The 115,343-nt window shown below is 33.2% G+C and carries 109 protein-coding genes, 1 tRNA gene and 2 pseudogenes; 38 read left to right on the forward strand and 74 right to left on the reverse strand.

The genetic code is table 11. From position 1 onward, the window contains the following. The first annotated feature begins 197 nt into the window (after positions 1–197). The 3 genes from V6246_RS13385 to V6246_RS13395 all read left to right on the forward strand — a co-directional run bounded on the left by V6246_RS13385 (position 198) and on the right by V6246_RS13395 (position 6,657). A complete protein-coding gene (locus V6246_RS13385; protein ID WP_341560953.1) occupies positions 198–3,242 on the forward strand; it encodes a WGR domain-containing protein in 3,045 nt (1,014 codons plus the stop codon). A 4-nt stretch (positions 3,243–3,246) separates the two neighbouring features. Further along, positions 3,247–4,875 (forward strand): SWIM zinc finger family protein, encoded by a 1,629-nt coding sequence (locus tag V6246_RS13390; RefSeq protein WP_341560954.1) that lies wholly within the window; start codon positions 3,247–3,249, stop codon positions 4,873–4,875. Between the two features lie 261 nt (positions 4,876–5,136). Next, the gene (locus V6246_RS13395; RefSeq protein ID WP_341560955.1) at positions 5,137–6,657 is read left to right on the forward strand and encodes a reverse transcriptase family protein; all 1,521 of its coding nucleotides are present in this window, start codon (positions 5,137–5,139) and stop codon (positions 6,655–6,657) included. Positions 6,658–6,875: 218 nt separating this feature from the next. Here V6246_RS13395 and V6246_RS13400 read toward each other — a convergent pair whose 3' ends face one another. Beyond that, the gene (locus V6246_RS13400; RefSeq protein WP_341560956.1) at positions 6,876–8,891 is read right to left on the reverse strand and encodes a tetratricopeptide repeat-containing sensor histidine kinase; all 2,016 of its coding nucleotides are present in this window, start codon (positions 8,889–8,891) and stop codon (positions 6,876–6,878) included. Between the two features lie 86 nt (positions 8,892–8,977). After that, positions 8,978–9,607: a 7-carboxy-7-deazaguanine synthase QueE gene (locus V6246_RS13405; protein ID WP_159018388.1), complete on the reverse strand. Its 630-nt coding sequence runs from the start codon at positions 9,605–9,607 to the stop codon at positions 8,978–8,980. A 108-nt stretch (positions 9,608–9,715) separates the two neighbouring features. Here V6246_RS13405 and V6246_RS13410 point away from each other — a divergent pair, with 108 nt between their 5' ends. From V6246_RS13410 to V6246_RS13435, 6 genes are all read left to right on the forward strand, one after another. After that, positions 9,716–10,408, forward strand: a complete 693-nt coding sequence (locus V6246_RS13410) for a hypothetical protein (RefSeq protein WP_341560957.1) — start codon at positions 9,716–9,718, stop codon at positions 10,406–10,408. 161 nt (positions 10,409–10,569) lie between these two features. Then, positions 10,570–11,343 (forward strand): hypothetical protein, encoded by a 774-nt coding sequence (locus V6246_RS13415; RefSeq protein WP_341560958.1) that lies wholly within the window; start codon positions 10,570–10,572, stop codon positions 11,341–11,343. A gap of 101 nt (positions 11,344–11,444) precedes the next feature. Next, entirely contained in the window at positions 11,445–12,983 is a 1,539-nt protein-coding gene (locus V6246_RS13420) for a helicase HerA-like domain-containing protein (protein ID WP_341560959.1), read from the forward strand. Positions 12,984–13,026: 43 nt separating this feature from the next. After that, on the forward strand, positions 13,027–13,584 hold the full coding sequence (locus tag V6246_RS13425) for a hypothetical protein (protein ID WP_341560960.1): 558 nt from the start codon (positions 13,027–13,029) through the stop codon (positions 13,582–13,584). 12 nt (positions 13,585–13,596) lie between these two features. Beyond that, entirely contained in the window at positions 13,597–14,577 is a 981-nt protein-coding gene (locus V6246_RS13430; RefSeq protein ID WP_159018383.1) for a YitT family protein, read from the forward strand. 23 nt (positions 14,578–14,600) lie between these two features. Then, the gene (locus tag V6246_RS13435) at positions 14,601–15,509 is read left to right on the forward strand and encodes a GYDIA family GHMP kinase (protein WP_341560961.1); all 909 of its coding nucleotides are present in this window, start codon (positions 14,601–14,603) and stop codon (positions 15,507–15,509) included. A 114-nt stretch (positions 15,510–15,623) separates the two neighbouring features. Here V6246_RS13435 and V6246_RS13440 read toward each other — a convergent pair whose 3' ends face one another. From V6246_RS13440 to V6246_RS13465, 6 genes are all read right to left on the reverse strand, one after another. Next, positions 15,624–17,753, reverse strand: a complete 2,130-nt coding sequence (locus tag V6246_RS13440) for a peptidylprolyl isomerase (protein WP_341560962.1) — start codon at positions 17,751–17,753, stop codon at positions 15,624–15,626. Positions 17,754–18,040: 287 nt separating this feature from the next. Beyond that, the gene (locus V6246_RS13445) at positions 18,041–19,330 is read right to left on the reverse strand and encodes a hemolysin family protein (protein WP_341560963.1); all 1,290 of its coding nucleotides are present in this window, start codon (positions 19,328–19,330) and stop codon (positions 18,041–18,043) included. A 315-nt stretch (positions 19,331–19,645) separates the two neighbouring features. Then, on the reverse strand, positions 19,646–20,200 hold the full coding sequence (gene lptC, locus V6246_RS13450) for an LPS export ABC transporter periplasmic protein LptC (protein WP_341560964.1): 555 nt from the start codon (positions 20,198–20,200) through the stop codon (positions 19,646–19,648). Further along, entirely contained in the window at positions 20,200–21,582 is a 1,383-nt protein-coding gene (locus tag V6246_RS13455) for a hypothetical protein (RefSeq protein ID WP_341560965.1), read from the reverse strand. The genes lptC and V6246_RS13455 overlap by 1 nt, the downstream gene beginning before the upstream one ends. An 18-nt stretch (positions 21,583–21,600) precedes the next feature. Next, entirely contained in the window at positions 21,601–22,899 is a 1,299-nt protein-coding gene (locus V6246_RS13460; RefSeq protein WP_341560966.1) for a hypothetical protein, read from the reverse strand. Next, positions 22,899–23,627 (reverse strand): type III pantothenate kinase, encoded by a 729-nt coding sequence (locus V6246_RS13465; RefSeq protein WP_341560967.1) that lies wholly within the window; start codon positions 23,625–23,627, stop codon positions 22,899–22,901. The genes V6246_RS13460 and V6246_RS13465 overlap by 1 nt, the downstream gene beginning before the upstream one ends. A gap of 190 nt (positions 23,628–23,817) precedes the next feature. On the opposite strand from V6246_RS13465, the gene V6246_RS13470 reads away from it, so the two are divergent. Further along, positions 23,818–23,893 (forward strand) — tRNA-Phe (locus tag V6246_RS13470). A 60-nt stretch (positions 23,894–23,953) separates the two neighbouring features. Here the strand turns inward: V6246_RS13470 and V6246_RS13475 are convergent. From V6246_RS13475 to V6246_RS13505, 7 genes are all read right to left on the reverse strand, one after another. Next, positions 23,954–24,361: a heavy-metal-associated domain-containing protein gene (locus V6246_RS13475; RefSeq protein WP_341560968.1), complete on the reverse strand. Its 408-nt coding sequence runs from the start codon at positions 24,359–24,361 to the stop codon at positions 23,954–23,956. Positions 24,362–24,425: 64 nt separating this feature from the next. Beyond that, the gene (locus tag V6246_RS13480) at positions 24,426–26,198 is read right to left on the reverse strand and encodes an efflux RND transporter periplasmic adaptor subunit (protein WP_341560969.1); all 1,773 of its coding nucleotides are present in this window, start codon (positions 26,196–26,198) and stop codon (positions 24,426–24,428) included. Between the two features lie 2 nt (positions 26,199–26,200). Further along, positions 26,201–27,439 carry a TolC family protein gene (locus V6246_RS13485; RefSeq protein WP_341560970.1) on the reverse strand — a complete coding sequence of 413 codons (1,239 nt, stop codon included), beginning with the start codon at positions 27,437–27,439 and terminating at the stop codon, positions 26,201–26,203. Beyond that, positions 27,439–27,792: a four helix bundle protein gene (locus V6246_RS13490; RefSeq protein ID WP_042505690.1), complete on the reverse strand. Its 354-nt coding sequence runs from the start codon at positions 27,790–27,792 to the stop codon at positions 27,439–27,441. The genes V6246_RS13485 and V6246_RS13490 overlap by 1 nt, the downstream gene beginning before the upstream one ends. A 74-nt stretch (positions 27,793–27,866) precedes the next feature. Then, entirely contained in the window at positions 27,867–31,586 is a 3,720-nt protein-coding gene (locus V6246_RS13495) for an efflux RND transporter permease subunit (RefSeq protein ID WP_341560971.1), read from the reverse strand. A gap of 117 nt (positions 31,587–31,703) precedes the next feature. Further along, positions 31,704–32,117, reverse strand: coding sequence for an HYC_CC_PP family protein (locus V6246_RS13500; RefSeq protein WP_341560972.1), 414 nt, complete (start codon positions 32,115–32,117; stop codon positions 31,704–31,706). Positions 32,118–32,317: 200 nt separating this feature from the next. After that, positions 32,318–32,860 carry a DUF2911 domain-containing protein gene (locus tag V6246_RS13505; protein WP_341560973.1) on the reverse strand — a complete coding sequence of 181 codons (543 nt, stop codon included), beginning with the start codon at positions 32,858–32,860 and terminating at the stop codon, positions 32,318–32,320. A gap of 155 nt (positions 32,861–33,015) precedes the next feature. On the opposite strand from V6246_RS13505, the gene V6246_RS13510 reads away from it, so the two are divergent. After that, entirely contained in the window at positions 33,016–33,318 is a 303-nt protein-coding gene (locus V6246_RS13510) for a DUF202 domain-containing protein (RefSeq protein WP_159018367.1), read from the forward strand. Between the two features lie 175 nt (positions 33,319–33,493). On the opposite strand, the pseudogene aspS reads toward V6246_RS13510, so the two are convergent. From aspS to V6246_RS13530, 5 genes and pseudogenes are all read right to left on the reverse strand, one after another. Beyond that, a pseudogene (aspS, locus tag V6246_RS18465) lies at positions 33,494–35,323 on the reverse strand (aspartate--tRNA ligase); the annotation flags it as partial. Positions 35,324–35,458: 135 nt separating this feature from the next. Then, positions 35,459–36,829: pseudogene (gene gatB / locus V6246_RS18470) on the reverse strand (Asp-tRNA(Asn)/Glu-tRNA(Gln) amidotransferase subunit GatB); the annotation flags it as partial. Further along, on the reverse strand, positions 36,829–38,229 hold the full coding sequence (locus tag V6246_RS13520) for an amidase family protein (RefSeq protein ID WP_341560975.1): 1,401 nt from the start codon (positions 38,227–38,229) through the stop codon (positions 36,829–36,831). The pseudogene gatB and the gene V6246_RS13520, both read right to left, overlap by 1 nt. A gap of 2 nt (positions 38,230–38,231) precedes the next feature. Continuing rightward, on the reverse strand, positions 38,232–38,501 hold the full coding sequence (locus tag V6246_RS13525) for a hypothetical protein (protein WP_174564437.1): 270 nt from the start codon (positions 38,499–38,501) through the stop codon (positions 38,232–38,234). 262 nt (positions 38,502–38,763) lie between these two features. Beyond that, entirely contained in the window at positions 38,764–39,969 is a 1,206-nt protein-coding gene (locus V6246_RS13530; protein WP_341560976.1) for a multidrug effflux MFS transporter, read from the reverse strand. A 98-nt stretch (positions 39,970–40,067) separates the two neighbouring features. Here V6246_RS13530 and V6246_RS13535 point away from each other — a divergent pair, with 98 nt between their 5' ends. The 3 genes from V6246_RS13535 to V6246_RS13545 all read left to right on the forward strand — a co-directional run bounded on the left by V6246_RS13535 (position 40,068) and on the right by V6246_RS13545 (position 42,124). Next, positions 40,068–40,655 (forward strand): Crp/Fnr family transcriptional regulator, encoded by a 588-nt coding sequence (locus V6246_RS13535; protein ID WP_341560977.1) that lies wholly within the window; start codon positions 40,068–40,070, stop codon positions 40,653–40,655. Between the two features lie 150 nt (positions 40,656–40,805). After that, positions 40,806–41,384: a YceI family protein gene (locus V6246_RS13540; RefSeq protein WP_341560978.1), complete on the forward strand. Its 579-nt coding sequence runs from the start codon at positions 40,806–40,808 to the stop codon at positions 41,382–41,384. Between the two features lie 128 nt (positions 41,385–41,512). Continuing rightward, entirely contained in the window at positions 41,513–42,124 is a 612-nt protein-coding gene (locus V6246_RS13545; protein ID WP_159018361.1) for a DEAD/DEAH box helicase, read from the forward strand. A 2-nt stretch (positions 42,125–42,126) separates the two neighbouring features. Here V6246_RS13545 and V6246_RS13550 read toward each other — a convergent pair whose 3' ends face one another. The 4 genes from V6246_RS13550 to V6246_RS13565 form a co-directional block, all read right to left on the reverse strand. Continuing rightward, positions 42,127–43,668 (reverse strand): acyl-CoA carboxylase subunit beta, encoded by a 1,542-nt coding sequence (locus tag V6246_RS13550; RefSeq protein WP_341560979.1) that lies wholly within the window; start codon positions 43,666–43,668, stop codon positions 42,127–42,129. Positions 43,669–43,700: 32 nt separating this feature from the next. Continuing rightward, a complete protein-coding gene (accC, locus tag V6246_RS13555; RefSeq protein ID WP_341560980.1) occupies positions 43,701–45,143 on the reverse strand; it encodes an acetyl-CoA carboxylase biotin carboxylase subunit in 1,443 nt (480 codons plus the stop codon). A 12-nt stretch (positions 45,144–45,155) separates the two neighbouring features. Beyond that, complete coding sequence (locus V6246_RS13560) at positions 45,156–45,641, reverse strand: biotin/lipoyl-containing protein (protein ID WP_341560981.1); 486 nt, start codon at positions 45,639–45,641, stop codon at positions 45,156–45,158. A 215-nt stretch (positions 45,642–45,856) separates the two neighbouring features. Next, the gene (locus tag V6246_RS13565) at positions 45,857–46,537 is read right to left on the reverse strand and encodes a PrsW family intramembrane metalloprotease (protein WP_341560982.1); all 681 of its coding nucleotides are present in this window, start codon (positions 46,535–46,537) and stop codon (positions 45,857–45,859) included. Positions 46,538–46,632: 95 nt separating this feature from the next. Between V6246_RS13565 and V6246_RS13570 the strand changes: the two genes are divergently transcribed. Next, positions 46,633–48,102, forward strand: a complete 1,470-nt coding sequence (locus tag V6246_RS13570; RefSeq protein ID WP_341560983.1) for a T9SS type A sorting domain-containing protein — start codon at positions 46,633–46,635, stop codon at positions 48,100–48,102. On the opposite strand, the gene V6246_RS13575 is transcribed toward V6246_RS13570, so the two are convergent. Next, complete coding sequence (locus V6246_RS13575; protein ID WP_341560984.1) at positions 48,095–48,643, reverse strand: NUDIX hydrolase; 549 nt, start codon at positions 48,641–48,643, stop codon at positions 48,095–48,097. The two genes, V6246_RS13570 and V6246_RS13575, sit on opposite strands and share 8 nt — an antisense overlap. A gap of 62 nt (positions 48,644–48,705) precedes the next feature. Continuing rightward, positions 48,706–49,794 carry a M42 family metallopeptidase gene (locus V6246_RS13580; protein ID WP_341560985.1) on the reverse strand — a complete coding sequence of 363 codons (1,089 nt, stop codon included), beginning with the start codon at positions 49,792–49,794 and terminating at the stop codon, positions 48,706–48,708. Positions 49,795–49,890: 96 nt separating this feature from the next. Between V6246_RS13580 and V6246_RS13585 the strand changes: the two genes are divergently transcribed. From V6246_RS13585 to V6246_RS13595, 3 genes are read left to right on the forward strand one after another with little or no spacing between them, the layout of a single operon-like run. Then, on the forward strand, positions 49,891–50,574 hold the full coding sequence (locus tag V6246_RS13585; protein ID WP_445819000.1) for a DUF4294 domain-containing protein: 684 nt from the start codon (positions 49,891–49,893) through the stop codon (positions 50,572–50,574). 3 nt (positions 50,575–50,577) lie between these two features. Further along, positions 50,578–51,207 (forward strand): PAQR family membrane homeostasis protein TrhA, encoded by a 630-nt coding sequence (gene trhA / locus V6246_RS13590; RefSeq protein ID WP_341560986.1) that lies wholly within the window; start codon positions 50,578–50,580, stop codon positions 51,205–51,207. Beyond that, complete coding sequence (locus V6246_RS13595; protein WP_341560987.1) at positions 51,201–51,692, forward strand: GNAT family N-acetyltransferase; 492 nt, start codon at positions 51,201–51,203, stop codon at positions 51,690–51,692. The genes trhA and V6246_RS13595 overlap by 7 nt, the downstream gene beginning before the upstream one ends. Before the next feature lie 15 nt (positions 51,693–51,707). Here the strand turns inward: V6246_RS13595 and V6246_RS13600 are convergent, their stop codons facing one another. Then, positions 51,708–52,136, reverse strand: coding sequence for a DUF4268 domain-containing protein (locus V6246_RS13600; RefSeq protein WP_341560988.1), 429 nt, complete (start codon positions 52,134–52,136; stop codon positions 51,708–51,710). 50 nt (positions 52,137–52,186) lie between these two features. Further along, positions 52,187–52,828, reverse strand: a complete 642-nt coding sequence (locus tag V6246_RS13605) for an O-methyltransferase (RefSeq protein ID WP_341560989.1) — start codon at positions 52,826–52,828, stop codon at positions 52,187–52,189. A gap of 172 nt (positions 52,829–53,000) precedes the next feature. On the opposite strand from V6246_RS13605, the gene V6246_RS13610 reads away from it, so the two are divergent. After that, complete coding sequence (locus tag V6246_RS13610; protein ID WP_341560990.1) at positions 53,001–54,992, forward strand: sensor histidine kinase; 1,992 nt, start codon at positions 53,001–53,003, stop codon at positions 54,990–54,992. 1 nt (position 54,993) lies between these two features. Next, on the forward strand, positions 54,994–55,755 hold the full coding sequence (locus V6246_RS13615; RefSeq protein WP_341560991.1) for a LytR/AlgR family response regulator transcription factor: 762 nt from the start codon (positions 54,994–54,996) through the stop codon (positions 55,753–55,755). On the opposite strand, the gene V6246_RS13620 is transcribed toward V6246_RS13615, so the two are convergent. From V6246_RS13620 to kynU, 4 genes are all read right to left on the reverse strand, one after another. Then, a complete protein-coding gene (locus tag V6246_RS13620; protein WP_341560992.1) occupies positions 55,752–56,834 on the reverse strand; it encodes an amidohydrolase family protein in 1,083 nt (360 codons plus the stop codon). The two genes, V6246_RS13615 and V6246_RS13620, sit on opposite strands and share 4 nt — an antisense overlap. Before the next feature lie 87 nt (positions 56,835–56,921). Beyond that, entirely contained in the window at positions 56,922–57,455 is a 534-nt protein-coding gene (locus V6246_RS13625) for a 3-hydroxyanthranilate 3,4-dioxygenase (protein ID WP_341560993.1), read from the reverse strand. Between the two features lie 100 nt (positions 57,456–57,555). Continuing rightward, positions 57,556–58,944: an FAD-dependent oxidoreductase gene (locus V6246_RS13630; protein WP_341560994.1), complete on the reverse strand. Its 1,389-nt coding sequence runs from the start codon at positions 58,942–58,944 to the stop codon at positions 57,556–57,558. Continuing rightward, positions 58,937–60,208 (reverse strand): kynureninase, encoded by a 1,272-nt coding sequence (gene kynU / locus V6246_RS13635; RefSeq protein ID WP_341560995.1) that lies wholly within the window; start codon positions 60,206–60,208, stop codon positions 58,937–58,939. Before kynU ends, V6246_RS13630 begins: the two co-directional genes overlap by 8 nt. Before the next feature lie 128 nt (positions 60,209–60,336). Here kynU and V6246_RS13640 point away from each other — a divergent pair, with 128 nt between their 5' ends. Continuing rightward, positions 60,337–61,713, forward strand: coding sequence for a sensor histidine kinase (locus tag V6246_RS13640; protein WP_341560996.1), 1,377 nt, complete (start codon positions 60,337–60,339; stop codon positions 61,711–61,713). A 12-nt stretch (positions 61,714–61,725) separates the two neighbouring features. On the opposite strand, the gene V6246_RS13645 is transcribed toward V6246_RS13640, so the two are convergent. Further along, positions 61,726–62,388, reverse strand: a complete 663-nt coding sequence (locus V6246_RS13645; protein WP_341560997.1) for a hypothetical protein — start codon at positions 62,386–62,388, stop codon at positions 61,726–61,728. 31 nt (positions 62,389–62,419) lie between these two features. On the opposite strand from V6246_RS13645, the gene V6246_RS13650 reads away from it, so the two are divergent. Then, positions 62,420–63,220, forward strand: a complete 801-nt coding sequence (locus tag V6246_RS13650; RefSeq protein WP_341560998.1) for a class I SAM-dependent methyltransferase — start codon at positions 62,420–62,422, stop codon at positions 63,218–63,220. Between the two features lie 12 nt (positions 63,221–63,232). Here V6246_RS13650 and V6246_RS13655 read toward each other — a convergent pair whose 3' ends face one another. The 8 genes from V6246_RS13655 to V6246_RS13690 form a co-directional block, all read right to left on the reverse strand. Then, the gene (locus V6246_RS13655) at positions 63,233–64,201 is read right to left on the reverse strand and encodes an alpha/beta fold hydrolase (protein WP_341560999.1); all 969 of its coding nucleotides are present in this window, start codon (positions 64,199–64,201) and stop codon (positions 63,233–63,235) included. Between the two features lie 48 nt (positions 64,202–64,249). Then, entirely contained in the window at positions 64,250–65,224 is a 975-nt protein-coding gene (locus tag V6246_RS13660) for an alpha/beta fold hydrolase (RefSeq protein ID WP_341561000.1), read from the reverse strand. 123 nt (positions 65,225–65,347) lie between these two features. Beyond that, entirely contained in the window at positions 65,348–66,094 is a 747-nt protein-coding gene (locus V6246_RS13665) for an SDR family NAD(P)-dependent oxidoreductase (RefSeq protein WP_341561001.1), read from the reverse strand. Between the two features lie 61 nt (positions 66,095–66,155). Beyond that, the gene (locus V6246_RS13670) at positions 66,156–66,719 is read right to left on the reverse strand and encodes a TetR/AcrR family transcriptional regulator (RefSeq protein ID WP_341561002.1); all 564 of its coding nucleotides are present in this window, start codon (positions 66,717–66,719) and stop codon (positions 66,156–66,158) included. A 64-nt stretch (positions 66,720–66,783) separates the two neighbouring features. Beyond that, a complete protein-coding gene (locus V6246_RS13675; protein ID WP_341561003.1) occupies positions 66,784–67,584 on the reverse strand; it encodes a DUF6503 family protein in 801 nt (266 codons plus the stop codon). Positions 67,585–67,611: 27 nt separating this feature from the next. Further along, complete coding sequence (gene msrA, locus V6246_RS13680) at positions 67,612–68,271, reverse strand: peptide-methionine (S)-S-oxide reductase MsrA (protein WP_341561004.1); 660 nt, start codon at positions 68,269–68,271, stop codon at positions 67,612–67,614. Between the two features lie 286 nt (positions 68,272–68,557). Next, the gene (locus V6246_RS13685) at positions 68,558–69,337 is read right to left on the reverse strand and encodes a zinc ribbon domain-containing protein (RefSeq protein WP_341561005.1); all 780 of its coding nucleotides are present in this window, start codon (positions 69,335–69,337) and stop codon (positions 68,558–68,560) included. 3 nt (positions 69,338–69,340) lie between these two features. Next, positions 69,341–70,435 (reverse strand): Nif3-like dinuclear metal center hexameric protein, encoded by a 1,095-nt coding sequence (locus V6246_RS13690; RefSeq protein ID WP_341561006.1) that lies wholly within the window; start codon positions 70,433–70,435, stop codon positions 69,341–69,343. Positions 70,436–70,482: 47 nt separating this feature from the next. Here V6246_RS13690 and lpxK point away from each other — a divergent pair, with 47 nt between their 5' ends. Next, complete coding sequence (gene lpxK, locus V6246_RS13695; protein WP_341561007.1) at positions 70,483–71,487, forward strand: tetraacyldisaccharide 4'-kinase; 1,005 nt, start codon at positions 70,483–70,485, stop codon at positions 71,485–71,487. Here the strand turns inward: lpxK and V6246_RS13700 are convergent. The 6 genes from V6246_RS13700 to V6246_RS13725 are packed head-to-tail and all read right to left on the reverse strand — an operon-like array spanning position 71,484 to position 77,557. Further along, on the reverse strand, positions 71,484–73,718 hold the full coding sequence (locus tag V6246_RS13700; protein WP_341561008.1) for an ATP-binding response regulator: 2,235 nt from the start codon (positions 73,716–73,718) through the stop codon (positions 71,484–71,486). The genes lpxK and V6246_RS13700 overlap by 4 nt on opposite strands. A gap of 30 nt (positions 73,719–73,748) precedes the next feature. Then, on the reverse strand, positions 73,749–74,762 hold the full coding sequence (gene gap / locus V6246_RS13705) for a type I glyceraldehyde-3-phosphate dehydrogenase (RefSeq protein WP_341561009.1): 1,014 nt from the start codon (positions 74,760–74,762) through the stop codon (positions 73,749–73,751). A 2-nt stretch (positions 74,763–74,764) separates the two neighbouring features. Continuing rightward, positions 74,765–75,643, reverse strand: a complete 879-nt coding sequence (lipA, locus tag V6246_RS13710; RefSeq protein WP_042505717.1) for a lipoyl synthase — start codon at positions 75,641–75,643, stop codon at positions 74,765–74,767. A gap of 55 nt (positions 75,644–75,698) precedes the next feature. After that, complete coding sequence (locus V6246_RS13715) at positions 75,699–76,244, reverse strand: RNA polymerase sigma factor (protein ID WP_159018332.1); 546 nt, start codon at positions 76,242–76,244, stop codon at positions 75,699–75,701. Then, entirely contained in the window at positions 76,235–77,347 is a 1,113-nt protein-coding gene (locus tag V6246_RS13720) for a glycosyltransferase (protein WP_341561010.1), read from the reverse strand. Before V6246_RS13720 ends, V6246_RS13715 begins: the two co-directional genes overlap by 10 nt. Before the next feature lie 6 nt (positions 77,348–77,353). After that, positions 77,354–77,557: a membrane or secreted protein gene (locus V6246_RS13725; RefSeq protein WP_341561011.1), complete on the reverse strand. Its 204-nt coding sequence runs from the start codon at positions 77,555–77,557 to the stop codon at positions 77,354–77,356. Positions 77,558–77,779: 222 nt separating this feature from the next. On the opposite strand from V6246_RS13725, the gene aqpZ reads away from it, so the two are divergent. Then, positions 77,780–78,466: an aquaporin Z gene (aqpZ, locus tag V6246_RS13730; protein ID WP_341561012.1), complete on the forward strand. Its 687-nt coding sequence runs from the start codon at positions 77,780–77,782 to the stop codon at positions 78,464–78,466. A 128-nt stretch (positions 78,467–78,594) separates the two neighbouring features. On the opposite strand, the gene V6246_RS13735 is transcribed toward aqpZ, so the two are convergent. From V6246_RS13735 to V6246_RS13750, 4 genes are read right to left on the reverse strand one after another with little or no spacing between them, the layout of a single operon-like run. Beyond that, positions 78,595–79,383: an anti-sigma factor gene (locus tag V6246_RS13735; RefSeq protein ID WP_159018329.1), complete on the reverse strand. Its 789-nt coding sequence runs from the start codon at positions 79,381–79,383 to the stop codon at positions 78,595–78,597. A 12-nt stretch (positions 79,384–79,395) separates the two neighbouring features. Beyond that, positions 79,396–79,926: an RNA polymerase sigma factor gene (locus V6246_RS13740; protein ID WP_042499790.1), complete on the reverse strand. Its 531-nt coding sequence runs from the start codon at positions 79,924–79,926 to the stop codon at positions 79,396–79,398. 53 nt (positions 79,927–79,979) lie between these two features. Further along, positions 79,980–80,993, reverse strand: a complete 1,014-nt coding sequence (gene murB, locus V6246_RS13745) for a UDP-N-acetylmuramate dehydrogenase (RefSeq protein WP_341561013.1) — start codon at positions 80,991–80,993, stop codon at positions 79,980–79,982. 5 nt (positions 80,994–80,998) lie between these two features. After that, complete coding sequence (locus V6246_RS13750) at positions 80,999–82,189, reverse strand: pyridoxal phosphate-dependent aminotransferase (protein WP_341561014.1); 1,191 nt, start codon at positions 82,187–82,189, stop codon at positions 80,999–81,001. 221 nt (positions 82,190–82,410) lie between these two features. Here V6246_RS13750 and V6246_RS13755 point away from each other — a divergent pair, with 221 nt between their 5' ends. Beyond that, positions 82,411–83,640 carry an aspartyl protease family protein gene (locus tag V6246_RS13755; protein ID WP_341561015.1) on the forward strand — a complete coding sequence of 410 codons (1,230 nt, stop codon included), beginning with the start codon at positions 82,411–82,413 and terminating at the stop codon, positions 83,638–83,640. Positions 83,641–83,696: 56 nt separating this feature from the next. Here V6246_RS13755 and V6246_RS13760 read toward each other — a convergent pair whose 3' ends face one another. Further along, the gene (locus tag V6246_RS13760) at positions 83,697–84,113 is read right to left on the reverse strand and encodes a DUF1573 domain-containing protein (RefSeq protein ID WP_042499789.1); all 417 of its coding nucleotides are present in this window, start codon (positions 84,111–84,113) and stop codon (positions 83,697–83,699) included. Positions 84,114–84,418: 305 nt separating this feature from the next. Here V6246_RS13760 and V6246_RS13765 point away from each other — a divergent pair, with 305 nt between their 5' ends. Continuing rightward, complete coding sequence (locus V6246_RS13765) at positions 84,419–87,055, forward strand: valine--tRNA ligase (protein WP_341561016.1); 2,637 nt, start codon at positions 84,419–84,421, stop codon at positions 87,053–87,055. Between the two features lie 314 nt (positions 87,056–87,369). Here the strand turns inward: V6246_RS13765 and V6246_RS13770 are convergent, their stop codons facing one another. The 6 genes from V6246_RS13770 to rsfS all read right to left on the reverse strand — a co-directional run bounded on the left by V6246_RS13770 (position 87,370) and on the right by rsfS (position 92,255). After that, positions 87,370–87,636: an acyl-CoA-binding protein gene (locus tag V6246_RS13770; RefSeq protein WP_042499786.1), complete on the reverse strand. Its 267-nt coding sequence runs from the start codon at positions 87,634–87,636 to the stop codon at positions 87,370–87,372. After that, a complete protein-coding gene (locus tag V6246_RS13775; protein ID WP_341561017.1) occupies positions 87,629–88,285 on the reverse strand; it encodes a phosphatidylserine decarboxylase family protein in 657 nt (218 codons plus the stop codon). Before V6246_RS13775 ends, V6246_RS13770 begins: the two co-directional genes overlap by 8 nt. Further along, a complete protein-coding gene (locus V6246_RS13780; RefSeq protein ID WP_042499783.1) occupies positions 88,275–89,096 on the reverse strand; it encodes a phosphatidate cytidylyltransferase in 822 nt (273 codons plus the stop codon). The genes V6246_RS13775 and V6246_RS13780 overlap by 11 nt, the downstream gene beginning before the upstream one ends. A 93-nt stretch (positions 89,097–89,189) precedes the next feature. After that, positions 89,190–89,798, reverse strand: a complete 609-nt coding sequence (locus tag V6246_RS13785; protein WP_159018323.1) for an LUD domain-containing protein — start codon at positions 89,796–89,798, stop codon at positions 89,190–89,192. A 127-nt stretch (positions 89,799–89,925) separates the two neighbouring features. Beyond that, the gene (ftsH, locus tag V6246_RS13790; protein ID WP_341561018.1) at positions 89,926–91,875 is read right to left on the reverse strand and encodes an ATP-dependent zinc metalloprotease FtsH; all 1,950 of its coding nucleotides are present in this window, start codon (positions 91,873–91,875) and stop codon (positions 89,926–89,928) included. Between the two features lie 8 nt (positions 91,876–91,883). Beyond that, entirely contained in the window at positions 91,884–92,255 is a 372-nt protein-coding gene (gene rsfS / locus V6246_RS13795; RefSeq protein ID WP_042505726.1) for a ribosome silencing factor, read from the reverse strand. Positions 92,256–92,348: 93 nt separating this feature from the next. Here rsfS and V6246_RS13800 point away from each other — a divergent pair, with 93 nt between their 5' ends. Further along, complete coding sequence (locus V6246_RS13800) at positions 92,349–93,080, forward strand: biotin--[acetyl-CoA-carboxylase] ligase (protein ID WP_341561019.1); 732 nt, start codon at positions 92,349–92,351, stop codon at positions 93,078–93,080. Here the strand turns inward: V6246_RS13800 and V6246_RS13805 are convergent. Further along, a complete protein-coding gene (locus V6246_RS13805) occupies positions 93,077–93,472 on the reverse strand; it encodes an SRPBCC domain-containing protein (protein WP_042505730.1) in 396 nt (131 codons plus the stop codon). The genes V6246_RS13800 and V6246_RS13805 overlap by 4 nt on opposite strands. A 78-nt stretch (positions 93,473–93,550) precedes the next feature. Then, positions 93,551–94,195, reverse strand: coding sequence for an orotate phosphoribosyltransferase (gene pyrE / locus V6246_RS13810; protein WP_341561020.1), 645 nt, complete (start codon positions 94,193–94,195; stop codon positions 93,551–93,553). A gap of 129 nt (positions 94,196–94,324) precedes the next feature. Here pyrE and V6246_RS13815 point away from each other — a divergent pair, with 129 nt between their 5' ends. Beyond that, positions 94,325–94,906, forward strand: a complete 582-nt coding sequence (locus tag V6246_RS13815; RefSeq protein ID WP_042499769.1) for an NUDIX hydrolase — start codon at positions 94,325–94,327, stop codon at positions 94,904–94,906. A gap of 104 nt (positions 94,907–95,010) precedes the next feature. Here the strand turns inward: V6246_RS13815 and V6246_RS13820 are convergent, their stop codons facing one another. The 5 genes from V6246_RS13820 to V6246_RS13840 all read right to left on the reverse strand — a co-directional run bounded on the left by V6246_RS13820 (position 95,011) and on the right by V6246_RS13840 (position 99,280). Beyond that, positions 95,011–95,502 carry a DUF192 domain-containing protein gene (locus V6246_RS13820; protein ID WP_341561021.1) on the reverse strand — a complete coding sequence of 164 codons (492 nt, stop codon included), beginning with the start codon at positions 95,500–95,502 and terminating at the stop codon, positions 95,011–95,013. Position 95,503: 1 nt separating this feature from the next. Continuing rightward, entirely contained in the window at positions 95,504–96,430 is a 927-nt protein-coding gene (gene lgt / locus V6246_RS13825) for a prolipoprotein diacylglyceryl transferase (protein WP_341561022.1), read from the reverse strand. 163 nt (positions 96,431–96,593) lie between these two features. After that, positions 96,594–97,685, reverse strand: a complete 1,092-nt coding sequence (locus V6246_RS13830) for a peptidylprolyl isomerase (RefSeq protein WP_341561023.1) — start codon at positions 97,683–97,685, stop codon at positions 96,594–96,596. Positions 97,686–97,722: 37 nt separating this feature from the next. Continuing rightward, entirely contained in the window at positions 97,723–98,268 is a 546-nt protein-coding gene (gene gldI, locus V6246_RS13835) for a gliding motility-associated peptidyl-prolyl isomerase GldI (protein ID WP_341561024.1), read from the reverse strand. Then, the gene (locus tag V6246_RS13840; protein ID WP_341561025.1) at positions 98,261–99,280 is read right to left on the reverse strand and encodes a DHH family phosphoesterase; all 1,020 of its coding nucleotides are present in this window, start codon (positions 99,278–99,280) and stop codon (positions 98,261–98,263) included. The genes gldI and V6246_RS13840 overlap by 8 nt, the downstream gene beginning before the upstream one ends. A 79-nt stretch (positions 99,281–99,359) precedes the next feature. On the opposite strand from V6246_RS13840, the gene V6246_RS13845 reads away from it, so the two are divergent. Continuing rightward, complete coding sequence (locus V6246_RS13845) at positions 99,360–100,397, forward strand: alkaline phosphatase D family protein (protein ID WP_341561026.1); 1,038 nt, start codon at positions 99,360–99,362, stop codon at positions 100,395–100,397. 51 nt (positions 100,398–100,448) lie between these two features. Next, on the forward strand, positions 100,449–100,868 hold the full coding sequence (locus V6246_RS13850; RefSeq protein ID WP_042499761.1) for a nucleoside-diphosphate kinase: 420 nt from the start codon (positions 100,449–100,451) through the stop codon (positions 100,866–100,868). Positions 100,869–100,987: 119 nt separating this feature from the next. Here V6246_RS13850 and V6246_RS13855 read toward each other — a convergent pair whose 3' ends face one another. The 4 genes from V6246_RS13855 to recF form a co-directional block, all read right to left on the reverse strand. Further along, positions 100,988–101,179, reverse strand: coding sequence for a cold-shock protein (locus tag V6246_RS13855; protein WP_042499758.1), 192 nt, complete (start codon positions 101,177–101,179; stop codon positions 100,988–100,990). A 150-nt stretch (positions 101,180–101,329) separates the two neighbouring features. Beyond that, positions 101,330–101,521, reverse strand: coding sequence for a cold-shock protein (locus V6246_RS13860; protein WP_034044451.1), 192 nt, complete (start codon positions 101,519–101,521; stop codon positions 101,330–101,332). A 99-nt stretch (positions 101,522–101,620) separates the two neighbouring features. Further along, positions 101,621–101,917 (reverse strand): DUF721 domain-containing protein, encoded by a 297-nt coding sequence (locus tag V6246_RS13865; RefSeq protein WP_042499753.1) that lies wholly within the window; start codon positions 101,915–101,917, stop codon positions 101,621–101,623. Between the two features lie 386 nt (positions 101,918–102,303). Further along, positions 102,304–103,386 (reverse strand): DNA replication/repair protein RecF, encoded by a 1,083-nt coding sequence (gene recF / locus V6246_RS13870; RefSeq protein ID WP_341561027.1) that lies wholly within the window; start codon positions 103,384–103,386, stop codon positions 102,304–102,306. 135 nt (positions 103,387–103,521) lie between these two features. Between recF and V6246_RS13875 the strand changes: the two genes are divergently transcribed. From V6246_RS13875 to V6246_RS13910, 8 genes are all read left to right on the forward strand, one after another. Then, positions 103,522–104,292: a tetratricopeptide repeat protein gene (locus tag V6246_RS13875; protein WP_341561028.1), complete on the forward strand. Its 771-nt coding sequence runs from the start codon at positions 103,522–103,524 to the stop codon at positions 104,290–104,292. Between the two features lie 14 nt (positions 104,293–104,306). Beyond that, a complete protein-coding gene (gene ribH / locus V6246_RS13880; RefSeq protein WP_341561029.1) occupies positions 104,307–104,792 on the forward strand; it encodes a 6,7-dimethyl-8-ribityllumazine synthase in 486 nt (161 codons plus the stop codon). 178 nt (positions 104,793–104,970) lie between these two features. Next, a complete protein-coding gene (locus tag V6246_RS13885; RefSeq protein ID WP_341561030.1) occupies positions 104,971–105,204 on the forward strand; it encodes a hypothetical protein in 234 nt (77 codons plus the stop codon). Between the two features lie 27 nt (positions 105,205–105,231). After that, positions 105,232–105,519, forward strand: coding sequence for a riboflavin synthase subunit beta (locus V6246_RS13890; RefSeq protein WP_341561031.1), 288 nt, complete (start codon positions 105,232–105,234; stop codon positions 105,517–105,519). A gap of 4 nt (positions 105,520–105,523) precedes the next feature. Beyond that, positions 105,524–107,374, forward strand: a complete 1,851-nt coding sequence (gene mutL, locus V6246_RS13895) for a DNA mismatch repair endonuclease MutL (RefSeq protein WP_341561032.1) — start codon at positions 105,524–105,526, stop codon at positions 107,372–107,374. A gap of 3 nt (positions 107,375–107,377) precedes the next feature. Beyond that, positions 107,378–108,145 (forward strand): rhomboid family intramembrane serine protease, encoded by a 768-nt coding sequence (locus tag V6246_RS13900; RefSeq protein ID WP_133969286.1) that lies wholly within the window; start codon positions 107,378–107,380, stop codon positions 108,143–108,145. Continuing rightward, a complete protein-coding gene (locus V6246_RS13905; RefSeq protein WP_341561033.1) occupies positions 108,145–108,990 on the forward strand; it encodes a rhomboid family intramembrane serine protease in 846 nt (281 codons plus the stop codon). Before V6246_RS13900 ends, V6246_RS13905 begins: the two co-directional genes overlap by 1 nt. 192 nt (positions 108,991–109,182) lie before the next feature. Next, positions 109,183–110,211, forward strand: coding sequence for an endonuclease/exonuclease/phosphatase family protein (locus V6246_RS13910; protein ID WP_341561034.1), 1,029 nt, complete (start codon positions 109,183–109,185; stop codon positions 110,209–110,211). Between the two features lie 56 nt (positions 110,212–110,267). Here V6246_RS13910 and V6246_RS13915 read toward each other — a convergent pair whose 3' ends face one another. The 5 genes from V6246_RS13915 to lepB are packed head-to-tail and all read right to left on the reverse strand — an operon-like array spanning position 110,268 to position 115,330. Next, positions 110,268–110,576: a DUF6122 family protein gene (locus tag V6246_RS13915; protein ID WP_341561035.1), complete on the reverse strand. Its 309-nt coding sequence runs from the start codon at positions 110,574–110,576 to the stop codon at positions 110,268–110,270. After that, positions 110,576–111,199: a WbqC family protein gene (locus V6246_RS13920; RefSeq protein WP_341561036.1), complete on the reverse strand. Its 624-nt coding sequence runs from the start codon at positions 111,197–111,199 to the stop codon at positions 110,576–110,578. The genes V6246_RS13915 and V6246_RS13920 overlap by 1 nt, the downstream gene beginning before the upstream one ends. After that, positions 111,199–112,428: a tetratricopeptide repeat protein gene (locus V6246_RS13925; RefSeq protein ID WP_341561037.1), complete on the reverse strand. Its 1,230-nt coding sequence runs from the start codon at positions 112,426–112,428 to the stop codon at positions 111,199–111,201. The genes V6246_RS13920 and V6246_RS13925 overlap by 1 nt, the downstream gene beginning before the upstream one ends. After that, entirely contained in the window at positions 112,428–113,732 is a 1,305-nt protein-coding gene (locus V6246_RS13930) for an AAA family ATPase (RefSeq protein WP_341561038.1), read from the reverse strand. The genes V6246_RS13925 and V6246_RS13930 overlap by 1 nt, the downstream gene beginning before the upstream one ends. A gap of 17 nt (positions 113,733–113,749) precedes the next feature. Continuing rightward, a complete protein-coding gene (gene lepB / locus V6246_RS13935; RefSeq protein ID WP_341561039.1) occupies positions 113,750–115,330 on the reverse strand; it encodes a signal peptidase I in 1,581 nt (526 codons plus the stop codon). Between the last annotated feature and the right edge of the window lie 13 nt (positions 115,331–115,343).

Below are 115,343 nucleotides of genomic sequence, written 5' to 3' on the forward strand. Positions count from 1 at the left end.
GTGGGAGAGTAGGTCGTTGCCTTTTTTAATCCTCAACATTTATTTGTTGAGGATTTTTTTTGTAATAAACTCAACGTAAAGAATCAATGGTAATGTGTATTGAATGAGCTGTTTACGATTTAAATAGGCTTTTTTTATTTTCTTCAATATAAGATGGCTGGATAATTCTGTATATTTACTTACAAATCGTTTTGGAATTGAAGATACAACAGCAAAAAAAACTATATTTTACAGAAGGTAAATCGGATAAAGTTTACGAGGTGGATTTATGTGAATCTGGTGGAGACTTATTTGTGGTAAACTTTCGATATGGTCGTAGAGGAGCAACTTTAAGAGAAGGAACTAAAACCGTTTTCCCTGTACCTTATGATGACGCTCTGTCTATATTTAACAAGTTAGTCGAAAGTAAAGAGAAAAAAGGATATGGTGAGAATGGTTCAGTATCTATGCCTGTTAAACTGAACACTGCTCGTGAAGACACCATTTTAAAGTATTTAGAGCAATCAATTGCTGGTACTTATTCAAGAGATTGGAAAGTCTCTAAAATTATTTTAAAATGTGCGGAGCTTAATATTAAGTTAGCATCTCCACTTATAGCTCGTTTTATTAATTCTAATGACGAATTTGAACAATATGCTTCTATATATACGCTTTGTGTTTTAGAAGATGATACACATGTTGATTCAATTTATAATGTTTTCAAAACCGAGAATTTTTCAAATAAAAGCGGTCGTGTTGCTGTTACATATTGTCTTAAATATGGTAACGATAATGTAAAGAAGGAAATTCAAAATAAGATTTTAAATACGCTTCCATCAGAATTAGGAAATCATATAAAACATCCTAGATTATTTTACGCTGCATTAAAAGATTATTTCCTCAAAGAAGAGAATATTGATGCTTCAGTTTTATATTATGTTTATTTATATAGTTATATCCAAAATTCCGGTAGGGAAGAGCTATATCAATTCCTTCAAAGTATTCCATTAAAAGTAAACACATTTAAATCTGTTAGATATATTTATCGATCATCCCATTTATTAGACGACTATCAGTTTTTAGGCTTGTTATCTAAAAGAATGGGTGTTAGTACACCTGGATATACTTCTAATTATATATATAGCGGTCAGCAATGGATTTCAATGGATGTTGAAAAGAAAAAAGAGAATCCCTCTGTAGCGTTTTCATCTAAAACACAAAAATATTTTAATAAAAACACCTATAGCTTAGTTTATAAATTAAGCAAAACTAACATATCTGGTTATTTGGATTATGCAGTGTCTATGTTAGTTTCGTTAAATGATAAAACGGATAGAAACGCTTCTAATGTGCAATACAATTATATTTATGATTCTGTAGAAAGACGCTATATTACTGAGCGTCGAATCTTTCCAAGATATCATGAGTTTTCTGCACTAATGTATGTGCTTTATGGTAATTCTACTTTGTTAAACAGAGATAATACGAAATGGTTTTATTCTGAAGATATTAAGTTGGAAGATCTAGAACGAGCAGAAATTCTTCCAGAAGTATGGAGTAGCAATCCTGAAAAAGTATTGTATGTTTTAAGTCATGCTAAGAGTGAAGAGGCTGTGTTTTTCGCATTACGAATTATAAAGGAGAATAAAAGTATTTTAGATTCACTTTTGTTAGATGATTTACAACGTTTAGTTTCTCATTATCATCCTAAAGTTTTGGAGGTGATTTTAGAATCTATAAAAGATAAATATAAAAACGTACAACCTGAAGATGCTATAATGTTGGCATTATTAAGTTCCAAAAATGAAAGAGCTATAGAATTAGGACTTGGTTGGCTTAATTTTTATGAACGAGATTACTTTTCCAGAGATGAAGTTGTAATCGGTTTATTACTAACTGGTGAAGTAAAGGTTATTGATTATTTAAAAACTTTATATGGAAGTATTCCTAAATATAGTTTTATACTTAATTTAAATGCTTTGAGTGGCTTATTTCAATCACATTCTATCTATACTGAAGCTTATCTTTTAGAGGTAAACAATTTAATAGGAAATACGACTTTTGGGAGCTTATTGAGTGATGTATCTTTGGAGGAGATTAATAAATTGGCATCTTCTAATAGTGTTACAAATAAATTATTTGCGGCTAATTTAGCTAAGCACAATAAAATAGAAACATTCTTATTATTTAAAGATTCGATAGATGAATATATTAATTCTGATGATACTAGATTAAGGCAAGTTGGTATTGAGTTGTTATCTCAGTTTCCGGATCATTTTTTACTAGAGAATAGTAAAAAGATTAGCGGTTTTTGTTTTTCTGAATACGAAGAAGTACGCACAGCAATACAACCAACTATAGAGCGTTTGGTTAATTTAGACACAGATTTCAAAACAAGTCTTTTTAATAGCTTACTTATTGTATTAATTGATTCAGAAAAATATGATGGTTTACATGCTAACTGTTACAGCTTGTTAACAGAAAACTATAAACATTATTTAAATGATATTTCTCATGAGTTTATGTTTAAACTTGTGCTTTCTCATTATGAATATGCTCAAAAACTTGGCCTTCCTTTATTTAAACAACATATAGATTTAAACACGTTACCTATTGAGAAACTTGTCTCTTTAGGTAATTCAGACGTTTTTGAAATACGTAAAATGCTTCAAGATTATTTTCAGTTACATATTCCGAAGATTAATTATGAGTTAGAAAAGGCATTATTAATTTTTAATTCAAGTTGGCAAGATATTATAGATTGGGCTTGCGATTATTTTGAAAGAAACATTGAAGAAAAAAACTGGACAGTTAATATGCTGTTATACGCTTGCGATCATACTAAAAACGAAGTACAAGCTTTTGGTAGAAAAATGATAACAGCTCATTTTAGCGAGGAGAAGGGTTTACCGTTACTAATGAAATTACAAGAACACCCTACAAAGGATATGCAGTTTTTTGTAACGAACTATTTAGAAACATATGCTAAAGATACTCCAGATGTTATTTTAAAACTGGAAACATATTTTAAAACGAGCTTATTTAATATTAATACACATCGTGCAACCAAAACGAGGATTTATGCTTTTTTAGAACAAGAATCTGTTAAAAGTAAGGTGGTTGCCGAAATGACTGTACGTTTAATAAACAGTATTCTTGGCACAAAAACCATAAAAGATAGAAGTAATAACATTGATGTTTTACTTAGTATATATGATGTTTTTCCTGAAATTGAAGTTCCGTTATTAATAAAATCAAATTAAAAACATGCAATTTAATTATAAATACGGAGGCGGAAGTACTGTTAATAATGGAGTATCTAGCACTAATGTTAGTTTTGCTCCAGATGTACTTCGCGATCCTACATTTTTTGTAGGGACTTTAGATAAAAAAATTCCGTTTAGAGAAGCTATCTCTGCATTGCATCATGTTGTGGTTGCAGATTTTAATTTTCAACCAAAAGATAATTCGGCTTATTTGGCTTGGTTAAAAGGCCAGGAAGAGATTTGGTTATCGGAGGCTAGTTCCGATTTATCGAAATTGCGTTCAGAAATTCACGAGGTACGTGCAAAAATGGAAGGACTTCGTAAAGAGCGCGATTCTATAATGAAACCTTATTATAAAGCACAAAGTGCCTATTTTAAATTTTTATACAAAAGAGATATGGATGCTTGGATGGTTTTAGATCCAGTAATTACGGTGCATCCCGATCAAGTGTTTTTTGAATGTTTTAGTAAAGATGAATCTGTTTACGGTAAATTATCATGTGGATATGATGTGTTTAAAGATATTAATGAATTTAAATGTGGTACCACAAACATTGATTATTCTAAGAAATTATATGAAGAGTTTCAGAAAATAAGAACTTATAAAGAGACAGATTTTAAAATAGATCCTAAGGGTTTCGATGTTAAAACAACAGGTGAAGATAATTATAGAGAAGTAAAAATTGATTTGCCTGATAGTTGGGTTCGTGGCTTTTTACAAGTGAGTACAGCAATGACCACTAAAAAAGTATCTTTTGAACTAGAAGCTATTGATATTGCCAATTTTATTTCAGTGTTAAAAAGAAATAAAGAACGTAAAGGCCCTCGGTCTATTAAATATATTCTGAAACCAAACGAGCCTATTGTTGCAGTTTTTGAACCCTGGAATATTGAAATAGTCTGTAATCAATCGATTTATAAAGGAGATGAGCATGAGGAAATTAGAGTTTGGGGACGCAGGCGTATTTTACTTTTAGAACGATTACTGCCAATAACTAATAAATTTAGCGTTCATCTTTTAGGTAACGGCATGCCTTCATTTTACACGGCACATTTAACCAATGACATGTATTTTACATTGGGGCTTTCTGGGTGGACAGCAAACGATTGGACACAGTCAAGCCAATTAGAATTATTAGCACCTCGTGCGTTAGTACCCGCTACAACTATGCAAAGTATTTATTTAGAATTACGCAATACGTGGTTTGCAAGCGAAACAGATTTGGCTAAAAATCTAAATTTAGATGTTACCACAGTTAATAAATCGATGGAAACTTTTGCGCAAGCAGGCAAAGTAATTTATGATCTGAAAAATAAAGTTTATCGTGTACGTGAATTAAAGCGTGATGGTATTGATATTGAATCGCTTCGTTTTTCTAGTGAAACAGATAAGGACGCATATAGGTTAATGGAACAAGATGCGGTTGCTAACTTAAAAATTACAGAACAGAACGGTAAAGTATTGTTAACCGCCACAGTAAGTAATAATTATAATACAGTTGTATTAATAGATAAAGATTTAAAAATTACAGATGCTAAGTGTAACTGTAATGAGTTTTATAAAAATAAAATGACAAAAGGACCTTGTGCGCATATTTTGGCTACAAGAATCACTTTTGATAAAAAATAATATTATATTTAAACCATGGTAGTAATAAGATAAAAACCTTGCATTTTGATTGGTGGATCGCCAATCTTGCTTACAGATACCGAACGCGTCACTGACTCGAACTTAACTTGTGAAATAGGTACTAGTACGCCATTTCCGGTTAGACTTCTGCGAAGTGAAATAGCGTACTAGTACCTATTTCACTGGAGTTGTTCAATTCAGTCTTGAGAATCGTACGAAGGGCATTCAAAATACATCTTATTGCTACCTTTTTTTTGTTATATGAGAAATAATTCTACGGAGAGAAGACAAGAAATTTATGATAAAATAAAGGCATCTTCTAAACAAGAATATATCCTTTCGGAAATGAAACGCTTAGGGTTTTGGAATGAGGGAGAACTTGATTTTAAAACGGTAAATACGTTTTTTAACGAAGAAAAAGAATTATCTCAGAAACTTCAAAAACTTTTAAAAGAAAAAAAAGTTATAGAAGATCCGGAAGCTTTTCTGGCTAAAAAACACCAAGAACGCAAGCTTGCTTCTAAACAATCTCAAAAAGAAACTAAAGAACGTCGTGAAAAAGAACGCTTAGAAAAAGCCGAGAAATGGCGTGTTTCTAAAGAGAAAGATATTATTTATTTAGGTGAAAATTATTCGCATGAATTAAATGAGCAGATATCTAATACCGAACATTTAAAATCTAAAAACTTACCGGTTTTACATACAGCCGAAGATTTAGCGAAAGCTATGAATATCTCTATTGGTGAGTTAAGGTTTTTGTCGTTTTCAAGAAAAAATTCTAAAATTAGCCATTACAAAAGATTTCAAATGGCTAAAAAATCTGGTGGATATCGTTTGATTTCTGCACCTATGCCTAAGTTGAAAAAGGCACAACACTGGATTTTAGAATCGGTTTTAAATATAGTACCTGTTCATCCAAATGCACATGGTTGTGTTATAGGAAGATCGATTAAAACCAATGCCGAACCACATGTCGGGAAAGCAGTCGTTATTAATCAAGATTTTAAGAATTTTTTCCCATCTGTTACCTATGCGCGAATTAAAGGTGTGTTTTTAGCTTTGGGTTATTCTAATCAGGTTGCAACTATTTTTTCTCTTTTATGTTCGGAACCTAAAATACTAGATGTTTCCCTTTTAGGGGAAGATTATTATGCACAACGTGGCGAACGTTTTTTACCGCAAGGCGCTCCAACAAGTCCTGCGATTACAAATATTCTTTGTAAAAAATTAGATTTTAGATTAACGGGTTTAGCTAATAAATACGGATTTACATACACGCGTTATGTAGATGATATTACATTTTCTGGCACTCATGATAGTTTTGATAAAATGACTCCGCTTTTAAAATACTCGAGATACGTTGTAAATAGTGAGAATTTTAATTTACATCCCGAAAAATTACGCATCATGAAGCGTAATGCCAAACAAGAGGTTACAGGTGTTGTTGTTAACGAAAAAACTAATATTCCAAAAGGAGATTTAAAACGTTTTAGAGCACTTCTATTCCAAATAGAGAAAGATGGTATAGAAGGTAAATATTGGACTAAAGGTGGTAATGTTTTGGCTCAAATAGATGGATATGCGAATTATATTTTTCAAATAGAACCAGAAAAAGGTGTACTGTATAAAAAACGCGTAAATCTTATTTTAGAAAAATATAATTACAAGGAAAAGCATAAAGCAACTTATGTTCCTAAAGTTTTAGATAAACATGAGAAGGCTAATAAACCGGATTCTGGTGGTGGTATTTTTAAGAAAATTATGTCTTTCTTTAAAAAATAGAAATATTCTTTAATTGATATCATTTACTTGGCGGATGGTTGCGGGAGTGATAGAAACGGCATCCTTTTTTACTTGATAAGCCTTATTATGCAAACTAGAAATTAGATTTCTAATATTGCTTTGAAGGTCAATTTAATAACCCCCTAAAAAAGATATAGTGGATAGCATGGTTTTTATTTTTCTTAAAAACCCGCCCAAAAAATCGTTGTTATTTTAGCTTAAGTTGGAATTTGAACTAAAATAGCAGTGCCTTTATTTTTTTTACTTTTTATTGAAAGCTGCCCTTTTAGGATATTGATGCGTTCGGTCATAGTTTTTAACCCGAGACTATTTAAGGGAATAGTATCGTCGATATCGAAACCATTACCATTGTCTCTTATTAAAACTTTAATACCGTTTTTTTGTTTTAAAATATTTACAAACAAGGTGCTGGCGTTGGCATGTTTAATAACATTACTAATAGATTCTTGTATAAATCTATAAAAATTAAGCGTTTCTACATCATCGAAACGTGTATTAACATCGTCTATTTCTAGGGTTACAAAAAGGTCTGTGGTTTCGTCTAATTCGAATAATAATTTTTGAATACTGTTGGTTAAACCTAGTTTTGTTAATGTAATTGGATATAGATCTCGTGATATATGCCTGACTTCTTCTAGAGTATTTTGTACGAGCAAGGATAATTCTGGTTGCTCTAATGCTTGAGTTTTCCATTTTAGAAGTGCCAATTGTTGGCCAACACTGTCATGTAAGTCTTTAGAAATGCGGGTGCGTTCTTGTTCTTGTGTTTTTATCAATTCTTGAGAAAAACCTTGCTGAATAATTTCTCTATGTTTAGCATTGGTGTAAGAACGATAAAATAATATGCAGGCAAATAAAACGAGCATACTAATTACGCCGAAGGTTAATTGTTGCGTTTTGTTTTTATTTTCAACATTGAGTAACTCTATATTGGTGTTTTGAGCTTCTATTTTTCGATCTCGTTTTTCGGTTTCGTAAAGCGTTTGGAAATAGGCAAGCGTTTTTGTGTTTTGTACGCTAGTAATAGAATCTTTTAAGGTATAATAACTTACTAAGTGTTCATTTGCTTTTTGCAAATTGTTGGTTGATTGGTATACTTCTGCAATAAATTTTTCGGCAAGCATAATTTCTTCATACCCGCGTTTTTGTTTTCTTAGGGTTAAATATTCTTTCCCATATGTAAGAGCGTTAGAGTAGTTACCTTTTTGAAATTCTAGTGATTTTAATGCAAAAATGTACGATTCACGATTTCTACTAGATTTATTATCTAAATAGATTTGTTTTAGTTCTTTAAAGTGTGTTTCAGCTAAATTTGTACTATCACTTTCGGAATAGGCTATTACTAATTCGGCTAAAATAGTAGACTTTAAAAACATTTCGTTTTCAGATTTTGCATTGCGAGCTATTGATTTTTTTAAGTATGCTATTTGCTTTTTATAGTCGGCTGTTTTTCTGTAATCGGTAGCAGCGTTGAAGTAAAGACTAACAAGGTGATCGTTTCTGTTATCTTGTTTGGCGAGTTCTATGGCTTCATTTCGTTCTTTTTCTGATTCTTTAAAAAAAGCATTTTTGCTGTACAGAACGGAGAGTGCGTTTTTTGATGATAGTATGTTGAAGTTATCTTTTACTTCTGTAAATATATCTATGGCCGTTTTTAAACTTTTTGAAGCTTCGGGAAATTTACCTAAATCAGATTCTGTGTAACCTAAATACAAGTGAGCGAAACCTGCTAAGCGTGTTTCATTATATTTTTGTGCGTATACAATAGTTTTGTTATAGAATTTAATAGCTGTATCTATATCGTTTAGATAGTAATAACTATCGGCTACATTTAAGTACAATCTTGTTAGAGCATGGCTGTTCTGCATATGCTCGTAAGTTTTAATGTGTTGTTTATAAAGTTTTAGGCCTTCTTCAGGTTTGCTTGTTATGTTGTTTTTGTAGTAGATTAAATCGGCAATATGATTACCTGCAAGTTCTAACGAATCTAATTTTAAAGCAAGATTTATGGTTTGGTTTACAATAGTATCATACTGTAAATCTGTTTTGTATTTAACAATAGAAACTAGGCTATCCATCCATTTTAGACGTTGCCCTTTTTGATGTTTTTGGATGTTTGAGTTTATCTGCGAAATAGATTTTTCTATGTCCGATTGTTGCGCACTTATGCTAAATATTGTAAAAAGGGAAATATAGAAAAGTACTAACTTCATGATAGTTAGGGTTTGTTTTTCTAAATATATGCGATTTGTGCGACAAACAATAAAAAAGCCTCGAAAAAACTTCGAGGCTAATAATATTATGGAATATTTAAATATTTATGGGTTTGTAATGATACTTTCCATTTTGGATTTTTCATGACGTAATCTACAATTTCCGGAACCACTTTATCGCGTTTGCTCCATTCGGGTTGTAAGTATAAAATACAGTCTTTATTTACTTTTGCAGCTTGTTCTTCGGCGAAGCGAAAATCATCATTATTGTAAATAATTACTTTAAGTTCATGGGCATTATCATAAACTTCTTTAGTAGGAAGTTTCATTTTTTTTGGGGAAAGGCAAATCCAATCCCAAATACCGGTTAGTTTATAAGCCCCCGATGTTTCAATATGCACCTGTAATCCTTCAGCTTTAAGCTGTGTTGTTAAAGGCGTCATATCCCAAGTTAATGGCTCACCTCCAGTAATTACAATAGTATCACTATGTTTTTTAGCGTTTTCAACAATATTAGAAATTAATGTAGGTGGGTGCAGGTTGGCATTCCAACTCTCTTTTACATCGCACCAATGGCAGCCTACATCGCATCCACCAACACGAATAAAATATGCTGCGGTACCTTTATGAAAGCCTTCTCCTTGAATGGTATAAAACTCCTCCATTAAAGGCAACATCTCTCCTTTGTCAACTAATTGTTGTATTTCTTTTTTCATAAGTCCGCAAAGATACGGATTTCATTAGTTTTAACCTGAACTTTGTTATTGACAAGTTTTCTGGCTATATTCGATGATTAATAGTAATTCTCCCTAAGAATTAACGAAATGAAAAAGTATACCCTCACGCTCGCGATATGCGCTAGCTTTTTCTGTGCGCAATCTCAAGTAGGTATTGGCACAACAACTCCCGACGATGGGTCAGTATTACAAATAGACAGTAAAGTAGGTGCTTTTGTGCCTCCAAGAATGACATCTGCAGAGATGGCTGCTATACCAACACCGCTAGATGGAGCTATGGTTTATAATACTACTTTAAATTCCTATTGTACATTTGGTAATGGTACGTGGTCGAGCCAATCTAATGGTACTTTAGTGCTTAATAAGAGTTATTCGGTAGGCAATACAGCACTTTCTACGCCTAATAATAATTATGTTAATTTTCCTGTGGGTGCAGCTGATATTCTTGTGGCTAATACCGATATTTATGATGTTACAGGGAATGGTACAGTTAAAATAAAGGAAAGTGGAAACTACTTATTTAGTGCATCCTTATCAACGAGTAATATGCCTGGTGGTGAAAAAAAATATATTATAGGACTAGAGATTAACGGAGGGTTGGTAGCTTATTTATCTCGCGGTTTCTCTAGTTTGCCTAGTCAAGATTATTGGGGAACAAGTGGAAATGTGATATACCCTATTAATGCTAACGACGTGGTAACTATGCGTTATGTTTTAAATAACGATAATACGCCTTTAACAGCTAAATTTGTTAATATAGGAATTAGTCGTCTTAATTAGTTGTTTTATTCGTTCTTACACTTGTTGTTGAGTACTGGGAATAGTAGTGGCTTAGCAACAAAAAGACCAATTAGTTTTAACCCAAATTTTGTTATTGATAAGTTTTCTAGCTATATTCGATGAATAATTAAAATAAACTAGCTCCCTAAGGCTATATTAAAATGAAAAAATTCTCCCTCATGCTCGCGCTATGCGCTAGTTTTTTCTGTGCGCAATCTCAGGTAGGTATTGGTACCACGACTCCCGACGATTCTTCAATTTTACATGTTGATTCAGACAGTAAAGGTATTTTAATACCACGATTAACAACTACTCAAAGAAATAGTATAACGCTACCAGCGACAGGTTTATTGATATTCAATAGCACTACAAGTAAGTTTGAATTTAATTCTGGATCGGTAGGAACACCAATTTGGAACCCTATAAATTCGCATTCTACTGTAAGCACTGATACTGGAAATATTTTAGAATCAGGATCAGATTCTGGTGCATACATAGGGGCTACAACCTATATTGGTAAATTTATTATTACCAATACCGGAACTCAAACTATTACAGGTTTACCATTTGAACCAAGCTCGATTAAGTTTTCGGCTTATGCCAACGTAGAGACTGAAAATATAAATGGTGATAACGGAACATCTAATAACGACAATAGTTTCCAGAATGCATTTGGATCTATGCAAGGTTATGCCACTAACTATAGCGGAATAGATCAACAAGTTATTTTTAATGGGGGAAACGGTAATTCTATTAACGATATTTCTAGATACGCTTCTAGTTCTAGAGCCATAGGTATACGCTACGGAAATCAAAACGGGGATAATTTAGGATTAACGGCAGCTGAAGTTACAAGTTTTAATGCCGATGGTTTTTCTATCAATGTTACCGATAGAACAGAGAATATTGTTGTTATTTATGAAGCTTATAGGTAATAAATTTTTGGTAAATAGAAATTAAAGGTTCTATTTCTTTCCATTGAAACCATATTTTTTTCTTCATCTTATTTACTGTATTTTTATGCAAAATATACAGTATGAGTAAGACAGATACTTTTTTTAAATACATTACAGAAGGAAATGCTACAAAAGGAGATTTTATAGCCGTAGGTTCTGCTATGTTAGATGGTGAAACCGTTACAGGTGCCCATGTGAAAATTCCTTTAAAAACCATGAATCGTCACGGTTTAATTGCTGGTGCCACTGGTACGGGTAAAACAAAATCGCTTCAGGTTTTAGCAGAAAATTTAAGTGATAAAGGTATTCCTGTTTTATTAATGGATATTAAAGGTGATTTAAGTGGTTTGGCACAACCAAGTCCGGGCCATGCAAAAATTGATGAACGTCACGAAAAAATTGGTTTACCTTTTGATGCCAAAGCTTTTCCTGTAGAACTTTTAACCCTTTCTGAACAAGATGGTGTTAGGCTTCGTGCTACGGTTAGCGAATTTGGTCCTGTATTATTATCTCGAGTTTTAGATTTAACCGATACGCAATCGGGAGTAGTAGCTGTTATTTTTCAGTATTGTGACGATAATAAACTGCCATTATTAGATTTAAAAGATTTTAAAAAAATACTTCAATATACTACGCAAGAAGGTAAAGCTGAATTTACGGAATCTTACGGACGTATTTCAACAGCATCTACCGGAGCTATTTTACGAAAAGTTATAGAGTTAGAACAACAAGGAGCCGATTTGTTTTTTGGTGAAAAATCTTTCGATACGCAAGATTTGCTGCGTATTGATGATAACGGTCGTGGTTATATAAACATCCTTCGTTTAACCGATATTCAAGATCGCCCAAAATTATTTTCAACCTTTATGTTAAGTTTGTTGGCCGAAATATATTCAACCTTCCCAGAACAAGGCGATAGCGATAGACCAGAACTTATTTTGTTTATAGACGAAGCGCATTTAATTTTTAACGAAGCTTCAAAAGCCTTATTAAATCAAATTGAGAGCATTGTAAAATTAATTAGAAGTAAAGGTGTTGGTTTATATTTTGTTACGCAAAACCCAACCGATGTTCCCGAAGCTGTATTAGGCCAATTAGGTTTAAAGATTCAGCATGCTTTAAGGGCTTTTACCGCTAAAGATAGAAAGGCCATTAAGTTAACGGCACAAAACTATCCAGATTCCGAATATTATGATACTACAGAAGTTTTAACATCTCTAGGAATTGGAGAAGCGTTAGTTTCTGCATTAGATGAAAAAGGACGACCAACACCATTGGCTGCTACCATGATGCGTGCACCTATGAGTAGAATGGATGTTCTTACCGATATGGAGCTAAGTAGCTTGCTAGCAAAATCTAAAATGGTTAAAAAATACAATGAAACCATTGATAGAGAGAGTGCTTACGAAATGCTTAATGAAAAAATAAAAGAAGCTGAAGCAGACGAAGCTAAAGAAAAAGCTAAAAAAGAACAAGAGGCTCTTAAAAAAGCAGAATCTAAAAGAAAAACGACAACAAGACGTAAAAGCACAGCCATGAACCCAATAATTAAAGTGCTTACAAGTGCTACATTTATTCGTTCGGTTTTTGGTATTTTAACCAAAGTGTTAAAAAAATAAGTAGCTTCTGTTTTATTAGAAATTAAATAAACGAAATATCATTATGTATAAAATACTTTGTAGCCTATTTTGTTTAGCAGTCGTTTTTACTAGCTGTAAGAAAGACCAAGATCCTTTTGAGATTTCAAAACACCACATAGGTTTATTAACCGATTCCACGGAAGTTAAAGACATCAAAAATATTTATGCCAACGATTCTATTGTGAGGTTTATAGGTGGTGATGAGTTCTTAGGAAACGTTAATAATATTGAAGTTTTTGAAAAAGGCGGAAAGAAATTATTGACTTTAATGCCTAAACATGCCTTAGACTCTACATCTACAATATCAGGAATTCGTATTATGGATTCTCGTTTTGTAACCGATAAAAATTTATCTACCATAAGTGTATTTAAAGATATTAGAAGCCATTACAGAATTTCACGTATTAGCAATTTAATTAATTCTATTGTTATTATTGTAGAAGATATTAATGCAAGTTTCACTATTGATAAAAAGGAATTGCCTGCCAATTTAAGGTTCGATATGGACTTGAAGTTTGAGAGTGCCCATATTCCTGATCAGGCTAAAATAAAGTATTTCTTTATTAACTGGTTGGATTAAATAGACTTCAAAATGAATCCATTTTTATCCAAAATATTAGTAGATATTGCCCGAAAGCAGCTTAAGAAAAAAGAAGCTAGCGCTGAAGGTAAGGCCGTAAGTATAAAACAAATTGTACCTCTAGTTCGTAAATTTCAGGTCGAGCTATCCCATGCTATAAAAGAATATATTTTTATAATCATAGGTGTGTTTTCTGCTGGTTTTGGTTTAAAAGGCTTCTTATTACCCAATAAATTTATCGATGGTGGTGCAACGGGTATTTCTTTATTATTAGAAAATGTAACCTCTATAGAACTGGGACTCTTACTGGTTTTAGTAAATATCCCTTTTTTAATTCTAGCTTCTAAAACTATAGGTAATAAATTTGCCTTAAAAAGTATTGCAGCCATTACACTTCTAGCTTTTGTGGTACATTTTGTAGAATACCCTATCATTACTGAAGATAAATTATTAATAGCCGTTTTTGGTGGTTTTTTTCTTGGTTTAGGTATTGGATTGTCTATGCGTGGTGGAAGTGTTATTGATGGAACTGAAGTATTGGCTATATATTTAGGACGAAAATTATCGTTAACTATTGGCGATGTATTGTTGCTAATTAATATCGTTATATTTTCAATAGGCGCGTATGTATTATCCATTGAAATTGCGCTTTACGCGATATTAACCTATTTATCTGCGGCAAAAACAGTAGATTTTGTTGTAGATGGTGTTGAGGAATATGTAGGTGTTACTATTATTTCTAATAAGCATGAAGAATTGCGTATTATGTTAACTGAAAAGTTGCGTCGAGCCTGCACTATTTATGCAGGAAAAGGTGGTTACGGAACTAATGGCGATAGTTATGATAAAGATATAATCTATACCATTGTTACGCGATTAGAGCTCGCCAGATTACAAACCGAAATTGATAAAATAGACAGAAATGCGTTTATTGTTATGGGGATTGTAAAAGACTTAAAAGGTGGCATGATTAAACGAAAACCTATGAAATAAAAGTGATAATTTAAACAAATAGTGTGAAGGAGTATTTTAGTAACGGAAAATTATTGATTTCAGGAGAATATGTTGTTTTAGATGGAGCCATTTCTTTGGCTGTACCAACTAAGTACGGGCAATCGTTAATTATTGAAAGCATCAATGACGCTAAAATTATTTGGAAAAGTTTAGATGAAAAAGGAATGGTTTGGTTCGAAAAAGAGTTTGAATTAGTAAACCATACTATTCAAAACTCAAGTGAAACCGATGAGACTTCTATTAGGTTAATAGAAATATTAAAAGCAGCTAAAGCGCTCAATCCAGAGTTTTTGAGAGATAGAATAGGATATAAGGTAACGACGAAATTAGATTTTCCTAAAAATTGGGGTTTGGGCACATCATCAACCTTAATTAACAATATTTCTAATTGGGCAAAAGTTGATGCGTATCAACTTTTGGAAAAAACTTTCGGTGGTAGCGGTTATGATATTGCTTGCGCTAAAAATAATTCGGCCATTACCTATCAATTAAAGCCGGATGCTATAGATGTTATTCCGTTAAGCTTTAATCCAACCTTTAAGAAGAATCTTTATTTTATTCATTTAAACCAGAAACAAAATAGTCGTGATGGTATTAAACATTATCGTGAACATAAAGGTGATTTACTCGATTATATAAAAGAAATTGATGTTATTACCGAGCAGATGATACATGCTGAAACTTTGGAGGTGTTTCAAGTTTTAATAGAAAAGCACGAATCTATAATTGGAAAAATAACAAAACAAGTTCCTGTTAAAGAAAGGTTGTTTAGCGATTTCAAAGGCGCTATTAAAAGTCTTGGTGCTTGGGGTGGAGATTTTGTTTTAGCAACAGCTAAACAAGATCCAACTGCGTATTTTAAAGCTAAAGGTTATAATACCGTATTAGCTTATCAAGATATGGTGCTTTAGTTTTTATAAAAGAAGCATTAACTTAATTATAAGAACAAATAATCTTTTAAATATATCGCATAAAAAAGCCTCAAATTAATGAGGCTTTTTTTATTTTATTAAAATCAGTTCGTTTTATTGAACTTGAGATTTTGCTCTATTATCTTCAATTGCAGCGGCATCTTTTAATGCGTTATATAATTTAGAATTTACAACATTAGATTTTTGTTGTTCAACTCTGTTAGCAGCAGCTTGGTAGTTGTCTAATGGAGCTGCAGGAGTTACTTTAGTAACTTGAATCATGTAAACACCGTTAGCACCATCTATTAATTTAGAAGTTTCTCCTTCTTTTAATCCAAATGCAGCACCAACAACTAATGGCTCTCTACCTGCTCCAGAAATAGTTGGGTTTTTCATGTTGATAGCAGAAGCTGTACGAACACTTTTCTTTTGTGCGGCAGCTAAATCATCCAAAGTTGTAGCAGAAATTTGATCTCTAAGCATTGCTGCTTTTTTCTCTTTTCTTAAAATAGGTAAAACAGTAACTGTAGCATCATCAGCAGACATTAAACCTGCATCATGTTTTGCAACTAATTGAGCAATTACATAGCCGTTTGTAATGTTGAAACGTTTTAAGTCTCCTACTTGAGCGTCAGCTTCAAATGCCCAACGTACAATTGGTCTTTGGTTACCAACACCAGGTATAGTTTCATCTAGAGCTTTAATCCCATTAACAGGGCGCACTGTGTAATTTTTTTCTTTTGCTAATGCTTCATAATCTTTGTCTACAGCTGAGATTTCAAAACTAGAAGCATCTCTAAATACTTTATCAACAGTAGCGTCAGATGGTTCAATCTTTCTAGCTAATGTTCCTACTTTTACAGCTTTAGTTTTGTTTTTCTGTCCTTCAACTTCAATAATATGAAAACCGAAGATTGTTTTTACAATTCCTAAATCTCCAGTAGAACCTTCGAATTCAAAATCATTAAATTCTGGAACCATAGTATTGTATGCATGCCAATCGTAACGACCACCATTTTCAACACTTCCTTGATCTGTAGAGAATTCTGTTACAAATTCAGGGAATTTAGAACGGTTAGATTTTAAAATTGTTAAAAGGCTATCAGCAGTTGCTTTCGCTTGTGCTTCTGTTTGTGTTGCTTGAGCTCCTGAACTTCTTGTTCCAATAAAAGGAATTAAGATATGACGAACTTTAGCTGAATCTGGAATTTGTTTTACAGCAACTATTTTTGAGATTTTGTAGTAGCCATTATCTTTATAAGGACCATAAACATCACCTTCATTTAAGTTATAGATAGTATCTGCAACAGCAGATGGTAAGCTAGATTTAAATACAAAACGATCATCAAATTTAATATCAGAATTAGAGTTGATAAAATCTTCGTTATTTTTTGTATTTAAAAAACCTGTAATGTTTTCGTTAGATTTAATACCGTCGTTATATTCAACACGGTCAGATAATAATTTTGTTAAATCTGCTTTTATTGCATTTTCATCTTCTACGCTTGCAAATTCTTTAAATTCAACAAAACGAATATCACGAGATGCTTCAACTTCGTATTTTTTAGCATTTTTACTGATATAGCTAGAAATATCAGATTTAGAAACTTTTACTAAGCTATCAGCAATAGAAGTATAAGGAACTTGCACATATTTAATATCTACTTTGTTATTCTCAAGCATGTAATCTAGTTCACCTTCAGCAAGTGTTCCAGTTAAACCAGCTTTAACTAAGTTAAAGTAGTTTTGTTGTAATGCATTGTTTGCTAATTGCTTTTCGTAATTAACCCAACTTTCATAACCTGCAGGCGATGTTTCTTTTAGGTTAGCGATATATTCATTAAGTTTTGCTTCGTCAAACAAACCAGCTTCATTTAAAAACTCTGGGCTAGATGCAAGCGCCGTTTTTAATAAATCTTTCATTTGGTCTTTCTCAACAGAAATCCCTAGTTTTTCAAATTGAGCACCCATTACAGCTTCACGTACTTCTTGATCCCAAACACGGTTCATCACCTGTGTACTTGTTGCACTTGCACCTGCTTGGCGTTGTGCTACATCTACTTTTTGAAGAAATGATTCGCGAGTAATATCTGTACCGTTAACAGTACCCACAATATTTTGCGATTTTGCTGAAAGTGCATCACTATTTTTAAATAAATCTGCTAATACAAAGGAAAATAACGCTAACGCTATTATCAAGATTAAGAATAATGAACGTTGTCTGATTTTATTTAAAACTGCCATCTGTAATTAAAATGTTTTATAATAAATCCGTTAAATAGGATTTAGCTTGTTATTATTGGTTGTCAATTTACGACTAAATTGATGAAAATATCGTGCGCGAAAATACCATTTTCTATTTAATAATGAAAGGGTTATTTTGTGTTTTGTTTAATGTCGCGATTTGTAAGGGTAATTAATGGTGTTATTGGTAGTAAGTTGAAGGGTTTTATTAAAAAATGATCACTTTTTGAAAAGGAAAAATAATAGTAAAATGGACTTGAAATTATGAGTTGGGATCTACTAAAATGTTAATCTTCTTCAACTAATTTAAGTTCAACTAAGTCAATTTTTGTGTTTGAAACCTCCAAAATTGTAAATTGAAAGTTTTCCATTCTTACCACTTCGTTCTGTGCTGGTATTTGTTGGGTATGGTTTACAATTAAACCGCCTAAAGTTTCGTAGTTTTCACTTTCTGGTAGATTAATTTTATAAGTTTCATTTAAATAATCTACTTCCAAGCGCGCCGAAAAATTAAAACTATCATCTTCTAGCTTTTCTTCAATCAAATCTACAGTATCGTGTTCGTCTTCAATTTCACCGAAAAGTTCTTCTACAATATCTTCCACCGTCATAATACCGGCGGTTCCACCATATTCATCTAGAACAACAGCTATACTTCTATGTTTTTTTGTAAGTACACCAAGTACATCTTTTATTAAAACCGTTTCGGGTACAAACTCCACAGGCAACATCATGGCCTTAATGGTTTTTGGTTTTTTAAAGAGTTCGAAAGAATGTGCGTAACCTAAAATATCGTCTATGGTTTCTTTATAAACTAAAATTTTTGTGCAACCCGTTTCGGTGAAAAGTGCATTTAGGCTTTTAATAGATTCGTTAATTTCTACGGCAATAATTTCCGTTCTTGGCACCATAACTTCACGTGCTTTTACTTCGGAAAATTCTAATGCATTTTGAAATATTTGAATTTCAGTATCTACATCGTCATGTTCTTCTACAGATTCCATTTGTTCGGTAATATAATTACCTAGTTCTACTTTTGTGAAGGCTAGTTGAATTTGGTCGCCTTCAGTTTTAAAAAAAGCTCTTAGAACATTATCGGAAATCCAGATAACAAAATCGGATATCAGGCTAAATAAGATATAAAAAATATATGCGGGTATGGCTAAAGCTTTAATTAATTTATTCGCATAAATCTGAAAAAAGACCTTAGGTAAAAATTCCGCAGTTATTAAAATGACTATAGTCGAAATTATAGTTTGGGTTAATAAACTTAAATCGTTAATTAAATAATTAAGAGGAGAATAAGGTGTTGGCAACATAGATCGAAACCAATCTACCAATAAATCGCCCATAAAAAAACCATATATAACCAAGGCTATATTGTTGCCAATAAGCATGGTGGTTATAAATTTTGATGGTTTTACTGTAAGTTTGCTAAGTATTTTAGCTAGTAAGCCTTCTTGTTTTTTTTCAATTTCAATATGAATTTTGTTTGAAGACACATAAGCAATCTCCATCCCTGAGAAAAAAGCAGAAAGGATTAATGATACAATTATGATAATAGCATAAATGCCCATTTATTTAGAGTTGTTGGCTTTATTTTCAAATCGACGTCTAAAAAAGAACATAAATATAGCTATAGCCAATAGAAAAAGACTTAAGTATGCGCGACTTCTATCTATACTCCATGTTTTAAAAACATCATAGATTAAGAAAATAGCAAATGCTAAATATAAAAATTTTGAAAATTTCAAATAGTTCATTAGTTGATTTTTATTCTAGTACAAAGATAATTAAAATATTAGCAGTACGATTTTATTTATAATACTGTTTTAGTTTGAATTATTTGTGGTGTAAAATGTAAGAGGGAATATAGAGGAAGTGGATTTTGACTAATCTTCCATAGTGATAATACCTGTAACTTCTAATACTTCTGCTTTTTTGAATTTAGTATCAGAATCAAAGCCATTACCATGAATAACGTCTGTTTTAGTTTGAAAAGTAACCGCGTTATTGGTAAATAGCCATTGCTTTTTCTGATCATAGAAAAGTTGATCAGATTTTAAAACATTACCATCTTGGGTTGTTATTACCACGTTGCCTTGTAAGTCGATTAAATCGGTTTCAGAATAAATAATGGCATAGTCTGCGATAATAGTACTTTTTTGATTTTTGTCGTCGTATAGATATAATGTTAGACCATCAACAAATTCATTGTATGGAAAATCTCGATTAGAGTAATCGAGCATTTTTGTACTGATTAAATTAGCGGTAACACGACCAGAATCGGTGTGTTTTAAATTAATATTTTCAGCGACACCAATAGGCTCGTTTTCCGAAACTCCAATTTTTTGAACCTCCTTTAAACTGTTATTACATGAAAAAAACATAGCCATGCAAATAAGCATGACTATGTTTAATATATTATATGTGTTCTTCTTATTCATTAAATACTTGGTACGGTAACCGAAGCTCCAATCCAACATCCAATTTTAATGCTTTGTCCAGAACAAGAACAGTTAAAGATTTCAGCTTTTTGTGGTGCTTTAGCAGAGTAGTTTGCAACAGATGCTGCAGCAGCTTTACTTAAAGTTGGATCTACACGCGCAGCTTTTCTAGCTTCGTCTGCAGCTAACCAATATACAGCTCTTTTGTTAAAATTTGTGTCTCCACAGCTGTTCGCACTTGCTGCATACATAGCTGCAATAGATAAGTGTGGACGACCGTTAGATGGGTTTAACTGTAAAGATTGTCTAAAGTAACCTCTAGCTTGACCGTAGCTTCCTCTAGATTTTAATTTAATTCCAATTTTGTTGTTTAATTTAGCTTTCTTGAAGTTATCAGTTTCTAAATCAATTGCTTGTTTGTAGAATGCAATAGCTTCGTTATTTTTACCTTCTTTATCTTTCAAGATACCTAAGTAGTATGCAGAATTCGCAGAAGGCGAAATTTCGTGATAAGCATTTACTAACTTAAAGAATAATGGATCGTCTGTACAATCTTTCTCAGACATTTTTCCTGCAGCTCTTTGTAACCAAACTGCATTGTTTTTGTTCTCTTCGAAATCTTTTTGATATAAAGGAATTAAGTTCTCACAGTTTGCGCGCTCTCCTAATTTTTGATCAACTCCAGAAGAAACTTGATCGAATGCTCCTAAAATTTGACCGTAGTATCTTTTATACTGTCCTTCTTTTTTAGTTAATTCAGTACCAGCGTCTTCTTTAGTAATTAACGTGTTAAGTTTTTCTGAAGTGTTTTTTACTTCATCTTCGATTTTTTCAACAACATCATCATATTTGTTAAATAATTCTGCAGCAGTTTTTTGTTTTGCATCATATAAATCAACCATTAAAGAAAAATAAGTATACAAACTTTGAGGGTTTGTAAAGTTTTCTTTATCAGCTTTATATGTTTCATCATAACAAGCGTATAATGCCGCGTTGTCTAAATTTAATATGTCTCTGTTATCATATTTTAATTGGCAAGCCATAGCACCATATTTACCTGTTGGTGTTTTGCTAGCAAAATGCTCAGCACGCTCTTCCCAAAGTTTAAGTAAATCATTAACGAAAGGTAATTTTGCAGCGCCTTCTAATTTATCAATTTTATCTTCTAAAATCTTTTCTCCATCAATATATATAGCATTGTTGAATTTAGGACACTTGTTTCTTACAGCCATCCAAGGTTCGTAAGCGGCATCAAAGTTTTTCGATTTCACATACTCGTGAAAAATCGAAAGTTTAGACATGCATTCTTCATCTTGTTGTGCGAAGCCAATATTTGCCCCAACAAATAAAAGCGTTAATAGTAGTGTAATTTTAGTTTTCATGATATAAATTTTATGTTGTTAGTCAAATTTTCTTTTACTGAACCATCTATCGTTCAAAGATAAACTTAATTGGAAATTAACAAAATTCTCTTGTATTAAATTACTGTTAGTGGTACCGCGTTTACCAACTTCTACACCTAAATTAGCATTAGAGAAAAAACTTCCAACTGGTAATCCTAATCCAAAAGACATGCCAAACTCGTTTATCGATTCATTTTCTATATTTAAACCTGTGTTTTCAAAGTGTACACCAGCTCTATAAACCACACGCTGTAAGTAACTTGAGAAAGAATTGTACTTCGGGATAAAAAATCCACCAAGTTTAATTGCAGATTGATCTTCGTAGGTTGCGCCGTTACTATATAGCGCATTTGTGAAGTCGCTTGTTTTTAAATATTCAGATTCTACACCTACAAACCATTTTCTTGGTTGGCCAATACCAACTCCAAAAGTAAGTTTAGATGGTAGTACTAATTCTGTTTCTGTTAAATCTCCTAAATCACTTTCAATTGTATTTAAAGCAAATTCAGATCCACTTGCAATTGTTGTAATTGTAGAAAAAGAACGTTGGTTTTTAGAAGCTAAGTTGCTTTCTGGTGTATATGTAATTCCAGAAATAAGTTCTAATTTTTCGTTTAACATCGTTCTGTATGATGCTCCTAAGTTGATGTTTAATCCACTTAAATCTGATCTATTATTTTCTCGAGCCTGATATTGTACCGGGTTGCCTTCACTATCGTAAACATATTCGATGATGCTATTTTGAGTGTTTCCAAAGTTATACTGAAAATCTACACCAACGCTTAAGCCTTCTGTAACTTGATAACCAAAACCTAAAAAAGCTTTGTTTAAACCACCTTCACCTCTAAATCTATTAGATATGGTTTCGCCATCGTCATTATAAGCTTCTAATTTATAACCAACAGATGTGTATGGCATAATACCAAAACCAAAACCAAAATCGCCCATTGGGATAGACATAGCTAAATAATCGAAGGTAGACGAGGATGCATTGTCTTTGCTAGTATCACTTTTTAAGGTTGTGCTGTTATATGTTCCACCAACTGTAAATTTTACTGGTCGGCTTTCATTGTTTAGCATATCTAAGTTTTTACCTGCATAAGATGCCGGGTTTCTTAGGTTAACGTGTATACTATCGGTATAGATGCTTAAGCCACCCATACTTCTGTTTTCCACTGTTCCTTTAAACTTAAGGCTTCCAATACCATAAAAAGAATACGGAGATGCCGTTCCTTCTTGTCCGTAACTTTGCATTGCAATTATTGCAATAAAAACGAGTACAAGTTTTTTTATCATTAATTTGAGTTAAATTTTAAAATATAGTAAAGTCCTTCTAAAAGGAAATTAGAGTTGGCAAATATGCTACTTTTTAATTGTTTAGACAAGAAATTAGTATCGCCACCTGTTAAAATAATTGTTAAATCTAAATATTTTTCTTTATAGTCTGCAATATTTCCGTCAATTTCATTTAAAACACCATGAACAACACCTGAGTGTATTGATGATTTAGTTGAATCTCCAATAATAGATTCAGGCATTTCTGTATTTAGTAACGGCAAATTTGCTGTTAAATTATTCAGTGAGGCATAGCGCATGCGTAAACCAGGTGAAATTGCTCCACCTAAATATTCGTTATTAGCATTTACAAAATCGTAAGTTATACAAGTGCCAGCATCAATAATTAGTGTATTTTGTTTTGGGAACTGTTTAACGGCCGCACAAACTAGAGCTATACGGTCTACACCTAAAGTTTTTGGCGTTTGGTATAAGTTGGTAAACGGAAGTTTTGTTGCACTATCTAAAATAGTAAGATCGAAAAGTGTACTTAAAACTAGAGTGTCGCTTTCAGTTAACCTTCCAACCGATGAAATTATAGCTTTTTCAATTTCTAAATATTTCTTCCTTAAAGAATTAACTTCTTTTATAACATCATTTAGCTTAACAACTTGTTTGCTTTTAAGAGTGTTATTCTCAAAAACAGCAAGCTTTACAAACGAATTGCCAACATCTATAATTAAATACATAAACATATAAAAACGTAAAATTACAAAAGCGACACGAAACTAAATCTTAATTATTTTATAATATTGAAAAATAATTTCATTTGTAAAACGAAGAACATCAGTTGAATATAAAATATTTTAAATTTTTATAAAAAAACCTTTGGCAGAAACGAAAATTGAGTATATATTTGCAACCGCTTAGCAAAGCAATGGTGCCTTAGCTCAGTTGGTAGAGCAAAGGACTGAAAATCCTTGTGTCCCTGGTTCGATTCCTGGAGGCACCACCATAAAAAAACCGATTCATTTTTGAATCGGTTTTTTTGGTTTTATACTATTCGTAATTGTTTTTATTGGTTGAGAAGCATAGCATGATCATATTGACAGCACGCAGGTAAACCTTTGTAAGCATCTTCACTACCTAAAACCTTATCTGTATCGTAACCGGAAGCAGCAATAGCATTGTGTATTGACATGGCGTCTGTTTTAGAGTCATCAAAAGCGACATCAATTTTCTTTTTTTCTACATCCCAAACAGCATTTGCGACACCTTCTACTTTATTTGCCGCCTTTTCGATTGTGCTTTTACACATACCACAATTTCCTCTTACTCCAAAAGAAACAACTGCATTTGCCATAGTTTTAGAGACTTCGATTGTTGTTTCTGTTTCTTGTTTAGTTTCATTTTTACAACTTACTAAACCTAATGTAGCCATAATAGCTAAGCTTAAAATTACTTTTTTATTCACGTTGTTCATATTAATAATTTTGTGTTTTTTATTTTTCTTTGAAAAGTTCATTGTTTTAAATTTTGGTTATTAATTAGTTTATAATTTGTTTTACCTCTCCGCAAGTCAGCATTTTACCTCCAAAATAAGGATTGATTACTTTTTCTTCCTTACTCAACCAAAAAGCACCTTTGTTATTATCTCCCATAGGACAAAACTGGTTATACACTTTTTGGTTTATTCCAAAAACTTTGATTACCTCTGTTAATTTTGAAGATAGATCTTTAAAATGGTCTCTTATATCTTCAATTTCAGAAGTGTTCGAAAGTAACGTAGTAACAGATTTTAGTTCTTTTTCAAGTGACATCCATTGTTTATGAGCCTCTTGACTTGTTAGTAATGTCATGTCTACTTTAGATAAATCATTTAGTAGTTGTTTTGATTCTGCTTTAATAGTGTTTATATCGTCTTTAAGTAAGGCCTCTTTCAATTGGATATAATCATTAAAGACAACTTTTAATTGGTTCTGAAATTGTTTTGAAACGTTTATTCGTTCCGTATTAGCTCCTTTTTGACGCGTTGTATTTGTGGTCGTTTCCATTACTAAATGGCCTTCATGTCCCGTCATAACTTTACCACCTTTTTTATTCATCATAGATTTTTTGCCTTGTAACTGTGCAGCAGCATCTACTGTAAAAGTTCCATTGGTTACCACTTCATCACCAGCGTTTAAACCTTCTAAAATTTGATACTTATCACCAATTTGATTACCTAATGTAATTTCACGCATTTCAAAAACAGGTTCATTTGGATTCGATTTAATATAGACTACAGAGCGTTTTCCAGTCCATAACACGGCTGTTGTTGGTATAGATAAAGCATCGGATTTGCTCGCGGTGATTCCTTTTATTTTCCCTTCTACAAATAGACCAGGTTTTAATATTCGGTCTTTGTTATTAAGTACTACGCGTAATTTTACAGTTCTAGTTCTAGAATCTAAAATAGGATCTATAAAATCTACAGTGCCTTTAAATACTTTATTCGCGAAAGCATTAGTCACAAGGTCAATATTTTGTCCTTTTTTGAATTGACTAATTTGATTTTCATACACATCAAAGTTTGCCCAAACTGTTGCTAAATTAGAAACTTTAAAAATGGGTTTTCCATCCATGATATGTGCACCATCACTCACTGCTATTTCTGTTACAACACCAGACACATGAGAATAGATTGTAAAACTTGTTTTTACCTGTCCCGTTTTTAAAACGTCGTCTAATTGAGAACCATGAATTTTCCAGTTTTTAAACTTGTTTTGTACTGCTTTGTATAACTGTGGTTGGGATGCTCTAATACTATACGTCGTTATCAATTCTTGCTGTGCTGCAATTAAAGCTGCCGAATAAATTTTAGCAATAGCTTGTCCTTTATTAACCTTTTCGCCTAAAGACTTAACATATAATTTTTCTATTCTTCCGTCAAAATGCGCAGGTTGTATAGCTGTATTGTCTTCGTTTTCTATAATTTTACCTGATAGTGTTATGGCATTATCTTCCGTATTACCATTACCAACTATTGACGTTTGAATATTGGCCAATGCCATAGCATTTTCAGTCAGTTTAAACTGGTCGGCTAATAACCCTTTAGCACTACTTTCTGCAGGAATTAAATCCATACCGCAAATAGGGCATGGGCCGGATTCGGGTTGCATTATTTGTGGATGCATAGAACAGGTCCACATTTGGTTAGTTTCTGCTGCATTATCATGCTTATGTTCTGTTTCATGCGTAGTAGTTTTTCCTCCAAAAAAGAAACTTCCTAATAGTAGACCTAATATTAATATGGAGATATAAATTATATATTTTTTCATTATTATTGAATTAAATAATTAATAATTGTCGTTTGTAAATAGTAACTTTTAATAGATTCTATTTGATTCATTTGAAACTTCAATTGTAGTTCCTGAATATCTAAAACATCATTAAAATCAATAGTGCCGGTTTCGTAACTTCTTACTAAAATCGATTCGGCATCCTTAGCTTGTTTTAAGTTTTTAGCTTGTGTATTGTAACTTATTCTAGCTGATTTCCTATCATTTATTGCTTTGTCTAAAAGTGTTTCTAACGTGTTTAAGCGATCTTGTTTCTGAAATTCAATTTCTTGTTGTTGCAATTTGTTTTGTTTGGTTTGTGATTTGTATTTCTTATTAAAAATAGGAATGGAAAGCGATACTGTTGGCATTAAAATATCTTGTCCGTTTTTGTTAAACGTAATATCGGAATCTGGTTGAATATTAATATAATCAATTCCGAAACCAAACGACAGATGGCTTTCTTTTTGGTTTAGTAATTCCGATTGTGTTACCGAATTAAACAGTCTATCATATTTAAATAATTCAGGATGTAACGCTAAATTTTCGATAGTAATTTCAAGTGCTTCGGAAGGCATTAGTAACGACTCCACAATAGGCACTTCAATAGCGCTATCTCTATTCAGAAGCTTGTTAAAAGCCGTTTGCTCTGCTAAAAACTCGTATTCTAAAACCTGTTGTAATTGCTCTAATTCATTCTGACGAATTTGTAATCTAAAAACATCAACAGCAGATGCTTTTCCAACTTCAACAGACGTTAAAGCCAAGGCTTCATACGTATCTAATAATTCAATATTTTCTGTTAAAACAGCTTGTTTCGCTTTATTAACGTACAATTTATAGTAAGATTCCGATACAGAAACGATTAACTTTCGTTTAGCAATTACAATTGCTTCATAATCGATTTCAGCTAAAGCACTTGCATAATTTTCACGTGACGTAATAGTACCAAACCAAGGAAACATTTGTTTAGCCGACACTTTAAAACGTTGTGTTCCGGTTCGTGTTTCTGGTTCAATAACAAAATAACTAGCACTAAAATCGGTGTTTGGTAGCGTATTAACTTCATTCACTTTTTCTGTAGCAATAGCGTATTGTAATTCAAATTTCTGAATCTCAGGATTATTTTCCAAAGCAGTAGCAATGTAAGTTTCTAGTTCTTGAGAATTTACAGAGTGAACAAAGAAAAGTGAAAAACTAAAAACAATGAAATGCAGTACTCTTTTTATAGAATTTGTCATTATAATCTAGATTTTGATGTTTTTATGGAACTAACCAACATAGCTACCAATTCTTTATTTAAATGGAAATGATTTTCATATTGCTGTTTATTAATATAATTGGTGTCTTTTAATAAATCGATCCAATACAAAGTTTCATTGGCTTCTTTAAGAGCAATACTCATTTTATGAATAAAATCTGCTTTACTCTGTGCAAATTCTGCTTCACGAATTAACGCTCCAACAGCTGTTCCACTTCTTAAAAGTTGTTTACTTAAAACATATTCCTTTTGTTCTGTAACTAGTAATTGAGATAATTTCACAATTAAAATAGCAAAGGCATAACTTTTATCTTTTAAAATACTTCTTCCCATAATTTTAGTGTTTCACTTAGAACTCTTCACTTTAATCTTTTCACTTTTCACTGTTCACTTTTCACTTTTAACTTTTAGTTTTTCACTTTAATCTCTTCTCTCCAGCTATATAAAACCGGGACAATAAAGTAGGAGGTAATGTCAATAACCATCCCTCCAAATATTGGAATTGCCATCGGAATTATAATATCACTTCCTTTACCTGTGGATGTTAAAACGGGTAACAACGCTAAAATGGTGGTTACTGTAGTCATTAAACACGGACGAATACGTTTTTCGGCAGCATGTAAAGTAGCAGCTCTAATACTTTTTTTGTCAGACGGTTTTTCGCGATCAAAAGTTTGTGTTAGATAGGTGGCCATAACTACACCATCATCTGTAGCAATACCAAATAGTGCAATAAAACCAACCCAAACGGCAACACTTAAATTAATGGTTTTCATGTTAAAGAGGTCTCGCATATTCTCGCCAAACAAGCTAAAGTTGAAAAACCAATCTTGACCATATAGCCAAATCATGATAAAACCACCAGCAAATGCTACGGTAATTCCGGTAAATACCATTAATGATGTGCTAACAGATTTAAACTGAAAATAAAGTATTAAAAAAATGATAGCCAATGCTAACGGAACAACCACAGACAATGTTTTTTCTGCACGTAATTGATTTTCATAAGTACCTGTAAATTTATAACTGATACCTTTTGGAACCATTAGATCTCCAGATTCTATTTTTTGTTGAAACAAGGCTTGTGCATTTTCGACAACATCAACCTCTGCAAAACCATCCAATTTATCAAACAAGACATACCCAACTAAAAAGGTGTCTTCACTTTTTATGACTTGTGGACCTTGCTCGTATTTAATGGTTGCCAATTCACTTAAAGGAACAGGACTACCCGTTTCAACAGGAATATAAATGTCTTTTATATCTTCCGGATTACCACGTAACTCTCTTGGGTAACGCACTCTTACAGCATAACGTTCTCGTCCTTCAACGGTTTGTGTTAATGCCATACCACCAATGGCTACTTTTAAAACACTTTGTACATCTGCTATTGAAATACCATAACGTGCAATTTTTTCTCTGTCGATATCAATTAGCAGGTAGGGTTTACCAACAATTCTATCTGCAAAAACAGCTTCTATTTTAACACCTTCCGCTTGTTTTAGTAGTCTTTCCAATTCTAAGCCAAACGCTTCAATTTGTTTTAAATCTTGACCTTTTACTTTTATTCCCATTGGCGCACGCATACCGGTTTGTAGCATGACCAATCGGGTTTCAATAGGTTGTAATTTTGGTGCAGACGTCACACTTGGTAATTTGGTGACACGTACAATTTCGTTCCAAATATCATCAGGACTTTTAATTTCTGGTCGCCAGTTTCTGTAATATTCACCGTTGTTATCTTCGATAAGTTGAGACCTTTCGACTGCGCTCAAGGTGACATTTTTGGTGCTATTTGGATTTGCAATAAAACGTCCATCTTTCAATTCAAACATCCCATCAGCATTCACTTTATAACGCTGTCTTTTTCCTTCGGAATTGCGCATGTATTCCGATTTATATTGAATCATGTTTTCATACATGGATAAAGGTGCAGGATCTAAAGGCGAATTTGTTCTACCAGCTTTTCCGACTACAGTTTCAATTTCTGGAATAGTCGCAACCGCCATGTCTAATTGCTGAAGCACACGTTTGTTCTCTTCAACACCAGCATGAGGTAAGGAGGTTGGCATTAATAAAAATGAGCCTTCATTTAAGGAAGGCATAAACTCTTTTCCTGTATTTTTCATAATCCAAAATCCAGATATAAGAACGGTCGCAGGAATTATTAAAAACAATACTTTATTGGCTAGAGCCCAGTTTAGAATCTGACTATAATACCTTCTAAAAACAGAAAACACACCTAAAATTCCGAAGCAAATAATAGCAACAAAAATAAGATTGACAATGATACTGCGGTTAAAACCTAATGGTCTCCAATATTCGGCAAGTAGACATACAATTGCAATTGAGGAAATAATAATATTTATTAAGTTTATTTTTTTCTTATCTAATCTCTCTAAAACACCTAGTAAACCAGTGATACCAAAAGCGACTAAGAGTAATCCTAACCAAAAACCGTTAATAATAATTGCAATTCCCGCAAGTATTAAAACGCCATTTAAAAAATATCTAAAGGAATTTTTTAATGTTGTTTTTCTGAATAAATACGCTGCAAAAGGTGGAATTAAAAACAAGGCGATCACCAAAGAGGCTGATAATGCCATCGTTTTTGTAAAGGCTAAAGGTCTAAATAATTTCCCTTCTGCACCAATCATAGTAAATACGGGTACAAAACTGATAATGGTAGTTAAAACTGCAGTTAATATAGCTCCAGAAACTTCTGCAGTAGCGTTGTAAATAACTTCATTAATAGTGTATTCTGTACCATCTTCACGAAGTCTTAAAGCATCATCGTCCAAATGTCGAATCATGTTTTCGGCGAGTATGACGCCCACATCAACCATAGTTCCAATAGCAATAGCAATACCCGAAAGCGCAACAATATTAGCATCTATGTTAAACAGTTTCATGGCAACAAAAACCATTAAAACAGCCACTGGTAATAATCCTGAAATTAAAATGGAAGCTCTTAAATTAAATACCATTATTATAATCACCAAAATGGTAATTAATATCTCTAATGTCAATGCTTCGTTAAGGGTGTCTAAGGTTTCTACAATCAATTCTGTACGATCATAAAAAGGAACCACCGTTAATTGAGAGGTGCGTCCATCTGCTAATACTTTAGATGGCAAACCGCCTTTAAGCTCGTTAATTTTTGCTTTTACATTGGTAATGACTTCCATAGGATTGGCGCCATATCTTGCTACTACAACACCACCAACAACTTCAGCACCTTCTTTGTCTAAAATCCCTCTTCGCGCAGCAGGACCTAAGGTAACCTTACCAATATCTTTAATTTTAATGGAAGTAAAGTCGGCGGAAGTCACTACAGCATTTTCAATATCTTCAACAGATTTTACATACCCTAAACCACGTACTAAATATTCCGCTTGATTAATCTCTAACGTTTGGGCACCAATGTCTTGATTACTATTTTTAACCGCTTTTACAACTTGGCTTAAACCAATATTGTATTGACGCATTAATTCGGGATGAACATCGACTTGATATTCTTGAACATAACCACCAATAGAAGCGACTTCAGCAACACCACTAGCAGAGGATAAGCCGTATTTTACATAGTAATCTTGAATACTTCTTAGTTCTTGTAAGTCCCAACTGCCAGTAACGTTTCCGTCTGCGTCACGACCTTCTAAAGTGTACCAAAATATTTGCCCTAAACCTGTAGCATCTGGTCCTAAAGCAGGATTTATACCTTCTGGTAATAAGTTACTTGGTAAAGAATTTAGCTTTTCTAAAATACGACTACGACTCCAATAAAACTCAATATCTTCTTCAAAAATGACGTAGATACTAGAGAATCCAAACATAGATGAACTACGAATGGTTTTTACTCCAGGAATTCCCAATAGGGAAGAGGTTAATGGATAGGTAATTTGATCCTCAATATCTTGAGGCGATCGACCATCCCATTTTGTGAATACAATTTGTTGGTTTTCGCCAATATCAGGAATGGCATCTACAGCAACAGGATCGCTTGGTAAAAAGCCAGTATCCCAATTAAATGGTGCATTTACAGTTCCCCAACCAATAAAAAGGGCTAGCAATAATACAGCTACGAGTTTATTTTCTATTAGAAATTTAATGCTTCTATTTAGCATAAGGTTTGATGTTTAAAACAATTAGAAAGAGATGTTATTCCAAATAGGAAAACACCGAATACAGTACATTATCCAAATGATATAAATCACTGGATAATACAGCCTATTGTTTTAAAATCAGATTAAATACGTCTCGTCTAACTTAAATATTTTCGTTCTGACGAGTGGTGGGTGATACGTTTCAAACGTAGCGGTGTTATTTTCGACACCTTCAAAAAGAGTGCTATATGTGTAAACAAATGAAGCAATAAAAAACTGTTGCTCAAAAGATATTTGATCTATATTAAGCTTAAGCTCATTTTGACCATCTACAACAAGTTGCTCGTCACTACAGCAGTTTTTTTTTGTAATAGAACATTTTTTAGTTGCCGGTTTTTCCATTTTCATGCCGCAACCTTCTGCTTTGTTAAACAATGCAGTTTCTACTAAAGTATTTCCACAATAATGCATGTTCATAGTGAATGACATTGTAGAGAATAACACTACAATAGCCATTGCGAACGACATTATTTTATGGAAAAATTTCTTCATAATTATTGCAAAGGTAATGTTTCTAAATGCTTTACCGTTTTGTTTAACAGAAGTTTATCTTAAAACAGTTATTAAAAGAGTTACTGTTTAGTGTTTTTATTTTTTTATAAATGAAGTGTTTCGACTAGATTTAAGAGTATAAAAAATCCCGAAAACTTATGCTTTCGGGATTTTTTCTATTTAATAAGATTATATTTTTCTTATTTAGTAAAAGGTACTGCTATACGAGTAGTTCCCCAACCTAAATGCATGTTGATTGCACCATCAGCTTCATCAAAAACAATTGAAAAAGCATCTAAATCATCTCCAGAAGTTACTGGTACAGATAATCTTGCTACATCGTTAGCTTCATTATAAAAATAAGAACCCCAAACGTTTAAATCTGTACTGATTATTGCAGTCCATTCTTTTTCGTTAGGAATTAAATAAAATGTATACGTTCCAGCTTTAACGCTAGAATCTCCAAGTTTCATGTCTGAAAAAAGTGTTAATTCTGCAGCTTCGTTTGCTCCAACTCTCCAAACTTTACCATTCGGTGCTAAGGTTGCTAAATCTCTTCCTTTAAGTTGTGGACGGCTATAAATTATTTTTATTGATTTATTTGCGTCTTTATAATTTGTAGGGAATGCAGCAGCATCCATTGGGCTTTTGTCTAGTTTTGCGAATTTTTGTGCGCTTACATTTGTTGATAATAAAAGTGCAAATACAAATACAAGACTCGTTAATAGGGTTGTTTTTTTCATGATTTTAATTTTAAATGTTTTTTTGATTCTATACAGTCGTTTTAGTTTGCTAAAGTTAACAATAGTTAGTGAACCTTTTTTAATTTGAATTGTAAATCGTTTGATTAATTAGATTTCGATGAAAAATATGTATTTTTATATGAAAATTTAGAAAAATGAAACTTTTAAGTTTTGGTCGCGATTTTAAACCCGATCAACAAGTTATTCTACGAGATTACCTAGCTATAGAACGTACACGTTTAGCAAACGAGCGCACATTACTATCTTATATTCGTTCGTCTCTTTATTTACTTTTAGGAAGTCTTGCTTTATATCAAGTAAAAGAATTTCCGAATTTTAAATATTTAACTATTATCGGTTTAGTTTTTAGTGCCTTATTTTTTATGATAGGTATATACAGGTTTTCAATGCTTAAAAGAAGCTTAAAACGTTTGTATTATATGGCAGAGGCGAAGTAGAATAGTCTTAGTTCGTTTTTGATTATTAGGTAATTGTACTCGTTTGTTATTTCGTTTCGTTAATTTAATACCTCTAGTTTTTTTTCTGTGGTATTTAAATCTTGTATCTAGTTTTAAACAAAAAAAAGCCTCAGAATGAACTGAAGCTTTTTATTTTAAATGAAATTGAAAAGTTCTACTTGCGCATCACTTTAACATTCATTTCTTCTATTTTTCTATCAGATAATAATGAAGGTGCTCCAAAAAGTAAATCTTCACTAGTTCCTGTTTTTGGAAATGCCATAACCTCTCTAATAGATGCTTTTTTCTCTAAAATCATCATTAATCGGTCTACACCCCAAGCAATTCCGCCGTGTGGTGGTGCTCCGTAATGAAAGGCTTTATACATGGTGCCAACACTTTTAAGCATTTCTTCCTTGTTGTAACCCATGTTCTTGTATGTAGCTTCTAAAATTTCTGGTTTGTGTGCACGAACAGAGCCTCCTCCAATTTCGTAACCATTCAGAATTAAATCATATTGCTGTGCAATAATGCTTCCAATTTCATCTTCGTTACCATTCATGTGCTTGTCAATATCATATATTGCAGGCATTGAGAACGGGTTGTGCGTAAACGTCCAACGGCCTTCATCTGTTTTTTCAAACATAGGGAAATCAACAACCCAAGCAGGTCTTAATTCCTTTGGGTTAATCAAACGTAACATACTCCCTAGTTCTTGACGCACCGCATCTAAAGCTTTATTAGCTGTAGCATAATCGGCAGCAGAGAAAAACACGATATCCCCAACTTCTGCTTTTGTAGCATTAATTATTCCGGCAGCAATATCTTCACCTAAAAACTTGATAATTGGCGATTGTAAATCGTTTTCATTTACAATAATATATGCTAAACCACCTAAACCGTGTTGTTGTGCAATACCAGTTAATTTTTCAATCTGTCCTTTAGATAAACGTTTTTTACCTTGTTCAGCAGCCGAAACTTTAATACATTTTACAATACCACCATCTTCAATAGGTTTGCTAAATACTTGAAAGCTGGTTTCTTTTACAATTTCGGTAATGTCTTGCAACTTTAACCCGAAACGTAAATCTGGACGGTCGCAACCGTAAAAATCCATAGCTTCCTTATATGTAATCACTTCAAACGGATGTAAAACCCATTTTTTGCCATATATTTTCTTAACGATAGCATTAAACATATTGGTGTTTAAATCAATAATTTGCTGCATGCTAGCGTAAGCCATTTCTATATCGAGCTGTGTAAATTCTGGTTGGCGATCACCACGAGAATCTTCATCTCTAAAACAACGTGCAATTTGGAAATATTTCTCGTAACCACTAACCATTAGCATTTGTTTAAATTGCTGAGGTGCTTGCGGCAACGTGTAAAATGCACCAGCTTGCTTACGTGTTGGCACAATAAACTCACGAGCGCCTTCATCGGTACCAGCACTTAAAATAGGGGTTTCAATTTCAAGGAATTCTTGATCGTCTAAAATATCACGCATCATTTTAATCACCTTATGGCGATTCACGATTACTCGACGTACATCATCATTTCTGTGATCTAAATATTTATACTGAAAACGAACATTCTCATTCGTTTTTGTAGCGCGTTTAATTTCAAAAGGAAGCGTTTTAGACAGGTTCAAAATGTCTAAATCGGTTGCTTCTAACTCTATAGTTCCTGTTTTTAAAGCCGCATTATAATCATCTTCTTTACGTTGAACAATAGCGCCAGTTACTGTAATAACAGATTCTGGTTTAAGTTTTACAAGCTCGTCTAAATTCGCGAAAGATTCTCGACTTAAACGGACTTGGAAAATTTGAGTACTCGAATCGCGTAAATCAATAAACATTAACTCACCATGATCTCGCACAGAAGAAACCCATCCAGAAAAAGTAACCGTTTCTGCAATGTTATCTTCAGATACATCTGAGATTAAATGCGTTCTGTATTCGTCTTTTATAATTAAAGGAATTTCGGGTAGAACTTCCTCTTCTTTTTGTTTTACAGTTTGAACTTTGTTGGTTTCTGGTTGTTGACTCGTTGTAGCTTGTTCTGCACTAGCTCCGGAAGTTTGAATTTGTTTCAAAATTCCTTCACGAATTACTTTCCCAGAAGCACCTTTACCAATAATGGCAATCACTTTTCCTACTAAAATACCAGCTTTACCTTGGTTTCCAGATTTGATGTCATTGGCCACAGCTTCATTTTCTGAAATAACTTTTGCAATAGCATTTTCTATTTTTTCTTCGGAAATAGTATTGGCTTCAAAATACGTTTTGTAATCGAATTTTGAATCTGCTAATAACGACTGGATAGCGTTTTGAGCCAAAACAGGCGTTACATTTTCGTTTTTAAATAAGCTAAAAATTTCTGTAAAATCAGCAATGTTTTCAATGCTTGTATAGTCTTCTGCTTTAATGTTATTGGTTAATGTTTTCGCAACAAACGATGGTTCTTTGATAACGTTGTTGATGGCGACAAAGGTTTCCGAACGTAATGAATCGGCTGTGAAAAACTTAGCGTCTTGAGGTAAAACACCACCCTTTATTAAAATAGATTCTACAGCAAACGGTAGTGTGCTTAAATCAACATCAATAGATTCTACAACGTCTTTAATGTTTACAAAAGGTAAGTCTGGCTCCGAAATAAAACGGTAATCGGCCTCAAATTCCTTTTTACGCATGGTTTTAGTTTGCTTTAAATCGGCATCCCAAAGCACCGTAGTTTGGTCTGGTCTAAAAGCTTTATTCTCGATGTAATAATTAAGTTGCTTTTCTACTTCTTCCTTCAAAGCATCAATCATAAACTTAAACGAGTTTAAGTTTTTAATCTCTGTTCTCGGGTTTAGTTCGTAGCTCTGTTTTTTACGAAGCGATACAGAAACATCCGATTTAAACTCTCCTTTTTCAAGGTTAGCTTCAGATATTTTTAAGTTTTGAACAATACGTTGAATGTATTGCGCATAGGTTGAAGCATCTTCAATATGGCGAATACAAGGTTCTGTAACAATCTCAATAAGTGGAACACCTGCTTTGTTAAAATCGACTAGAGATATTTTTTTCTCATGCATTAATTTCGCAGCATCTTCCTCAATGTGAACTTGCGTTAAATTCACCGTAAATTGCGATCCGTCGTTTCTGAAACAAGACACTTGTCCGTCTGGAATTACAGGATTATGAAACTGTGTAATTTGTATGTTTTTCGGGTTGTCTGGGTATTCGTAGTGTTTTCTATCCCAAGAAATTACTTCGTTTTCAAACGTAGATTTTACCGCTTTACCAAAGTAAATAGCCTTTGTGATAGCTTCTTTATTAATCGATGGTAAAATACCCATTTGGCCAGTACAAACCGAACAAATGTTTTGGTTAGGAGTATCTATTTCTTCGTTTGGACAAGAACAGAATAATTTTGATTTTGTATTTAATCGTACGTGTGTTTCCAGACCGATTACTAACTCTAATTCGTGCTTTTTAAGTAGCTCGTTTAATTGCTCTAATTCCATTATATCGTATCTTTTAAGAAGTTAGCAAACTTCAAAACGAGTTCGTCATTATGTTTTGCTGCCGTAATTTGTAAACCAGTTGCTGTGCCTTGCGGAACGGTTAAAGTGGGTAATTGCCCTAAACTGAAACCAACCGTGTAAGCATCGGATAAATACATGGCGTGCGGATCTTTTAAACTGTCGCCAATTTTTGGTGGCGTGTTTGGTGTTACCGGTGAAAGTATGATATCTACATCTTTAAAATCGTTTTCGAAATTTGAAGAAATAGTGTCACGAAGTGCTAAACCTTTTAAATAAATTTCATCTGAAAATCCTTGAGATAATACTTGATTTCCACCAACGATACGGCGTTTTGTTTCTTCAGAAAAATTCTCCGAACGTGTTACCGAATAGGTTTCTTTTAGATTATCACCTTCAATTCTGTTACCGTAATTTGTACCGTCTAAACGCGATAGGTTTGAAGCGGTTTCGGCCATAGCCAAAGTATAATATGTAGATACTAAAGTTTCAGATTCAAAGAAATCTAACGCTTTAACTTCAATACCTTTTGCTTTAATTTTTTCGATAGCTTGTAAAAAATCGGCTTTTACTTTGGGATCAATCGCTGGGCTTTCAATAAAGTTTTTAAAGTATCCAACGGTTTTGATACCTTCGGAATTTAAAATTTGCGCCTGAGATATTTCCGCGGAAGCGTAAGAGGTTTGATCTTTAATATCTTTACCACTCATTACGTTTAGTACAATACGAATATCTTCGATAGATTGTGCAATAGGTCCAACGCAGTCTGTAGACGATGCATAAGCCATTAAACCATAACGAGAAATACGACCGTAACTTGGTTTTAAACCATAAACATTATTGTAGCCAGCAGGTTGGCGAACCGAACCTCCTGTATCTCCACCAATAGAAAAAACGGTGTAATTTTTTGCAACGTTTACTGCAGAACCACCACTAGAACCACCACCAACTAAATCGGGATTTATAGCGTTTTTTACCGCGCCAAAAATGGTGTTTTCTGAAGATGAACCATGACCAAAACTATCGCAATTTTCTTTTACCAAAGGAATAGCTCCTGCATTCAATAAATTTTGAATAGCCGTTGCCGTATATGCAGCTTTGTAGTTTTTTAATAGGTTAGAACTCGCCGTTGTTAACGTGCCCTGAACCATGTAAACATCTTTAATTCCAAAAGGAATGCCTTCTAGCAAACCAATAGTTTCGCCGTTGGCAATTTTAGCATCTACTTTGGCTGCTAAATCTAGCGCCATAGTATCCAACATGGCGTTAACCGTGTTGTGCGTATTTTGTTTTAATTGGGCCAATTTGTCTTGCACTAATGCTGTGCAAGTTATTTCTTTATCCACCAATTGCTGATGGATTTTGAGTATTTGAGAATCCATATTTATTCTTCTATCACTTTAGAGACTACTAAATATCCGTTTTTTTCCTTCGGAAAGTTTTCGATGATTATCTGTTTTTCAATTGCAGAACTTTCAATAACAACATCGTCTCTTAAATCGTTTATTGAGACCGAATTATTATGATTATTATTAAAGGTATTATTATTTGTTGGCTGTGCATTTTTAATCACATCAAATAATTTGTTGACAGCCTCGGAGGGTTGTGCACCTTTAATACTCGACAGAATGTCGACGGTCATAATTTTACTCATGTCTTAATTTTTATATTACTAAGTGAAACTTATAAGCTAGCAAAATTACGAAAGTTTTTATTGGTGCGGAAGCTTATGCATTGTAAAGTTAGAATGCCATTTTATTGATGAAATGCCCTATGAAAATGCAGGTTATTCCCGAAATTGATGACAAATTTATATTCAAAAATGGTATTATTTAAAAATATGAAAGTGTTAACATTTTGGTGGAAATGTTAAACCCTATAATTTATGTGATTTTATGATCTAAAAAAGATGTGTTTTATGCGGCTGCTAAACGTGCTTTTCTTTTCAAAACAACAAAAACAAGAATAGATAAAATACCAAAAAGTGAAAATCCAATAAACAGTGGTAAAACCGATGTTTTTACAAAAGTGCCAATATAATGTGCAATAGGTACCGCTAAAACAGTTGATAAAAAACCATTTATTGCTGCTCCAATTCCTGCAATATGCCCGATAGGTTGCATGGCTAATGCTCGTAAATTTCCGAATAAAAAACCAACAGCAAAAAACTGTAAAGCTAAAAATGAGATAAGAGTATAAATACTTGGGTTTTGTCCAGATGAAAATAAAACCACATACAATACCGAAATAAAAGCATAAGCTAGAGTAGAGTAATATGCAATTTTCATCATACCAAATCGCTCAACAAGTTGGCTATTTAAAAATGTGGCAAAACCAATAGAGATCGCAAGACTGGCAAAAATATATGGAAACATTTCAGCTAAATCATATTGCTCTTGGAAAATTTGTTGCGAGGTACTTAAATACACCATAAACGAGCCAGTAATAAAGCCAGAAACTAGTGTGAATGCTACAGATTCTTTATATTTAAAAAACTCTTTAGCTCCATTTACAAATAGATGCGAAGAGAATTTTATACGTTTCTCTTTTGGTAAAGTTTCAGGTTGTCTTAGCCAAAACCAAATCATGATGATTAAACCAAAAATTAGGTTGAAGTAAAATATAGCTTGCCAATTAAAAAGGTTAATTAAAAATTGCCCAAACATGGGGGCTATAACCGGGACTAAAATGAAAAACATAACCACAAAAGATAAAATTTTAGCCATGTAATCGCCACTAAATTCATCACGCACCATAGATGTACTTAAACTTCTTGGTGAAGACAAACCAATACCTTGCAGAATACGCCCAAAAAGCATCATTTCGTAACTTTCTGTTGTAACACAAATAATACTGGCAATAATAAAAACAACAAAACCAACATAAACAATGGGTTTACGACCAAAACTATCTGAAATAGGTCCAAAAATAAGTTGACCAAAACCGATGCCTAAGAAAATCATGGTAATTAAAAGCTGGTTTTGGCTTGGGCTTGTAGCACCTAACGAAGCTCCAATTTCGGGTAAAGCCGGCAAAAGTGCATCAATCGTTAAAGCTACAATAGACATTAAGGATGCCATTAAAGCGACGAATTCAAACTTTACTTTTTTGTTTTTTTCCATCGGGCAAAGGTAAAATATTATAAATCTACAGGTATTCAATTAACATTTATTAACGTTATATTATTATCACTAAATTTGATTCGAATAATTACATGTATATGAATATAAAACCACTTTTAGATTACATACAAAACCACGTAGATTTAACGCCCAAAGAGGAAGCTTTTTTGCAGTCTAAAGTGGTTTATAGACAGTATTTAAAAGGGCAATATATTATACAACAAGGCGATGTTTGTAAACATGTTTGTTTTGTTATTTCGGGTTGTACCAAAACCTTTTATTTAGATAGAGAAGGGCAGGAGCATGTATTATCTTTTGCAATAGAAAATTGGTGGACCTCTGATATGGGAAGTTTTATTTCGCAAACACCTGCCGATTATAATACGCAATGCTTGGAGAATACTGAGGTGGTTATGTTTGTTTACGATAATTCGGAAATATTATATACGGAAATACCTAAACTAGAACGTTTTTTTAGACAAATAGTAGAGCGCGCATATACGGCTTCGCAAAAACGGATTGTGCGCAGTTTTAGCCTTACTGCCAAAGAGCGTTATGTAATTTTTAAAAAGGAATATCCAAAAATCGAAAAACGTATTCCGCAATATTTAGTAGCATCATACCTTGGTATTACTAAAGAGTTTCTTAGTAAAATTAAAAGTCAACTGGCTCAAAAAAGCCAATAATTCTTCATCTTAAAAAAAATAGAACTTCAGAATAAAAGTAAATGTTAAACTAGATTAACATTATTTAATAATCTACTTCAATGTATAGTTTTTAAAAGCGTTGCACCTTTGTGGTATAATATATAAACAGATAAATAAATTTATATCACAATGAAAAATTCAATTAAAAATATAGCACTTGTTGCTTTTGTAGCGCTTATTACATTTTCTTTTACAGCTATTGAAAAGGATAAAAAAGAAATTAAAACCGAAAGTAGTAAAGTGGTTTGGAAAGGTTATAAAGTTACAGGTTCTCACGAAGGGACTATCGATATTCAGTCTGGTGCTTTAGATTTTGATGGCGATAAATTAATTGGCGGAAACATCACTATAGATATGACAACTTTAGTGTCTACCGATTTAGAAGGCGAATATAAAGGAAAACTTGAAGGTCATTTAAAATCTGATGATTTCTTTGGTGTTGAAACTCATAATACATCAACTTTAGAATTTACAGATGTTAAGGCTTCAGGTAAAAACTCTTATGATGTTACTGGGAAATTAACCATTAAAGGAAAAACAAATTCAGTAAAATTTACAATTTCTATTTATGGAAATAAAGCAACCGCAAACTTAAAAGTAGATAGAACGAAATACGATGTAAAGTATGGTTCTGCAAGCTTTTTTGATGGTTTGAAAGATAAGGCTATTTACGATGAATTCGATTTAGTTGCCGATTTAGAGTTTTAATAGCAGCCTAATTTTTAGGTAAAAGAGAAAGGCGTTCAGCAATGAGCGTCTTTTTTTTGTTTTTAAGGTTTCTCTTTTGGATGATGAAAAGCCTATCTTTGAAAATCTATTAAAAGAAACTTCATTTTATGTCATTTAAAAAACTAATTGAGCCATTAAAAGATACGCTTAAAACCAAAGGCATTGAAACGCCATTGCCACTTCAAAAGAAAATTTTGTCTAGAATTAAAGGTGGTTCGAGCATGTATGTTTATGCGCCAAAAGGTTCAGGGAAAACATCGAGTATGATTATAAGTGTTATTCAGAAACTGAAAAACGCTCATGAAGATGCACCAAGAGCTCTTATTTTTGTAAAAGACAAGCAAACAGCATTAGATTTAGAGCTAGAGTTTAATAGCTATAAACGAGGTACCGATTTACGTGTTTATTGTGCTTACGATGAAAAAAATATTGATGACCAACGTGATGAGATTTATTACGGTACCGATATTGTAATTGCTACACCAAAACGATTGAATAGATTGTTTTACTTAAATGCAGTAAATTTAAATAGACTACAAATGTGTGTTGTAGATGATTCTGAATTTTTATTTAGAAATAATAATTTAGCTGAAGTAACTAGAACGCCCGAAAGTATTGGCAAATGTCAATATTTAGTGTTTGCAGAAAAACCGGACGCTAGATACGCGCGCTGGCAAGATACCTTTATGTATAATGCCGAAATTGTAAATATGTTGTAGTGTTACAACGGAATATTACCGTGTTTACGTTTTGGAACGTTAACTTCTTTATTTTCTAACATAGCAAAAGCTTTAATTAATTTTCTTCTTGTATCTTCAGGAAGAATAACCTCATCTATAAAACCACGTTGAGCTGCACGGTACGGATTTGCGAATTTTTCGGCGTATTCGGCTTCTTTTTCTGCAAGCTTTTCTGAAGGATTCTCGGCGTTAGAAATTTCTTTTTTAAATATAATTTCACTAGCACCTTTGGCTCCCATAACAGCAATTTCGGCACCTGGCCAAGCAAAGTTTAAGTCGGCTCCAATGTGTTTAGAGTTCATAACATCGTAAGCGCCACCATAAGCTTTTCTGGTAATTACGGTTACTCGTGGCACTGTAGCTTCACTTAAGGCATATAGAAGTTTAGCACCGTTTACAATAATGCCATTCCATTCTTGATCTGTTCCCGGTAAAAAACCAGGCACATCTACTAGCACTAACAATGGTATATTAAAACAATCGCAAAAACGTGTAAATCTTGCTGCTTTTTTAGAACTGTTTACATCTAAAACTCCTGCAAGAAATTGTGGTTGGTTGGCAACAATACCAATGCTTTTTCCACCTAAGCGAGCAAAACCTACAATAATATTTTCGGCATAATCTTTATGTATTTCGTAAAAAGAATCGGTATCGATAATTCCCGAAATAACCTGATGCATATCATAGGGTTTATTTGGGTTATCAGGAACAATAGTGGCGAGCACATCTCGAACTTCATCTTGTAAATTATAATCTAAAGGCTTTGCGGTTTCGGTGTTGTTTTGTGGTAAATAACTTAAAAGTGTTTTTAAATCATCTAAGCATTCAATATCATTTGCTGAGGTTTTATGAGCAACACCTGATTTGGAGGCATGGGTTTGCGCGCCACCCAAATCTTCACTACTCACTTCTTCATTAGTTACCGTTTTTACAACATTTGGACCCGTAACAAACATGTAGCTTGTGTTTTCTACCATTAAGGTAAAGTCCGTCATGGCAGGAGAATAGACGGCTCCACCAGCACAAGGGCCCATAATAGCAGAAATTTGAGGAATAACTCCCGAGGCTTGTACATTTCTGTAAAAAATATCGGCATAGCCACCAAGCGAGCGTACACCTTCTTGAATTCGAGCGCCACCAGAATCATTTAAACCGATAATAGGAGCGCCTACTTTTACAGCCAAATCCATTATTTTACAAATCTTTTCAGCATGAGTTTCCGATAAGGCACCACCAAAAACAGTAAAATCTTGGGCGTAAATATATACCAATCTACCGTTAATAGTGCCATAGCCTGTAATAACACCATCACCATAATACAATTGGTTTTCCATACCAAAATCTGTGGTTCGGTGCGTTACCAATGCACCAGTTTCTTCAAAAGAACCTTGGTCCATTATGTAATTTACACGTTCTCTCGCGGTTAGTTTTTTCTTGGCGTGTTGTTTATCTATGCGTTTTTGTCCGCCACCTAAATGAGCTTCGGCAATACGTTTGTTTAGTTGATCTACTTTTGAATCCATGGTTTTTTGTTATTCAGAGGTTTTAATGTTGCCTACTTAATAGGTAATCGTAAAACCTTCTGGTCTTCTAAATATTGTTTAACGGCAATGAGTGCGGCAATTTGGGCTTCAGTTTCCGATTCAGCTTTAATAGCTTCCGGATTATAATGTTGTTTTACAAAATGCGTATCGAAATTTCCTGATTGAAAAGCCTCATGGTTACAAACAAACTTTCCGAAATTTAAGGTGGTTTGTACGCCTTCAACGTGATAATTATCAATAGCTCTTATCATTAACTGAATGGCTTCTTCTCTCGTTTTTCCGTAGGTTATTAATTTTGCCAACATGGGGTCGTAATAGATAGGGATATCCATGCCTTGCTCAAAACCGTTGTCTACTCTAATGTTATCACCTTCGGGTAGTTTGTAAACTTCTAAGTTACCTACGCTTGGCAGAAAATTATTTAAAGGGTCTTCGGCATAAACCCTTAACTCTAATGCGTGCCCTTTAATTTTTAAATCGTCTTGTTTTATTTGAAGTGCTTCGCCTCGTGCAATTTTTATTTGTAGTTCAACTAGATCTACTCCAGAAATAAGTTCCGTTACCGGATGTTCCACTTGCAGACGTGTATTCATTTCTAAAAAATAAAAATTTTGATTTTCATCTAATAAAAACTCAACAGTTCCTGCTCCCAAGTAATCACAAGATTTGGCCACTTTTATAGCGGCTTCACCCATTTTTTTACGAAGTTCTGGCGATAAAATACAAGATGGCGCTTCTTCAATAACTTTTTGATGACGACGCTGTATGCTACATTCTCTTTCAAAAAAGTGTAAAACATTGCCGTGACTATCGGCTATAATTTGAATTTCTATATGTCGTGGAGAACTCACATATTTTTCAATAAAAACGGAGCCGTCTCCAAATGCAGATGTGGCTTCGCTTATAGCGCGATTCATCTGCGATTCTAAATCGGCTTCTTGTTCCACAACGCGCATGCCTTTTCCGCCACCTCCTGCCGATGCTTTTATCAAAATAGGGAACCCAATTTCTCTTGCAATGGTTTTTGCTTTTTCAACATCGGTTATGGCTTCGTCAATCCCCGGAACCATTGGGATGTTATAATGCTTTACGGCATCTTTTGCTGCCAATTTGCTGCCCATTATTTTAATGGCTTTCGATTTTGGACCAATAAAAATAATATTGTTAGCCTCGCATGCTTCCGCAAAAGCGGCATTTTCACTTAAAAAACCATAGCCAGGATGTATGGCATCGGCATTAAGGCTTTTAGCAACTTCAATAATTTTATCGGCTCGTAGATACGATTGGTTGGATGGTGGTTCGCCAATGCAAACGGCTTGATCTGAAAATTTAACATGCGGTGCATTTCGGTCTGCTGTAGAAAATACAGCAACCGTTTTTATGCCCATTTTCTGAGCCGTTTTCATCACTCGAATGGCTATTTCTCCTCGATTTGCAATTAATATTTTCTTCATGCTTTATATTAATTATTCAAATTCAATTAATAAATAGTTTTTTTCTACGGCATCACCTTTTACAGCAGAAATCGATTTGATAATTCCATCTCGTGGTGAAGTAATTATGTTTTCCATTTTCATGGCCTCCAAAATTAAAAGCGAATCGTTTTCTTTAACCTCTTGACCTGTTTTAACAAAAACCTCTAAAATCAATCCAGGCATTGGCGCCTTTAATTCATTAATGTGTTTAGATGCGCTATTTTCAAAGCCCATTTCGGTTATAAGTCTGTCTAAATCATCAGAAATATTGACTTTATAAGTGGCGTTATTAACTTGTATAGTGTAAGTTTTGTTTAAGAAATTATTTTCTGAAATCTCAACTTGATACGATTTGTTATTATGAAGAATGTGTCTGTTATTTTCAGAAGTATTTATAGCATCTAGTTGGTATGCATCTTCTTTCGAAATTTCAAAAACCTGATTATTGTTCACTTTCGTGATAAACTGTTTACCCATAAAATCCAGATTAGTTTGTAGTAAATATAAGGATTTTAAGATTCAATGTTATGTTTACTTTATTGAATCAAAAGTAGAGTAGTCTATCGTTTAAAGCGTTGTTGAACTAATGGGATGATTTTTAAGGTGCTAGGTTTTGCGGTGTATTTGCGTTGTTGTGTTTTAATTTACGGCAGAAATCTAGCTATAGATATTATAAAAATAAGGAACAAGTTTTAACTCTCGGTTTTAAAATGAGAGTTTTTTTGATGGTGTTGTATGGCTTTTCTAGAAAGTAAAATCCCGATAAAAAGAGATACGAAAGCACCTATCCAAATTCCTGGTATAAAGTCGATGAATAAAAAGAAATCGTAAGCGCCATGAAAAATTACAGCGAGTAGTAAACCCGTTAAGTTTAAAACTATTTTATTGTTAGAGAATTTAGCTTTTCCCATAAAATAGCCCATTAGAATACCGAAAGTCGCATGCGCTGGGATTGCGGTTAGGGCGCGTAGAAATGCCGTTTCATACCCGCTTTCAAAAACGTAAAAAATATTTTCGGTAGCAGCAAAACCCATGGAAACCATTACGGCATATACAATGCCATCAAAAGGTTCATTAAATGCTTTTCGAGCTTGAGCAAAATAGCGTACAATAACATATTTGCTAAATTCTTCGGTTAATGCGACAACCAAAAAGGCTTTTAGAAATAATTGTAGAAGACTAGTGTGATCGTCTAGTGGTAAAATATAATCGAAAACATAATACATTAACGAGGTAATAATAATGCTAATTACGGCGCCTAATAAAAAAGCGATAAGCATGAGGCGTTTTGGTTCTTTCTCGTATTTATCTTTGATATAGATGTAAATAATAACTAGAAAAACTGGTGCGATTGCCGATATTAATAAGCCCATTAAATTGATTTTGATGATGTTAGTGAGTGGTTTTTAAACTTTTTCGCTTTTTTTAACGTACATAATTACGAACTAAATAATTAAATACCTCAAAAATGAAATTAAACTCCTTTTTAATTCTCAGTTTTTTAAGTTTTCAGTTTTTGCAAGGACAGGATTTATCGCAAGGATATATTGCTAACGATTTACAGCAACACCCAATGCAAGCGTTAAATAAACCGGGTTATTTAAGTGTGGTTGCCGACCCTTCATTTCCTAGAACAGATATTCGCCGTATTACGGAAGCGCCGTCTGGTCAATTTATTGCGCCTATGTATAGTTCTACTCAAGCATGGAATGCCAATGAAAGTTTAATGATTGTTTATGGTGGTGGTACGCATAAACTTCTAAATGGTAAAACATATGCCTTTGTTCGAGATTTATCGGATATTAATCCTGACGATGTAGAAACCGTGTTTTGGCATTTTACAGACCCTAATGTGTTTTTTTATATCGATAATACCACCACTGAATTTATTCGCTATACGGTAGACACTCAATTAAAAACCGTACTTGTTAATTTAAAAACAGCTTCTGGTTGTTCCACCGGAATTACAGGCGGAAATGATGTCCAAATGATGTCTTGGGATTCCGATGTAATAAGTTTTCGATGTGGAAATACGGCAGCTTACTATTACCGTATTTCAACAGGTGCCTTAACGCAATTCAATATTTCTAATATTGAATATGTGGCTCCAATGCCTTTTCCTAGCGGGAATTTATTTTACCACCGAGGTGATGTGTACGATGCTAACGGGAATTTTGTACGATCTTTCAATCTAAACAATGGTACCGAGCATTCTTGTCTTGGAAAGTTAAGTAATGGGGACGATGCTTATTTCACTATAGGTTTTGAAGAAGGCCCCGATAATAATTGCCAAGGCAGTTTAGTGGCTCACAATGCTACAACAGGATATTGTTTTTCTGTAACTCCGGTTGCAGGCTATGCTTATCCAAAAACAGGAACTCATATTTCTGCATTGGCACATAAAAACAGCGAAGGTGGTTGGGTTGCTGTATCTTGTTTAGGGTATCAAGAAGATGGTGTGCAAATATTAGATCAGGAATTATTTATAGCTAAAGTCAATGAGTTTGATGGCGATGTATATCGTGTGGCTCACCATAGAAGTGATAAAAAAGAACTTGGCTATTGGGGAGAACCACACGTAACTATTAGTCCAACGGGAACACGATTGCTGTTTGGAAGCGATTGGAGTGGCACAGAAGATGGTGATTCGGTAGATTGCTATGTAGCCGAATTAGGCGATTATACTTTAGGAACCGATAAGCAGGAAGATGAGGTAACTTTAACTGTTTATCCAAACCCTGTAGTGAATCTATTGTTTATAAAAACCAATGAAACCTTATTGAAGTATCAAGTTTTTGATGTTCAGGGAAAATTGTTATTGAAATCTATTTTAGATGAAGGAAACTCGATAGATGTATCTTTATTAACTTCAGGAATGTATTTTATTGATTTTTATTCTGAAAATGGTAAAAAACAAACTTTGAAATTTATTAAATAGCAGCCTTTATTTTATCGAGTACAAACTGATAGTATGCTTTGTTTGAGGCTATAAAATGATTGTCGGTATTGTTTTCTAAGTGTAATTTAAACTGACTGAAAGAAACGAGTTTTAAAGCTTCAACTTCTTCCTCTTGTGCAGTAAGTTCTGTGATGTCAACTTTTAGTTCAGCAATAAAAACATGGTGAAATTCATTGTCCTGGATAGCACCATCGGCATAAGCTGTTAAATGTTTATTAACGCCAATTTTAATTAAATCACTTGGTTTAAGTAATAAGCCTAACTCTTCTTGAGTTTCACGTATAGCAGCAGTTTCTATAGATTCGCCGGCATCAATATGGCCAGCAGCCGATACATCCCAAAGTAGCGGGTAGATGGCTTTTTTATGAGAGCGCTGTTGTAGCAAAATTTCACCTTGACGCGTAAACAACCAAAGATGAATGGTATTGTGAAACCAACCATTTTTATGAGCTTCAGATTTTAAAGCGACCTGTCCCGTTGGTTCACCATTTTCGGATACAATATCTATATATTCGTCCATATTCTAAGATTAAAAAAAGCCTCATTTACATGAGGCTTTTATGTTTTATATTTAAAATCTAATTAGTCGAAATAACTAAATGTTTCGCCGCCTTTAATGTTTAATAACGTTTCGTAAATCATTTTAATAACGTTTTCAACATCATCTCTATGCACCATTTCTACAGTAGTATGCATGTACCTAAGTGGTAAAGAAATTAAAGCAGAAGCTACACCGCCGTTGCTGTAAGCAAAAGCATCAGTATCTGTTCCAGTAGCTCTAGAAAGAGCAGAGCGTTGAAAAGGAATGCCTTTAGCCTGTGCTGTTTCTGTAATTAAATCGCGTAATTTTTGTTGTACTGCAGGAGCATAAGCAATTACAGGTCCGCTACCAATTTGTAAGTCACCTTGAGATTTCTTTTCAATCATTGGTGTGGTTGTATCGTGTGTTACGTCGGTTACAATAGCCACATTTGGTTTAATGGTTTGGGTAATCATTTCGGCACCACGTAAGCCAATTTCTTCTTGTACAGAATTTGTAATGTACAGTCCAAAAGGTAATTCTTTTTTATTTTCCTTTAGTAAACGAGCTACTTCAGCAATCATAAAACCACCCATACGGTTATCTAATGCACGACAAACAAATTTATCGCCATTTAAAATATGAAATTCATCCGGATACGTAATTACACAACCAACATGAATGTCTAATTTTTCTACCTCTTCCTTAGTTTTGCAACCACAATCGATAAAAATATTGTCAGGTTTAGGAGCTTCTTCGTTCGCTTTATTTCTTGTGTGTATGGCTGGCCAACCAAAAACACCTTTTACAATACCATTTTTAGTATGGATATTTACAATTTTACTTGGTGCAATTTGGTGATCACTACCACCGTTTCTAATCACGTAAATAAGTCCATCATCAGAAATATAATTAACATACCACGAAATTTCATCAGCATGTCCTTCAATCACGACCTTGTATTTTGCATCCGGATTAATTACCCCAACCGCAGTACCATAGGTGTCTGTGATAAAAGTATCTACATATGGTTTTAAATAATCCATCCATATTTTCTGTCCTTCCCACTCGTATCCGGTAGGAGCTGCATTATTTAAATATTTTTCAAGAAAGTCCATAGACTTTTCGTTCAGTATACTCTTCTTTGCCATTTTATTAAGTTTTGCACTAAAATAATAATATAAATAGAAAAAAAATGTTTTAAAGGGAGTAAATTATTAATTTTGACATACTAATTATCTTGTGATATTTTGACGACATTTTTAAAATACATATTCTTCTTATTCCCGGTGTTGCTTATCGCGCAAGTTAGCGATGTAGAGCAAGATACTACTGTGGGTAAATATTTGATAATAAAAGGCGATAGCATTCCGCGAACAACTATAGATTTAGATGCTGTAATGATTTTACATCGTCTTAAATTTGAAAATAGAGAAGCTCGTATTCGGTATTTAATTTTACGCCGAAAAACATTAAAAGTATATCCGTATGCAAAAATGGCTGCAGACCGGTTAGATTCCTTAACAAAGCATTTAGCAACACTTACTAAAAATAGTGAGAAGCGGAAATATACTCGAAAAATACAGAAATATATTGAAGGTGAATTTTCAGATGAATTAAAAAAAATGAGTCGTACCGAAGGTCAAATACTCGTAAAGTTAATACATCGACAAACCGGAATTACTACGTTTGAATTAGTGAAGGAATTACGAAACGGTTGGCGTGCCTTTTGGTATAATACCACGGCAAGTATGTTCGATATTTCACTAAAACGAGAATTCGATCCTGAAAATGAAAAAGAAGATTATTTAATTGAAGATATTCTACAGCGAAACTTTCAAAGCGGACGATTAGTACGTCAAAAATCGGCTATTCCATTCGATTTTTATACCCTAACAGAAAAGTGGCGAAACACACCCGAAAAACCATAAATTATGCGAATTCAAACACCTTTTGAAGAAAAACTGAATGCTTTAACGCATGGAATTGGTGCTGTTTTAGGTGTTGTAGCTTTAATTTTATTGATAAAATACAATGCGCACAAAACACCTTGGAGTTTGTTTAGCGTTATTGTTTATGGCATTTCTATTATTGTATTGTTTACCGCATCAACATTGTACCATTCTGTTATAAAAGAGAAGCAAAAACATATATTCCGGATTATAGATCACATTAGTATTTATGTACTTATAGCCGGAACTTACACACCTGTTTGTTTAATTACGCTCGACCAAAGTTTTGGGTGGCCAATGTTTTGGGTTGTTTGGGGTATTGCTCTTTTTGGAGTTGTTTTAAAAATTTTCTTTACAGGAAGGTTTGAACTCTTTTCAACCTTACTCTATTTAGTCATGGGTTGGCTTATTGTTTTCGATTTCACATCTTTATCTGAAGGCATAGGAAGCGATGGAATTTTGTTTTTGTTTGCAGGCGGTTTATCTTATACCATCGGTATTATTTTTTATGCTATTCAAAAAATTCCATACAACCATGTTATTTGGCATTTGTTTGTTTTGTCGGGTGCCGTTTTTCATTTTTTCATGATTTTTAATTACGTGATATGGTAGCAGTTAAAAGTATAAAAACTCAAGAGGATTTTAAATTAGTAGAAACCTTAGCGAGCCAAATTTGGCATCAGCATTATCCTGATATTATCGGTTTAGAGCAGGTAGAATATATGTTAGCGAAATTTAATTCCGCGAAAGCGATTGAAGAACAAGTTCGTTTAGGCGCGCAGTTTTACTGTTTAATCCATAACGAAACACCTGTTGGTTATATGGCAATTAAGCCAGAAGATGATTTTTTGTTTTTAAGTAAATTGTACGTTGCAGAAACCTCTAGAGGAAAAGGTGTTGGTCGGGTTGCTTTAAATTTTATAGATGAAGAAGCAAAAAAACAACAACTTTTAGGCATAAGATTAAAGGTGAATAAATACAATACAGCATCTATTGCAGCCTACGAAAAATTAGGCTTTAAAAATGTAAAAGCATCTGTTACCGATATTGGAAATGGCTTTGTTATGGACGATTTTGAAATGGAAAAGTTGTTCTAGTGTTTAGTTGAGGTATTAACCTTCGATAACATCTTTGTATTCCTCGAAAAAAGCTTCAAATAAATTCATGTTTATATTAAAAAACTCCATCACATCGCGCCATGTGTTTTTATTATGGATAGAAACTTTTTGTTCTAACGGTACATAAATTCTCGAAATTTCTTTTTCATTATCTAAAAAATAAGCTTCGTTGTAAATGGCGTCTGGCAAATATTCATCTAATAAAATAGATTTTAAAGCCTCTAGTTTCTCCCAATGGTTTATGCGGTGTTCCAAATCGTCTTCAAGATCTAAAGCGATTAAAGCACTTCGGTTATCAAAATGAAATTTAAAACTTAAACCTTTTAATTTTGTGTTGTATAAAATCCACTTTCGTGGGAAAGATTTTCCGAAACTGGTCCAGAATTCTTCTCTCATTTTTCTTGATTCTTCTTTACTAAACATTTAAAATATATGCTTTCCAATTTCCGCGAAAGCGAAAATCTTATTAATTTTTATCGTTTTCTACTCACCGTTAGCCCATCTCGAATTGGTAAAACAACAGTTTCTATTCTTGGATCTTCTTTTAAAAGTGTGTTGTAATCCAAAACAGCTTTAGTCGATTTATCTTTAGGGTCTAGAGGCTCAATCACTTTACCATGCCACAATACATTATCGGAAATAATAATGCCACCGGGATTTAGTTTTTCAATAATTAAATGAAAATAATTGACGTAGTTCGGTTTATCGGCATCAATAAAAATTAAATCGAAGGTTTTGTCTAAGGTTGGGATAATGTCAATGGCATTCCCGAGATGCTGAAAAATTTGGTTTCCGTATTCCGATTTATCGAAATATTTACGTTGAAAATCAAACAGTTCCTCATTCACATCAATAGTGTGTAACTCACCATCTTTTTGTAAACCTTCAGCTAAACATAAAGAGGCATAACCTGTAAAAGTGCCGAGTTCCAAAATGTTTTTTGGATTTTTAAGTTTAGAAATCATGCTTAAAACGCGCCCTTGGTAGGGACCGCTGAGCATGATAGGTTGTAATATTTTTTGATATGTTTCGCGCGTAAGTTGCTGTAATAATGAAGGTTCATCTTCAGAATGGTTTACAACGTAGGCGTCTAATTCTTCGGGTAAAAAGTGCATTTAGAATTTGTTCTTTTCGTAATAAATAAAAAACAAAAGTATTACTTTTTTATAGATCCGTTTTTAATTTCATTGTAATTTAGAAACTATATATGCAGTTCGTCAGAAATAAGTTTCAATATTAAAAGATAACAAGTTTCTTTGAGCTTTATAAATAGTTAAATTTACAATTATGAAAAGACTCATTTTACTTGCTCTTATTCTTATAAGTATTCCTGTTATTGTAATCTCAGGTTCTAGTAAAAGTGCCAACCGTCTTAATTATTATCCTGATTTACCAAAAGATGATAAATGGGAATATGTAAAGGAACGTCTATTTGATGGAGAAATAGAAAATTTTCATAGTCATTCAGGTCCTATATTAATAGAATTAGTAAATCCTCGTTCTCCAGATAGTACAGCTTTAGAGTCTGTTTTTGATGAGCTAAGGGGGGTATTACCCGATAAGGATATCGATTATTTTAGAAACTATACAGGTGCTAGTTCATTAAGAGTTCCTCAAAGTGATGATCCCAAGGTAGTAAACGGGTTCAAGTTTTCTAAGTTGAAGGGACGCGCTTTAACTCTTTGGATTACAGAAGTAGAATCAAAAAAAGAAGCTTATACATTATATGATGAAAGGTTCTTGAAAACGGTTAGTCTTAATTATTATGGAACGAAATTGGTAAATAGCCGAACAAGAGGTCTTGGACCCAATAAAAGAGATTATGTTCCCAATAGTCGACAATTTACTTTTAAGTTTCATGAAAGCCAAACTGTAAAAGAAAGAATGGAAATGATGAGGTTCTATTTAGTTAGAATGATATCATGTGCAAGTCTATTTAAGGAAAGAACTAATCGTGAATCTGAAGTTGTAGGAGCGATGCTGAATAGTAATAAAGCTTCTTCATGGCATCTTGATTTTACTGAATATGATAAGTTTTTACTCCAAAAATTCTATTCACCAACTTTGTTAGAAGACTATAGAAATTATATGTTTAAAACATATCCAAGGTGGTCTGCTGATAATCTTGTAGATAAAGAAAATACTAAGCTATTGGCCAATTGGACGCGTGCTATTTTGACTATGGTATTCTTTTTTTTATCTTTTAGTATTCTGTACAAGAGACAATATCGATTTCAATATTTAAGCTATTTTGTACCTATTTTCATAGCCTACATATGTGTTATTGAAATGAATTTTGTTGACAGTTATTTTTTTAATACCGGAAAACCTTTTAATCAAGAAAATTATTGGCCTGTCAGTTTGGTTTGGTTTAAAAACGTAGCCCTTATAGCTTTCTTTTTATGGCTATTTGATAGGTATGTTATTAAAGGAGAAATGAGTTTTACTACTCAGTTGGTATTAAAAATAAGTTTCACTTTTTTCGGTTTTTTAGTTCCTTTCTTTTTTCAATTCCTTATTAACTGGAATAAATTTCCTGATTTAAATTGGGATAAAAATTATAATTTTTTTTTAGGATGGAGATCACCTTTTACATGGGCTTTTCTTTTTTCATTAGGACGAGGTGTTTTATTATACCTAGACCACTTTTCAGATAACCTCATAAAACAAAAAGACATAGAACTAAGTAATCTAAAAGCAGCCAATGCTCAAGCCGAAGTCAGATTATTACAATCTCAAATAAACCCGCATTTTTTATACAATGCCTTAAATTCTATAGCAAGTTTAGCACAAACAGATGCTGATAAAACTGAAAAAATGGCATTGTCTTTATCCGATTTGTTTAAATATACCATCAACCGAAAAGGAAAAAAGAACAGTACTATTGGCGATGAGGTAGAAATGGTTAAAAACTATCTGGAAGTAGAACAAATTCGTTTTGGAGACCGCTTATCTTTCAATATTAGTGTTGACGAAAGTTTGGAAACTATAGAAATTCCGATGTTTCTTATTCAACCAATTATTGAAAACGCTGTAAAACACGGTATTTCTAAAATTGAAAATAACTGTAAAATTGAATTGAAAATTGTTAGAAATAATTCAGATATTGTTATATCTGTTCATGATAACGGTCCTGATTTTCCAGATGGATTGGTTAGTGGTCATGGATTGCAAACGGTTTTTGATTTGTTACGCTTAAGTTATGGCGAAAAGGCAGATTTAAGTTGGACGAATACACCAAAAAAAGAAATAGTAATCACAATAAAAAATATTAATTAAGATGAATAAACCCTATTCAACCTTAATAATTGACGATGAGCCTTTAGCAAGAACGCGTTTAGAAAAATTACTTTTAAATTTCCCTGAGAGTATTGATATTGTTGGGTTTGCAATAAATGGGAGAGAGGCTAAACAGCAGATTGAGGTTTTAAAACCAGATCTTATTTTTTTGGATATTGAGATGCCGGTAATCAATGGGTTTGAATTAATCGAAGCATTAGATAAAATACCGTTAATTGTATTTTGTACAGCACACGATGAGTATGCATTAAAGGCCTTTGAAACTAATAGCGTAGATTATTTGGTAAAACCTGTGCGTTTGGAACGTTTGGAGAAAACCATTGATAAGTTGAAATTATTCAATAATAAAGATGCTTCACAAGATATTTTAAAAGTTGTTCGAGAATTATCGGCTCAAAAGAAGCAAAAGGTAATGACCTCAATAACCGTGAAAAAAGATGATAAACTGATTTTTATAAAATTAGAAGACATCATATACTTCGAAGCCAATGATAAATACGTCAGCATAGTAACAAATAAAGGTGTTTTTTTAACCGAAAAATCGTTAACCCAACTTGATACACAGTTACCCGATTACTTTTTAAGAGTACATCGGGCGTTTGTAATCAACACAAATTATGTTGAAGAAGTTCAGAAATACTTCAACAGTCGGTTTATTTTTAAATTGAATAATAAAGGCGTATTAAGCGTGACTTCCGGACGGAGTTATTCGGATAAAATTAAAACATGGATGAGCATCTAACCTAAAATCCTTTTAATTAATTTTTGTTTTGCGGCTTCATCATCACCACAAAGCCATTGTACCACGTTGTTTTCCCAAATATCATCGTATTCGGTAGTGGTAATAATGTCGCGTTCTATGGCCAAATCTAAAATTTTCCCTGGGTATGATGATTGTTTATCACTTTCCATTTCACCTAAAGGATAAGGATCGTCGAGCCCCATGATAACTTGTTTAGAACCGTGATTTCTAATCAGTAATTCTAGTCCGCCAGTATCATGCACCAAAGTGTCGAAGAATATGTTTTTATGCCCCACGGCTTTTCTTGGGTGGTGTTTACCTTCGAATAAATCGGGTCTGCCATCAAAACCTTGAATACGTCGGCCCAAATTAATTTGCGCCAACTGTCCGCCATGAGCAAAGCAAGTACGCATATTTGGATATTTTTCTTGATAACCATTTAATGTTAAAAAATGATATGCATCGCCACATTGTGCCAACATCCAAATAAGATGAAAACGCCAAGATGTGTTTTCTAATTTTATAAATTTTTCACCATCGTACGGGTGTATTTCTACAGCTAAATTGTATTTGTTAGCTAGCTCGAAAATAGGTTCGTTTTCTTCATCAAAAATACAACGCCATGTGCCAATGGTATCCATGTAGTGCGTTGGTAAGCAAAGCAATTGCATACCATGCGTTTCTACGCAACGTTCAATTTCCCAACAGGCACTACGAATAAAACCTGGATGCACCACAAAGCCACAAGTGAATTTACTAGGGTGTTCTCGCTGAATACGTGCGTTAAAATCGTTTTGAAAACGTAACGCCTTTTTCATTTCTTCAACACGTAAACCATTGCCGTAAAGTTGCGATAGGTTTAAAACCACAGCATGATCTAGCTTGTTGCGCTCCATCCATTCTAATTTTTCATCTAGGAAAAAACTAGAGTCGGTTACGGGGCGTTTCCAATCTTTTTGAAGCATAAATTTCCGGTCTTTATCCACCCAAAAAATGCCTTTTTCTTGCATGTAATCTGGTATTTCTTCCGGATAGGGAAGTAAGTGCGAATGTCCGTTAATTCTAAGTTTACGTTTCATGTGTTTTGTTTCAGCGAAAGCGAAAAAAGTTTTATGTTGTTTAGAAAACACGACTTTAAACAGGAATATCTAAAGTTTTAAAAAGTGCTATTCAATTTTAACCTTTTTAGGAGGTAGCATAACTTCACTGCAATTTGGGCAGGTGCGTTTGTGCTGATCGCTATAATAATTATCGAAAATTTTAGGCATATCGGTTTCAATATTCTCTAGTGTAAAATCTTCTTCGTAAAGTTTGGTTACACAGTTTTCGCAAAACCAAACTAAAGCATCTTTAGTACCTTCTGGGCGTTTGTACTCGATAACTAAACCAACAGTGTTGGCTCCACGTTGCGGAGAATGTGGCACTTTTGCTGGTAATAAATAAATATCACCTTCTTTTATATGTACATCTTTAGGCGTGCCTTTATGAATAATTTTTAAAACAATATCGCCTTCAATTTGATAGAAAAACTCTGGAGTTTCATTGTAATGATAATCTTTTCGGCTGTTTGGACCACCAACAACCATAACAATAAAATCGGCATCTTTCCAAACCACTTTGTTACCAACGGGTGGTTTTAATAAATGTCTGTTTTCTTCAATCCAAGCTTTAAAATTTAAAGGAGAAACTAGTTTACTCATTTTTTATATTTTGAATTAAGTTTTTATAAAGTTACAATTTATAATGAATTCTATATATTCCAAATGTTAAATATTAATTGGTTTTTGGAACTACAATTTTCTAAAAAGCAGAATTTAGATTTAAGATGTTTTCGGTTTCTTGTTGCACCTTTTTTAGAATACTATTTAAGTTTTCTGATGGCGTTATACTTTTATTCTTTAAAAGACTAAGAATGGCTTTATCTTGAGCACGCCCTTTTAGCATAGCCTCTTGATAGCCTATGTTTTCGTTAAAAGTGACCAAGCTATATTTTGAAGAGTATTTGGTAGGAAACTCTTTTTCTAAAGCCATTTCTATTTTACGCTTTTCTTGAAAAATAGGATGTGCCACATGATCACGCATTTCTAAAAAGTTATCGAGTGCTAAATCTGCAATAGCATCGGTGTCTTTTTTACGATGATTTTCGTAACGTTCAAAAACGGTTTGCCAATCGCCTTCATATTCATCTAAAATAGCATCAAATTCTACAACATCTTCAAAAGCAGCGTTCATTCCTTGGCCGTAAAAAGGGACAATAGCGTGAGCCGCATCGCCCATTAAAAGCGTATTGCCTTTGTAATGCCATGGCGAACATTTTACGGTGCCTAATGCAGCGGTTGGATTTTCAAAAAAGTCTTGTGTTAAATTCGGCATGAGCTCTAAAGCATCTGGGAATTCTTTGTTGAAAAAGGCTTCTACTCGCTCTGGTGTTGTTAGGTTATCGAAATTATATTCGCCTTTGCTGTAACTTAAAAATAAAGTAACGGTAAAACTTCCGTCTAAATTAGGCAAAGCAATAAGCATAAAATCGCCTCGAGGCCAAATATGCAATGCGTTTTTGTGTGTTTTGTAATCGCCCGATTTTGTTGGAAGTATGCTTAATTCTTTATAGCCGTGAGATAGGTAATCTTGCGAAAAACTAAATAGGAATTTTTTACCTAAAAAGTAACTTTTTCTTAAAGCAGATCCTGCACCATCGGTAGCTATTATAATATCGGCGTTTTCTGTAAATTCGAGTTTGGTTTCGTAATCTTTGAATAACGCAGAGGTATTTTCAAAATCTACTGATTTACATTTTTTATTGAAATATATATTTACGTTTTCGTGCTGTTCGGCTTCATTTAAAAGTAGGCTATTTAAATCGCCACGAGAAATGGAGTTGATGTATTCGTGAGTTCTTCCGCTGTAATTAGATTGAAAGGTGTTACCTTCTTTATCATGAATCATACGGCCATGCATGGGAATGGATAAGGCTTGCGCTTTATCTTCTAAACCAACAAGTTTCATGGCTTTGTTACCACGATCGGAAAAGGCTAAATTTATAGAGCGGCCTGCACTAATGTCTACCTTTCGTAAATCGGGACGCATTTCGAAAACCGAAACGCGATATCCGCGCTGCCCCATGCGTAGAGCAAGTAAACTTCCGCAAAGTCCTGCTCCTATAATAATTACGTTTTGTTGTTTACTCATTTAAAATAGTTTTTAATTTTTCAACTAATTGGTATACATCTTCGAAAGAATTGTAGAGAGGTACAGGTGCACAGCGAATTACATCGGGCTCGCGCCAATCGCTAATTACACCAGCTTCGGTGAGTTTGTTATGTAATGTTTTGTTTGCATTTTTAACTTGAATAGAAAGTTGGCAACCACGCTCGTCTGGGTTTGTTGGTGTAATGATTTTAATAGCATCTTCACCTAAATCATTAAGTAAAAACTCGAAATAACCAGTTAGTTTTTTAGATTTTGCTGTGAGTTTTTCTATACCAACTTCTTGAAACATATCTAAAGAAGCTTTTATTGCTGCCATAGATAAAATAGGCGGGTTGCTAAGTTGCCAGCCTTCCGCACCAGGAAGTTGGTCGAATTCACCACGCATATTAAAACGTGTTTTTTTATTGTGGCTCCACCAGCCTGTAAATCTATTTAACTCTCTATTATGGGCATGACGCTCGTGTACAAAACAGCCTGCCAAGCTACCAGGACCAGCATTTAAGTATTTATAAGTGCACCAAACAGCAAAATCGGCACCAGAATCGTGTAAATTTAATTGAACATTTCCTGCACCGTGAGCACAATCGAAACCAACATTACAACCATATTTATGGCCTAACGTTGCAATACGTTTTAAATCGAAAAATTGACCGGTATAATAGTTTATGCCGCCAAGCATAATTAGGGCAATTTCATTGCCTTGAGCTTCTAAAATAGCTTCTAAATCATCATAATTTAAAAGTTCTTCGCCTTCTCTAGGTTTCCAAAGTATAACACCATCTTTATCATCATATCCATGATGGCGCAATTGAGATTCTACAGCATATTTATCTGAAGGAAAAGCATCACTTTCAATTAAAATTTTATAGCGTTTTTTTGTTGGTTTGTAAAATGAAACCATCATAAAATGTAGGTTGGCAGTAAGCGTATTCATTACAATAACCTCAATTGGTTTTGCGCCAACAACATGCGCCATACTTTCAGTTAAAAACTCATGATATGGTAACCAAGGTGTTTTAGCTTCAAAATGACCTTCTACACCTAAGTTTGCCCAGTCTTCTAGTTCTTGGTTAATATATTGTTTTGTCGCTTTTGGTTGTAGTCCAAGCGAATTCCCTGTCATGTAAATAAGTGGTTCCCCATTTTTGTTTTTGGGTAAGTAGAATGCGTCGCGATACGATTTTAATATATCGTTTTGGTCCTGCTGTTTTGCAAATTCTAGACCTGTTTTAAATTCAGACAAAGGTTTGTAGGTTTTCTGTTCATAGCAAAAATAAAACAATTATATCAAATAAAAACTTGTCTTAAATCTAATTCATTTTGTAGGAATTGTTTAACTTTATTGAATTAACACATAAAACAAAAGTATCCATGTTAGGTGATATTTGGAAATCTTATGTACAAAGGTACGTCCGGTATAGCAGATTTTCAGAACGAGAAGAAAAAGAGGGGTTGCCGTATTTTAGAGATAAACTTTTTATTTCTATTTTATTATTAACTTTTGTCTTAGGTTTACTTTCTTATATACCTAGTACTTATGTCGCCATTGCTAGAGGCGAAAATATAATTGCCGTATTAAATACATGTACTATTTTGGTGTTAATCTTTACGGTCTTTTATCGAGGACTTAGTTTTTATGCCAAAAAAATATTGTTTTCAATTAATTTCTTTATCCTATCTATTGTCATGTTTGTGGTGCTTGGGTTCGAAGGGAATGGGAGTGTATTAATTTTTGCATTATCTATTTTAATCACGCTGTTTAATGGAAAAAGACATGGGCTATTTTCTATTTTAATTATCGCGATTTTTTATGGGGTTTTATTATTGGGTTCATGTTTTAATCTTTTTTATCTCCCCATTTTTGAACAGTATGAGTTTCAGCTCTTAGCCATTATTACATTAAATAACATACTGTTTAATTTACTCTTAGTTTTTTCTGTATCTTTTTTAATAAACCAATTGCATACCGCTTTATTGAAAGAAAATGAATTGCAAATTGAATTATATGAAAAGCATAACAACGTGTTGGAGGCTAAAAATAGAGTTGAAAAATCGGACAAGCTTAAGTCGGCTTTTTTGGCTAATATGAGTCATGAAATTAGAACACCGATGTATGGCATTTTAGGTTGTGCTCAGTTTTTAAGGGAATATAATGAAGACGATCCTAGTTATCAGGAATATATAGAGGTTATAGAAGATAGTGGTGAGCAGTTACTGGATATTATGACAGATATTATTAATATTTCTATTATAGAATCTGGACTCATGTCTACAAATATTAAAATGTTTAATATTAATGATAAGATAAATACGGTGTACAACGCTTTTTTACCAGAAGCAGAAGAGAAAGGTATTGTATTTATTTTAAACAATGTTATTGCTATACAAGATGCTTACATAAGTTCGGATAGCGATAAGGTAACTTCTGTTTTAAAATATCTTATAAAAAATGCTATAAAATATACAGATGAAGGTATAGTTGAATTAACATGCGAACGCCAAGACGAGAGCTTTATAGCATTTAATTTAAAAGATACAGGCATTGGAATCCATGAGGATAATTTTGAGCATATTTTCGACACCTTTTACCAAGTAGATGTCGAAAATGTGAATGCATTACACGGCTCTGGCGTTGGTTTAACTATAGCAAAAGCCTATATAGAAATGCTTGGTGGTAGCATATCTTTAAAAAGCGAAGTAGATGTAGGTACTTCGTTTTTGTTTACAATGAAGGTGAATTTAACCTAAAAGATTTCGCTTTTACTTAATTGAAATATTAGTGAAATTTAAATTCCAATTACCATTTGGTTTTTTGTGATCTACAGCAAGTTTAAATCCGTTAATGTCTTTATAGTTTTCGAAAGTAGTCATCATCGATGGTTCTGTTTGGTTGGCTTTTCTAAAAATCCATTCTTTAATTAAAAAGTTATCATCATAAAAAATATCGTAAGCATCGCCGGGTGTGTAGCCGCCATTGTTAGAATAGGTTAACGTTATTTTGTTTAAAGCCGTTTTACTTATTGGCGCTTCTGTTTTTACAGGTTCTGAAATGGTTGTTCCAGAATCCCAAACTAATTGAAATGGTATAAGCAACCAGAATTTATCGTTAATAAAGCCTGGGTCTACTTTTAAGCTAATAGAATCTAATGCAGAGCGATTGTAGCTAATAGTATCAGTGCTTGTGATAGATGTTATATCGTTAGTTTTAGGTTTCCAAACCCAGTGCCTTTCAAAATGTGTACTATCTTTATCTACGTTAAAAGTAAAAGCAATTTCATTAACATTTTTCCAGTTTTCAAAACCGTGGGCATTGGCTATTTTTTCAGCCATGGTTAATGATTTTGGTTCAGGAATAGATTTGGTATTGTCTTTACAAGACGTAATTAATAGCGTTATTAGAGTTATGTAGATGAAGTTTTTCATAATTTAGATTTTTTGTAAAGATACTTTGAAGATGACAAATAATACTAAATATTTTAAAACGAATAAAGCGACTTGGAATCGGAAAGTAAAGGTACATGCCGAAAGCGATATGTATAATATGGAAGCTTTTAAAAAAGGAAAGTCTTCATTAATGTCTTATGAGTTGGATGCTTTGGGAGATGTAAAAGGAAAATCTCTTCTCCATTTACAATCTCATTTTGGGCAAGATACCTTAAGTTGGAGTAGGCTAGGTGCTAAATGTACTGGCGTGGATTTAAGTGATGAAGGTATAAAACTTGCAAAATCTTTAAATGAAGAATTAGAGCTAGATGCTCAGTTTATATGTTGCAATGTCTTGGAAACGTCTCAGTACGTCAAAGAAGAATTCGATATAGTGTTTACCAGTTATGGCGTTATTGGGTGGTTACCCTATTTAAAACCTTGGGGAAAAATGATAGCCGAACGCCTAAAACAAGGCGGGACTTTTTTTATGGCAGAGTTTCACCCCATAGTTTGGATGTTTGATTATTTAAATGAAAAACCAATAATGACTTATGGCTATATGCAAGATGAGGTGATTTATGAAGAATATGAAGGTACATACGCTGACCAAGAATCGGCAATAACGAGTAAGGAATATGGTTGGAATCATGGTTTAGGTGAAGTGATTTCTGCACTTACCGAAGCCGGATTACGTATTGAGTATTTAACCGAACATAATGAGAGCCCTTACAATGTATTGCCGAATTTGACTGAAACTGATAACGGTATGTTTGTAACCCAGGATAAATTATATCCTTTAATTTTCACTTTAAAAGCGACTAAGGTTTAAAAAAGCGACTTTCTATTTTATATCATGCTTGTCTAAAAATTTCAAGATTAACTCGGCTATTTCTCGTGTTTTTTCTTCAGCAGCAAAATGGCCTGCATCCAAAAGATGAAGTTCGGCGTTTGGCAAATCTTTTAAGTATGCTTTAGCTCCATTCGCATTAAATTTTAAATCCTTTTTACCCCATACAATTAATGTTTTGGGTTGATTTTCCGTTAGCATGTGTTGCCATTTTGGATAGCTCAATAAGTTAGTGTTGTAATCCTGAAACAGTTGCACTTGTATGTCTCTGTCTTTTTTAGAATTTAGAAAAACTAAATCATGTGTCCATGCATCCGGACTTTGTATATTTATATTTGTTTCATCTAAATCAAATAAATACTGCTTGTTAACCACGGTATCTTTTCCGGTTAGACTGTATAAAAAAGCATATTTTGTTTTGGAGGTATCGGTTTGGGCCGTTCTAAAAAAGTCTTGTCTTTTTTCGGTTAAACCATCAAGATAAGCATTGGCGTTTTGGACAATTAAAGCATCAATACGATTAGGGTTTTTCATCATCATTCTGTAGCCTACAGGTGCCCCAAAATCTTGCATATACATTACATAATTTTCTATATGGAGTGTATCTAAAAGTTTCTGAGTATAATTGGCTAATAAATCAAAGGTATATTTAGTAGTTTTCGGGTCGAGGTGAGCGCTATAACCCGAGCCTAAATTATCTGGCGCAATAACATAGTAGTGCGTTGAGAGCATAGGAATTAAATTTCTATAGGAATGAGAAGACGATGGATAACCATGAAGTAAAACTATAACTGGATTCTTTTTATCACCAGCAGCTCTGTAAAACAATTTTACACTATCAACCTCTGCATAGTTGTATGTGGTTGCGGGAGGTAAAAAGAAGTTGTTTTTGTTCTCTTCTTTAATGCTATTACATCCAAATAATGCTAGACTTAAAATTGAAAGGACTAAAATGTGTTTCATTTTTTTATTTTCAGGTTAATAAATTGCTGATTGAGAGATTAGACGTATTTATTTTGTATGCTTGCGCATAAAGCTTCTCATTTTTTTAATAATAGCATCGCCATCTTCTTCTAAAGCAAAATGCCCCGTATCGTAAATGTTGTAATCAATATTTGTAACATCCTTTTTAAAGGCTGCTGCACCACTTTCAGGAAAAAAGGCATCGTTTTTACCCCAAACAATTAATAAAGGCGGTTGATTGTCTCTTAAATATTGTTGCCATTTTGGGTATAATTTCACATTGTTTTGGTAATCGTAAAATAAATCTAAATTTACAGCATGAGCACCCGGTCTAGAAAGTCTTAAGTAATCTAAATTCCAGTTATCTGGATTTACGGTTTCTATATTTCTAACACCGTGTGTGTATTGCCATTTTAATCCTTCTAAAGAAAAGGCTGGTAATAATGCTGTTTCGGTAGTTTCGTTTCTGTCTTTCCAAAGTGCTCTAATACCTTGCCAAGCATCTCCTAAACCTGCCTCGTAGGCATTTCCATTTTGATTAATTATGGCTGTAATTCTTTCAGGGTTTGCTGTAGCAAGTCTAAAACCAACTGGAGCACCATAATCTTGAATCATTATAGCGTAATTGTTAATATTCTTTTTTTCAAGAAAAGCGTTTATGGTTGTAGCTAGGTTATCAAAAGTGTATTTAAATGTTTTTGAATTTGGAAAATCACTATTACCAAAACCAGGATAATCTGGAGCGATGAGGTGATACTCGTTTGATAACTGATTTAATACTTTTCTATATTGATGTGATGATGCAGGAAAACCATGTAGTAAAACAATACTCGGGTTTTCATGGTTTCCAGCTTCTCGGTAGGCTATATTTATTCCATTGACTTCTATGGATTTGTAGGCTACATTTTCATGCTGAATAGAGGTTTCTATTTTTGGTTCTACTATGTTGGTTTGCGCTGAGGTTTTGTCTTTACAAGAGGCAAAAAGAAGCAAAATCGATAGCGCGTAAATTATATTTTTCATAATATATTATGTAAGTATTTATTCCATTTTAATGTTATTAATCAAATGGATTCAAAGTAAAATGAAATAAAAAGCCATAGCACTTTGTGTTTTGTTAGCTATGGCTTTTATAATTTTGTGTTTTTAGTTTCTACCAGCCATAACACCACCATCGGTGTCCCAGATAGCCCCTGTAACCCATGATGCTTTGTCTGAAAGTAAGAATACAATGCTGTTTGCTACATCTTGAGATTCTCCAAAACGACCAATAGGGTGAAAGCCGTTAAAACCAACCAATGCTTCGGCTGCAGCTTGTTCTCCTCCAAAAACACCATGATACACAGGTGTGTTTACTAAGGCAGGAGATACGGCATTAACACGAATGTTATCTTCTGCTAATTCCATTGCTAAATGTTGTGTTAAAGAATGTAAACCTGCTTTTTGCATTGAATATGCTGTAGACGGTGTTGCTTTTACAGCTTGTTTTGCCCACATAGAGCCTACGTTTACAATAGAACCACCTTGAGTAGCTTTCATTTTTTTAGCAGCGCTTTGAGTGATGAAAAAGAAACCTCTATTTAAATCTAAATAAGAGTTGTAATCTTCCATAGTATGATCTAAAAATGGTTTTGGGCCAAAAATACCAGAAGCATTTACTAGAAAATCTAAATTTTCTAACTCTGAAATTTTAGACACTAGTGTATCTACTTCTTCTGTATTAGAAATGTTTACGGTATGTTTAATTAAGTTTGGGGCATCTGCTACTTTGTCAATATTTCTACCTACAATATGTACAGTTGCACCGCCTTCTAATAAGCTATTTGCTGTTGCGTTACCAATACCACTTGTTCCGCCAATGACTAAGGCTACTTTGTTTTCGAATTCTTTCATATTATTTATTTTTAGAGTTTAAAATGAACAGACAGGTCTGTCTTTGTTTGTGCAAATTTTTTTAAGATATGATCTGCGAACACAATTGTTTTGTTTCTTTTATTGGCCAATCTTCTTGGTGTAAATGGCTTTCGCCAACAGCACCTTCGTAGAGTAAGTATATTTGTCTGGCAAGAGATTTAACTTGCGCTTCTTTTACATTTTCTAAATTATTTGTAATAAGTTTTGATATAAGATCAATAAAACTATGTTTTTGCGATTGAATTTCGGCTCTTATAATTTCGTTGTCTTTCGGAATTTCAGAAACGGTTTTAATACACCAACAACCATTAAAATCTTTATCTCTAAAAAAGAGTTCGAGAAAATCGAAAATAGCTAAAACTTGAGCTTTACCTTTTGGTTTCGATGTTGTAAAATCTTCTACATCTTGAATGAAACTGGTGTTTTTAAACTTAAGATAAGCCAAGCAAATTTCTTCTTTAGATTTAAAATGATTGTAAAGCGTTGCTTTGGCAATACCTGCTTCTGAAATAATTTCATTGATTCCCGTGGAATTATAGCCGTTCTTATAAAATAAGAACGAAGCCGTTTCAATGATTCTATTTTTTACTTCAGAATGTTTCATAATGCAAATATAGATAAAAAAATCAAAAAACAGACAAGTCTGTCTGTTTTTTGATTTTAAAATATTATTTAGTCGATAAATTAATAATATTCTCTGTTTTAATTTTAGATAATTCCTTTAGTTTTTCAGCTTCAAAAAGTTCTGGAAGCTGGTCTAATGGCGTACCTACTTCGGCTTCGTAGTTTGTGTAGTCTTGAAAAGTAATACCATCTACAACCCGTTTGTTGTAAGAAGCTCTAAAACGAACCCCTCCTTTATTTACAGAATAATTATAAGCTAAGTAGTCTATTTTTTTTGTTTCGGTATTTATCCAATAACGATATTGATCGTCAAAATCTTCTCCACCACCTTCTTGATTAAATGTTATGCCTAAAACAGCATAGTTTTTTTCTTTAATCGTTATGTCGCCTATGTACGTTTTATTTACAGAGGCATCATTTAGCTTATGCGGTAATGTGGCAAAGTAAATAACAGAATTTATACCACCAGTTGCTCCTTTAATTTGTTTTTCGTTTAGGCTTACGGTATCTCCATTAACGGTTCTATAAAGTTTACCATTTTTAAGAACATCGATAGTTATGCTGTTGTCCTTTTTTGAAATTTTGGTGTACTCGTAATTTTGGTTATCATTTTTAAAATGATAGGTGTTGTCTCTAAAAACAAAGCTGTAATTAGCTGAATTGTATAGATCACCACCATGAGCTTCTATAGCTTGGTTTAAGATAACTTCTGCTTTTGAAGCCGGTTTTATTTGCGGTGTTGTTTCTTCTTGAGGAGAAGGCTTTACCGCTTCTTTTTTCTTATCGTTACAAGCAAAAAACGTAATACTGCATACTAATGCTAAAAGATAATTATGTACTCTCATTTTATAGTTTTAGGTTTTACTAATAATTTAATGTGAAGCTTTCAATAATTCCTTCGGAAATTTAGATTTAAACTTGTTCAATCTTGGTACAGATACATTTTGAATGTAAGGATGATCTGGATGTAAACGCTCGTAATTTTGGTGATAATCTTCGGCGATCCAAAATTTCTGAAATGGATAAACTTCTGCTGCAATTTTTACATTTAACTTTTCGGCAAGAGCGGCTTTCTTTTTTAGAATAATTTGTTTCTGTGCTTCATTTTGATAAAAAAGAATTGATCGGTATTGAGAACCACGATCGTTTCCTTGACCATTTACTTGAGTTAGGTTTTGGGATGCGAAATAAACATCTACTAAAGTCTCAAAACTTACCACTTCTGGATCGTAAATAATTTCTACGGCTTCAGCATGGCCTGTTTTGCCGGTATTACTTGCTGCATAGGTTGGTTTTGTTGTATGGCCGCCAGAGTAGCCAGAAATAGACTCGTCTACGCCTTTTACGCTTTCGTAAATGGCTTCTACACACCAAAAACATCCACTTGCAAAGTAAGCGCGTGCTTTTCCGTTTTTTATAGGCACTTCAATCGGTTCTGCGTTTTGAACGTCTAGCTGTTGTTTTTTGTTTTGTGCTGTGTTTTGGCAACTAAAAAATAATGTAATTGCTAATATTGGAATAATATGTTTCATGATGTATATTTTTTTCTAAGGCTTTAGACGTATAAAGTTATGAAAACTTAAAGGGAGTTGTATAAAATTATTTTGCTATATAAATTTTACACATGGCTATAGTTGGCATGTTCTATTGTTTTTAGCAAAGTAGCCCGCGATAGGGATTGCAACGGTAGCTTTTGGCGAGGCGTGCATCGAGCCAAAACTTTAGTGTAAAGCCCGGCCTGAAGGGATCGCCAAAAATATGGGCATAAAAAAAAGCCTCTAGATTAACTAAAGGCTTTTTTTATGCGTTGGAAATGGATTAAAGTTTAGAAAACATTTTTTCCATTTTAGCTTTTTGCTCTTCTGCAAGTAAAGCATCTACTAAGATACGTCCACTATGCTCATCGGTAATTACTTTTTTACGCGAAGCAATTTCTACTTGTACTTGTGGTGGAATTGTAAAAAACGATCCTCCAGATGCACCTCTTTCAATTGGCACTACAGCTAAACCATTTTTCACATTTTTGCGAATACGGTTATAAGCAGCAACCAAACGAGCTTCGATTTGTGTTTTGTAATCTTCAGATTTTTGGAACAAAGCTTGTTCTTCTTTTTCTGTTTCACTTAAAATAGCATCAAGTTCATTTTTCTTGTGCTTTAAGTGGTTTTGACGTTCTTTTAAACGCTCTTTAGTTTCAGAAATGACTTGTTTCTTTTGCTCGATTTGCACCTTAAATTCTCTAATGTGCTTTTCTGCCAATTCAATTTCTAATTCTTGAAATTCAACTTCTTTTGTTAAAGAGTTGAATTCACGATTATTTCTAACGTTCTTTTGTTGTTCGCTGTACTTTTTAATCAAAGATTTTGCTTCTTCCATTAAATTTTTCTTTCCAGTGATGTCGTTGTCTATAACTTCTAAACTTGAAACAAGTTTTTCTAATCTTATATTTAATCCGGCAACTTCATCTTCTAAATCACGAACTTCTAAAGGAAGTTCTCCACGAACATTTCTAATCTCGTCTATACGAGAATCTATGAGTTGTAAATCGTATAAAGCTCTTAAGCGGTCTTCAACAGTTACTTCTTTCTTTTTAGCCATACTTTAAAAATACTTAACAGGATTGGTATTTGTCTTTGATAAAATGATGGCAAAATTAGTGATTTTTTTTGTAAGATACGCTACTAAAAGGTTTTTTGTGAACTGCTCACTTTCATAATGACCTATATCGGACAAAAGAATGCTGTTTTCGGACATAAAAAAGTCGTGATATTTTAAATCTGCAGTTACAAAGGCATCAGCACCAGCTGCTTTAGCATTATTAATGGCAAAGCTTCCGGAGCCTCCTAAAACGGCTACTTTTTTAATTTTTTTGTTTAAAAATGCGGAATGGCGGATGGTGCCAGTATTCATTTTTGTTTTTAAATGTTGCAAAAATTCGGTTTCGTCCATGGCTTCTGCAAATTCGCCAACCATACCCATGCCAATATTTTGATTTTTATTCTGTAAAGTCGTTATTTCGTAAGCAACCTCTTCGTAAGAATGTGTTTTAAATAGGGTGTCTATAATTTTAGATTCTAAATGTTTAGCAAAAGTTACCGTGATTTTTGTTTCTTCTTCGGTGTGTGTTTTGCCCTTTTCGCCAATAGTTGGGTTAGCGTTTTCGTTACCATTAAAAGTGCCATAACCTTCTACATTAAAACTACAATGGTTGTAATTGCCAATGGCACCTGCACCTATAGCAAATAAAGCATCACGGAGTTGGTTCGCTTCGTTTTTAGGTACGTAAGTGCTAAGTTTTTTTATGGTTGCACTCTGTGGTATTAAAATGTGTTGGTTTTTAAGTTGTAATTGCTCGCAAATAATATGGTTTACACCTTGTTGCGCATTATCGAGCGCCGTGTGCATGCTGTAAATAGCAATATCATTTTTTATGGCTTTTAAAACCACGCGCTCTACATAATTTTTACCAGTTATTTTTTTTAGACCTTTAAAAATAATAGGATGGAAGCTTACAATAAGGTTGCAGTTTTGCTCTATGGCTTCGTTTACAACAGCTTCTAGCGTGTCTAGTGTTACTAAAACGCCTGTAAGTTTCGAGTTTTTATCTCCAACCAAAAGGCCTACGTTGTCAAAATCTTCAGCATAAGCTAATGGTGCCAATTGCTCTAAGTGATTTATAACGTCTTGAATGATCATATTGAAATAAATTTTACATCAAAGATAAAATAATTACTTTCGTGGTGATGAAAATTTTGAGATACATATTGTTTCCTATTATGCCTTTTTATTATTTGGCAACTTGGTTACGGAATAAATTATTCGATTTAGGGATCAAAAAATCTAAATCTTATAGCACGCCTGTAATTTGTGTTGGTAATTTAAGTGTTGGTGGAACAGGGAAAACACCTATGATTGAGCATTTAATTTCGATGCTTAAAAATGAATATAAAGTAGCGACTTTAAGTCGTGGTTATAAGCGAAAATCTAAGGGTTTTCAGTTAGGAGATAAAAAAGCTTCCGCGGAAACAATTGGTGATGAGCCTTTTCAATTTTATAATAAATTTAAAGAAGATGTTTTGGTTGCTGTAGATGCCGATAGACAAAATGGGATTGAGCAATTAATGAATTTAGCGAATGCGCCTGAAGTAATTTTATTGGATGATGCCTATCAACACCGTAAGGTTAAAGCTGGGTTTAATATATTATTAACCACTTATTCAGATCCATATTTTAAGGATTTCGTTTTGCCAACCGGAAACTTACGTGAACCAAGATCCGGAGCTAACAGAGCGGATATTATTGTTGTAACAAAATGTCCCGATAATTTACAAGAAACGGATAAGATTTTGTTTTTAAAACGCATTCATGCAGATAAAAATCAATATGTGTTTTTTAGTAGTATCGCTTACGCGGAAACGTTACTGTCTGAAGAAAAAATGATGAAGGTTGAAGATTTAACTGCCTTTTGTTTGGTTACAGGAATCGCAAACTCTAAACCATTAACTGATTTTCTTGAAAGTAAAAACTTAGAATTTGAACATTTAAATTTTAATGATCATCATAATTTTACACCTGCAGATATTGCAGAATTGAGTAAAAAAGAATTGATAGTAACTACCGAAAAAGACTTTATGCGCCTTAGAGATTACGAGGTTTTAAAAGGTAAGTTGTTCTATTTACCAATAGCTATTGCTATTGATAGGGAACCGGAATTTAGAGGCGCCATTAATGCTTATTTAAGCGCTTAAGCTGTTGGCGATATGTTTTTCTTAGCAGCTAAAGCATTGTAAAGTTTCTTTTCAAACTCATCTTGCTTAAATGGTTTCGGGATAATATCGGTAAAACCAGCTTCATCAAATTCATGCATTTTATCTTCAATAGTAACCGCTGTAAGCGCAAAAATGGTTAATTCTTTATCAAATATTCTAATACGCTTAGTTGCCTCAATACCACTAATGCCTGGCATGTGGATATCCATTAAAATAATGTTGTAATTATTGGCTTTTATCTTTTCTACGGCATCTTCACCATTGTCGGTAATTTCACATTGAAGATCCATTTTAGTCAAGATTTTCTTGGTAATCATTTGGTTAATTTTGTTGTCTTCAACTACTAATATTTTCACGCTCTTTAAATCTAGTTCATCTCTATTGCCTTCAAAATAATCTGCTTTTGTTTCGGCTGCTTCTTTTATGGCGCTGAATTCAATTGGAATTTCGAAATAAAAGGTTGTTCCTTTCCCTAATTCACTTTTAAGGTAAATTTGTCCTTTTAATATTTCAATTAAACCTTTTACAATCGATAGACCTAAGCCAGTACCACCGTATTTTCTATTAATTTGTATCGAGCCTTGAGAGAAGCTTTCAAACATATGGTCTTGTTTTTCTTGAGTAATTCCAATACCATTATCTTCAATTTCAAAGCGCAGCGTGTAAATTTTATCGACTTGATCTATTTTGTAAACGCGAATCCAAATATCTCCATCTTTTGTAAATTTGATAGAGTTACCAACAAGGTTAATAAGTATTTGCGATATTTTTAGTTGATCGGCAATAAAGTTTTCTGGTAAATCTTTATCGTACTCAAAATGTATATTAACATTATTGTCTTCGGCCGAATTTTTTAAAGCCAATACAATATTGTTTATCTTTTTATTTAGGTTGAATGGTTCTGGTTCTAAATCTACTTTATTAGCTTCTATTTTATTAATTTGAAGTATATCGTTTATAAATGTTAATAGGTAATCTCCCGAAAATTTAAGCGATTTTAAGTGCTGTACTTGTTCTGGTTTTGGGTTTTCTTCTAGTAGCATATTGCTTAAGCCCGTTACAGCATAAAGCGGTGTACGCAACTCGTGAGTTACTGTAGATAAAAAGTTAGCTTTAGTTTTAGAGGCTAACTCTGCTTTTTCTTTAGCAAGAATAAGTTCTCCATTTTTTTTATGAAGCATATTATTCGTTTTTAAACGAATATTATTGTTTTTATAAAGCGATAATGTCAATAACGAAAGAATTGTAATTAAAGCAACACTTAATATTGATATTAAGGTGTTAATACTACTTTCTGCTTCTTTTTTTGCTAGCTTTTTGTTAACCGTTTCTAGCTCTTCACTCATGTTACTTAGTAAAGGCTGGTTTATTTGTTGTTTTGCTAAGTTGTTTTTAAAACCACGGATAGAGTCTGATAATTCTGTATGTAAAACTAAATAATCTCGAGATGTTTTAAAATCTCTGGTAGCATAAGAAATATCACTAAGTACTTTGTATGCTAGATTTTTGCTGTTTATAAAATTATTGGCTTTTGCTATTTTTAGACCTTCTGTACTAGCATCTAAACCGTGTTTGTAATCGTTTAACTTATTGTAAACAATAGCTTGGTTTATTAAAGTTTCACTCTCTGTACTTAAAAGGTCGTTTTTTCTAGATAAAACTAAGGCTTGCTCAAGTGTTGTTCTTGCTTTATTATAGTTTTCTAGAAGCATGTATGTTTTACCTTCTAGAAGTAAAGTTTGTGCAAGTTTGCGTTCTTGTTCAGATTGTTGAAAAAGATTCTTTGCTGAAATAAAATAATCTAAAGCCTGAGTGTAGTCTTCCTTATTAATAAATACTTCACCCAAAATTTTAAAAGATCGCGCCAAATTAGCATCGTCTTTCGACATGCGTTGTATTTCTATAGCTTTGTTAAGTGAAATTATAGCTTTATCGGGTTGCTCTAAAATAAGTTCTAAACGGCCTTTAAAAGAGTAGATAAGTCCTTTACTTTGTTGGTCTTCTGTTTTTTCGGCCAAAACCAAAGCATCATCCAAACTATTTAGAGCATCATAAGTATTATGAGTTTCTAATGCAGACTGAGCTTGTTTTATATAGTGATCTATATTGTTTTGAATAAGTTCAGGGTCGTTCTCTATGGTTTGTTGAGACCAACCTAAAACACTAAACAGCACCATTAGAGCGATTAAAGAGGGTTTTATTTTGAACATAAATATATGATTACCAACAAATATAAATTTTTACTTCGACAAAGTACATCTTTTTACTGATAAATTGCATATTAAGTCTATTATTCTTGAGGAATATCCTGTTTCATTATCATACCAACCAATAATTTTGACCATGTTGCCAATAACCGAAGTCATTTGCGAATCGAAGATACAAGAATGTGTGTTGCCAACAATGTCTATAGACACTATTGGATCTTCCGTATATTCTAGAATACCTTTATAGTTTGCGTTGGCTGCGTCTTTAAAAGCATTATTAATTTCTTCTATAGAAACGGTGCGTTTTACATTAAAGGTAATATCGGTTAAAGAACCGTTTATAACTGGTACACGAATACCGCAACCACCAATTACATTAGCTAATTCAGGAAAAATTTTAGTTAAAGCCTTTGCGGCGCCAGTTGTTGTTGGTACAATAGATTGGCTTGCAGCTCGAGATCTACGTAAATCTCTATGTGGCTGGTCGTGCAAACTTTGGTCGGTAGTGTAGGAGTGCACCGTAGTTATGTAAGCCTGATTAATACCACAAAGTTTATTTATAATATCAATCATCGGTGCTGCATTATTTGTTGTGCAAGACGCATTGGATATTATAGTTTCGGTACCATCAATACTATCGCCATTAACGCCTAGTACTATAGTTTTTATATCATCTTCAACAGGAGGTACACTTAGTATAACGTGTTTTGCTCCGTTTCGTAAATGAAACTCTAATTCCGGAATTGTTTTAAATTTCCCGGTAGATTCAATTACATAATCAACATTAAAGGGCGACCAATCAATAAGTTTTGGGTGGTTTTCATTTAAGAGTGTAACCTTTTCATCATTAACAATAATATGGTTTTCATCAGAAGAAACCGTACCGTTAAACCTACCATGAACACTATCGTATTTTAATAAATGACTTAGTGTTTTTGTGTCGGCTAAATCGTTTATAGCAACAACTTTTATATTTTGATGATCTTGAAGTAACCTAAAAACACGGCGTCCTATTCTTCCAAAGCCATTAATTGCAACGTGAATCATGCTTAATTGATATGTTTTTGAGCTTTATAAGAAGATCTTACAAGTGCGCTACTTTCAACATGACGGAAACCTAATTCTAGTCCAATTTCTTCGTATTCTTTAAATTGATCTGGATTGATAAATTGTTTTACTGGTAAGTGTTTTTTACTTGGTTGTAAATATTGCCCAATAGTAACCACATCAACATCATTCGCTTTAAGGTCGTGTAGGGTTTCAATAACTTCCTCGCGAGTTTCACCTAAACCTAGCATAATACCAGATTTTGTTCTGCGTTGTCCTTGTTGTTTTAAATATTTTAAAACCCCCATGCTACGGTCGTACTTAGCTTGTATACGTACTTCGCGGGTTAAGCGTCTCACTGTTTCTATATTGTGCGATACAACTTCTGGAGCTACATCAATAATTCTATCAATATGTTGCTCTATACCTTGAAAATCTGGTATTAAAGTTTCTAAGGTTGTTTCAGGATTCATTCTACGAACGGCCTTTACGGTTTCGCTCCACATAATGCTTCCCATGTCTTTTAAATCATCACGATCAACACTCGTTAAAACGGCATGTTTAATCTTCATAATCTTGATAGAACGCGATACTTTTTCAGGTTCATCCCAATCTACAGTTTCTGGGCGCCCGGTTTTAACACCGCAAAAGCCACAAGAACGTGTGCAAACATTACCTAAAATCATAAACGTAGCAGTACCTTCTCCCCAACATTCGCCCATATTCGGGCAACTTCCCGAGGTACAAATGGTGTTTAGACTATATTTATCTACTAAACCGCGTAATTCTGTGTATTTTTTTCCGGTTGGAAGCTTTACACGAAGCCATTTTGGTTTAGCTTGACGTTCTGGGAGTATATTTGAAATTGTTTCGCTATTCATATCTTTAAAATGTAGAACGCAAAGATACAAAGTATTCTATAAAAAGTAGCCTTGTTTACTTATCTTGAATAATTTCTGCAAGTAGTTTTTTTGCACGCAAAAGTTTAACTTTTACATTATTCATAGGTTCGTTTAATTGCTTTGAGATTTCTTTATAGCTAAGCTCTTGAAAATAGCGCAGGTTTATAATTTCTTGATAATGGGGTTTTAGTTTTTTAATGTCGCGCAGTAACTTGGCTAAGTGCTGCTCGGTAATTAAAATATCTTCCGGTGAAGGTGACTCGTCTAAAACCTGGAAGGCCTTTTTATCAGTATTAGAAATAACTTGGGTAATGGAATTTTTTTCCTTCCGAAGTAAATCAATGTGTAAATTTTTAGAAATAGTAATCAACCAAGTTTTGAAGGTGTATTTCTCGTCGAAAGTTTCAATTTTATCAAAAGCCCGAGAAAAGGTTTGGATAGTAACATCTTCAGCATCATTTTCATTCTGAATACGTTTTAATTGAAATCCATAAACATCATCCCAATATAGATTTAATAGGAAATTAAAGGCTTTTTGGTCGTTAGACTTTGCTCGTTTTATGGCTTCGTTTATTTCCAAAAATTAGGTTTTGAGATTAAGTTGTTTATAAATATAGCGAATTGAGAAATAATAAGCGAGATTTCGAGTAAAGGAAGCAAAAGTAAAACATCGGCTTCTTTCAGCTTTTTTGATGAAAATCCAAGAACGATATATTGAATAATTATTCGAAGTAAAAATAAGCCAACCGCTATTGGCCAATTATACATGGTGCTCAAAAGCGAAATACCTAGCAACCAAAATAAAACGTTGGAAACATAGAATAAGCCTAGTAATATTTTGTGTTTAGATTTGTATAATTGAGCTGTTGAAACGTGACGCCTTTTCTGCTTGTACCAAGCTTTAAAACTCGATTTAGGTACCGATGTGGTAAAACTATTTGGAGAAAAACTAATAGCTGTGTTTTTTGAATTTGCTACTTGGTTTATAAATAAATCATCATCTCCCGAGCGTACTTTTATATGCTGAATAAAGCCATTAGCATTGAAAAACTCTGTTTTGGCGTAGGCTAGATTTCGACCAACACCCATATATGGCAAGCCTATTTTTGCGAAAGAAAAATATTGAACAGCCGTCATTACAGTTTCAAAACGGATAAGCTTATTTAAAAATGAATATTTTACTTTTGAATAGCCACCATAGCCTAAAACAATAGATTTTTTATTACTGAAGTAAGCACTCATGTCCTTTATCCAATATTTGGAAACAGGTTGGCAATCGGCGTCAGTAAATAATAAATAATCGTGTTTAGAGGCTTTTATGCCTAATGTTAAAGCATATTTTTTATTACCCCAAAAAGCTTCAATATTTTTAACGTTAACAATTTTTATGTTATCGTTTGTTTTTGCAAACTCTTCAATAACATCTAAGGTGTCATCGTGAGAACCATCGTTAATTAAAACAATTTCGAATTCAGGATAATCTTGATTGATTATTGAGGGGATAAATGCTTTTAAATTTTCAGCTTCGTTTTTTGCACAAACAATAACGGAAACCGGAAGTTTTTTAGAAGATGGTTTTTTTTGTTTCAGAAAAGCAAAATTCCCGAAAATAAAAAGATAATAAACCACTTGAATAAAGACTACAGCAATAAATGCGTAGAGTAACGTATCAAGTATAACCATTAAATTTTAAGAATGTTGAGGTTCGCTACAATCGGCATATTGATCTGGCGTTTTTCCGCAAAAACCACAAGCTTCGCCGTCTTTATTAAGCATTGGGTTTTGGCTGGCACATGTTCCAGCAAATTTACCGTCTTTTTTTGCCCATAATTTAATGGCAATTCCAGCAATACCAAGTCCTAACAATACAACAGTTATAAGTAAAAGTTTCATAACAAAATGAGATTTTAATTTTTAAATAAGTCGAAATTAGTTTCATAAAATTACAAAAACACGACACTTTCAACCTTGAAAAATAATAGGTTACAAAGATATGATTTTAACCTTTAAAAAAGGAACTGATAATTGATGAATTGTGACCTATCGGAAAAAATAGTGTCTAAAATGAAAGCACACAGAGTGTTAAGTATTACTAACAAGTTAAAATTATTAATTATGAATAAATTATTTGCGGAGTTTTTTGGAACCTTTTGGCTTGTGTTTGGAGGTTGTGGTAGTGCGGTTTTTGCAGCGGCTTTCCCTGAGTTAGGAATTGGATTTGCTGGTGTTGCTTTAGCTTTTGGTTTAACTGTGTTAACGATGGCTTATGCTGTAGGACATATTTCTGGTGGACATTTTAACCCTGCCGTGTCTATAGGTTTATGGGCTAGCGGAAAGTTTGAAGCCAAGAATTTAATTGGTTATGTAATATCTCAATTAATTGGAGCCGTTACTGCTGCTGGTGCCTTATATTTAATAGTAAGTAATAAAGCCGATTTTGAAACAATTGGTGGTTTTGCCGCTAATGGTTATGGTGATTTATCGCCAGGCGGTTACTCTATAACTGCTGCGTTAGTAACAGAGTTTTTGTTAACTATGTTTTTCCTTTTAATTATTTTAGGGAGTACAAATTATAGAGTTCCTAAAGGTTTTGCTCCAATAGCCATTGGTTTAGGTTTAACCTTAATTCACTTAATAAGTATTCCTATTACAAATACATCTGTTAATCCTGCACGATCTACAAGTCAAGCTTTATTTGCAGGGGCAGAATTTACAGGACAGCTTTGGCTGTTTTGGGTCGCTCCAATTGCTGGTGCTATTGTTGCCGGAATAATCCATAGAGCATTGTTCGAGAAAGAATAAAAAAAAATAAGCCCGATTAGCAATTTGTGTAAAATTGTATAAGACGTTTTATTAATAGCAAGAAAGCCTCATTTATAAATAAATGAGGCTTTTGAATTTAGTTTAGTTACGTGTTGCTAAAAAAGTACTTAATGTAAAGTTATTTCTGCAACAGAGTTTTCAACAGAAGCGACGGTGTTACCACCTTTTGGTTCTATAGTTATATTTAAAGCTAAAGCATTTTCAGCATAAGGTAAATTCATTAATTTACGATCTGTTTCATTTAAAATACCTAAGCTCACCATTTCCCCTTGTAAGTCTGCCCAAATCTGGTAGCATTGCTCTTCGGGTAATTTTGGTAAAGACACCACATCAATCATAGATGTTTTTTCTTTAGGGTTAATGTAGGCTACTGTTTTTAAATCTTTAGCACGTTCGTTACCAGAAATGATATACTTTTCTGTTTCTGGGTTGTTAAGTTTTAAAAGTTGCCTCATTACATTGTCGAGCATCATATTGTTTTTTTCAATATCACCTCTTAGGTCAAATATTTCGTCTACAACCACCTGGTTTTCTTTCGAAAGCTTTAGGTTTTGATTGTAAAACGAGTACGAGGTTCCTGCAAAAACAAAAGCTATAAGACTCGCCGCAATGGTGTACTTGTACCATGCTTTGTATTTCTTTTTTGTATTTAATTTTACTACCGGTTTCTCGTCTAGTTCGTCTAAAATATTATCTAAAATAAATTTAGGCGCTTCTACAGCATTAGTTTTTACAACAATTTCTAAATTATGCTGTAAACTGTTGTAGGCATTCTGTACATCTGGGTATTTTGAAATAAAAGATTCCACTTTTTCTGTTTCCACAGAAGTCGTGTCACCAATTAGATATTTTTCTAATAGGCCAGAATTTAAAAAATTACTTATTTTTTCATTCATGACGTTAATAATTTAAGGATTGTAAATTTTTTTCAATTCTCGTAATCCAATTTTTAATCTCGATTTTATAGTACCTAGCGGAATGTCAAGTTCTTCGCTAGCTTCTTGCTGGGTCATACCTTCAAAAAAGAGGGCATTTATTACAATTTGATACTTTTCTTCTAAAGTGCTTAAATGTTTTTGTATATCTAAAACATCGTCATTTAGTTGGTTCGTAGTTATTTTATATACGCTTGAAGTTTCTATCTGGACTTCTTTGGTTGTTTTATTTTTTAGAGATCTTACTTTATCTATAGCCGTGTTATATGCTATACGATACAGCCATGTAAATAGTTTGGCTTTGCTAGAATCGTACTTTTTAGCGTAGCGCCAAATTTTAACAAAAGTTTCTTGTAGAACATCTTGCGCCGTATCCTCGTCGCTAATAATTTTCTGTATTACGCCGTATAGAGAGTCTGCATAATTCTCATACAATAGCGTAATAGCTTTTTTATCACCACGTTCTAATAAATAAACTATGTCTTTTTCTATAGCTGAAATCAATATAAAGTTGGTTTTATGATATGCAAATATACCAAAGTTAGGATGGTTTTTAATTATAAGATGTTTACTTCGGCTTCAATTGAAATATTAAAAAGCCTTTTTACCGTCTTTTGAATGAGTTTTGAGAGATTAAAAATATCCGAACCTTTTGCTCCTCCATAATTTACTAAAACTAGAGCTTGCTTTTTATGAACGCCATAATTACCAAATTGTTTTCCTTTAAACCCAGTTTTTTCTATAAGCCAACCTGCAGGAACTTTTACTTCATGTTCTGATATTGGATAACTAGGTGCGTTCGGGAAGTTTTTTAGTAATTCGTTAAATTCTAATTTCGAAATTACAGGGTTTTTAAAAAAACTGCCACTGTTCCCAATTTCTTTTGGATCTGGTAATTTGCTTTGGCGTATAGCAATTACGGCTTTAGAAATATCTTGAATAGTTGGATTTTTAATACCGTTATCTTCAAGTTCGTTAGCTATAGTACCATAGTTGATGTTGAGTGCGTGGTTTTTTTTAGAAAGTTTAAAGCACACACTAGTAATAATATATTTTCCTTTATTTTCTTGTTTAAACGTGGAGTTGCGATAACCAAAATTACAATCTTCTTTTGTAAAACTTTCAAATTGAAGACTTTCAAGATGAATAGCTTCACAAGATTCAAAAGTGTCTTTTATTTCAATACCGTAAGCACCAATGTTTTGTATTGGCGTGGTGCCAACATTTCCTGGTATTAATGATAGGTTTTCTAAACCTCCAAAATCGTGTTTTAAACACCAAAGTACAAATTCATGCCAGTTTTCGCCAGCTTGTGCTTTTACAATGGCGTTGTTTTCATCTTCAGAAATTATTTCAATTCCTTTTAAATTAACATGAAGCGCCAAACCATCGTAATCTTTGGTGAGCAATAAGTTGCTTCCTCCACCAAGTATCAGTTTGTTTGGGTGATTGTCTAAGGCTAAAACTGATTTTAAATCGCTAATAGATGATACTGATGTAAAATGTTTTGCAACCGCATCAATACCAAACGTATTATAGGGTTTTAAGGATATGTTGTTAAGTATTTGCACCGGCACTAATCTTTATAAACTTCTAAAGCTTGTTTTAAAATATTCACAGCTTTTATTAAGCTCTCCTTTTTAAGTACGTAAGCAATACGGATTTGGTTTAAACCAACCCCAGGAGTAGAGTAAAAACCAGCAGCAGGAGCTACCATTACAGTTTCTCCGTTTACATCAAATTCTTCTAAAAGCCATTGTGCAAAATGATCGGTGTTTTTTACGGGTAATTCAACGATACAGTAAAAAGCGCCTTGTGGTTTAGCAACCTTAAGACCTTCGATTTTTTGTAATTCGTTAATTAAAGTATTTCTCCTTCCAACATATTCTTCAATAACGTCATCAAAATAACTTTGCGGTGTTTCTAAAGCTGCTTCACTTGCTATTTGTGCATAAGTTGGTGGGCTTAATCTGGCTTGTGCAAACTTTAATACGGTATGCATAACCTCTTTGTTTTTAGAAACTAAAAAGCCAACACGTGCGCCGCACATACTGTATCTTTTAGAAACAGAATCTATTATTATAGCATGTTGGTCTACACCTTTTTCTTGTAAAATTGAATAATGCGTATGGCCATCGTAAACAAATTCTCTGTAAACTTCATCAGCAATTAAATACAAGTCATGCTCTATTGCAATACTTGCAAGTTTATTAATTTCTTCTTTTGAGTATAAGTAACCTGTGGGATTGCCTGGGTTACATATTAAAATAGCTTTTGTTTTCGGTGTAATTAATTTTTCGAAAGCAGCAATTGTAGGTAACGCAAAATTATCGTCTATTTTACAAACTGCAGGCACTACTGTTATACCAGCCGCAATAGAAAAAGCATTGTAGTTTGCGTAAAATGGTTCTGGAATAATAACTTCATCTCCCGGATTCATAACACTACTAAATAAAAACTGTAAAGCCTCACTAGCTCCTGTAGTTACTATAATATCGTCTAGTTTAACATCAATTTGATGCTTGGCATAATAGCTCGTAAGTTTTTCTCTATACGTATCAGAGCCTTGCGATCTAGAATATTCGATAATCTCTAGAGTGTTGTTTTTAACAGCATCTAGAGCAACTTGGGGAGTTTTAATATCCGGTTGTCCAATGTTTAAGTGGTAAATAGTTTTCCCTTTTTTAATAGCAGCTTCTGCAAAAGGAACTAATTTACGGATTGGAGACTGAGGCATTAATAGCCCTTTTTTAGATATTGTTGGCATTATATATGTGTTTACTTGCAAAGTTGCAAAAATAATCCTAGATATTTTTTAAAACAAGGCTTTAATACTGTAGTTATGATAATGTTTACTAAATTGTTAGAGATTAGTTTTTATTCTATATGAAAAAGGCATTTTATGTTATTATTTTATATGTTTTGAGTAGCAATTTTTGCTATTCACAGGATCAATTTATAGTAAATAGTAAGAAGGGTGTCGATAAGGTGAAATTTAAACTCATTAATAACTTAATAATCATTCCTGTTGAAATTAACGGTGTTTCCTTGTCTTTTTTACTCGATACAGGAGTAAGTAAACCGATAGTTTTTAATTTTCTGAATATCTCCGATTCTTTAAAAATTAAAAATGCCCAAAAAATAATGTTAAGAGGTTTAGGAGAAGGTGAAGCTGTTGAAGCTTTGCGATCTAAGAACAATATCTTTAGAATAGGAGAAGCCATTAATATTAATCAAGATTTATATGCTATTCTCGATTCTAATTTAAACTTTAGTCATAAACTCGGGCTGCCCATACATGGCATAATTGGCTACGATTTGTTTAGAGATTTAGTTGTAGAAATTAATTATACTAAGCGCTTTTTAAAGCTTACCAATCAAGAAGATTACCATCGTAAATCTTGTAGAAGTTGCGAGGAGTTAAACTTAGAGTTTTATAAAAATAAACCTTATGTGAATGGTGAGGTCGATATTGATAGTAAACACATTCCGGTAAAAATGCTTATAGATTCTGGTGGTAGTGATGCGCTTTGGTTGTTCGAAAATGAAGCCATTGGTATTAATTCCAATGCTCCATTTTTTCAAGATTTTTTAGGGCATGGATTAAGCGGAAGTGTTTATGGTAAACGCTCTAAGATTAAGGCATTTCATTTAAATAAATTTACAATTAAAAATCCTAATGTAGCATTTCCGGATACCACATCAATAGGGCATGCATTAGATCATAAAGAGCGGCATGGTAGTGTTTCTGGTAATATTTTAAAACGCTTTAATATCGTTTTTAATTATAGAAAAGGAAAAGTAAGGCTTAAAAAAAACAGATTCTTCAATCAGGCTTTCCGGTATAATAAAAGCGGGATAGAATTGGCGCATAATGGCGTGCGCTTGGTAAGAGATGATACGGGTTTTATTTCACCAAAAACTAAAAGTAATGAGGTAGAAAATAATACCAAAATTGTTTACAGCCCGAGTTATAAACTTCGGTTAAAGCCGGCTTACGTTATTTTAGAGTTGCGAGTAGATTCGCCTGCGTATAGAGCAGGATTACAAATAGGTGATACTATTTTAAGTGTAAACAATAAACCTGCGCATCAATTCACTTTACAAGGTTTAATGGAGTTGTTTTACGGCGATCACAATAAGCGTATTAAGTTAAAAGTTGAAAGGGGAGATGCTGTTTTAAGTTATAGTTTTAAACTGGTAGATATGTTAAAATAAAAAAGGCTTAAAATCTTCAGATTTTAAGCCTTTTTCTAAATTATTGTAGATAAAGTTTATTGTTCAACAATATTTTTATCTTTTTTCTGTAAAACACCGTCTGTAACTTCATTTACAACTAAGCCTTTAATTTTTAAAGCTACTGTTGGAGTTTCAGCATTAGATATAACAGTAATAGTTTTTCTAATTGGGTTAACACGGTTCGTGTCATATTTCACCTCAATAACACCTGTTTTTCCTGGCATAATTGGAGCATCTGGTTTTTTAGGAATAGTACAACCACAACTAGATGATACTTTAGATACAATTAATGGTTCGTTTCCTGTGTTAGTAAACTCGAATTCACGAACACCGTTCGATCCTTTTTCGATAGTACCGTAATCGATTGTATCGGTTTTAAACTCTATTTTAGCCTGTGCATTTACCGAGAAACTTACTAGTCCGATAAATAAAATTGTAATAATTTGTTTCATGATTTTGATATTTAATATTCTATAGGTTACAATTGTTATCCTAAATTGTAGGAAAATTTATTGTTAATAATTTTAAAATCAAGTCAAACATACTCACTTTTTCCATCATCTGCAAAAATAATGGATGTATTACATGTTTATTAACATATTTAACTTGTTTCGAAGTACGGACACCTTTTTATCGAATTCATTTAAAAATGAAAAAGCGTATTGGTTTTAAATGTTTTTCAATACCGCTTATTGCTTTCACAGAAAAAGAAATATAAGTACTTTTGCAATATAATATTCAAAAACTATTCCAAAGTATGCAAATTCCATCAAAATATGATGCAAGTCAGGTAGAAAGTAAGTGGTACGATTACTGGATGAAAAATAATTATTTTCATTCTACACCAGATCACAGAGAACCTTACACCATTGTAATTCCGCCACCAAACGTTACTGGCGTCTTGCACATGGGGCATATGTTAAACAATACTATTCAAGATGTTTTAATACGTCGTGCTCGTTTATTGGGTAAAAATGCGTGTTGGGTTCCTGGAACCGACCATGCATCTATTGCTACAGAAGCCAAAGTTGTTGCTAAATTAAAGGAGCAAGGTATTGATAAAAACGATTTAACAAGAGAAGAGTTTTTAGAACACGCTTGGGAATGGACACACGAATATGGCGGAGTAATTTTAGAGCAGTTAAAAAAACTGGGTTGTTCTTGCGATTGGGATAGAACAAAATTTACTATGGACGACGATATGTCGGAAGCAGTAATAAAAGTTTTTATTGATTTACATGAAAAAGGACTTATCTATCGTGGTTACCGCATGGTAAACTGGGATCCTGAGGCTAAAACAACGTTGTCTGATGAAGAGGTTATTCATGAAGAGCGCCAAGGAAATTTATATTATATCAATTATAAAATAGAAGGTAGTGACGATGTTTTAACCATTGCAACTACAAGACCAGAAACTATTTTTGGAGATTCAGCAATTTGTATTAATCCTAACGATGAGCGTTTTGTTCACTTACGTGGAAAAAAAGCAATCGTTCCAATTAGCGGAAGAGTCATTCCTATTATTGAAGACGAGTATGTTGATCTAGAATTTGGTACAGGTTGTTTAAAAGTAACGCCTGCACACGATGAAAATGATAAGGTTTTAGGAGATAAGCACAACTTAGAAGTTATTGATATCTTTAATGAAGATGCTTCTTTAAATAGTTTTGGTTTACAATTTGAAGGTCAAGATCGTTTTGTAGCAAGAAAATCGGTTTCAAAAGAATTGGAAGCTTTAGGTGTTTTAGTAAAAACAGAAACGCACATTAATAAGGTTGGAACTTCTGAAAGAACAAAAGCCGTAATAGAACCACGTTTAAGCGATCAATGGTTTCTTAAAATGGAAGAATTAGTAAAACCTGCCATTGAAGCTGTTTTAGGTGAAAATGCTGAGGTGAAATTATTTCCAAAGAAATTTGAAAATACATACCGCCACTGGATGGAAAATATTCGCGATTGGAATATTTCTCGTCAGTTACTTTGGGGACAACAAATTCCTGCTTATTTCTATGGAGATGGAAAAGAAGATTTTGTAGTTGCAGAAAATATAGAGTCTGCACTAGAAAAAGCTCAAAAAGTAACAGGTAATGCTACTTTAACAACAGCAGATTTACGTCAAGATACCGATGCATTAGATACTTGGTTTTCATCTTGGTTATGGCCAATGTCTGTGTTCGATGGTATTAGAAATCCAGAAAACGAAGAAATAAAATATTATTACCCAACCAACGATTTGGTTACTGGTCCAGATATTTTATTCTTTTGGGTAGCTAGAATGATTATTGCTGGTTACGAGTATAAAGATGAAAAACCATTTAATAACGTATACTTAACAGGTTTAGTTCGTGATAAGCAACGCCGAAAAATGAGTAAAAGTTTAGGGAACTCTCCTGATGCTTTAAAACTTATTGAGGAATACAGTGCCGATGGTGTCCGTGTTGGACTTTTATTGAGTTCAGCAGCCGGAAACGATTTAATGTTTGATGAAACACTTTGCCAACAAGGTAAAGGTTTTGGAAATAAAATTTGGAATGCTTTCAACTTAACTAACCTTTGGGAGGTAAGTGATAGTATTGAGCAGCCAAATTCTAGTAAAATAGCATTAGAATGGTACGAAGCTAAATTTCATGCCGCTTTAGTAGAAATCGAAGATCACTTTAGTAAATACCGTTTAAGCGATGCTTTAATGGCTATTTATAAATTAATTTACGATGATTTCTGTGGATGGTTGTTAGAGATTGTAAAACCAGCATACCAACAACCTATTGATGCGGTTACTTATAATAAAGTAATGTCTGCTTTCGAAGATAATTTAAAAATATTACACCCATTTATGCCTTTCTTAACGGAGGATATCTGGCAGTATATTTCTGAAAGAGCTCCAGAAGAAGCCTTGATTGTTGCAAAATGGCCGGAAGCTAAACCTATCAATAAGGAGTTGATTGCTCAGTTTGAATTTGCTTCAGAGGTTATTTCTGGAATTCGTACTATTAGAAAAGAAAAAAATATAGCCTTTAAAGATGCTATTAGTTTTTCTGTAATTAATAATGAAAATTCAGATACTATATTTGATGAGGTTATTGCCAAACTTGGTAATTTAGAGACTTTGGAGTATGTAAAAGAGCCAGTGGAAGGTGCATTAACGTTTAGAGTAAAATCTAACGAATATTTTATTCCAATGGATGGTGCTATTGATGTTGAAGCTGAAATTAAAAAACTTACTGAAGAGTTAAGCTATACTGAAGGTTTTCTTAAATCTGTGCAGAAAAAGCTTTCTAACGAACGTTTTGTAGCTGGTGCTCCAGAACAAGTTGTTGCTTCTGAGAAGAAAAAAGAAGCTGATGCTTTAGCTAAAATTGAAACTTTAAAAGCGAGTTTAGCAAGTTTGGTTTAAACGAACTAAAACTATAAATTATAAAAAAAGGATATTTTGATTAATTCAAAATATCCTTTTTTGTTTTATAAATAAAGAGTTTAAGCGTCTGTTTTGAAAAACGTGATAACTTAATAAGTGTTTAGTGCTACGGCTTAAAATGTATTCGAGAAGTGTTGGTTTAAGAAGTTTTAAAAGGAAAAGAAACCCATTTTAGCTGTATTAGCTAATGAGTTTATTAGTGAAGCGTTTTTCAATTTATTCCTAAATGAAGTTGCTTCAGTTTAAAATGTTTAATTAGGATGTATTCCGAAGAAAAACGGAAATTAATAATACTACTCGCGATATAAAAAGTAATTATCTACAAGTTCAATATAAGTTTCCATAGCTTCACTTTCACTAATATTCTTTACCTGAAATAAAGCATTTGTTTTAAAAGCGTTGATAATAGGCTTCTTACTTTTAGGGCGACTATAGTCGTTTGTTGCTTTTTTGTAGTAGGCGTATAGCTTTAAAAGCGTATCCGCAGGAAATGGCTCTGTATGCGCATTTACCCGGTTTACGGCATCTTCAAACTGTATTTCTAATTCTTTACTAATCATTAACTTCTGCAATAATACTTTCGCCTCCGCGAACTTTTTGATTAAGTTCTACTTTGATTTTAGTGTCTAAAGGTAAGAATAAATCAACTCTTGAACCAAATTTAATAAAACCAGAGTCAGCACCTTGCGTCGCTTTATCATCTACTTTAGCGTAGTTTACAATACGTTTTGCTAATGCTCCAGCAATTTGTCTGTATAATACTTTACCGTAAGTTTCGTTTTCAACAACTACCGTTGTACGTTCGTTTTCTTCACTAGCTTTAGGGTGCCATGCTACCAAAAATTTACCAGGATGATATTTACTAAAAATAACATTTCCAGCAATAGGATAACGCGTAACATGCACATTTATTGGAGACATAAATACACTAACTTGTAAACGTTTTTCTTTAAAGAATTCTTTTTCAAAAACTTCTTCAATAACTACAACTTTACCATCTACAGGAGATACTACAGTTTTATTATTTGCAGCTGTTAAGCGTTTTGGGTTTCTAAAAAATTGTAGAATTATAATTAGAAAAGCCAATACAGTTAGCATTAGCAAAATTCTAAGCCATGATATGTTTATAAAACTATCAATTAATAAAAACATGGCCACGACTAAAACAAGCGTGATAACTATAATTTTATTTCCTTCTTTATGAAACATAGTGCAAAATTCTTAAAAACAAATATATAAATGGTGCTGCAAATATAATACTATCTAATCGATCTAATAGACCTCCATGGCCAGGCATTATAGTTCCGCTGTCTTTCACTTGGGCTTGGCGCTTAAATTTAGACTCAATTAAATCGCCTAAAGTGCCTGTTACGCTTACTATTATGCTTAAAATAAGCCAGTATGTAGAGTTTAATGTATTTGTACAACTAGCTATAAAAAAACTTGCTATACACGCAAAAAATAGACCGCCTAAAAAGCCTTCTACGGTTTTTTTAGGTGAAATTTTTTCAAAAAGCTTCTGTTTTCCAAAGTTTTTACCAACTAAATAAGCAAAGGTATCGTTTACCCAAACTAGAATTAAAGAGCCTAATAAAATATTTGGATTGTAGATTTTAAAGTAATGGGCAATTAGAAATAAGAAAGAAAAACCACTTGTAATGTAGAATGTGGTAAGTAAATAACGCTTAGAACTAAAAAGCGGAATTGTTTTTCTTGAAAATAAATCTCTAATTAAAAATAGTAGAACAAAAATAGTAAGTACAATAAATATTCTAATAAACTCATTAGCCGCTATATGTTCAACTTTAAAATGTTTTACATAAGCTATGAAGCCGTAAATTAAAATGAATATGAAATAAGGAATTTTGCTTTTAAACTGAATCAATTTCAAGAATTCATTCATGCTAATTAAGCCGAAAACAAATAAAAGTACCGTTATAGATTGCTCAAACCATAAGCATGTAATAAGTAATACAACGTAAAGCAGGCCTGAGAGTGATCGGGTAATGGTTTCTTTCATGTGCTTTTAATTATGGTTTTTTATAAAGACACATGTAATATACATAACAGTTCTCTTTTGTGCAATTAAGATTTTGATCATAAACAATTAAGCTTATAGATCTTCTAAAAGTAAAAGGTATAGGTTTTTTGCACTACTACCATAACTTAAAAAATCTTTATCATCTTGCGCTTTAAACTGCTTGATTGTAGTAATGTTAGTTGGTATTTTTTGGCGGTTTTTAGATTTAATACCTCTTAAACCTTCACCAATGTTTTCTACCATTTGGCTTGTTGTACCAAAAACCACAAAGTTTAAAGGTAGTTCGTTAAGTTTTTTCTCAAATATTTGGTTAGATGATATAAGTAGCGAACCATCGTTAGCAATAAGGTTTTCACAAGTTGTTAAAAAATATGTGGCGTCACTTATTACTCGAGTCGACTGTAAATCGGAATTTTTAAACTTATCTTTTAAGTTTGCATCTAAAAGCAGTACATTTTTTGAGTCCCAAGCGTTTTCTTGTATTATATTTTCAAGGTTTTGGAAAACTTCAGATAAATTTTCACAATACAGAAATTTACCGCCATTAGCTTTAAAGTTTATAGTAAACCTTTCGTCTATCGGTAGCTTAACTTCCGGCATATATCTGCCGCGGTCTGTGGATTTTAGTTCATCGTCTGATTTGTCAGCTTTTAAACCAAAAATTTTTCTGAAAAGACTCATTTAGCTGGGTGCAATTAACTGTTTTTTTTGAGAGATTCCTCAAATATAAAAAATCTTAAATTAACCGTACGATTAATTTAAGATTTTTACAAAAAGCTTAACAAAATTTTAATTTTGTTATTCTTAGTTACTCTTTTTCTTCAGTTTTATCAATTATAACGGGACTCTTTTTAAAAGGAGATATTCCTAAAAGTTCTTCTAAATCGTCTTTGAATATTACTTCTCTTTCAATTAATCTCTGAGCTAATTTGTCTAATAAATCTTTCTTTGAAGATAATAATTCGACAGCTCTTTGATATTGAACTTCAATAATGTCTTTGATCTCATTATCAATAAGTTCAGCTGTTTTTTCAGAGTATGGTTTTACAAAACCACTCTCTCCAGCAGGATCGTAATATGTAATGTTTCCAACCTTTTCGTTAAGGCCATAAATCATTACCATAGCTTTTGCTTTTTTAGTAACGCTTTCTAAATCGCCTAAGGCACCAGTAGAAATTTCGTTAAAAATAATTTTTTCAGCAGCTCGTCCACCCATAGTAACACAAATTTCATCAAGAAATTTATTTGTTCTAGTAATGTATGCTTCTTGTGGTAAGTACCATGCAGCACCTAGCGATCTTCCACGAGGCACAATAGTTACTTTTACCAACGGATCGGCATGCTCTAAGAACCAACTTACAACAGCATGACCTGCTTCGTGATAAGCAATGGTACGTTTTTCTTCAACAGAAAACAAGTTGCTTCTGCGTTCTAAACCTCCAATAATTCTATCTACTGCGTCTAAGAAATCTTGTTTTTCAACTGCTTTTTTATTTGTTCTAGCAGCAATTAAAGCAGCTTCGTTACATAAATTAGCAATATCCGCACCAGAGAAACCTGGAGTTTGCTTTGATAAGAATTCAATATCTAAACCGGGCGCTTTTTTAAGAGGCCTAAGGTGAACTTCAAAAATAGCTTTACGTTCGTTTAAGTTAGGTAGATCAACAAAAATTTGTCTATCAAAACGACCTGCACGCATTAAAGCTTTATCTAAAATATCGGCTCTGTTGGTTGCAGCAATTACAATAACGTTTGTGTTGGTACCAAAACCATCCATTTCCGTTAATAATTGGTTTAATGTGTTTTCACGTTCATCATTACTTCCAGACATTGCATTTTTACCTCTGGCACGACCAATGGCATCAATTTCATCTATAAAAATAATAGAAGGCGATTTTTCTTTTGCTTGCTTAAATAAATCTCTAACACGAGATGCACCTACACCAACAAACATTTCAACAAAATCAGAACCTGATAATGAGAAGAATGGCACTTTCGCTTCACCTGCAACGGCTTTGGCTAATAATGTTTTACCTGTTCCTGGAGGACCAACTAATAATGCGCCTTTTGGTATTTTACCACCTAGGGTTGTATATTTTTCAGGGAATTTAAGGAAGTCTACAATTTCTTGCACTTCTTCTTTAGCGCCTTCTAAACCAGCAACATCTTTAAACGTTGTTTTAACCTCCGTGTTCTCGTCAAAAAGTTTAGCTTTAGATTTTCCTATGTTGAAAATTTGTCCGCCTGCTCCACCACCGGCACCACCAGACATTCTACGCATAATAAACACCCAAACACCAATAAGTAAAATAAAAGGTAAAATACCCATTAATAAGTTACTCCAGTCGTTTGTTTCAGTATCAAACTTTACAACAGGTTTTGTTGCTAAGTTTTCGGTAGTTGTATTTAATTCGTTTTCGAAATTCTGTAAATCTCCAAATTCAAATTTATAATTTGGCAATTTAGTTGCCGAAGGAATAAATGTTTCTGGTTTAGAGTTTTTATGAATCTCTTTTTCTTGAGCGTCTTTTGTTAGGTAAACTTTAGCAACACGCGTGTTTTTTATAATATCAACACGTGCTACATCACCATCTTTTAAGTATTTAAAAAAATCGGATGGCGTAGTAATATTGCCTTCTTGGTAGCTGGCTCCACTAAATAGTTGAAACCCTAAAAATAGAGCGATTATAATTCCGTAAATCCAATACGGACTGAATTTAGGCTTATTTTCCTTTGCGTTTTTCTTGTCTTTTGCCATGTCTCTTTTTAGTAACTCGTTTCTATAGCTGTAATTTTTGCATCGCCCCAAAGACTTTCAATATCATAGTACTCTCTAATTTGTTTTTGAAAAACATGTACTACAACATTAACATAATCCATTAACACCCACTCGGCATTGTCTAAGCCTTCAGTGTGCCATGGATGATCTTTAAGTTCTTTACTTACTTTTTTCTGAACAGAATTTACTATAGCGCTTACTTGTGTATTGGAAGTCCCTTCGCAAACTATAAAGTAGTCACAAACCGTATTTTCAATCTCTCGTAAATCTAGTATATTTATTTCTTTTCCTTTAACGTCTTCAATTCCACTTAGTATTACAGATATTAATTGGTCTGAGTTTATATTTTGTTTCGCCATTAATTTTATTTAATTTGTGCAAAGTTATTATTTTTTTAGTTCTTTATGGTTTAAAATAATCATAAGATTTTATACTAGTGCAATAACTTCTATATGCGAATAATCAAACTTGATGCCATCAATTCCACAAATAGCTATTTACGCGAGCTTATTAGCAAGGGTAATGTGGAAGATTTTACTGTTGTTTCTACCCAAAAACAAACCAAAGGTCGTGGGCAAATGGGAACAATTTGGGAATCTAAAACGGCAAAAAACCTTACGTTTAGTGTGTTTAAAGACGTTTCTGGTATAGAAACCGATCAAGCATTTTATATAAGTGTGGTTACTGCTTTGGCTATTGTTAAAACCTTAAAGGAGCTTGGTATTCCTAAATTAAGTGTAAAATGGCCGAACGACATTTTGTCAGAAAATAAAAAGATTTGTGGAGTTTTAATAGAAAATGTCATAAAACAAAGTCAGTTAAAAGCCTCCATTATAGGAATTGGGTTAAATGTAAACCAAACAGAATTCGAGAATTTAACAAAAGCGTCGTCATTAAAATCAATATCGGGTAGAGTTTTTGTTTTGGACGAAGTGTTGGTTGCTCTAGTTTTAAATTTAGAATATTACTTCGGAATTTTAGAAACAGGAGACTTTAAAGTTCTGAAAAAAGAATATGAAGCCAATTTGTTTCGAAAAAATAAACCTTCAACATTTAAAGATGCTGAAGGTTCTATGTTTTCTGGTTTTATAAAAGGAACTTCTCCTGAAGGCAAATTAGTAGTATTGCTAGAAGATGAAATTATAAAAACCTTTGATTTAAAAGAAATTTCACTGTTGTATTAAATAGCTTTTGGCATATTTGTAGCAAGAGTTTCAATAAATTTTGTGATTGGGCCTTTAATCATCATGGCCATCATTGGGTTAAAATCACCAGCAAATTCTAATTGTACTTCGCTGTTACCATCTGCAGTTTCAACAATATTTCCAATTAAAGAAAAATCGAGTTTTCCGCCTGCGGCACCTAAAACAATTTTATTTGGAGGTATAACCTCTTTCTTTTTTAAAACAATTTCTGGCATGCCTTTTAAAGCAAAAAGAAATTTGTCGTCGTCCAAAACTTCAAACTTGCTAATGTTTTCAGGCATTAAAGATTTAAAGTTTTTTATATCTTCTAAAAAGTTGAAAACTTCTTGAGGCGATTTAGTAACGTTAACTTTTGGGGATTCTAAATTCATTGTATTATGTTTTTTTTTCGTTAGACTATAAAATAGCTTCTAAAAAGCTATCATATTTTACAGTACACGTATTTTATATCAAATAGCGTTCCATTCACTAGGATTGGAATTCCATTCCGCTAGGGTTTTTAATTCTTTTTCAGAAATGTAATTAGTGTCTAGCGCTTGCTCAAGTAAATTCTCGTAATTACTTAATGTATTTAATGTCACGCCTTCTTCTGCAAAGTTTTTTGTAGCGACATCAAATCCGTAAGTAAAAATAGCAACCATGCCTTTTACATTTACTTTAGCTTCTTTTAAAGCTTGTACAGCGTTTAAACTGCTTTTTCCTGTGCTTATTAAATCTTCGACCACAACAACACTTTGTCCGCCTTCAATAAAACCTTCAATTTGGTTTTTACGGCCGTGCCCTTTTGCATCTGGTCTAACATAAATAAACGGAAGCCCTAAATATTCGGCAACTAGCATACCTATACCAATCGCTCCTGTAGCTACTCCTGCAATAGCATCTGGTTTTCCGTATTGGTTTTCAATATGTTTAGCCATGGTTTCGCGCACGTAATTACGTATCGCTGGATACGATAAAATAATACGATTGTCGCAATAAATTGGTGATTTCCAGCCAGAAGCCCAAGTAAAAGGTTCTTTTGGACTTAATTTTATTGCGTGAACTTGCAATAAAACTTCGGCAGTTTTTTTAGCGGTGTCTTTGTTGAATATCATGCCGTAAAATTACGTATAAATTTGCTTTTATTCTGAAGTTGTAAATGGAATAAAAATATTTTTTTTCAACAATAAGCAGATTGTGAGTAAAAATGATATTTTTACCATATCATTAAATCAAATCTAACCATGCACAAGATTTTTGTAAACAATAAACCAATAACTTTAACAACCAACACCGAGAAGGGAGAAGGTTACAAAACTTATAAACTAAAACGAGTAGGTTTGTATCGGGCCATACGGAAGTTGAACAGAACCAATTTACAAGAAGTAAGACTTACACATAAAAATGAAAGTAAACTACTTTCTAAGTTTTTAAAGAAGTTACCCAATGTAATTGCTGGTGGTGGAAAGGTGTATAATGATGAAGGAAAAGTACTTTTTATTTTTAGAAATGATAAATGGGATTTGCCTAAAGGAAAAGCCGAAGGCAACGAAACCATTGAGGAAACGGCAATTCGTGAAGTTGAAGAAGAGACCAAAGTGGAAGGTTTAGAAATTGTGAGACCATTAGAAACGACTTATCATATCTTTAAAAGAAATGGACGATACAAAATAAAAATCACGTATTGGTTTGAGATGAAAACTAGCTTTACGGGCGAGCTTAAACCTCAAAAAAAGGAAGGTATTACCAAGGTAAAATGGTTAGGTAAAAAGAAGACAGCTAAGGCATTAGAGAATTCTTATGCGAATATAAAACTATTGTTTTAGGTTGAAATTTGAAAAATCAAGATATAAAAAAAGCATAAGATATTTAATTTTATGCTTTTTTTTATGACCAATAATAGGCTGTATGTAAACTGTTTTTGTCTTTTTTAATTCGAAATCTCACTGTAATCGATAGAATCTCCAACAGAAAGTTCCCAAATATCGACTAAACCAGCGTTAACTTCTAAAACGTATTTTGCTGGCGCATTAGACGGTAAAGACGTTTCATCAAATGGCTTTGCATTCTTCTGAAAACTTACAATAGTTTTATTCTCATTAATATAAATAAGGTCTAATGCTATTTTTGTATTCTTCATATAGAAATAACGCTCGGTGACATCATCAAAGACAAAGAGCATACCTTGGTTTGTTTCCATGGAGTTTCGATACATCAATCCGGTTTGGATATCAAAATCAGTATCAGCTATTTCAATATCTAAAATTACTTTAGAATCATTTGCTTTGCTAATTGTTAGCTCGCCTTCTTTAGTGAAAAGTACTTCTGTTTGAGTGATTACCTTGGTGTCATCTTTACAATTAGAAAGCGATAATGCCGTAAAACCTAAAGCTAAAATAAAACCAAATTGTTTGAAAGTCATTTTACTTTACTGCATTTGTAGGTTTGTACATAAACATAAAATAAAGGCCTAAAAGTACAAATGGAACACTTAACCATTGCCCTGTGTTTAATGCCCAAGTAGAACGCTCATCAACTTGTGCTTCTTTTACAAATTCCACAAAGAATCTTACTGTCCAAAGTAGTACTAAAAACAAACCAAATAAAAAGCCGGTTTGGTCTCTTTTTTCTGTTTTCACGTAGAAATATAAAAGAATTAAAAATACAAAAATGTAGCAAAACGATTCGTATAATTGCGCTGGGTGTCTATAAGGTACGGCTTCTAATAAGCTACTGAATGTTGGGTTATCAGTAACAGCACTGTAAGCTGCTTGAACATCGTTTATGCCTGTACGTTGCATAATTTCATTTTTGTAATATTCATCTTGAATAAAACGAACACCAAAACTAGAATCGGTAACTTTTCCTATAATTTCAGAGTTTATAAAGTTTCCAATACGAATAAAAATAGCTCCCGAAGCCACTGGTATTACAATACGGTCTAAAATCCATAAAATAGATTTGTAATTATATTTTCGTCTATATAAGTACATACCAATAATAATTCCGATAGCCGCACCATGACTCGCTAAACCTTGAAAACCTGTAAACTCAAAGCCACCTTTAAATTTAACAGGAAGAAAAATACTTAGAAAATCTTGTGATATTAATTCCGATTGATAAAAAATAACATGTCCTAAACGTGCGCCAATCATGGTAGAAAGCACGGTGTAAATAAATAGAGGGTCTAAATATTCTAACGATATTTTTTCTTTAGTAAAAATTCGTTTCATAATATACCAACCAATAACAAAGGCGGTAACCCACATAAGGCTGTAAAAATGAATTTTAAAATTCCCAATAATATCGATTCCTGTTACGGGATTCCAATCAAATTTTAATAGTTGCATAGGTTTTGTTTTTCAGTGCGAAATTAAGGGTTTCAGACTGGTTTTATGTTATGTTTTATTTAAAAAAGAATTCGGAGTGGTGCTTAATCCAAGTTTCTTTGTAATTCTATGTTACGTTAAAATGTGAATAAATAGGTTGGTATTCATTCATGTTTTTTATTCTTTATTTTAAAAGTTCTAAAACTTCAACTTCAAATATAATATTGGTTTTACCTGGAATACCTCGATTACCCGATTCGCCGTATGCTAGATGATAAGGTATAAAAAGTGTGGCTTTATCACCAACGCTTAATTGTTGTAAGCCTTCTTTAAAACCGGCAATCATTTTGGCATCCGGGCCAATTTCAGCAGTAATAGGTTGGTAGCCGTTTTGGGCTTTTTTGCGTTCGTTTACGGCACCTAAAGCTTCTGCGATTTCTAGTTTACTTGTGTCTAATATTTGTCCGTCTTCAAAATAAACAGCGTAATGCGTTATTAACTCTGCGGTTTCTGGTAATTTTTCTCCTGTGCCTTTTTCTGTAATTAAATATTTTAACCCTGAAGGAAGTGCGATTGCCTTTTCTTTTTGTGCTATAAATTTATCCTTAGTTGATTTTAAAATAGCAGCGGCTTTTTCTTTCTTTTCTTTTTCTTTGCGTTCTGCTTCAGCAAAATGATTCACAAAAATGTTTGGTGCATCAAATTTCTTAGCTGCTTTACCTTTTCTAATAATGTTTAATTCTTCAATAATAACATCTTCTGTAGGTTTGTTGTTTCTGCCAACTTCGACATTAGAAATACTATCTTGAATGTCTAAACCAATAACCAATTCTCCAAAAACACTATGCTTGTTGTCTAAATTTGGTTTAGGAACTTCAGTAATAAAAAATTGAGAACCGTTGGTGTTTGGTCCAGAATTAGCCATAGATAGAATACCTGGTCTATCATGTTTTAAGTCTGGAGAAAATTCATCCATAAATTTGTAACCTGCATCACCAGAACCTGTGCCTGTCGGATCACCACCTTGTATCATAAATTTATCTATAACTCTATGAAAAATAATGCCGTTGTAGAATTTTTTATTTTTGAATTTTTTATCTACCATGGTGTTTTCGCCTTCAGCCAGAGAAACGAAATTGGCAACCGTTACAGGTGTTTTTTCATAATTTAGCTTAGCAACCATAACCCCTTTGGTGGTAATAAATTCGGCATAAATGCCATCTTCTAAATCTGGGTATTGCGCTTTGCAAGATGTTAGGTTAAGTACTAATGTCAACAGAACGAGTTTTACAGCGTTTTTTAATAAATACATATTAGTTGTTTTGATTTTGGGTAATAGAATTTACGGTAACTTCACAAATTAAAGGTGTGTTTGGGCCAATTTTATTTTCGTCTCCATAGTAACCGTATGCACGATCTGAAGGGAAAATAAAGGTTACTGTTTCACCAGCTTTCATGAGTTTTAAGCCATGGCGTAAGCCTGTAAAAAGCTCTTGCTTATCCATAGCATAGTTTTGCGTTTTTAAATCGGCTTTAGAATAAATTTCGTTTCCGTTAAGGGTTTTAACATCGTAGTCAAAATTTATAAGGTCTCCAAAGCCTGGTTTTTTTAGGCTGTCGCTTTCTGTTTTTGTTTGGTACTTATACCAAAAACCAGTGTCTGAGGCTAAATAGGTGTCATCATCGGCTTCCATTATTTTTTCAATAACGGCTTTTTCTTTCGCAAAACGTTTTTTGTTTAGTGCGATAGAAGCGTCGATATACGATCCCGATTTTGTAGAAATAGGTTGTCTCGCTTCTGGGCTTTTACAATTAAAAACAAGCAGGACAAATAGGGTTGTGGCAATTAGTTTATTCATTGTTTAAAGCATCGTTATAACTAGGTAATATACTAATAAATTTTTCAATAGTTTCAGCTAGTGGTAAGTCGCTTTTCCCGCCAGCAGCATTAGTATGGCCACCACCATGGAAGTGCGCACGAGACATTTCGTTTACCGAGAAATCACCTTTAGAACGTAAAGATATTTTAATAATACCTTCTTGCTTATCTTCTATGAAAATAGCAGCAAGCACAACACCACTTAGTGATAAGGCATAATTTACAACACCTTCGGTATCACCTTTTTTGAAGTTAAAACGATTAAGTTCTTCTTGAGATAACGTAATGTATGCCGTTCTCGATTCCGGAACTACTTTTAAGTTACTTAAAGCACAACCCAATAGTTGTAAACGTTCGTAGCTGTTTGTGTCGTAAATGTTATTATGGATTTTAGTATTATCAGCTCCTTTTTCAATAAGCTTCGCTATAATCTCGTGTGTTTTATTTGTGGTAGAACGGAACCTAAACGATCCGGTATCTGTCATAATTCCAACATAAATACAAGTTGCAGTATCAGCATCAATTAAATTGGCATCGCCTAGCATGTCAATAAAATTATAAACCATTTCGCAAGTTGAACTCATGCTTACGTCGCTATACATGTAAGTCGCGTAATCATCTGGTGCTTGGTGATGATCGATCATTACTTTTAGAGCTTTGCTTTCAGAAAGCGGTGTTTCCATATTTCCAGTTCTATGGAAGGCGTTAAAATCTAAAGTAAAAATAATATCGGCAGATTCAATTAAACTATTACACGTTTTTGTTTGATAATCGTAAACTGAAATCGTATCATTTCCGGGAATCCATTTCAGGAAAGTAGGATAGTCATTTGGTACAATAACGGTCGCATTATGATTCCCTTTTAAAAGATAATGGTAAAGCGCTAAAGTTGATCCAATAGCGTCGCCATCAGGGTTTTTATGCGGAACAATAACTATTTTTTTAGGACTAGATAATAGTTGTTTTATGTTGGTAATGTCTTCTTTTTTCATAGGAAACGAAGATACAATTTAATAATATAGACTTAAAATAGAATCTTGTACTTTTATAGAAAAATTAACGGTAAAGCTGATGAAAATAAGATTGATATATGGTGTTTTTATTTTAATTACAGTTTTTTGGGGATGTAAAGCGCAACAATTTGAAGGTGGTGAAAAATTAGAAACTCAGTATGATACTACCATTGCTTTTGGTTCTTGCAATAAGCAAAATATAGAAAATAAACTTTGGGTTGAAGTTCTAAAACATAAGCCAGATTTATGGATTTGGGGAGGGGATAATGTGTATGCAGATACAGATAATATGGTAAAACTGAAAGCTGATTATAGTGCTTTACTTGCCAATGGTGGTTACAAAGCATTGAAAGAGACAACCGAAATTACGGGTACATGGGACGATCATGATTATGGTTTAAATGATGGCGGTGTCGAGTTTCACGCAAAAAGGGGAAGTCAGAAATTATTTTTAGATTTTCTAGATGTGCCTCAAGATAGTGAGCGACGCAATAGGGAAGGAGTTTATAGTTCGCAAATTGTGAAATCTCCTAAAGGAAAAATAAAAATTATAGTTTTAGATACGCGCTATTTTAGAACAGCATTAACAAAATCGAAAAGCCTCGGAAAAAGATTCGAGCCTAATGTTTATGGAGAAGGAACTGTTTTAGGTGAAAAACAATGGCAATGGTTTGAAGACGAATTAAATGGATCGGATGCTGATTTTAATATAATTGTAAGTAGCATTCAGGTTTTGTCTGCAGAACATGGTTTTGAAAAATGGGCTAATTTCCCTCATGAAGTTGATAAATTGAAGTCTTTAATCAAAAAATCTAATGCAAAAAGTGTTATGGTGCTTTCTGGAGATCGACATATTTCAGAATTTTCTAAAACAAAAATAGAAGGTGTTAGTTTTCCTTTGGTAGATTTTACATCTAGCGGTTTAACGCATGTTTACAATGGTTTTACTTCAGAGCCTAATAAGCAAAGGGTTTTAGAGGTTGTCCCTGAGTTAAGTTTTGGTGTTTTAAAATTTAATTTTGAAGCAAAAACAGTACTTATGGAAATGCGAGGTGTGGGTAATATATTGCAACAAAAACTTTTACAAACCTATTAAGGTGTAAACAAATATAAAACTGTACTTTTGCAGAAATTTAAAAAAATAAAAATGGCAACAAATAGAACATTTACAATGCTAAAGCCAGATGCTGTTGAAAACGGGCATATTGGTGCAATATTAGAAAAAATTTCAGCTTCAGGATTTAGAATTGTAGCTATGAAATTAACACAAATGACAAAAGCTGACGCCGAAGCATTTTATGCTGTGCACAACGAACGTCCATTTTTTGGAGAATTAGTTGAATTCATGACTAGAGGTCCAATAGTTGCTGCAATTTTAGAAAAAGAAAATGCAGTAAACGATTTTAGAACTTTAATTGGTGCTACAAACCCTGCAGATGCAGCTGAAGGTACTATTCGTAAAATGTATGCAACGTCTATGGGCGAAAATGCTGTGCATGGTAGTGATAGTGACGAGAATGCAGCTATTGAAGGTGAATTTCACTTCGCTGGTAGAGAGCAATTTTAATTAAAAAAACTCAACCAAGGCTATGCCTTAAGAGTGTTTTAAAAAATAGTAATACATAAAAAATCCCGCAACCTAAGTTGCGGGATTTTTGTTTAAAAAAAAGTTTACTAGTATATATACTAAATTACTTTTACGTTTACGGCGTTTAATCCTTTTCTGCCTTCCTGTAAATCGAATTCTACTAAATCACCTTCGCGAATTTCATCGATTAAACCTGAAATGTGAACAAAATGCTCACTGTTTGAACCTTCTTCTGTTATAAATCCGAATCCTTTAGAATCGTTGAAGAATTTTACTGTTCCTTTACTCATTGTATTAAATATTAAATTATTACTATCTGTAATACAAAAGTGATGCCACAAATTTAAACCGAAGTCTATTCTGCTTAAATAGCAAACAAAAAAAAGTCTGTCAATTTAAATTGACAGACTTTTAAAGTTGTAATTGTTAAAGTATAAATCTTAGATTACTTTTACGTTTACGGCGTTTAATCCTTTTCTACCTTCTTGTAGATCGAATTCAACTGCATCACCTTCACGAATTTCATCGATAAGTCCTGAAATGTGTACGAAATGTTCTTTGTTGTTGTCATCTTCTGTGATAAATCCAAAACCTTTAGAATCGTTGAAGAATTTTACGGTACCTTTACTCATTGTAATTTGTATTATAAATAATTAAGTGCCAAAGATAATGTAAAAAACAATAAGTAACTAAATAATCTTAAATATTTTATTTTAATTCTTTTGGTCTAATTATCTTAAAACCAGTTTTTTAATAATATCCTTTCCTAACTCTTCGTTTAGCATGTCTATTATTTTTTGTTTGCCATAACTTAATTCCTCTCTAAGAACACTCGAGGTTAGTTGTATGTAAAGGGTTTCTCGCTCTAACGTTACCGAGCTGGTATAGTTGTGTACACCGTTTCCCATAAGTTTTGCCCAAGCATCAGATACATTAACTTTATCCAAACCTTTTTCTAATCGGTTAGTTTCAACAAATTCTTTTAATGCGTCGGAAATACTGATATTGTCGTTGTTACGTTTTGCCATGAGGTTAAATTATGAGGGTTTGTTGCGTGTATGTTTTAAATGGAACAAGGATTATTTTGTTCTTATTATTAAGGCTAATAGATTAAAAAATATCGATAGCTTTCAATTTTAAAGGTACCAAAATTATATATTTTAAACGATTCTCTTGGTGTTAAAAGCTTTAAATTTTATTAAAATATAAGCTTGGGCTATTGTTTATAGCTAGTGCTGTTTGTTGTTAATTAATGTTGGCTTCTTTATTTTAGGTTTCACTTACGTGGAAGGAGCTCTTAGCCGGTTATTTTTCTAAATGGCTGTAACTTGGAGAGAACCTCAGTGCTTCAAATTAAACTATCAAGATTGTTATTCTTCCGAAGAAAGAAAAAAAATTAACCACGAACGTATGATTACTCTAATTTGAAAATCTCGTAAGATTGATGCACTTGCTTAACAGCATTTTCCGTACGTTCACCATGCGTATCACTTATAAAAAGTTGTCCGAAGTTTTCGTCGTCAACCAATTTAATAATTTGAGATACACGTTGTTCATCTAGCTTATCAAAAATATCATCGAGTAATAGAATAGGGTTTACATCACTTTGTGCTTTGATAAAATCGAACTGCGCCAGTTTTAAAGCGATTAAAAATGATTTTTGCTGACCTTGACTTCCAAATTTTTTAATAGGGTGTCCCGAAATATTAAAATGCAAATCGTCTTTATGTATACCAACACTTGTATATTGTAGCGCTTTATCTTTATTGATTGCCTTGTTTAATAGTGTGTTTAAGTCATCTTCAAACAAATCACTGTGGTAATTTAAGTCTACATCTTCGTTACCATTGCTAATCGCTTCGTATCTAGATTTAAAAATAGGGATGAATTCTTGTAAAAAGGCATCACGTTTTTCGAAAATTTTAGTTCCAAAATCTGTTAGTTGGCTGTTGTACACATCCAAAGTGTCTTTGTTAAAGGTGTGGTTTAGCGCAAAATACTTAAGTAGTGCATTTCGTTGCGTTAAAATTTTATTATAGTTAATTAATGTATTTAGGTAGGCATTGTCACTTTGTGAAATTACGCTATCAATAAATTTTCTACGCGTTGTACTGCCTTCAATAATTAAATCTCTATCGGCAGGCGAAATAATAACTAAGGGTAAAAAACCTATGTGTTCGCTAAACTTATCATAAGCTTTTCCGTTGCGTTTTATAATTTTTTTCTGGCCACGTTTTAAACTTACAATTACTTTCTCTGGTTTTTCCTCTTTTTCATAATCACCATTAATCACAAAAAACTCTTCGTCGTGCTTAATATTTTGCGTGGCTACTGGATTGAAATAGCTTTTTCCGAAGGATAAATGATATATAGCATCGAGCACATTGGTTTTTCCAATGCCGTTGTTGCCTACAATGCAATTAATTTTCTCGTTGAAAGCAAAGGTTTTGCTATCAAAATTTTTATAATTGAGTAATGAAAGTGATTTTAAAATCATATAAATAGCAACTTAAAGCGCATAAAGAGGGTAAAGTCTTAAAAAGAAGTGCAAATTATTGAAAAATATCAAATAAATACCCTTTTAGTTCTGAAGAAAAATTATATTTTTGCGCCACATTAATAGAAACAGAAAATGGCAACATATAATAAGAGAGGTTACAAACCGAAAACGAAAGTTGAGAAAGAACAAGATATTGAAGAAGGATCAACAACGGCTGAAGTTTTTAACACCCTTGATGAAACAGCTTCTAAAACAGAAGATTTTGTAGCGAAGAATCAAAAATATATTTTTATTATTATTGGTGTTGTAGCATTAGTTGTTTTAGGATCGTTAGCATACAAAGAATTTGTAGCTGCACCTAAGCAAGAAAATGCAATGAACGATATGTTTCAGGCACAAAAATATTTTGACCAAGCTGTAACAGGTGTTGCCAAAGATTCTCTTTACAACTTAGCCTTAACTGGTGGTGAAGGTAAATTTGGTATGCTAGATGTTATTGAGGAATATAGCGGTACAGATGCAGCTAACTTAGCAAACTACTATGCAGGAACAGCATATTTAAGATTAAAAGATTACAAAAATGCTGTAGAGTATTTAAGTGCTTTTGATAGCGAGGATGAAGTTTTAGCGCCTTTAGCAAAAGGAAACATAGGTGATGCTTTTGTACAGTTAAACCAAAAAGAAGATGCTTTAGAGTATTACGAAAAAGCAGTTAAAATGAGAGATAACGAGTATACTACACCAATGTATTTATACAAAGCAGGTGCTATTGCTCTAGATTTAGGAAAAGCTGACAAAGCTTTAGACTACTTTACTCAAATTAAAGAAAAATATCCAAACGCTACCGAAGCATCTACTGTAGATGTGTTTATCGGAAAAGCGCAGGTGTTGGCTAACAAATAATAGCTTTACCATATATGGCAACAGTAAATAAAAATTTATCGGATTACGATAAAACAACAATCCCAAATGCGAAAGACTTTCGATTTGGGATTGTTGTTTCAGAATGGAATGATACTATTACAGAAGGTTTATATCAAGGAGCATACAATGCTTTGATTGAAAATGGGGTAGACCCAGAGAATATTGTACGCTGGGATGTGCCAGGTAGTTTCGAGCTTATTTACGGATGTAAAAAAATGCAAGAACAAATGGTTAATGCCATTGTTGCTATTGGCTCTGTAATACAAGGCGAAACCAAACATTTCGATTTTGTATGTGATGGCGTAACACAAGGGATTAAAGATTTAAATGTGCAAGGAGAAACTCCTGTTATTTTCTGTGTGCTTACCGATAATAATATGCAACAATCTATAGATCGTTCTGGTGGAAAACACGGGAACAAAGGTACTGAAGCGGCTATTGCTGCAATTAAAATGGCAGAACTACGCAGAATTAGTTAATACCTTTTATAAAACTATAATAAATTCCAAAGGTGTTTTAATCAACGCCTTTGGAATTTGATATTTTAATTCGGTTGGGTTTGCTAGTTTTTGCTTCTAACTTTTAGATATTTTTAGCATTTCTAAGCCCTATTTCTGCCTATTTTTAAGTACTTTTGAAAGATAACACCACTAGATTTTGTTTAAACAACGTAAACATAGAACCTTTGATTATCAATCTCGTTTTTCTGAACAAAAGAAAGCAGATTCTAGTGTAAACAAAGACTCTAATACCAAAGACTATATTTCTCAATGGAAAGAAAATAGAGCGGGTAAGAGAAAAGTTCGCGGTGCAATGCCCGTTAAAAGCTTGATTTTATTTTTGGTATTATTATTGATTTGTATGTATTTATTAGAAAAAAAATACATGTAATACATTTCACTTAAAAACGCAAGAATTATGGGAATCTTAAAGGCAAGAAAAAATAAAAAATTCAGTTATACACCTCGTTTTTTTGACGATAAAGGTGAAGGAAACCCTTTTGAAATAAAACATAAGTTTGACGAATACAGAACCACTGTTGGTCCAAATAAAGGCTTTAAAACAAAACTTAACAATGCTTTAAGCGAATTAAAGCATAATAGAGATCGTGATGCTAACCGACGCATTTTAATTATTGTAGGTGTGTTATTATTAGTGTTTTTATTTATCATCGATTTCGATTTATCTATATTCTTTTCTAAATAATTATATGGCAGACATTATACAGCTTTTACCCGACCATGTCGCAAACCAAATTGCTGCTGGAGAAGTTGTTCAACGTCCAGCATCTGTTGTCAAGGAATTGCTTGAAAATGCAATCGACGCAGGCTCGGACTCTATTAAACTCATTATAAAAGATGCAGGTAAAACCCTTGTTCAAGTTATCGATAACGGTAAAGGAATGAGTACTACCGATGCGCGATTAAGTTTCGAACGTCATGCAACATCTAAAATTCGAAATGCGGAAGATTTATTTCAGCTGCATACCAAAGGCTTTCGTGGCGAGGCTTTAGCTAGTATTGCTGCCATTGCGCATGTAGAATTGAAAACCAAACAACCTCATGATGATGTTGGAAACACCATCGTTATGGAAGGTAGTAAGGTTACCAATCAGGATGTGGTTGTAACACCGCAAGGAACGTCTGTTTCAGTTAAAAACTTGTTTTTTAATATTCCTGCTAGGCGTAACTTTTTAAAATCTGATAACGTAGAATTACGTCATATTATAGACGAGTTTCATCGTGTAGCCTTGGCGCACCCAGGCATCGGGTTTGTTTTCTACAATAATGGAAACGAAGCCTTTAATTTACCAATTAGTAATTACAGACAGCGTATTGTAAATATCTTCGGAACAAAAACTAACGAAAAATTAGTGCCCGTAGAAGAAGAAACTGAAGTGCTTAAAATATCTGGTTTTGTTGGTAAACCTGAGTTTGCCAAAAAAACGAGAGGAGAACAGTACTTTTTTGTGAACGATAGGTTTATAAAAAGCGCTTATTTAAATCATGCCATAGCATCGGCTTATGATGGATTGCTTAAAAACGGAACACACGCCAGTTATTTTTTAAATTTAACGGTAGATCCGCAAACTATTGATATCAATATTCACCCCACTAAAACTGAAATTAAGTTTGACGATGAGCATACGTTGTATGCCATACTTCGTTCGGCTGTAAAACATAGTTTAGGGCAGTTTAACATTGCTCCAGTTTTAGATTTTGAGCGCGATGCTAATTTAGATACGCCATATGAGCTTAAAAAAGAATCTGCTAGAGCGAGCACACCAACTATAGAAGTAGATAGAAGTTTTAATCCATTTCAGGATGAAGCTCCAGTGAAACAGAGAGCCGTTTCTTATAAAAAAGAACCGACAGAAAGTTGGGAGAGTTTATACGTTGGTTTAGAATCTAAAGGCACAAAAACGCAACAAGATTTTAGCGAAGTACATTTCGAAACCGAGGAAGCTACGGTTTCCATGTTCGATAAAGATATTGAGAAAACCCACACCACATACCAATTACACAATAAGTATATTGTGAGTACTATTAAATCTGGTATGTTGGTTATCGATCAGCATAGAGCGCATCAACGTATTTTGTATGAAGATTACCTTCAGCATCTTACTATCAAAGGCGCTTTAAGTCAGCAACTATTATTTCCGTTAGATTTACATTTTTCAAATCAAGAAATAGCTGTTATTATTCAGTTAAAAGAAGATTTAGAACATACCGGTTTTGTATTTTCTAACGTTAAAGAAGAGTCTATAGAAATTATTGGCGTTCCAGTTGGCGTTCCAGAAAGTGAGGTGTCTATTATTCTAGAACAACTTATTAGTGATGTAGAAAACGAAGTGCCTGACAGTAATTTTTCGGCAACCGATTTACTTGCAAAATCTATGGCAAAAAGTTTAGCAATAAAAACAGGGCAATCTCTACAAAAAGATGAGCAAGAACATTTAGTAAATAAACTGTTTGCTTGTAAAGAACCTAATGTTTCGCCTACTAATAGAACAACATTTGTAACGATGAGTGTTGACGAATTAGATAAAAAATTTATATAAATTATGATGCGAATTTCAGAAACCGTTAAACACCTAATAATTATTAACGTGATTATGTTTATCGGTACCTTATTTATAGGGAATGGTGGTTTTTATCAATGGTTCGCAATGTATTTTCCTCAAAACGAATTATTTAAACCATGGCAATTAATCACGCACATGTTTATGCATGGTGGTGGTTATATCCAAAATTTGAGTATTACGCACTTATTATTTAATATGTTTGCTTTATGGATGTTTGGTTCGCCAGTAGAGCAAACTTTAGGAGCTAAACGCTTCTTGTTTATTTATATTTCTGCCGGTTTAGGTGCTGTATTATTACAAGTTGGTTTTTACTATTTTCAATATTTACCAGATTATAATGCATTGTTAGATTCTGGTTTATCTTCAGAGAGTATCAAAGCTATGCTAACCAATAATGAAACTGTAGCAGGAGTCTCGCAATCTCAAATAACACTACTTAAGGAAATTTATCCGGCGTTTAACGCGAGTATGGTTGGTGCATCTGGTTGTATAATGGGTATTATGGCTGCTTTTGCCATGATGAACCCTAATGCAGAATTAATGATGATTTTTTTACCAATTCCTATAAAAGCGAAGTATTTTATCCCAGGAATCATTATTTTAGATTTAATTTCAGGCGTTACTGGTCAGTCGTTTTTCAGTCCAAGTAATACGGCATACATGGCCCACGTTGGAGGTGCAATTACAGGATTTTTAATCATGTATTATTGGAAAAAAACACAGTTTAATAATAACCGTTGGAACTAATGAGTTTAACTACCGATATAAAATATAAGTTATCACGACTTAACATATTAGAGAAAATAATAGCGGTTAATGTTGTTGTTTTTCTAGTAGGTTTAGTTCTGCCAAGATTTCTAAGGTGGTTCGAGTTACCTAGCAATGCCTTTACGGCTCTAGTGAATCCATGGACCATAGTGAGTTACGCTTTTGTGCATTACGATTTTTTACACTTACTATTCAACATGCTTTGGTTATACGTTATTGCGCGTATGTTTTTAAACCTATTTAGTCCTAAAAGAGCCCTAAATATTTATTTTTTAGGAGCCATTAGTGGTGGTGCTATGTTTCTTTTAGGTTATGCATTATTGCCTAGTTTTTTTGGAGGTAACTCAAGTTTAGTTGGTGCTTCGGCAGCTGTTCGCTCTTTGTTAATTTTCTTGTGTGCTTATATGCCTAACCAAGATGTGCGTGTTTTTATGTTCAATCTTAAGCTTTGGTATATTGGTGTTGGCCTTGTGGTTTTAGATGTTGTTGGTTTATTCGGATTAAATGCAGGTGGTAATTTGGCGCATCTTGGTGGTGCACTTTTAGGTTATGTTTATGCCACACAATTAGTAAAAGGAAACGATATTGGTAGCGGTTTCGAGCGTTTGGCAGATGCGGTTGCAAATTTGTTTAAACCTTCAAAAAAAGCACCTTTAAAAACGGTTCATAAAAATAAAAGCAAGGTAGGCGGTTATAAAAAATCAGATTTTAGCCAGTTTAATAATCAGAAAAAAATTGATATTATTTTAGATAAAATCAGTAAAAGTGGGTACGATAGTTTAACAGCCGAAGAAAAAGAATTGCTCTTTAGAGCAGGTAAATAATTCAATGTAGTTATTAATGTTTTGGGCGTTACCCGAAAAGGGTCGGGCTTTCACTACTCAATCTTTTTGTTTTTTCACAAAAACAAAAAGGATTTCAAACAAGCCGTTCAATCCCTAACGCGGGTAAATCTGCTAAGGGCAAAGTTAATTTAATTAAAAAGTGAGTATCTAAAGAAGTCAAATAAAGCAAAAATGAAAAACTTAAGTTTCATTAATAAAATAATATATATCGTCAACAGTATTGTGGCGATGCTATTATTGCTTTCAATGGTTTTTCCTTACTTGCCACCAAAAACATTTTCATTCTTATCCGTAATAAATTTAGGCGTATCTTTTTTAATTATTATCAATGCATTCTTTGTGGTCTATTGGTTGGTAAGGTTAAAAAAACAACTATTAACGTCTTTAGTGGTTTTACTTTTTGCGTATTTAACTTTTGGGTCTTTATATAAGTTTTCACCATCTAAAAAAATAGAATCCGATCAAAATTTTAAAGTCATGAACTATAATGTTCGTTTGTTTAATCTTTATAAATGGATTCCAGAAGAGCAGGTGGAAGTAAATATTGTAGATTTTATAAAAGCCGAAGATCCCGATATATTGAGCATTCAAGAATATCATCCACACGAAAATATTAATCTGTCTAGTTTTAAATATAAGTTCGAAAAACTATCGGGTAAAAAAATAAAATACGGACAAGCCATTTTTTCTAATTTTCCAATTATAAATTCCGGATCTGTGGAGTTTCCTAAAACAGCAAACAACGCCATATTTGCCGATGTTGTAAAAGGAAAAGATACCATTAGAGTCTATAATATTCATTTAGAATCTCTTCGTATCGATACTAAAATAGAGAGCTTAAAAAAGGAAAATTCCGAACGACTTCTACAGCGTATAGGTTCTGCTTTCAAAAAGCAACAAAATCAAGCTGAATTGTTTTTAGAACACAAAAATAAGTGTAAATACAAAATGATTATTTGTGGCGATTTTAATAACACCGCCTTTTCTTATGTGTATAGAAAAATAAAGGGAGATCTTAACGATTCTTTTAAGGAAGCCGGTAATGGTTTTGGGCGCACACACGAATTTCAGTTTATACCAATGCGTATAGATTTTATTTTAACCGATGAAGCTTTTGCGATTAATGGTTATAAAAGCTACAGCGAGCACTTCTCCGATCATTATCCAATAAGTACAACACTGAGTTTAGAAAGTGAGTAGATTTTGTTTCTTGGGTGTTAAATTTGATTATACCAGTTTTTGTAAGTAATAGTCTTTTACATAAAAGAGCAGTCTACCGTATCGGCAATAATATGTATTACTAAGCCTAGACCAATTAGTCGCGTTTTCTTAAAGAAAAACAACACGATATAAACAGCCAAAGCGTAATACGTGTGTAACGGGTGGAAGTTAATGCTACATCTGTTTGGGTCGAAAACAGGATCGGCTAGCAAGTGATCTAAATCTATTAGCATTCCTGCAATCATTATTAAATACGCAACTTTCCAATTCGGTTTAAACCAAATAAGCGCCACAGCCAAAGGCAATAGGAAATGACAACCGTAATGTGCGATAGACTGTAACATTAGGGTGTAATAATGGTTTGAGACTCTAAATAATTTAGTGCATTTGGGCCTTCATTAAAAAGTAAGTCTAGAATACTTAAATTAGGAATAAACCCATGCTTGTTGCTAAAAACCTGTGTATAGGTTTCAAAATTTTGTGGCTGTTCTTTTTTTGCGTGTACTAAAAACCGAAAATCATTAGTATCTGCTGGAGCTTCTTGGTAGGTTTTAGTTTTTGATGTGTTGACGTCTAATTGTAAACACTCGGTAATAGTTTCAAAGCACTTCAAATTAAAATCTAAAATAAAATCAGTTTTCATTTCAAATAAAGGTTGAAGCTCATCTTCATAATACTCAAAAAAAGGAGATGTTCTGTAAGCTGAAAGTAAAGATTTCCAATGTAAGCTTTGCCATTTTTCTTCATTAAATATTTTAACATCACGATACTTTTGCCTGTTTTTTTGCGAGTGTATCACGGGTATATTTAAAGTAAGTTTACCATTGGCGCCGTATACGTAAGCGCGGTTTCTATAGGTTTGCTTTAAAAAATTATCATCGGTTTCAAATACCAATTCATCTACATTTGCAATAGCTACAAAATGAGCAATACTCGGGAAATATGCGGGATGAATTAGAGTTTTCATTATTTAGTAAAAAAGTTACTCAGCCATGTATATGCAATAAACATAACACCAACAGTAATACCAATATGTGCAATAGAGCCACCTGTAAGCGATAATACAATGGCTACTAATAGCATAATGCCACCGTAAACTAAGTTTATTATTTTAGATTTTTCGGTATTTGCCAAAACACCACGAGTTAGCGGTAAAATAGCGGCTAAACAGGTTAAGCTTAGCATGGTGAAATAATCGTTTTTAGTTAAAACATTACCTAAAAACATGAGTAATGCTCCAACAAGTAGTGCGAAAAATATTTGACCACTTAGTTTTTCTTTTTTGTCTAATAAATACTTGCCGTATTTATCAAGAATAAGTAGCATATTAGAAAGCGGTTCCATAATCCAACTGCCTAGAGCAAATAAAAGATATGCAATAATTAGCGGGATTAATAAAAAAGTATAACCCGACGCTGCAATGAGCTTTGCTGAAATTTTATAAGCAATATAAATACCGATAATAAAAACCCATTGGTTTTTTCCCGACTGCTTGTTCATCCAAAAGGAGTAACGCAAATAGAGGTTGTAAACTTTGTTTTTAGATTTTATAGCGGTTACCATTCCCGATCGAGCGTAATCTAAATTTGGGTCTAGTGATAAGGCTTCTTTAAAATGCGTTAATGCTTTTTTAGTATCGTTGTGCTCCAAATAACTCCAGCCCACGTTAGCGTGCGAGTGAGCGTCTTCAGGATCGTCTTCTAGTAAGTTTTCAATAGACGATTTTGCTTCTTCTTTTCTATTTAATTTTGTTAATGCCGTAGTTAGGGCATTTTGGCAGAAATTACTTTTTGGATTAATTCGCAATCCTTCGTTGGCAAAATTTAAAGCTGCTTCAAACTTCTTTTTTGTAATTTCAATGTATGCTTTTTGTCCAAAAGCGGTATCATCGTATGGATCTAACTCCAGAGATTTATCGATGTTTATTTCTGCTTCTTTTACATCATCTTGATGTAAATATATTTGAGATAGTAAAAAGTAAACATTAGCCCAATTAGGTAATTCAGCACGAAGATCAAGTGCCAAGTTTAGCGCTTTATCTAAATCTTTAGTAAGGAATAGGCATTGTGCCAAAAAATATTTAGCATTACTATTGTTTACGTCTTCGGTTAAAGCCGTTTGAAAATAGGGGATAGCATCTTGATATCTACCAATTTGAAAAAGCTGAATGCCGCGTTCTAGATTTGGGCTGTCCATTATTTTTTAATTTTTAGATAGACTAAAATATCATCATATAAACCAGAATCGTTTGAGTATAACGCGTAGTTTTTTGCCGAATTAAACCATTCTCTAGTAGAAGCTTTCATTTTACCAAAAGCTTTTAGAATATCTTTAGTAGTTAATGGTTTTGGTATGCCATCTTTAAAAGATTCGAGTAGTTTTTGCTCAATGGCAATATCTACACTTGCTTTAATATCTGCTCCCGAAAATTCTTTGCTTTTTTTAGCTAAATCTTGATATTTAATATTATCGGTAGGTTTCTCTTTAAGTTCAATTTTGAATATTTCCTCTCTAGCAATTTCATCTGGTGGTGCTACAAAAATAATACGATCAAAACGCCCAGGACGTCTAAAAGCTGGATCTATATACCAAGGTGCATTTGTAGCGCCCAAAACTAATATACCTTCGTTATCAGAATCAATACCATCAAGTTCTGATAAAAACTGATTGATAACGGTTCTTCCTGCGGTTTTATTGATATCATTTCTATTGGCACCCAAGGCATCAATTTCATCTATAAAAATAACGCAAGGTGTGTTGGCTCTAGCAGTTTCAAATATTTCGTGTAAGTTCTTCTCAGAGCTTCCCATCCACATATCTAAAATGTCGTTAATACCAATATTTATAAAGTTGGCATTAATTTCACCTGCCGTAGCACGTGCAATATGGGTTTTACCGCATCCTGGAGGTCCATAAAGTAAAATACCTCCGCCAATTTTTTTACCGTAAGCTTTGTATAAATCTTTATGTAAAAGCGGCTTAATGATTTTTAAATCAATTTCCTCTTTTACTTTTTCCATACCACCAACATTTTTGAAATTAATGTCTGGTTTTCTTAGGAAAGATATACCATCTTCATCTATAAAATCATCATCAAAATCTTCAACCGGAATTCTAAATAAATTTTCAAATTCGTCATTTCTAAACGATTTGTCAATTTCTAGAATACGTTGGTAGGTGGCAAGTGCGTCTTCCTTTTGGTCTTGGTCTATATAGCAAAAACATTGAAGCTCTAAATAAGCAGTCGCTTCATTTTTTTCAATAAGTTCTTCGAGGATAACCTCTGTTAAATTGTATTTTTTCTGTTTAAAATAACATTCTGCTAATAGAAATTTATGAGCTTCTGTAGGCTGTTTATCTAAAATAAATAATAGATGCTTTTCTGCTTCTTCATAATTTAAAGCATCAGAATATAGCTTTGCAATTTGAAATCGCAATTCTATGTTTTCTGGCGAAAACTCTAAGGCTTTAAGTAGACTTTCTAGTAGTGTGTTATCCATAAAATTTAAGTCAATAATTAGCTATTGGCCGCTTTTCTTTCTTTCCATTTTTTGAATCCAAAATATCCTGCTAACAGAATTAAAAATGGAATTAAAAAAGATGTTGCTTTTCCAGAACCGCTAACGGTTGTAAAGAAACGCTCCCATCGTGGGCTAGATCCATCCCAACTCATCCAAATAAATACAGGTTTACCAACAACGTGATCAAACGGTACAAAACCCCATGCTCTCGCATCAATAGAATTATGGCGGTTATCACCCATCATCCAATAATAATTTTGTTTAAAAGTGTATGTTGTTGCAACTTCTCCGTTTATTAAAATTTGGTTACCTCTTACGGTTACATCATTACCTTCATACTCGCTAATTACGCGTTTGTAAAGTGGTAAAACATCTAAGTTGATATCTATTGTTTTTCCTTCTTCTGGAATGTATAATGGTCCGAAAAAATCTACGTTCCAATCATAATTTGGATCGTGAGGAAAAATGTTAGCATCACGAACACCTTTTTCTTTCTTGTTAGGCGTTATGCTTGCAACGTTTGGATGGTTTTTAAACAGTGATAAAGCTTCATCGGAAATTGCTGAAAAATAGTAGGTATTGTTGTTGTTAATAATACCAAAACCATCAGTAATATCATAACGTTCTTTTAAATATGCAGGATTAAATTGATTGGTTTTTGGTTGTACCAAATAACTAAATTGTAAATGTGCACGATCTGGCAATTCGTTTTTCTTTCCGTTAATATAAACAAAACCATCGCGAACTTCTAAGCTATCTCCTGCAATACCGACACAACGTTTTACAAGGTTGGTTTTTTTATCAATAGGTTTGTAATAGTTTCTGTCTGGTTGAAAATCGTTCATGTCCAGCAATGTATCTGCTGGCTGATTGAATACAACAATATCATTACGTTCTATGTTTTCGAAACCAGGAAAACGTAAGTACGGAAGTTGTAGTTTATTGATTAATGATGTTTTACGTTCTTCGAAATTATCGTTGAATAAATATGATTTCTTTTTTAAACCAGGTATAGTATCATGTACCATTGGTGCTCCAACAGTTGTCATTGGTATTCTAGCACCATAATGAAATTTACTTACAAACAGAAAATCGCCTACTAATAAAGATTTTTCTAAAGAAGAAGACGGAATGGTAAATGGTTGAATAAAGTACGTGTGTACAATAGTGGCAGCAACAATGGCAAATAAAATAGAGCTTACCCAATCTCCAGAAGAAGATTTTGGTTGTAAATCACGATTTTCAATATAAGTTACATTGGCAGCGTAATTAAGGTAATAGTTGTAAAACCCTAATGTAAGAATGGCTAAAGCAGTATCTAAAGGTTTGTTTTTCCCAAAACTTCTAGCGGTTTCTACCCAAACTACAGGAAACATAATCATGTTAACTATGGGAAGAAAAAGAAGAATAACCCACCAAACCGGACGGTTAATTATTTTCATTAAAACTACGCCGTTGTAAACAGGAATAAAAGCTTCCCAGGCTTGTCGACCGGCTTTAATATATAATTTCCAGGTGCCTAATCCATGAATAACCTGAATTATTAAAATGAATATAAACCATTGCATTAACGTCATAATCCTAAATATT

Origin of the sequence: Algibacter sp. TI.3.09, from assembly GCF_038154905.1 — a bacterium.
Lineage (GTDB): Bacteria > Bacteroidota > Bacteroidia > Flavobacteriales > Flavobacteriaceae > Algibacter.

Excerpts from the sequence above, each read along its gene's own strand:
- V6246_RS13390 (WP_341560954.1), top strand. The coding sequence starts at position 3,247 with ATGCAATTTAATTATAAATACGGAGGCGGAAGTACTGTTAATAATGGA.
- V6246_RS13395 (WP_341560955.1), top strand. The coding sequence starts at position 5,137 with ATGAGAAATAATTCTACGGAGAGAAGACAAGAAATTTATGATAAAATA.
- V6246_RS13400 (WP_341560956.1), bottom strand. The coding sequence starts at position 8,891 with ATGAAGTTAGTACTTTTCTATATTTCCCTTTTTACAATATTTAGCATA.
- V6246_RS13405 (WP_159018388.1), bottom strand. The coding sequence starts at position 9,607 with ATGAAAAAAGAAATACAACAATTAGTTGACAAAGGAGAGATGTTGCCT.
- V6246_RS13410 (WP_341560957.1), top strand. The coding sequence starts at position 9,716 with ATGAAAAAGTATACCCTCACGCTCGCGATATGCGCTAGCTTTTTCTGT.
- V6246_RS13415 (WP_341560958.1), top strand. The coding sequence starts at position 10,570 with ATGAAAAAATTCTCCCTCATGCTCGCGCTATGCGCTAGTTTTTTCTGT.
- V6246_RS13420 (WP_341560959.1), top strand. The coding sequence starts at position 11,445 with ATGAGTAAGACAGATACTTTTTTTAAATACATTACAGAAGGAAATGCT.
- V6246_RS13425 (WP_341560960.1), top strand. The coding sequence starts at position 13,027 with ATGTATAAAATACTTTGTAGCCTATTTTGTTTAGCAGTCGTTTTTACT.
- V6246_RS13430 (WP_159018383.1), top strand. The coding sequence starts at position 13,597 with ATGAATCCATTTTTATCCAAAATATTAGTAGATATTGCCCGAAAGCAG.
- V6246_RS13440 (WP_341560962.1), bottom strand. The coding sequence starts at position 17,753 with ATGGCAGTTTTAAATAAAATCAGACAACGTTCATTATTCTTAATCTTG.
- V6246_RS13445 (WP_341560963.1), bottom strand. The coding sequence starts at position 19,330 with ATGGGCATTTATGCTATTATCATAATTGTATCATTAATCCTTTCTGCT.
- lptC (WP_341560964.1), bottom strand. The coding sequence starts at position 20,200 with ATGAATAAGAAGAACACATATAATATATTAAACATAGTCATGCTTATT.
- V6246_RS13455 (WP_341560965.1), bottom strand. The coding sequence starts at position 21,582 with ATGAAAACTAAAATTACACTACTATTAACGCTTTTATTTGTTGGGGCA.
- V6246_RS13460 (WP_341560966.1), bottom strand. The coding sequence starts at position 22,899 with ATGATAAAAAAACTTGTACTCGTTTTTATTGCAATAATTGCAATGCAA.
- V6246_RS13465 (WP_341560967.1), bottom strand. The coding sequence starts at position 23,627 with ATGTATTTAATTATAGATGTTGGCAATTCGTTTGTAAAGCTTGCTGTT.
- V6246_RS13475 (WP_341560968.1), bottom strand. The coding sequence starts at position 24,361 with ATGAACAACGTGAATAAAAAAGTAATTTTAAGCTTAGCTATTATGGCT.
- V6246_RS13480 (WP_341560969.1), bottom strand. The coding sequence starts at position 26,198 with ATGAAAAAATATATAATTTATATCTCCATATTAATATTAGGTCTACTA.
- V6246_RS13485 (WP_341560970.1), bottom strand. The coding sequence starts at position 27,439 with ATGACAAATTCTATAAAAAGAGTACTGCATTTCATTGTTTTTAGTTTT.
- V6246_RS13490 (WP_042505690.1), bottom strand. The coding sequence starts at position 27,792 with ATGGGAAGAAGTATTTTAAAAGATAAAAGTTATGCCTTTGCTATTTTA.
- V6246_RS13495 (WP_341560971.1), bottom strand. The coding sequence starts at position 31,586 with ATGCTAAATAGAAGCATTAAATTTCTAATAGAAAATAAACTCGTAGCT.
- V6246_RS13500 (WP_341560972.1), bottom strand. The coding sequence starts at position 32,117 with ATGAAGAAATTTTTCCATAAAATAATGTCGTTCGCAATGGCTATTGTA.
- V6246_RS13505 (WP_341560973.1), bottom strand. The coding sequence starts at position 32,860 with ATGAAAAAAACAACCCTATTAACGAGTCTTGTATTTGTATTTGCACTT.
- V6246_RS13510 (WP_159018367.1), top strand. The coding sequence starts at position 33,016 with ATGAAACTTTTAAGTTTTGGTCGCGATTTTAAACCCGATCAACAAGTT.
- V6246_RS13520 (WP_341560975.1), bottom strand. The coding sequence starts at position 38,229 with ATGGATTCTCAAATACTCAAAATCCATCAGCAATTGGTGGATAAAGAA.
- V6246_RS13525 (WP_174564437.1), bottom strand. The coding sequence starts at position 38,501 with ATGAGTAAAATTATGACCGTCGACATTCTGTCGAGTATTAAAGGTGCA.
- V6246_RS13530 (WP_341560976.1), bottom strand. The coding sequence starts at position 39,969 with ATGGAAAAAAACAAAAAAGTAAAGTTTGAATTCGTCGCTTTAATGGCA.
- V6246_RS13535 (WP_341560977.1), top strand. The coding sequence starts at position 40,068 with ATGAATATAAAACCACTTTTAGATTACATACAAAACCACGTAGATTTA.
- V6246_RS13540 (WP_341560978.1), top strand. The coding sequence starts at position 40,806 with ATGAAAAATTCAATTAAAAATATAGCACTTGTTGCTTTTGTAGCGCTT.
- V6246_RS13545 (WP_159018361.1), top strand. The coding sequence starts at position 41,513 with ATGTCATTTAAAAAACTAATTGAGCCATTAAAAGATACGCTTAAAACC.
- V6246_RS13550 (WP_341560979.1), bottom strand. The coding sequence starts at position 43,668 with ATGGATTCAAAAGTAGATCAACTAAACAAACGTATTGCCGAAGCTCAT.
- accC (WP_341560980.1), bottom strand. The coding sequence starts at position 45,143 with ATGAAGAAAATATTAATTGCAAATCGAGGAGAAATAGCCATTCGAGTG.
- V6246_RS13560 (WP_341560981.1), bottom strand. The coding sequence starts at position 45,641 with ATGGGTAAACAGTTTATCACGAAAGTGAACAATAATCAGGTTTTTGAA.
- V6246_RS13565 (WP_341560982.1), bottom strand. The coding sequence starts at position 46,537 with ATGGGCTTATTAATATCGGCAATCGCACCAGTTTTTCTAGTTATTATT.
- V6246_RS13570 (WP_341560983.1), top strand. The coding sequence starts at position 46,633 with ATGAAATTAAACTCCTTTTTAATTCTCAGTTTTTTAAGTTTTCAGTTT.
- V6246_RS13575 (WP_341560984.1), bottom strand. The coding sequence starts at position 48,643 with ATGGACGAATATATAGATATTGTATCCGAAAATGGTGAACCAACGGGA.
- V6246_RS13580 (WP_341560985.1), bottom strand. The coding sequence starts at position 49,794 with ATGGCAAAGAAGAGTATACTGAACGAAAAGTCTATGGACTTTCTTGAA.
- trhA (WP_341560986.1), top strand. The coding sequence starts at position 50,578 with ATGCGAATTCAAACACCTTTTGAAGAAAAACTGAATGCTTTAACGCAT.
- V6246_RS13595 (WP_341560987.1), top strand. The coding sequence starts at position 51,201 with ATGGTAGCAGTTAAAAGTATAAAAACTCAAGAGGATTTTAAATTAGTA.
- V6246_RS13600 (WP_341560988.1), bottom strand. The coding sequence starts at position 52,136 with ATGTTTAGTAAAGAAGAATCAAGAAAAATGAGAGAAGAATTCTGGACC.
- V6246_RS13605 (WP_341560989.1), bottom strand. The coding sequence starts at position 52,828 with ATGCACTTTTTACCCGAAGAATTAGACGCCTACGTTGTAAACCATTCT.
- V6246_RS13610 (WP_341560990.1), top strand. The coding sequence starts at position 53,001 with ATGAAAAGACTCATTTTACTTGCTCTTATTCTTATAAGTATTCCTGTT.
- V6246_RS13615 (WP_341560991.1), top strand. The coding sequence starts at position 54,994 with ATGAATAAACCCTATTCAACCTTAATAATTGACGATGAGCCTTTAGCA.
- V6246_RS13620 (WP_341560992.1), bottom strand. The coding sequence starts at position 56,834 with ATGAAACGTAAACTTAGAATTAACGGACATTCGCACTTACTTCCCTAT.
- V6246_RS13625 (WP_341560993.1), bottom strand. The coding sequence starts at position 57,455 with ATGAGTAAACTAGTTTCTCCTTTAAATTTTAAAGCTTGGATTGAAGAA.
- V6246_RS13630 (WP_341560994.1), bottom strand. The coding sequence starts at position 58,944 with ATGAGTAAACAACAAAACGTAATTATTATAGGAGCAGGACTTTGCGGA.
- V6246_RS13640 (WP_341560996.1), top strand. The coding sequence starts at position 60,337 with ATGTTAGGTGATATTTGGAAATCTTATGTACAAAGGTACGTCCGGTAT.
- V6246_RS13645 (WP_341560997.1), bottom strand. The coding sequence starts at position 62,388 with ATGAAAAACTTCATCTACATAACTCTAATAACGCTATTAATTACGTCT.
- V6246_RS13650 (WP_341560998.1), top strand. The coding sequence starts at position 62,420 with ATGACAAATAATACTAAATATTTTAAAACGAATAAAGCGACTTGGAAT.
- V6246_RS13655 (WP_341560999.1), bottom strand. The coding sequence starts at position 64,201 with ATGAAACACATTTTAGTCCTTTCAATTTTAAGTCTAGCATTATTTGGA.
- V6246_RS13660 (WP_341561000.1), bottom strand. The coding sequence starts at position 65,224 with ATGAAAAATATAATTTACGCGCTATCGATTTTGCTTCTTTTTGCCTCT.
- V6246_RS13665 (WP_341561001.1), bottom strand. The coding sequence starts at position 66,094 with ATGAAAGAATTCGAAAACAAAGTAGCCTTAGTCATTGGCGGAACAAGT.
- V6246_RS13670 (WP_341561002.1), bottom strand. The coding sequence starts at position 66,719 with ATGAAACATTCTGAAGTAAAAAATAGAATCATTGAAACGGCTTCGTTC.
- V6246_RS13675 (WP_341561003.1), bottom strand. The coding sequence starts at position 67,584 with ATGAGAGTACATAATTATCTTTTAGCATTAGTATGCAGTATTACGTTT.
- msrA (WP_341561004.1), bottom strand. The coding sequence starts at position 68,271 with ATGAAACATATTATTCCAATATTAGCAATTACATTATTTTTTAGTTGC.
- V6246_RS13685 (WP_341561005.1), bottom strand. The coding sequence starts at position 69,337 with ATGGCTAAAAAGAAAGAAGTAACTGTTGAAGACCGCTTAAGAGCTTTA.
- V6246_RS13690 (WP_341561006.1), bottom strand. The coding sequence starts at position 70,435 with ATGATCATTCAAGACGTTATAAATCACTTAGAGCAATTGGCACCATTA.
- lpxK (WP_341561007.1), top strand. The coding sequence starts at position 70,483 with ATGAAAATTTTGAGATACATATTGTTTCCTATTATGCCTTTTTATTAT.
- V6246_RS13700 (WP_341561008.1), bottom strand. The coding sequence starts at position 73,718 with ATGTTCAAAATAAAACCCTCTTTAATCGCTCTAATGGTGCTGTTTAGT.
- gap (WP_341561009.1), bottom strand. The coding sequence starts at position 74,762 with ATGATTCACGTTGCAATTAATGGCTTTGGAAGAATAGGACGCCGTGTT.
- lipA (WP_042505717.1), bottom strand. The coding sequence starts at position 75,643 with ATGAATAGCGAAACAATTTCAAATATACTCCCAGAACGTCAAGCTAAA.
- V6246_RS13720 (WP_341561010.1), bottom strand. The coding sequence starts at position 77,347 with ATGGTTATACTTGATACGTTACTCTACGCATTTATTGCTGTAGTCTTT.
- V6246_RS13725 (WP_341561011.1), bottom strand. The coding sequence starts at position 77,557 with ATGAAACTTTTACTTATAACTGTTGTATTGTTAGGACTTGGTATTGCT.
- aqpZ (WP_341561012.1), top strand. The coding sequence starts at position 77,780 with ATGAATAAATTATTTGCGGAGTTTTTTGGAACCTTTTGGCTTGTGTTT.
- V6246_RS13735 (WP_159018329.1), bottom strand. The coding sequence starts at position 79,383 with ATGAATGAAAAAATAAGTAATTTTTTAAATTCTGGCCTATTAGAAAAA.
- V6246_RS13750 (WP_341561014.1), bottom strand. The coding sequence starts at position 82,189 with ATGCCAACAATATCTAAAAAAGGGCTATTAATGCCTCAGTCTCCAATC.
- V6246_RS13760 (WP_042499789.1), bottom strand. The coding sequence starts at position 84,113 with ATGAAACAAATTATTACAATTTTATTTATCGGACTAGTAAGTTTCTCG.
- V6246_RS13765 (WP_341561016.1), top strand. The coding sequence starts at position 84,419 with ATGCAAATTCCATCAAAATATGATGCAAGTCAGGTAGAAAGTAAGTGG.
- V6246_RS13770 (WP_042499786.1), bottom strand. The coding sequence starts at position 87,636 with ATGATTAGTAAAGAATTAGAAATACAGTTTGAAGATGCCGTAAACCGG.
- V6246_RS13775 (WP_341561017.1), bottom strand. The coding sequence starts at position 88,285 with ATGTTTCATAAAGAAGGAAATAAAATTATAGTTATCACGCTTGTTTTA.
- V6246_RS13780 (WP_042499783.1), bottom strand. The coding sequence starts at position 89,096 with ATGAAAGAAACCATTACCCGATCACTCTCAGGCCTGCTTTACGTTGTA.
- V6246_RS13785 (WP_159018323.1), bottom strand. The coding sequence starts at position 89,798 with ATGAGTCTTTTCAGAAAAATTTTTGGTTTAAAAGCTGACAAATCAGAC.
- ftsH (WP_341561018.1), bottom strand. The coding sequence starts at position 91,875 with ATGGCAAAAGACAAGAAAAACGCAAAGGAAAATAAGCCTAAATTCAGT.
- rsfS (WP_042505726.1), bottom strand. The coding sequence starts at position 92,255 with ATGGCGAAACAAAATATAAACTCAGACCAATTAATATCTGTAATACTA.
- V6246_RS13800 (WP_341561019.1), top strand. The coding sequence starts at position 92,349 with ATGCGAATAATCAAACTTGATGCCATCAATTCCACAAATAGCTATTTA.
- V6246_RS13805 (WP_042505730.1), bottom strand. The coding sequence starts at position 93,472 with ATGAATTTAGAATCCCCAAAAGTTAACGTTACTAAATCGCCTCAAGAA.
- pyrE (WP_341561020.1), bottom strand. The coding sequence starts at position 94,195 with ATGATATTCAACAAAGACACCGCTAAAAAAACTGCCGAAGTTTTATTG.
- V6246_RS13815 (WP_042499769.1), top strand. The coding sequence starts at position 94,325 with ATGCACAAGATTTTTGTAAACAATAAACCAATAACTTTAACAACCAAC.
- V6246_RS13820 (WP_341561021.1), bottom strand. The coding sequence starts at position 95,502 with ATGACTTTCAAACAATTTGGTTTTATTTTAGCTTTAGGTTTTACGGCA.
- lgt (WP_341561022.1), bottom strand. The coding sequence starts at position 96,430 with ATGCAACTATTAAAATTTGATTGGAATCCCGTAACAGGAATCGATATT.
- gldI (WP_341561024.1), bottom strand. The coding sequence starts at position 98,268 with ATGAATAAACTAATTGCCACAACCCTATTTGTCCTGCTTGTTTTTAAT.
- V6246_RS13840 (WP_341561025.1), bottom strand. The coding sequence starts at position 99,280 with ATGAAAAAAGAAGACATTACCAACATAAAACAACTATTATCTAGTCCT.
- V6246_RS13845 (WP_341561026.1), top strand. The coding sequence starts at position 99,360 with ATGAAAATAAGATTGATATATGGTGTTTTTATTTTAATTACAGTTTTT.
- V6246_RS13850 (WP_042499761.1), top strand. The coding sequence starts at position 100,449 with ATGGCAACAAATAGAACATTTACAATGCTAAAGCCAGATGCTGTTGAA.
- V6246_RS13855 (WP_042499758.1), bottom strand. The coding sequence starts at position 101,179 with ATGAGTAAAGGAACAGTAAAATTCTTCAACGATTCTAAAGGATTCGGA.
- V6246_RS13860 (WP_034044451.1), bottom strand. The coding sequence starts at position 101,521 with ATGAGTAAAGGTACCGTAAAATTCTTCAACGATTCTAAAGGTTTTGGA.
- V6246_RS13865 (WP_042499753.1), bottom strand. The coding sequence starts at position 101,917 with ATGGCAAAACGTAACAACGACAATATCAGTATTTCCGACGCATTAAAA.
- recF (WP_341561027.1), bottom strand. The coding sequence starts at position 103,386 with ATGATTTTAAAATCACTTTCATTACTCAATTATAAAAATTTTGATAGC.
- V6246_RS13875 (WP_341561028.1), top strand. The coding sequence starts at position 103,522 with ATGGCAACATATAATAAGAGAGGTTACAAACCGAAAACGAAAGTTGAG.
- ribH (WP_341561029.1), top strand. The coding sequence starts at position 104,307 with ATGGCAACAGTAAATAAAAATTTATCGGATTACGATAAAACAACAATC.
- V6246_RS13890 (WP_341561031.1), top strand. The coding sequence starts at position 105,232 with ATGGGAATCTTAAAGGCAAGAAAAAATAAAAAATTCAGTTATACACCT.
- mutL (WP_341561032.1), top strand. The coding sequence starts at position 105,524 with ATGGCAGACATTATACAGCTTTTACCCGACCATGTCGCAAACCAAATT.
- V6246_RS13900 (WP_133969286.1), top strand. The coding sequence starts at position 107,378 with ATGATGCGAATTTCAGAAACCGTTAAACACCTAATAATTATTAACGTG.
- V6246_RS13905 (WP_341561033.1), top strand. The coding sequence starts at position 108,145 with ATGAGTTTAACTACCGATATAAAATATAAGTTATCACGACTTAACATA.
- V6246_RS13910 (WP_341561034.1), top strand. The coding sequence starts at position 109,183 with ATGAAAAACTTAAGTTTCATTAATAAAATAATATATATCGTCAACAGT.
- V6246_RS13915 (WP_341561035.1), bottom strand. The coding sequence starts at position 110,576 with ATGTTACAGTCTATCGCACATTACGGTTGTCATTTCCTATTGCCTTTG.
- V6246_RS13920 (WP_341561036.1), bottom strand. The coding sequence starts at position 111,199 with ATGAAAACTCTAATTCATCCCGCATATTTCCCGAGTATTGCTCATTTT.
- V6246_RS13925 (WP_341561037.1), bottom strand. The coding sequence starts at position 112,428 with ATGGACAGCCCAAATCTAGAACGCGGCATTCAGCTTTTTCAAATTGGT.
- V6246_RS13930 (WP_341561038.1), bottom strand. The coding sequence starts at position 113,732 with ATGGATAACACACTACTAGAAAGTCTACTTAAAGCCTTAGAGTTTTCG.
- lepB (WP_341561039.1), bottom strand. The coding sequence starts at position 115,330 with ATGACGTTAATGCAATGGTTTATATTCATTTTAATAATTCAGGTTATT.